A 115,343-nucleotide genomic window follows, 5' to 3' on the forward strand; every position below is an offset into this window, starting at 1 on the left:
CTACCTATTTGAAACATAAAAAAACCACTGCAGAAAAACAGACCTTAATCCTAGGAAGGGGAAACCCATAATAAAAATTACACCTACTTAAATATTATAAAAAGAAATTCCAAACAACACCAAAACGTACTGTGAAATCTCGATATGGATTGTGTGGTGCCGAATAGTAGTTATAGCCTGTAAATGATGAATTGAAATGTTCTGCTTTTAAATAGATACGTGTTTGGCGGATTTTTGCATTTATAAAGAAATCTAAACGCGGGAAGTCTCCAAATTCCCTATCATTTTGCACATAGAATTCTGCCAATAATGGATTATAAGCATTCATATAATACTTAGTAAAGTAATTAAAGGTTATTCCTGTTTGGAGATATAATGCTTTTTTGAATATATGATTGGAATAATACAAGGTGTTTCTGGTTGTAAACTCGGGAACATTTAATGTGTTATTTTCATCATCTACTGTTTGATAGAGCACGGTATTATTGAGTGCTAAATTCCCAAACTTGATTTCGTTTTCTAATTTAAACCTTAAATAGTTAATTGTTTTATTATTTTGGAAAGGCTGAACTTGCAGTGTAGTTTCATGTCTTTTAAAATACACATAGTCATTTATAGTATTAAAGTCTGCCGTTAACTTGACGTACTCTTTATATTGCACCTTAAGTGCGAGTTGCTGGGTTTCGATATTATTAAAATTATTCTGCCAATTATAATTCAAATAATTATTTTGATACAATAGGGTATTGTAATTTGGCACTTTAGAGCTATGATTGATGGATACTGTTGCCCCAATTTCATCATTCAATTTAAATATGACATGTGCTTTAAGGAAATTACCATCAAATTCGCCCGATATATTGACTCCTAATTCACCTTGCAAGTCAAAGCCTTTATAGCGTTTATGATATTTACCTCCTGCCGCAAAGATATTACCTTTTAACCTATTCGTTATAGTGTTTCCGTTTAGAATCACCAACTTATCATATCCATAATTATAATTGTTGTTACTGATGTTAAACTGAAAATTACCTAATACATTATTAAAGTAATCGACCTGTACTTGATTATAAAAATTCTCTAATGTGGCTCTATCTTGCAAACCAGAGTTTCTAAAAGCTTCTCCAAAAAAATTGGTGCTTGCTGATGTTTGATCATACTGGAAATACTTATCTTCAAATGACATAATATGCCTTACAGCCAACCTACTTTTTGAGGTTGAGTCATTTAATGTTTGTGGAAGATATTTCTCAACAACTTTATTAAACACCTTATAGTTATGATCTAAATGAAAACGTTTCCCTTTTAATATACTTTCTGCGTTTTCAAAATTTACCTCTAAAATAGAACGATCTAAAAATTCTTCTTCTCCAGATTCGAAAAGTTCAACTTGATCATCTTGAAGCCCACCATTTTCTTGATTTAATAGATCTTGCATGACAATATGCCCTCTAACATTATAACGATCATTTTTGGTTCTATAATTTGATGTTACTCTAAAGTTACCAGTACTTGTTAATATGTGTTGGTATTTTCCTAAAGAACGTAAGCCTTTATAGGCTACTGAAAAATTAAACCGAGGTGATGTATTTACGGTAAAAAACGAGTCAGCCAGCTGTCCTTGCTCAAAGGCTGTTTTAAAAAAAAGTTCGGTTAATGGTGTTGGTACGCGATAATAATTTATATCTTCAATTTCCATATAATTGAAATGTCTGGCTTGTGCAGCAAAACCAGGCATTAGGCTTGTACTTTCAAAACTATAGGTTAAACTATTATAGGTTTGCCCCAGGTTTGAAAATGGTATTAAACCAAAATCATCTTTTCGCAAATAATTGAATTTATAATCTTTTTGTATGGTTAATGTGGTGTCTACATAAGTCGTATCGTTTTTATGTGATATGATTAGATAGTCTTCTATTTTGGCTTTAGGGTTTTTTAAGTTTTTAATACTCGTACTAATTTTTGAACTTGTACTTAAACTATCTTGTGTTACTGAAGATCTATTTGTAATAGGCGAAGGTCTATCGGGGTTTATTTGTGCAACAATACTATTTGTTAAAAAAAGAAACAGGCATGTTAATAGTATTTTATTCATCTGTTTATTTCTGTTTCCTTTTTTAGGTTTTGATGCTTTTCTCATATTAAGCTTATAACAAATAACAAATTTTAGTTTATGGTATTTGGCAACTCTTTTTTTACGAAGCAAAAGTAATTATTTGAACGTAAAGTGCGAGTAAATATTTTAAATAAAGAAAGCCAGCTAATATTGCTGGCTTTCTTTTAAATATTAATCATCTTGTTTAAATGATGAATTGAGAATATTTATTTTGAGTTAGTCAGTTACAAACATCTATATATTATATTTAAAAAACAAAGAATTGCAAGAAAAAAAATTAAGACTAGATAAATTCTAGTTTTTTAAGATTATTAAATCAATAAAATATACGCTATTTAATATATTATTTTTTAAAGCGTTTACTCAAAACAGGTTTTTAGTTCGGGTTATTATAAAAAACAGAGTAAACATATTATATAGGTATCGCAATTCTATTGCTATAATTCTAGATTTATCGATATTTTTGCTTTATGTTATTATTAAATCATTCAAGTTCTATATTGGAATGTGGCACAGATGAAGCTGGACGTGGCTGCATTGCAGGGCCTGTAACAGCTGCTGCTGTTATTCTTCCAAAAAAATTCAAAAATTTAATTTTAAATGATTCGAAGCAACTCAGTGAAAAAAAACGTGATATTTTAAAGCCTATTATTGAATACCAAGCTTTGTGTTTTGGGGTTGCTCATGTATTTCAAGAAGACATTGATAAAATCAATATTTTAAATGCTTCTATTTTAGCCATGCACCTTTCTATTGACAAATTAAAACCCATACCTAAATTTATAATTGTTGATGGTAATAAATTTAAACCCTATAAAGATATTCCTTTTGAAACCATTATTAAAGGGGACTCTAAATATTTAAGTATTGCTGCAGCTTCCGTTTTGGCAAAAACGCACCGCGACCTATATATGCATAGCATTCACAAAGAATTCCCTATGTATAACTGGAAACAAAACAAAGGTTATCCTACTAAAGAGCATCGGGCTGCTATAAAAAAATATGGTATAACTAAATACCACAGAAAATCGTTTAGATTATTACCTAAACAATTAAAGTTAAACCTATAATACCATTTCAACTTAAAAACAACCCTAAAAATTGTTCTTTTCTGTTTATACTTCAAAATAAAAATTACTGCTTTTTATTTGAGAGCTTTTTAAGTTGAAATGGTATAAGTTTTTATATTTACAGAAATTTATTAAATCCATGAGGTTCTTTTGCTTTTCCCTTCTACTTATTTCCTTTTTTAGTTGTTCTAATACGAAATCTAGCCGAACCACACTTATTGATTTTGTTCCAGAAAATGCATCAATAATCATAAAAACATCTAATCTTGAGAGTTTAAAAAGCAGTATAAATAATAGTGATTTTCTACAAAGACTTTCCAAAAACAATACATATAAAAATTTAGAAAACAAGCTAAAACCCTTATCTTATATAAATCCTTTAGGTGAAATTTTAATTTGCTTTTCTGAAGATTTAAATGACAGCGTTCAGTATTCCATAATTACAAAATATAATGAAGGCCTTCTTACAACGGATTCTTTACCAAATTTCATAAAAGAAACACTTAACTATAAAAACAAAACGATTACAAAATCTACAATCAACAAGCATATATTCTATAGTACATTAATTGACAGCACCTTTTTTGCTTCGTCTTCAAAGACTATTATCAACAATCTGTTTGATAATTCAAATAAACACCAAAAATTAAATAAGATATACAATACCACTAGTCATGACAAAACATTTTCCGTTGTTTTAAAACCTAATAACACTTTTGTAAAATCTTTTTTTATTGAAGATTCGCTTTCGCTAAAAATGTTTACAAATTACATAGCTGCTGATGTTGAAATAAACCAAAATGAGTTTTACTTTAATGGTATTACAAAAGCTACAGATTCTACAAAAAGCTTAATTAATATTTTTAAAAATACCATACCACAGGATACTCAAATTCAAAATATAACACCATCTAATAGTGATGGCTTTATGAGTTTTACTTTTGACAACTTTAAAACTATTGAAACAAATTTAATGACGTTCAACAAAAAAGATTCTATAACTAATACCACCACGGTTTTTGATGATATTATTGAAATTGGTGTTATCTATGAAGGTAATGACCGCGCTATCGTTTTAAACTCAACTGATGTTATTGCCACCAAAGACGCCCTTTTAAATGAACAAAACGTTATTAAAACATATCGTGAAACTGATATTTTTAGCTTTAACCAACCAGTAGTATTTGCAAAAACGTTTAACCCTTTAATAACATATAATAGCGCAAACATGTATTGTGTTTTAGACAATTTTTTTGTGTTTTCTGATCATTTAGAAATGCTTCAAAATATTATTGTTAACTATCAAAACAAAACCACTATTTCTGATAAAAGTTACTTTAAAGACATAAAAGAAAAACTAAGTAACGCTGCTTCGCTTACGCAAGTTGTTAGTCCTTCAACTTTAAAATCTATATTAAATAAAAACCTTAAAGAAAAGCAAATTTACAAACTAACAAATTACAATGCCTCTGCTATTCAATTTGTTTACGATAATAATTTTGCCCACATAAATGGTATTATAAAAAAGAGTAAAACCAGAGCATCTACAAATTCTGTTTCAGAAGAATTGAATATAAAACTAGATAAAGCACTTTTAAATGACCCCCAATTTGTAAAAAACCATATTACTAAACAGAAAGAAATCGTGGTTCAAGACATAAACAATAATCTATACTTAATTTCCAATAAAGGAAAAATTCTATGGAAAAAACAATTGCAAGGCTCCGTTTTAGGACGTATTAAACAAATTGACATCTATAAAAACGGTAGGCTTCAACTTGCTTTTGCAACCCCGAGTAGAGTTTATGTGATTGATAGAAACGGAAAGAATGTAGGACCTTTTCCAGCAAAATTCAATGACGAAATTACAGAACCATTAGCGGTTTTTGATTATGATAAGCGAAAAAACTATAGATTATTAGTTACTCAAGGTAAAAACCTTTTAATGTATAATGTAAAAGCTAAAATTGTGAAAGGTTTTTTATTTAAATCTGCTAACAGCCGTATTGTTTGCCAGCCAAAGCATTTTAGAATGGGAAGCAAAGACTATATTGCTTTTAAAACCCAAAACAAGTTTTACATTCTGGATAGAACTGGTAAAACCAGAGTGACGCCAAAAACATCAAACAACTACTCCAACCAACCTGTTTTCCTTTATAAAAATACTTTTACAACAACAACCTTAACTGGTAATTTAGTATCTATTGATACTAGAGGAAACGTCACAACAAAAAACTTAAATCTTTCTGAGAAACACAATATTGAAACGACAAGCAAAACCCTTGTTACCCAAAGCGAAAACCGCCTTACCATAAAAAACAAAACGACTGAGCTAGATTTTGGTGATTACTCAAACCCCAAACTCTTTTATATTCAAGATAAAATTTATGTTTCAACCACAGATTTACAATCACATAAAATTTATCTCTACGATAGCCAGTCAAAATTACTTTCCAACTTTCCTGTATATGGAAGCTCTTCTATAACACTTGACAATATTGATAAAGACCGAAATTTAGAATTTATTACTAAAGGTGAAGATAACTCCATAATACTTTATCAAATTAATTAGGTGTTAATTTTTATTTCCAGACTTTTAACGCATTTAAAAAAAATAATTTTTATATTTATACCAGCTATTAATCAATTCTTTACACATGAAATTTTCAAAAAATGCATTAGGCATCCTAACTTTTTGGATGGTTGCATTATTGATAATACCACCTATTAAAGCACAAACAAAATCCTTAAAACAACCGAAAAATAACGTTGAGATTTTTAACGTTAATAATATTCTTATAACAAAAATCATAAACCATGAGATATCCTAAACTTACAGGTTTTAATAGATAACGGTTTTTAACCATCAAAAATAAGTCCTCGAATCTAGAGTGCCAAAGTGTGATGCTTTGGCGCTCTTTTTTTGATGTAATTTCAAGTTAATTTAATAGTATTGCATATTAATTAACGCTGTGTCCGCTCGAGCGCAATCGAGAGGTTCTTAAATAACAACAAATCAAAATAGGTGTCGACTGCGCTCGACCTAATATCTAGATAGAACAAACATGATTTCAAGAAAAAACGCCTCTATTTCTCAATTCATTATTCATAAGGTTGGTAATAAATTCAACGATACTAAAAATGCTTTTTCAAATAAGACCGTCGATTTTGATGAAGCTAGCTACGATTTAATGTTACCGTTCCTATTAAGACCTTTTGGTAGTGTGGTACAGAGTTATCGTTTTAATCATCATGCCAACATATCTCTTAACGAAATTAACAGTTACAGTGCGCAAATGTTTAATGATGAAACGGGTTTTGTTGAAATTTCAAAACATATAGTCACACATTTATATGAGCAATCCAGTTCTGCACAAATAAAAACAGGCGATGTCTTAATTGTTATGTTTGAAGGTATTGAGTTTAAAGATATAACAACCAATGCTATTGGTATTTTTAAAATTGAAAGTAAAGTTAATTTTTTCCAAACCTATTTAGAAAATAACAGTTATGATGTTTTAGTGCAAAAAGGTATTAGCTCTAAAAAAGTAGACAAAGGTTGCTTAATTTTAAATCAATCGGATAGCGAAGGCCATATTGTTTTAAGTGTTGATAATAATAGTTATGATGCGCAATATTGGATTAACCATTTTTTAAATATTAAATATGCCGATGATGCCAATAACCACACACAACAGTATATAGAGCTTTGTAAAGACTTTTCTACTGAAGTCTTAAAAACCAATTATGGTCCACAAGAACAAAACACATTTTTGGCAAAGACCATTGATTTTTTTAAAGAAAATGAAGTGATAAACATAGAACGTTTTAAAGATGAATTGTTTGAAGACGATAAACACAAAAGGGAGTTCGACAACTATAAAAAAGAATTTGAAGACGAACAAAGCCTAATCATTAGAAACCAATTTGACTTAGCAGAAGCTGTTGTAACTAAAGAAAAAAGAAAAATTAAAACGGATATTAAACTTGATACCAACATACAAATAAAACTGGACATTGATGCGCCAGATGCTTCTGCCGAATATTTAGAACGTGGTTATGATGATGAAAAGAAAATGCACTATTACAAGGTGTTTTTCAATGCTGAAGATTAATAAAATTATATATCCTTTAAAAAAAATAGAATATACTTTTTTTTTAAAACCTTATTCAAATTAACTGTAAAAGCTTCGTAACTTAAAAGAAATAAACTTACATTTGAATAAGAAATAACATCAACCAAAACATGAAAATTAATAACGCTCTATTTACAATAGCTATCTTACTTAGCATCAATACATTCTCTCAAGTATCTTTTGAAAAAGGTTATTACATCAACAACGCTGGTAAAAAAGTAAACTGTTTAATTAAAAATTTAGATTGGAAAAACAACCCAACAGATTTTGAATATAAACTCACAGAAAATTCAGAGCCTGTAACCACTACTATTACTAACATTAAAGAGTTTAGCATTCTAGGTAAATCTAAATATATCCGACATCATGTTAAAATTGATAAGTCACGTGAAAGTATTAATTATTTATCAATAGAAAAAGGACCTATTTTTGTTGAAGAAACTCTTTTTTTAGCAGTTTTGATAGAAGGGAAGGCTAGTTTGTTTTATTATGAAAAATCGAATTTAAAAAGATATTTTTATGAATCTGATAATCATAAACTTGAGCAATTAGTCTTTAAAAGTTATTTAACATATCCAAACTACGAAAAATACGACAAGAGTGAAGTCGCTGAGAATAACCAATACAAACAGCAGCTTTGGAGTAATTTAAAATGTAAAGCTATTTCTTTAAGCCAAATAGAAAGGCTGAAGTACAAAAAAAGAGATTTAGTTAATTTCTTTACTAAGTATAATAATTGCGATAAATCAAACTTTACAAACTTTGAGAAATCTAAAAAATTAAATAGAAAAAAACTTTTAAGTATATCCGTAAGACCTGGCTTAAACAATTTATCTTGTGAGTTAGATAATAACGTTACTAGTCTTTTTGATTTAGACACTGAATTTGATAACCAATCGAATTTTAGATTAGGAATTGAAGCTGAGATTATTATGCCTTTCAATAAAAACAAATGGGCCATAATTATTGAACCCACTTATCAATATTTCAAAACAGATCAAGAAATAACGTATTTAATATCACCAATAGAAAATAAAAAGTCTACAGTAAACATAGATTATTCATCAATAGAAATACCAATTGGTGTTAGGCATTACATGTTTTTAAATAAAAGCTCAAAATTATTTGTTAATGCTGCATTAGTTTTTGATGCTCCAATATCAACAAAAATATCTGCAAAAAGAGAGGAAGGTGGTGAATTAATTAATTTAGACATCGTATCCAATATGAATTTAGCATTTGGTATTGGTTATAAATTCATGAACAAATTTAGTTTAGAGTTAAGATTAGGAAATAGTAGAGAGTTACTGAATGATGATCCTTCTTGGCATTCCGATTACAAAAGCACATCCTTTATTTTTGGCTATACACTCTTTTAGTAATGGCTTATAACTGTTCAAAAAAATAGACTTTATTTTCTATTGATAGAAATTGGTATTATTGAGCTGATGTTAAAAAAGTGACTAAAAACACTAAAACCTATAAAAACTCTGCCTCAAAAAGCTTACTAAAATGCTTAAGCAGTTTATCTTTAACCTCAGCTTCATCAACTACTTTTTTGCCTAACTCAATATTTAAAGACGTTACCGCTTTACCACGAATACCACAAGGAATCATTAAATCAAAATACCCCAAATTGGCATTGATGTTGAGTGCAAAACCATGCATCGTGACCCAACGACTGGCACGAACGCCCATAGCACAAATTTTACGAGCAAATGGCGTTCCAACATCTAACCAAACACCAGTTTCACCAAGACTACGTTCTGCCTTTAAACCATATTCGGCAAGCGTTAGAATAATCATTTCTTCTAAAAAACGCAAGTATTTATGAATATCGGTAAAAAAGTTATCCAAATCCAAAATAGGATAACCTACAATTTGACCAGGGCCATGATAAGTAATATCCCCTCCACGATTCACTTTATGAAAAGTTGCGTTTTTAGCTTTTAGTTGAGCTTCATCAACCAACAAATTAGACATATCACCACTTTTACCTAAAGTATACACATGCGGATGCTCAACAAACAAGAAATAATTATTGGTTACTAAACCAGCATCCTCTCGCCTATTTTTAATTTTAGTATCTACAATACCTTTAAACAATTGCTCTTGGTAATCCCAAGTTTGCTTATAGTCCTTAAGCCCTAAATCCTGAAGCTCTATTTTTTTATTCATAGGCTGCAAAATTACGATATTTTTATGTTTTAATTTTTAGGGTTATTAAGTATAACCAGTGCGGCAATGACTCCAGGCACCCAGCCACAAAGCCATAATAAGAAGACAATAATAATAGAACCGCAACCTTTATCAATAACAGCTAAAGGTGGACAAATAATAGACAGTAAAACTCTCCAGAAACTCATTTTTGATTGATTTTAATTGATGATTTACCTATTTGACGTAAAAGTATGTTGTTTGTTACATTTTAGCGCTAGGAATTTAGTCCCAAAAGCTATCAGGAGCAATAACCTACTAGAAGGCAAGTTCCAAAAAAAAATCGTAAATCAATAATCGTAAATCGTTAATCAAATGTTTATCTTTGTGCCTTTAAAATTCACAGCTAGAGCATAGATTATGTCGCAATTATCAGAGCAAGAACTTGTACGAAGAGAAAAGTTAGTAAAATTACGCGAATTAGGTATTAATCCGTACCCAGCAGATTTATACCCCCTAAATTACACCTCTAAACAGGTAAAAGACCAATTTGAGGAAGGTAAACAGGTTACTATTGCTGGTCGTTTAATGATGATAAAAGTGCAAGGGAAAGCAAGTTTTGCACAATTACAAGATGCCGAAGGTAAAATACAGGTGTATTTTAACAGAGATGAAATTTGCCTTGGCGAAGACAAAACCAAATACAATGATGTTTTTAAAAAGCTATTGGATTTTGGAGATTTTGTTGGAATTGAAGGCGAATTATTCACTACTAAAGTAGGAGAAAAAACGGTAAAAGTTAAAGACTTCACACTGTTAAGCAAATCTTTAAAACCATTGCCACTACCTAAAGAAAAAGATGGTGTGATATATGATGCTTTTACTGACCCAGAGCAACGTTACAGACAGCGTTATGCTGATTTGGTGGTGAATCCACATGTAAAAAATGTATTTGTAAAACGCACCAAATTATTTAATGCCATGCGTTCATTTTTTAATGATGCTGGATATTTCGAGGTTGAAACCCCTGTTTTACAACCCATTCCTGGAGGTGCTGCAGCACGCCCGTTTATTACACACCATAATGCTTTAGATATTCCGTTGTACATGCGAATTGCTAATGAGCTATATCTTAAACGATTAATTGTAGGTGGTTTTGATGGCGTTTATGAGTTTTCCAAAAACTTTAGAAACGAGGGTATGGACAGAACTCACAACCCAGAATTCACGGCTATGGAAATTTATGTAGCCTATAAAGACTACAACTGGATGATGGACTTCTGTGAACGTTTACTTGAGCATTGTGCTATTGCTGTTAACGGAACTACCAAAGCAACGTTTGGCGAGCATGAAATAGATTTTAAGGCGCCATATGCCAGAGTAACTATGGCAGATTCCATAAAGCATTTTACCGGTTTTGATATTACTGGTAAAACTGAAGATGATATACGACAAGCGGCCAAAGATTTAGGGATTGAAGTAAATAACACCATGGGAAAAGGCAAGCTTATTGATGAAATATTTGGTGAAAAATGTGAGGGTAATTATATACAACCAACTTACATTACAGACTACCCTAAAGAAATGAGTCCCCTATGTAAAGAGCACCGCGATAACCCTGAATTAACAGAGCGTTTTGAATTGATGGTTTGTGGTAAAGAAATAGCTAATGCATATTCTGAGCTTAACGACCCAATTGACCAACGCGAACGGTTTGAACACCAATTAAAACTGGCTGCAAAAGGTGATGATGAGGCCACTGAATTTATAGATCACGATTTTTTACGCGCTTTAGAATATGGCATGCCACCAACATCAGGAATGGGCATTGGTATGGATAGATTGATTATGTTTTTAACCAACAACCAATCGATACAAGAGGTATTGTTCTTTCCGCAAATGCGACCTGAAAAAAAAGCATTAGCTATTAGCGATGATGCCAAAGCTGTTTTTGAAGTTTTAAAGAAAGCTGAAAAATTAATGCTAGTTGATTTAAAAACACAATCTAATTTATCAAATAAAAAATGGGATAAAACCATAAAGGAATTAACCAAAAATAGTCTTGCAAAAGTTGAAAAAACGGATGATGGGTTATTTGTTAGCATCTTATAAGTATTACTCAACAATGAAAAATTAAAAAGCCAGTAATTTTAAAATTACTGGCTTTTTTTAACTAACCAACTAACTAAACTTATTAACTAAACTCTGTGCAAATAGACTCAATTATTTTCTTCTAAAGAAGCCTTTTAGAAATGTTTAACAGAGATCTACAGTTTTTTATAGTTTCTTTTAGAGAATAGCTAAGTTTTGTTAATTTTTTAAGAAAATTTAGATATTATTAAAGTTAATTTTACTTAAAGCACACGTGTTTAAATAAGGGTTAAAATTTGTTGGCAGATAATCTTTGGAATCAAAACCTAACACAACTTCTTCTTCTATTTCAAATAACTCAATTTTACTCCAGTCTAAGTCATGCAAACCCTTTAATGGGTTAAATCCTTGTGGCAAATAGGCTTTGGTATCAAAACCTAAAACAACTTCTTCTTCTATTTCAAATAACTCAATTTTACTCCAGTCTAAGTCATGCAAACCCTTTAATGGGTTAAATCCTTGTGGCAAATAGGCTTTGGTATCAAAATCTAAAACAACTTCTTCCTCTAATTCAAGTAATTCAATTTTATTCCAGTCCAAATCATGCAAACCCTTTAATGGGTTAAATCCTTGTGGCAAATAGGCTTTGGTATCAAAACCTAACACGACCTCTTCCTCTATTTCAAACAATTCAATCTTATCCCAGTCAATATCTGTAGGTTCTTTATCATAGTTAAAAATAAATAGTGGTGCTTCTAATTTGTTTTCTTCTAAAATTGAAGATTCACACTCAGTAATAGGGTATTCTAAGTTTTCGTTCGTAATTGTTGTTGAGCTTACCGCAAACAACGCGCTAAAAATAAATGCTAATTTGATCATAATTGTTATAGTTTTTGATTTGATTATATATAGCAATTGACGTACCCAAAACCAAATTGTTACATCTATTTATGAATGTTTAACACTATTAGTCAATGTTTTATGCTTTGTTTAAGATAAAAAAAGAGATATGTTAATTTTTTAAGACACTTATGGAAGTATAACTTTTATTGTAGAATGATATAAATCAAAGTTTATTAAATCACCATGGTTTCCATTTTCAATAGAAATAAAGGTTGTTTGTTCCTTTATAGAAACATCATATAATTTTTCAGCTGAAGCAAATGGCACCACTGCATCCTCTGTTCCATGAAATATCAAAATAGGACAATTAACTTGTTTAAGATATTGATAACTTGGTAGCTTATATTTTAAAAGTCGATTTACCGGAAACATAGGAAATCTTGATTGCGCCACATCTAAAACACTATGATAAGGTGTTTCCAAAATAAGTTGTTTCGGTTTGTTTTTTGAGGATACATAACAGGCAATTCCTGTTCCTAAAGAACGACCATAAATTGTAATATCACTTTCAACATAACCATCCTTTAAATAATCATAACAATATTGGGCGTCATTATAAAGCGCTTGTTCACTTAACTTTCCAATGCTTTTTCCATAGGTTCTATAGTCCATAACCAACACGTCATATTGTTTTTCAACAAAATATTCGGCAATAATCCCCCAACGTGACAAATCACCTGCATTTCCATGAAAATAAAGTATCACCCCTTTAGGCTTTTCTACTTTAAAATGAATAGCATTTATAACAGTATCATCTTCAGTATTAAAAAATAATTCTTCAAATGGATATGAAAATTGAAACTTATAATCTTGTGCTAATACAGTTGGTAAAAACATCAATTTCTCTTGAAAAAAACATAATAAAGTTCCAACCATAAGATAAAGGCTAATTAAAACAATAACTATTTTTTTAAGCTTTTGTTTTATTTGGTTTCGAGGTGTGTTTAACATGAATACTAGTCGTTGATAAATCGATATCTTGAGATTTGCTATTTAATATATCTTGAATCATGTTATGATACGATTCAAAGTTATTTAAATTTTTGTGACCACCTCCAATCACAGTATGTAACTTGGTGAGCTTAGGCTTTACTTTGGATAATTTTACACTGGTTTTATAAGGGATTAAATTATCATTAGTTCCATGAATAATATGAATAGGACACTGTACATATTTCAACCATTTATAAGTAGGTAACGGATATTTTATAAGCAAAGATAACGGCATAAAAGGCGCATAGCGAGCAGTAACTTTAGTTAAACTATAATACGGTGCATCTAAAACCAACATTTTAGGATGATTCATAGACGCCAACTTTGCCGCAAATCCTGAGCCTAATGAACGTCCGTATAAAATAATTCTATCCTCAGTGGTACGTTCTTTTATCTTATTATATACTTCTTGTAAATCTCTTTTAATGGCTTTTTGAGAACGCCTACCTGTACTTTTCCCAAAACCACGATAATCAACCATCAAAACGTTATAACCATGTCTGGTAAAATCGACAGCAAACTTCCCCCAGCCTTTTATGCTTTTAGAATTTCCTTTAAGATACAGCACAATACCCTTAGATTCGCTTTTAGGTTTAAAAAGAATCCCATTTATTACTGCCCCATCTCTAGTTTCAAGATTATGCTCTTCTATATTTTGGTTTTCGTAATAAAACTTAAAATCCTTAGGAAGCTTTTCTGGCTTAAACAACATGTAATCTTGTAAGTAATACAAAGCAATACTAATAACTATATAAACTATTAGAATACTGATAACAATGTTTAACCAATATGGCATCTTGTAAATTTGTTAGAATACTAATATACAATAAATGGGTTTAACACTTTAAGGTTAGTAATAATCTACAAAAACAATGTTAATGTAGCTATTATTATATGTTTAAGACATACTAGCATAGCAAGAATTAACAACTAGATAATTATTTATATTTCAACTTTACTTATTTTTGCGCGATGCTAAAAAAAATACTTTTTATTGTAATCTGTATTCACAGTTCATTTATAATAGCGCAAGAAAAAGATAGCTTATCGATTAAAAATGGGATAGAAAACCCTAACCTTTTATCGACCCATCATTTTGGTATTTTTAGTTCTAGAATAAGTACCAATTTTAAACTTATACCTTTAAAAAAGACAAGCTTAACTTTTAACTCAACTAGCGGAAATAATTTCCACCCTTTTGTTGAAGCATATTTTCCTAAGGATCCTCAAGTAAGAGAACAACTAAGTCAAGTTATTTGGCACGATAGGCGTTTTAACTTTGTTGACCAGGAAACTACTCCTGCTGATTATATGAACATTGTTATTGATGCCGTAATTAAAGAGTTTAGAGTCGGTATTAATATACCATTAGCAAAACAACACGAATTGGGCATTACCTTACGTTCTTATTTAATTACTAAAGGAAAATACCCGTTTTCATTTTTTACTGGTGATGAAAGTATTGAATGGTTTCACAGCAATATAGCTGGTGGTGAAGACCCTTACGGTAGACGCTATTATGGATTGAATCAAGTTAATTTTAAATATATTGACAGAAACGGCAGAACACTTGAACTTAACAATAATGATTTTTTTATTGGAGGTTTAGAGTTTAACTATTATTACTACCCCACACTTTCAATAAATAAAACTAGAAATATATTCATCAATTTTGGAAGTCATTTTGGGCTTAACACCTCTAAATTTAATTCATCGGTAGACTTTGGACTTTCGGCAAACGCTATAAAAAAAATACACCTAAAAAATAATTATGAACTTAATATCGCTTTAGGAACAAACCTGTTACGTAAAAACTTAATTAATTTTAAAGAGGTTATAGATTTAGGGAATAATCCATACTTAGGCACTTTAGAAGCCAATATTGAAATAACAAAATATACCAAAAAAGGAAATTATAATGCCTTTGGGGTTAACTACCAGGCCCAATCACGTTATAACAAAAAAAAAGAAGCTGATTATTACAAATTACTTGGCAAATGGCGCGAAATAAACGGGGGTTGGTATAATGGCGTAGGCACATTATACAATGCCCAATCTACATGGAATTTCGTATATACTTATGGTCGACCAAGATTAAAATTATCAATATATATTAAAGAAGATTTTTTGGTAAACAATGCTCCCGATTTTCAAACAGGTATAAGTCTTACCTTTCCAATTTCAAAATAGCAAAACATCTGTTCTTTCATTCAAATCTATAAGATTTGTTAATGTGTCGTTAAAATCCAGATCGTTTTTAAACCATTATAAAGTTTCTATGTCATACTAGTAATTAATTTAAATTTTTATTAAAAATGAAAAAGCTAATACTAATTGCCATAGCCTTTATAGGGATACAAGCAATTGCTCAAGAACAAAACAATGAAAGACCAAGTAAGCAAGAAAGACATCAAAAAATGATGAATCTTTCTGCGGAAGATATGGCAACCCTTAAAACGAAAAAAATGACTTTGTTTTTAGATTTAAATGAGTCTCAGCAAGCTGAAATTAAAAAAATAAATCTAGAAAATGCCACAAAAAGAAAAGCAATGATGGCAACACGTAAAGCAAAAAAAGAAAGTGATGAAGCTCAAAAACCATCGCAAGAAGAAAGGTTTAAAATGGTTAATGCTAAATTAGACCATCAAATTGCCATGAAAGCTAAAATGAGAAACATTTTAAATGAAGCGCAATATACTAAATGGGAGAAAGCTTATATGCAAAAGGCTATGAAAGAAAAACACAAAAAGCAGGGCAAGAAACAAAAATAAATTAGTTAGTTTTAGTTTATTGATTAGAGTTTATTGATGAAAAACGCATCTCAAAATATCGGGATGCGTTTTGGGTTTTATATCTGTAATTAAAAGTTTTTAATTATTGCTATCATTGTAAATAACTTCATTAGAGAAATCTGTTCCATCAAGAGACTGTTGAATCGTTATCGTATTGGTTTGTATGTTAGTTAATTTATACCAAATAGAAGATAACACTTGTCCACTCCCTCCAAAATTATCTATCTTCATTATTCCTGAATTTTCATCTTCCCAAGTCCAAGCACCAGTTCCTTTAATTTCATTTCCTTGGAATGCTGTTCTTTGCTCATAATCACCATCAGAATGAAAATAAATATCCGCAGTAAGATCATTGGAATCATACCACCATTTGTCAAAAAAGAAAACATTTACAAAATTAGTATCCGTATTACTGTCATCGTCACTACTACAACTTGTCATAATAATCAATCCAATTATAAAAATCCCGAGTAGTTTTAAAAGGTTATTGCTTTTCATAGTTACTTTTTTAATGTTTACTTTTTTGTTAATGATTTTATATGTGAAAAGTAGCGTTTTTTTATGGTATTATCTAAACGTCTTTTAATCTTGTGTAAAATCTTGAAGAATTAGATGCATGAATAAGTAATTAATTTCTTAGTAAACAACTAAAAGAAACGCTTAACATTCAAACTACTATTTATAGCGTTTTGGCAACCTTATTTATAGTAGCTATGGTAAAATCTAAATCCTCATAAGTCAATGCGTCTGTTATAAACCAAGTCTCAAAAGCACTTGGCGCTATATAAACACCCTCATTAAGCATACCATGAAAGAATTTTTTAAAAGTTTCATTATTGCCTTTGGCAGCAGTATCAAAATCTACAACATCACCTTCATCAAAATGAACTGAAATCATAGAACCTGTCCTATTAATGGTATGCGTAATATTATTCTCAATTAAAACTTTAGAAATACCTTGGTGCAGATATTCGGTTTTTTTGGCTAATCGGTTAAATATCTCGTTATCATTATTCAATACCGTAAGCATGGCTAACCCAGCTGCCATAGCTAAAGGGTTTCCACTTAATGTCCCAGCTTGATACACGGGTCCTAATGGTGCTAAATGATTCATAATCTCATTTCTAGCAGCAAAAGCACCAACAGGTAAACCTCCTCCAATAACTTTACCAAAGCAAACAATATCAGCATTTATACTGAATAATTCTTGTGCGCCGCCTTTAGCTAAACGAAAACCAGTCATGACCTCATCAAAGACCAATAATATACCATTTGCATCACATAAACCCCTTAACCCCTTCAAAAAACCCGCTTTAGGAGGAATACAACCCATATTACCTGCAACTGGTTCAATAATAATACAGGCTATTTCGTTTTTATTTGCTTCAATTAAAGCCTTCACATGTTCTATATCATTGTAACATGCCAACAAGGTGTCTTTTGCCGTTCCTTTGGTAACACCTGGACTATTTGGTGTTCCAAACGTACTGGCACCGCTTCCTGCTTGAATTAAAAATGAATCTGAATGCCCGTGATAACAGCCTGCAAATTTTATAATTCTATCTTTTCCTGTAAATCCACGTGCTAAACGAATGGCACTCATACAAGCTTCGGTTCCAGAGTTTACAAAACGTATTTTATCAACATTAGGCACCATAGAAACAGTCAATTCCGCTATTTGAGTTTCAATTTCTGTTGGCATTCCAAAGGATGTTCCTTTTTTAGCCTTTTCAATGACTGCATTCACAACAGGCTCATAAGCATGCCCTAAAATCATCGGACCCCAAGAATTTATATAATCAATTAAACGGTTCCCGTCTTCATCATATAAATATGCACCTTTTGCTTCTTTAACAAAAATAGGTGTTCCGCCTACTCCTTTAAACGCTCTTACCGGTGAGTTTACACCTCCAGGTATTACTTTTTCTGCTTTGGCAAATAACGCACTGCTTCTTTTATAAATCATTAATTAGTTTTTTGATGTTGGCTTTACGACCAATACTTGACCAATATCAAGTGCTGTATCATTTAAGCCATTTATGTTTTGAAGTTCTTTTACTGTAATATTATATCTTTTTGAAATGGAATATAAAGTATCTCCTTTAGCAACTGTGTAAGTAATTCGCTGTTTTATTGGGTTTTTAAATTCCTCATAATTATTACCCAAAACGGCTTTATCATACTTGAACAACTTGTACCGTTCAATCAAGCTAATAAGTTTTTGCGGATATTTTTTATCTGTTGCATAACCTGCAGCTTTCAATCCCCTAGCCCAACCTTTGTAATCTTCTTTTTTTAATTTGAAAAGTTTTGAATAGCGCTTTCGTTCACTAAGAAACAACGAATGATCTCTAAATGAATATTTGGCATCTTTATATTTTCTGAAACATTCTTGTTTTTTATCATCATCATGATAAATCTTTTTACCGGTCCAACCATGGCATTTAATCCCAAAATGGTTGTTTGCTTGAACTGACAACCTTCCTTTTCCTGACCCAGACTCAAGAATACCTTGAGCTAAAGTTATACTTGCAGGAATGCCATATAGACGCATTTCCTGCTGTGCTGTGTTTTTATGTGTATCGATATAACGTTCGGTATTATTAGCATAAACTTTATGTACTTCTTTGTTAACCGTTTTCGGTGCTTGTTTTGAGGTACCACTAGGCCTTTTAGTTACAATGCTTTTTTTAGACTTACAACTAAAAACAAAACACACAAGACATAATAATAAAAGTATTCTATTCATGTAATTACTCAATTATTGGTAAATTTTTCTTTTTTAAAACCACATTCATTCCTTCTATTCCTTGTAAACCACCCGTATGAATGGCTAAAATTTTAGAGTCTTTCGGAAAATATGCCTTTTCAATCAAATCGAAAATACCAAACATCATTTTTCCTGTATAAACAGGATCTAATTGTATTTGATAATCCGCTTTAAACTGATTGATAAAACTGATTAATTCGGTATTTATTTTAGCATAGCCTCCAAAATGATAATCGGTTATTAGCTTCCAATTGCTTTGCGTTACAAATTTACTAATATCTTGTTGTAAAAAATTGCCTTTTAAAGCAGGAAAACCTAAAACTTGTTGACTAGGTTTTGAACAATTTACTAGACCAGAAATTGTTCCACCTGTTCCAACTGCACAACAGACAAAATCAAAATCATCATCTTGATCTGTCAAAATTTCTTTGCAACCTGTTATGGCCAAAGAATTTGTACCACCCTCTGGTATAAGATAAAAATCGTTAAACTCTTCTTTTAAATGGTTTAAAAAAGCTTCGGAAGTTTTATTTCTGTATACGTCTCGAGATACAAACTTAAATTGCATGCCATTTTCCTTTGCAAAACTTAAAGTTGGGTTATCAAAAATTTTATCTTTCAACTCCTCGCCTCTTATAACGCCTATGGTTTTAAAACCTAAAATACTTCCAGCGGAAGCTACCGCCGCAATATGGTTTGAAAACGCGCCTCCAAATGTTAATACCGTTTTAAAACCTGCTTTTTCAGCATGTAAAAGATTGTATTTAAGCTTTCTGTATTTATTACCAGACACAAAGGCATGCAACTGGTCTTCACGTTTTACAAATAGCTCTACACCCTTTTCTTTAGGGAGATCTACCTGCTCATTAACTGTTTTTTCAAACTCAAATATCATTAGGCGCGAAGGTACTTCAAAAAAGTCCATAATGGGCGATTATTGATATATTCTAAATGATGTTCATTAAAGTAAGCTTCTCTTTCAAATGAAATATTTCTATAAGCTTTGTGCCAATTTTTATATTGAAACCATCGAATTATAAATTCAATCATATAAAACAAATAAAAAGGAATCACCAATAGTTCTATTTGTTGTTTCAAATGAATTTTCTCATGGTTTATTAGAACACGATTATCTTTTAAATGTTTCGCTTTCAAAAAAACAAAAGGAAATATGGTCATTCCCGTATACCCTTTAGGCACTAAATATTTTGAAATAAAAATCATAACTATAACACTTCAAAAATCAATCCAAGAAAACTTTTTTAAAACTTTCCTTTAGATTTCCGTCCTGATAACCATCGGGAGCTACCAGCATCTTGGAAGTAACAATTTATGGAATTTTGATATAAAACATCAAGAAATAATATCTTCAATTTACACTATCTTTGTTATATATGAAGAAAATTGTCCCCATTGAAGAAGGTGATTACTATCTAACACCCGAAGGTTACCGCTGTTTTACAAAGCAATACCATTTAAAACGTGGGTATTGCTGCGAAAGCGGATGCAGACATTGCCCTTATGGGTACAACAAAGCAACCAATTCCATTACTAAAAAATAGGTTTGGACATACGTTTAATGACATATAGAATTAAAGTTGCGAATACCTACCACCGTGTAGATATTCGTTACCCATAGTTGATGCCGATTTACAAGATAAATTCGTATTAATTAACATATTCATAAAATGACATTTAAAAATCAAATACTTGAGGGCATCCCTTCCACATTACCACCAGCCAAGCCTTTTGAAGCTGACATTAATCATGCACCTAAAAGAAAAGATAGTCTTTCAGCAGAAGAAAAAAAGCTAGCGCTGCGCAACGCTCTAAGGTATTTTAACAAAAAACTTCATCCCGAATTAATAACAGAATTTAAAAGTGAGCTAGATACTTACGGACGCATTTATATGTATCGATTTCGTCCAGATTATAAGATGTATGCACGCCCTATAAATGAATATCCAGCAAAATCAGAGCAAGCTGCTGCCATTATGCTTATGATTCAGAATAATTTGGATTATAAAGTGGCACAGCATCCGCATGAGTTAATTACGTATGGAGGTAATGGTGCTGTATTTCAAAATTGGGCGCAATATAGATTGACCATGAAATATTTGGCTGAAATGAATAACGAGCAAACCCTTGTTATGTATTCCGGACATCCTATGGGGTTATTCCCTAGTCATGCTGAAGCGCCAAGAGTTGTTGTAACCAATGGTATGATGATTCCTAACTACTCCAAACCGAATGATTGGGAAAAATTTAATGCTTTGGGTGTTACCCAATATGGGCAAATGACAGCTGGTAGCTATATGTACATTGGTCCGCAAGGCATTGTTCATGGAACAACAATTACGGTTTTAAACGGTTTTAGAAAGATAAACAAATCGCCTAAAGGCCATTTATTTCTAACCTCTGGATTAGGTGGTATGAGTGGTGCCCAACCCAAAGCTGGAAATATTGCGGGCTGTATTACGGTCTGTGCAGAAGTAAATCCTAAAATCACACAAGTTCGATTAGACCAAGGTTGGGTTGACGAAAAAATTACGGATTTAGACGAATTAGTCACTCGAGTTCGTAAAGCTAAAGCTGAAAAAGAAACGGTTTCCATTGCTTATTTAGGGAATATTGTAAATGTTTGGGAAAAATTTTATGATGCTCATATTTATATTGATTTAGGAAGCGATCAAACCTCGCTACACAACCCTTGGGCTGGAGGCTACTATCCTGTTGGGCTTTCTTATGAAGCATCTAATGATTTAATGGCTGATAATCCCGAATTGTTTAAAGAGAAAGTTCAAGAAACCCTTTGTCGTCATGCCGATGCCATTAATAAGCATACTGAAAAAGGCACCTATTTTTTCGATTATGGAAATGCGTTCCTTTTGGAAGCCTCTCGGGCTGGTGCAGATGTTATGTCCAAAACTCCAAGCTTAGGAAGGGAATTTAAATACCCCTCTTATGTACAAGACATTATGGGACCTATGTGCTTTGATTATGGCTTTGGCCCATTTCGTTGGGTTTGTGCTTCAGGAAAACCAGAAGATTTAGAAAAAACAGATACCATAGCTTGCTCCATTTTAGAGGACATAAAGAAACATGCTCCTGAAGACATCCAACAACAAATGGCTGATAATATTCAATGGATAAAAGGTGCTCAAGAGAACAAATTGGTCGTTGGTTCGCAAGCCAGAATACTTTATGCTGATGCTGAAGGTCGCATGAAAATTGCCCAAGCTTTTAACAATGCTATTGCAAAAGGCGATATTGGTTATGTTATTTTGGGTCGAGATCATCATGATGTTTCAGGAACCGATTCGCCTTACAGAGAAACATCTAATATTTATGATGGGTCACGTTTCACAACAGATATGGCTATTCATAATGTTATTGGCGATAGTTTTAGAGGTGCTACATGGGTAAGCATACATAATGGTGGTGGCGTTGGATGGGGCGAAGTAATTAACGGAGGATTTGGTATGGTTCTTGATGGTACTAAAGAAGCTGAAAAACGCTTAAAGTCTATGCTATTCTGGGATGTAAATAACGGTATATCCAGACGAAGTTGGGCAAGAAATGATGGTGCTATTTTCGCAATAAAACGTGCTATGGAAACGGAGCCAAATTTGAAAGTAACATTGCCAAATACTGTTGATGATAGTTTATTGGATTTACTATAACCATTAAAAAATTGTACTATGAAAAAACTTTTAAAAACCCTGCCAATCTTAGCATTACTAATAGTGGCTTCCTCTTGTAGTTCTGTTAGAGTTGCAACTGATTATGATAAAAACGCTAAATTTAGCGAATACAAAACCTTTGCCTTCTTTAAGACTGGTATTGACAAAGCAGAAATTAACGATTTAGACAAACGTCGAATTCTCCGAGCGATTGAGGCAGAACTTTTAGCCAAAGGCTTTACAAAATCTGAAAACCCGGATATATTGGTTAGTCTATTTACAAAATCACAACAACGTGTTGACGTTTACAACAACTCTTGGGGCATGGGCGGCTGGGGCTGGGGTGGCTTTGGCCCAGGTTGGGGTGGTTTTGGTCCAGGCTGGGGTTGGGGTTGGAACCAACCGACTGTGTCTACAAGTACACAAGGCACCTTGTATTTAGATTTGATTGATGCCGATAAAAAAGAGTTAGTATGGCAAGGTATGGGTACAGGCTATTTAAGCAGAAATATGGAGAAAAAAGAAGAACGTATCAAAGAGTTTGTTTCTAAAATTATGGAGAAATATCCTCCTGGAGCTACAAAATAATTTAGCAACATATCATAAACTAAAAGCGATTCAAATTTGAATCGCTTTTTTATTACATAACAATATCATTCTTCCATTCATAAGGTTCTGGAATATCTGTGTCATCTATAAGTTGTCGAATATCTATTTCTATTCCTCTACTCATATCTGTAATAGGCACATCGTTTGGGCCTCCTTCAAAAGGGTTTTCTGTATTTTCACCTATAGCTTCCATAGTATGGAATACCCAAGCTATTAATGCACTAAATGGCACAGAAAACCAAACAAAATGTTTTGCAATAAACTCTTGTATTTTATGTGTTAAGGAACTATGGGATTCATGGGTCATTAAATCTTCCAATATATGATCGCCAATAACTTCAAAACCTTCCATAATACCAAACGGCAATAAAATGATAAATATCCAAACAAACATATAGTTCAGTGTTGCAAACTGTCTTGGGTATGGAAAGTTTTTAATGCGTTCGCTTTTACCTTGAAGGGCATAAAACTCAACTAATAAATTAGCCATTTCCATGTGCCTAAAATCTTCAATCAATCCATCATTCATCAATTCTTTTAATCGTCGTGATTGAATTCCCAAAATCTGAGAGGCTTGATTTCCTTTTGAAAAAATGGTTTTAAATTCATCATCTGAGAGGTATTCTTGTATAGCATCTTCAACTGTAATTTCATCCTCACAAACCCTAAAATGGTTACTTCTAAATTCTTCATTCGACTTTCCTTTTTTCAAATGCATTTCCCAAGGTTTGTCTTGTCTTAATTGATACCGGAGCGCTGTTAACCAAGCTACATGTCTATGTACCAATTCGCGTTTTACAGATTGCAACTCATCCTCAGTTCTTATTTTTTTAGCGTGGTCATTGGTTATAAAATCTTTTACCATAATCGTCCAAGACCGCGATGCATTAACAATACCTCCCCAAATTTTTCGGGCTTCCCAAAGCCGATCATAGGACGCATTATTTTTAAAACTCACAATAAACGCTACGGCTGTACCCAACACGCCTAATGGCAACCACGGCACATGTAACCACTTTAAACCGACAACATCAAATAACACAACAGGAATAAGTGCTATTAATAGAAATAAAAAAATGTGTCTGCGTGTCCATTTTAAAACGCCTCTTACAGGAAATATCCGTCTTGTATACATGTTTTTGAATTGAAAAGTTTAGTGTTCTAAATATATGTAAATCTTTAATAATTATTTAACAGCATTCAAGAATAGAATTATTGAAAGAAACATTAAATTATTCGTATTTTGATGAATTATTCGTATTTTTATACAGGTTTACCATATAAAAATTAACAATGTCGAATTTATTTGAATCTAACGAAATACTACAAAAGCTACCTAAACACTTAAAGCAGTTTATAAAGCCTCAAAATTATGAGGACTATTCAGCTATTGACCAAGCGGTATGGCGCTATGTTATGCGAAAAAATGTAGACTTTTTAAGTACTGTAGCACACAACTCCTATTTAGAAGGTTTAAAACAAACTGGTATTTCTATTGATAGTATTCCTAATATGTACGGCATGAATCGTATTTTAAAAGATATTGGTTGGGCCGCAGTTGCTGTTGATGGCTTTATCCCGCCTAATGCCTTTATGGAATTTCAAGCTTACAATGTATTAGTCATTGCTAGCGATATTAGACAATTGGAACATATTGAATATACGCCCGCCCCAGATATTATACATGAAGGCGCAGGCCATGCGCCAATTATTGCCAATCCAGAGTATGCTGAATATTTAAGACGCTTTGGAGAAATTGGCTGTAAAGCTATTTCATCGGCTAAAGATTACGAATTGTATGAAGCCGTAAGACATTTATCGATTATAAAAGAAGCTCCTAATTCTTCTGAAAAAGAGATTGCTTGCGCAGAAAAAAAAGTAAAAGATTTGCAACAAAATATGGGTAAACCCAGTGAAATGGCACTTATTAGAAACTTACATTGGTGGACGGTTGAATATGGTTTGATTGGCACTGTTGAAAACCCAAAAATATATGGCGCAGGCTTATTATCATCTATAGGCGAAAGTGCTTGGTGCATGACTAATGATGTTAAAAAACTACCATACAATATACAAGCTACATACAAAGATTTTGATATTACCAAACCGCAACCTCAACTATTTGTAACACCTAATTTTGCGCATTTAAGCTTAATTTTAGAAGAGTTTGCCAATACCATGGCTTTACGCAAAGGTGGGCTTTCTGGAGTACGCAAGTTAATACAATCCAAAGCCTTAGGAACGATTGAATTGAGTACTGGACTTCAAGTTTCTGGCGTGTTTAGCAATGTTATTGATTCTGACGGAAAAGCTATTTACATTCAAACTCAAGGCAAAACGGCTTTATCATATAGAGAAAAAGAATTAGTCGGCCATGGTATAGCATATCATGCTAAAGGATTTGGATCTCCTGTCGGAAAATTAAAAGGTATTAACCTTGCTATTGAAGATATGAGTCCACGTGACTTAACGGCTTATAATATTTATGAAGAAAAAACAGTGACCTTGGAATTTGAAGGTGGTATTATTGTTTCTGGTGAAATTATTACCGGCAAGCGTAATCTTCAAGGAAAAATAATATTGATTAGTTTTAAAAATTGTACCGTTATTTACAACGAAACCGTATTATTTAAACCTGAATGGGGCATTTATGATATGGCGGTTGGCAAAAGTATTGTTTCGGCATTTTCTGGTCCTGCCGATTTAAACAGTTTTGATTTAATAACACATGTCCCTTCCTCACAAACCATTCATGTACAAAAATCCCATGAACGCTTACAGCTTGAAGCATTATATCAACAAGTTAGGGATTATAGAGACAACAAAAATAGAACCATATCTAGAACTAAAGTTTTAGAACAGCTTATAGAAAGACATCCTAATGATTGGTTATTACCTGTTGAGCTTTATGAGTTGGCTCATTTAGGAAATGAAAGTGTATTGTGTAAAAAAATATGGAATCATTTAGAAACCATTAAACAAAATAAACCTGAATTAGGTCAGTTAATTGATGATGGGTTAAGAATTATAACTAATTCTAAGATTAGTATTTAAACTCCTTTATCGCCTAAATTTGTCTTAGAAGTTAATTATTTAAATAGATGAAATTCTGGAATGCCAAAACCTTGAGATAGCATGAATTATAGATTACTTGAAACGTTTCAAAGTGTTTTTAGTAAATGTACTCAAAACAAGTTTGCCACTTTTTTCTGCACGTTCCGCTAACAAACTATCCCAATGCTCAGTGTTTTTCCAAAACACGGTTTTCATTTCTTTTAAAGCTTCGGGGTTATAACTTGCTAATTTTTCTGCTAGAACTTGAACAGCTTCGTCTAGTTCTTCAACAGTTTCAAACACATCAGAATACAGGCCTTTAGTTTTCGCAAATTCAGCTGAAAAAAAGGTTTCGGCATCAATAGTCATTTGGGACATCGCTGTTGTTCCTATTTTACGCGAAACTGCTGGTTCTATAACAAACGGCCCAATTCCTATACTTAATTCACTTAACTTAATGGAAGCATATTGTGTTGCTAAACAATAATCTGTAGCTGAGGCTAAGCCTACACCTCCTCCAACTGCTTTCCCTTGTACTCGACCTATAATTATTTTTGGACACTTACGCATGGCATGTATGACATTAGCAAATCCTAAGAAAAACTGTTTACCTACAACCGCATTTTCAATAGCAATTAACTCATTAAAACTAGCACCAGCACAAAAGGTTCTATTGCCACCACTTTTTAGAACAATAATTTTAATGGCATCATTTTTTCCAGCATCAATTATAATTTGCTCTAATTTCGATAAAACCTCACTGGGCATAGCGTTTCTATTAGGGTGAAAGAACTCGACATATCCAACTTTGTTTTCAACATTAAGAGTAACGTAGGGGTGTTCCATGGGTTATAATTAAATAGTAATACTTGAAAGGTTGAAGATACAAATTTACTTTTTTAAATCTATTTCAGTAATTTTAAAAAATGAATAGTACAGTATTATAAAATTACAACTATGGGATTTTTAGAATTTATTTTTGGAGCAAAAAAGCGTCAGGTTGAAAACTATTTAAAAAAAGGCGCATTAATTTTAGATGTTAGAACACAAAAAGAATGGGATAACGGCCATATAGAACATGCCATTCATATCCCTTTAAACGAACTTAATAATAGAGTGGATGAAGTAAAAAAACTCAACAAACCTTTTATTGTTTGTTGCGAAAGCGGTGTGCGTTCTGCTAAAGCTGCTAAGTTTTTAAACTTAAATAACATAGATGCCACTAATGGTGGTGGTTGGGTAAGTCTAAATAATAAGCTATAGCTTTATTTGATATAACGCTTCATTTTTAATTATGGGGGAGTTATTATATTGCAAGGTCCATCCCAATGAATTGGTCAGTATATAAAATTTGGAAAGTTCACTAATCAATCTGTTTTTTGCATTTGTTTTAATATCCGAAGCTTCTATTTTTTTATTCAAGGATTGTTTCACGATATGTTTAATGGCGTTATAATCTTTGGCTTCAAAAGGGTTTAAAAAATCGGCTTGAATATCATAGTACTCAAAATCTGGACTGATTTTTATATCTTCTTTGGGAATATTTAATATGTTAAGGGTTTTAGTTTCTTCATTGACTTCAAATTCAATTTGACTTAAATCATAAGCAATCGTAACGTCTGCATTAACCACAACAAGAGCTTTTTTTTCAGAAGTAAAATAATCCCCAAAAATATCTTTTGAGTTTTTATAATTGAAAACCTCACTAAAATGGCCTTCGGTAACTATTAACTTTCCAACATTTTTAATTTGTTCTTGAATGAGTGTCGAATTTTCTTGAAGTACCAGTTTGTTTTCTTGTTTATCGCCACAATATTTGAACGTAAACAAAACGATTAAAGTGATAATAACACCAAATAGAATTTTTCGCATATGCTAAGTAAAGAAATATTTTAGAATCTACAATTTCTTTATTAATGAGGGAGATTAAAAATAATTAAGTCAAAACATAAGGTTTTTTTCAAAAGTTACATTAATTTAAGTTTAAAGGAACATTATATCAACTTATTCTTTTTTGCTTTTTGTACAGCTTCTAACTTATTATGTACTTGCAATTTTTTATAGATATTTTCAATATGTTTTCTAACAGTGCCTACTGATAAAATAAGGTTATCAGCTATTGAGTTATAACTAAGTCCTTTGCTAAGTTGTTCAAGTACATCAACTTCTCTAGCGGTGAGTTTAATGTCTTCTTTTTCTTGAGCATTATCAATTTCCAAAGGATTTCTTAGTAATTTCAACGTTTTTAAGGCTATTGAAGGATTCATGGCGGCACCTCCACTTAAGGTTTCTAATATCCCGTTGTTTAAATCTTTAGCATTAACTTCTTTTAGCAAATATCCATCGGCCCCAGCTTTTATGGCGTTAAAAATATTCTCATCATTATCAAAAACAGTCAACATTATAATTTTAATATGCGGATATTTTTGCTTAACAATTTCAGTGGTTTCTATACCATTTAAAATAGGCATTTCTATATCCATTAAAATAACATCTATATTATGGTTTTTTCCTAGTTTATCTAATAACTCAGAACCATTCATAGCTGAATATTTCACATTTAAATCTTCGAAAAACGACAATTTCTCCTCAACTGTTCTTATCAAAAAAGTATTATCGTCTACTATTGCTATTTTAATATTCATTTACTTTGGTTTACGAATGTAAAAGTTAGCATTTTATTCATATTACACCATACGTAATTTATCGTATATTTTATACGATTAGGGAAATTACTGTACCCTTGCCTAAATGGCTTTCAATACTGATGTTTGTCTGTAACTCTTGAGCCCGTTTTTTCATATTGTTTAGTCCATTTCCAAAACTGGAATTTTCAGGCTTAAACCCTTTTCCATTATCCTTTATTTCAATTTTAACCCCTTGATTAACTTTAGAAATATTAACCGATACTGATTTTGCTTCGGAATACTTAATTGCATTGTTTATGGCCTCTTGAACTATTCTATAAATATTCATACCTTTTACTGATGTAAAAATGAGTGCTTTTGAAACAGATTTATCGACATTAAAACTGAAAGCCATATTATTAGAATATGTATCGGCTTTATCAATAAAATTTGAAATTCTTGCTTGCAAATCCTCAAGTGTGATTTCATTTTTATTCATGGCCCAAATGGTATCGCGCAGTTCATAAATAGTCTCTTTTGTAAATGCGCTTATACTTTGCAATTTATTAGTAAGTTTTTTATTGGTGATTTTAAATCCGTATTGTAAATTCTCAATGGATGAAATGATAAAGGTCAGCTGTGCTCCTATATTATCATGTAAATCTCTGGATATACTTAAACGCTGTTCTTGAAGTCTATTTTGGGTTTCTATTTTAATTAAAGCATCTTTAAGCTCTCCTTCTCTTTGAAGTTGACGGTTTTTAAGTTTCTGTTGATTAAAAAGCAAATAGCCCAAAAGTGAAATAAATACAGCCAAAATACCTAAGCCTATTAGTTGGGTATTTTTCTTATTTAATTTAAGTTCTTTCTCCGCTAAATTGGCACGTTGTACTTGGATTTCTTTTTCACGTTCTGCGGCATTATATTTTTCTTGGACTTCGGTTACTTGTTTCGTTATTCTATTATTAAATATGGAATCTTGAATTAGATTGTAACGCTTCTGATAATAAATTATACTGTCTCTATCTGTATTTTTTTTTAAGGCTTGATATAATAAAAGTGCTTCATAAGCCTTCATCTCTAATTCCTTGGCTGCCGTTTTTTTAGAAATATTAAGGCCTAAGTTCAATTTATCCTTTGCTTTCGAAGTTTCACCAGTAGAAAGGTATAAAACACCAAGGTTTATAGCTGCACTCGATATGCCATAGTTGTCTTTAAGTTTAGATCGTAATACAAAAGCTTTATTAAAAGCAATAATGGCTTGTTCAAATTTTTCTTGGTTTTTAAATAAAGATCCTAGGTTGTTATATATAGTGGCCAACTCTCTTTGATACCCATTCTCTTGAGCTATTTCAATGCCTTTCTGATAAAATTTAAAACTATTTAATGTGTCTTTTAAAAACAGATAGGAGTTCCCTATGTTGGTATAAGAACGTGTTAGCCCTACATAATCATTAATTTTTTTGCATGTTTCGGCTATTTCAAGATGCGAGCTAAGTGCTTTTTTGTATTGCTTTAAATCTTGATGAATATTTGCAATATTGTTCTTTATAACAGTTGCATATTTTATATGGTTTTTTGCTTCATATATTTTTAGTGCTTCTGTTGCATAAATTATTGATGAATCTAACTTAAAAGTTCGTTGGTAAGAAATGCCCAGTTTATTATAAGCACTAGCCATCCCCATAGAATCTAGCATTTGTTCTCGAATATTTAATGTCTTTTTATAATATCTAATGGATTTATTAAAATCTGCTAATCCGTAATGTATTATACCAATATCATTATATGCTTGGGCTTCTCCAAGCTTATTTTGGGTGCTTTTTGAAAGCTTTAATGCTAAATTCCCATAAGCAAAAGCAGAATCAGTAGATATATTTCTATAATACCAACATAAGTCGCTATAGGCTTTAATTTTTATGGAGTCTTGAGGTTTTGAAGCAATCACAAGCTTTAAACTATCGATAAGTTTTAATGGGTTTTGAGAGAAACCATAAAGACTAAAGAATACAAATATGATGGATAGAAACTTATGCTTCATAACAATTAAGATTACTTATCAAATATAAGTTTTTGTAACAAAAGAATGTCTTTGGTTATTTTGAAAAGTCTTTTAAAAACAGACTTCTGTAAATTGTCCGATAAATAGAGTTTTTCTATATTCATCTTAGATTTATTGTTTTCTAATACCAACTGTTCTTCCAATAACAAGTGATTTCTAAATGCATTTTCTTTTATTGCTTGTGTATCCCAATAAGCTTTAACTATAAAAGCAAGTAATACAGCTAACAGCAAATAAATTAATATGCTAAAAAAATCAAAATTCATTATTATAGACGTTTTCAATACTCTTTAAAATCAAAAATAGATGCAAAAAAAAACACCAATTGCCAATCATTTTATAGATTGGTCATTGATGTTTTTTGATATGAACTGATTAATAGCAGATTCAATTTATAAATATTTGTAATATGATGAGCAATTTATCGACCAAGTGCTGTTAAAAAAAGATTAAGCGCAATAATCTGATTATCACGCCTAATCAAACAAATCTCAACAACAAGATTTATTTTTTAAGATCATAAGCGTATACACTATTGTTGTTTGCCAGGTAGTACAAATATCCTCCAAAATCATCAACTTCATAGATAGGCTTCTTGTCTTTTAATATAATCTCTTTTTCTACAATGCCGTTATCTTTATTAACTTTTACCAAGCCTACACCATCGTCTAATTTTGTTAAGATAAATTGCGCATTTTCAGTTGCTGCTGTTGCTCTAAAACGCTTAGCCATTTCATTAAATGATGCTGTTGCTATAGCTGCATAAGCATCAGCCTCTCTCTTTTTTTGAGCGCCGTATTGATTGTATTGCCCTAAATGATTTCTATTAGCGCCTGCTTGAAAGCTTGACTCCGCCATAGCTGCGGTAGATGCCAAAGCTACTGCACTTAAAGCTACAATAGCAAAAGCACTTTTTCCAGGAGATCTGTAATACTCATGAAATTTTGTTGAACCATCAAAATCTAGCATCATTAGGTTTTGATCTGACGCTAATAGCAATCCGCCATCTCTTACATCAAGACTTGTTGGGTTTTCCTTTTCATCAAATTTATAGGTGGCAAATGTGTTAATATTACCAGAATTTTCATCTATAGCAATCATTTCATCACCTGTGCTAATTAAAAAGCGACTATGGGCTTCATCATAAGTACTCGTAACTGCTTTTGCCTTTTTGTATTTAATGGGTTTGCTCCAAATAGACTCACCTGTATCCAGATTAATAATATCTGCATCACTATCGGTTATATAAATCATACCCTGCTTGGTTAATGCCATAGTATGAATGTTTTCGCCTGTTTTTAACGGCTTTTTGAACAAGGGTTTTCCTTCATAAGAAATTTTATTTATACCGCCTTCTCCTACGCCAAACAAAATACCATCATCCATAATATAAAAATGTTGTACATATCCTTTTGTTTTTGGTGCCTTTTCCCATAAGTCTGCGCCAGTACTTGAGGACAAAAAAGAAATATTACTTTGTGCTTTGGCAGATGCCAATTTACCTAAGCCTTTTTTACCTGAATCTGCCACATCACTGACTATAGCTAAACCTTTAGGGGTTACTTCAAAATTTGACACAACACCTTTAAGTTTATTACCTTCCCCCCACATCTGAGCTCCTGAAGGGCTTATTTTATGAATCATATGATTCTTTCCTTTACCTTGGACGGCATACATAGCTTTTCCATCTTCAGCAGGAATAACATACGCTACATTTTTTAGGTCTACAACCCAATTTTCTGCTCCTGTGTTCATATCTATTCTATAAATACCTTTAAACGTAGGTAGTATAACACCTCCATCAATTATACTTGGCCTTCCTGTAAGTGTATTAGCGCCTTTTAATTTAAAAAGTTTAACTTCATTACCAGTGGCCATATCATAAATACCAACGGCTTGCGTATATTTTTCTTTAGCTGTACGCTGTCCAGAAACAATTAATTTATTTTCTGGCATTATTAAAGTTGGTCTTCCTGCAGCTTTCCAGCCATTTGCTTTAGTATCGAATAAACGTTTACCGGAAACAACATCAATAACACTTTGTTTTGCAGCAATACCACCAAAGCCTGCTTGACCTACCATAACGTATGGCGTATTTGGTACTATAAATATTTCTTCTTGTTTTACTTTTCCGTAATCATCAAAGTTAAATACTAAGCCTTTCTGTCCAGGTTTTATACCTGCTAAACCTTTGCCATGGGTTATTAACATGACTCCAGAAGTTGTCAAAGTCATTTGATCTATTTTCCCTCCTAAGTTATATGTAAAATCAGGAGTTTCTGCTTTTTGTGCTTGTCCAACGCTTACCATTAGCATACATACTAATAGCAAACTAAATTGCTTTATATGTCTCATTGTTGACTTGTTTTTTGTTAATAATAACAATAGAGTTATGCAATATTTACACAACTCTATTTATAAAATTTATATGCTTTGTTTTGACAGATCGAAAGAACCTTCTATAACATCTTTTATAGAACCATCGCCATTTACATTCTTGCACTTAAAACTAAATGTGCCTTTTACATTTGAATCTGTTTCTTCAGAAACTGAGATTGAACCAACCTTGGTGTCATCATAGGGTGCTTGCCATATTTCTGTTGTAGAAGCTTGCGGATTACTTAAGTTAACATCGGTTTCAGTATAAGAAGCCGTTACGCCTTCTAGGCTAGCGCCTGAAATATCGTAAGTTCCTTCGCCTGTATAACCAAAAATGGTAATGGCAAAAGCGTTTCCATCGCTGTTTGAAGCAATAATGACTAAATTAGTAATGCCTCCAGCATTGGCTAGTGTTGCAGATGATGAAATTTCCATGGACTGAAAAGATGCACCTCCAACGTTTGCAACTAGAGTTCCTGAAGCAGCACTTCCTCCACCTCCTCCATCATCACTTTTTGAACATGATGTAATGGTTAGTAATGACCCCACCATTACGAATAGCATAATTTGTTTTAAATGTCTCATTGTTGAATTATTTATTGATTAATAGTTAAACAAAACTGCAACAATAGGAAGGACTAATCAATACGATGAATTACGTATATTTTTATTTACGATTGTGGAATTACGGTTTACTAAAAGTAAATTCGTTTAAAATTTAATATGTGGAAATTGATTTTGAAGCTTATTTATTTTGACTTTTAACTTTTGAACGAAGTTTTGATGTGCTTTAGATTCAGCATTAAATGCTTTGTGCTGAAGTCCTTTTTGAATGGTTTCAACGTTGTCCATAATCTTGAATGATTCATCAGAAATCCAAACACTTTTAAAGGTATCCCATATATAATTTATGGCGGTTTGGTTTGGGTGAATCATATCGTCATTATAAAAACGATAGTCTCGAAGTTCGTCCATCATGATTTCATAAGATGGAAAATAATAAGACTGACAATTACTAGACGGTTTTTGATTTAAAAACTGATGAATAGCCGAAATTAAATGCGCTTTGCTTTGCGTATTTTCAACAAAACCATCTTTTAAGTGACGAACTGGCGACACCGTAAAAATTATAGATGCTTCTAGATTTATCGATTGAATTAAGTCTGAAATATTCGTTAATGTGTTTAACATCTCTTCAGCAGACAATAGTTCTTTTTTAAATTGCTTTTGAGGGACTTTATGGCAATTGGCAACAATATTATTTGTTTCAATAAAACGGTACACCCATGATGTTCCTAAAGTAATAATGATATGTGTTGATTCTTGAATTTGTTTAGTTGTTAATCTGATTTGATTGTTCAACTCATTTAATAAATCTTTTTTTGATGTATTGCTTAATTTTGAATGTGCATCAAAACAATGCCACTGCTCATTATGAAAAAAAACATCCTTTTCTAAGTATTCTTTTTTATTTATAGCATTAGTAATTAAAGTTTCTATAGCCTTTGGATGGAATAAAATCCCAAAAGGATTTTGAAGATTTTGAAACTTAAAATAGTCTAACTTTTTACCTATGTTTTCTGAAAAACAGGAGCCTAATAATAGCGCATTTGAGTTGTAGTCTATTACGTTTTTAGACTGCTTATCTAATGGCATTTTGGTTTGTAGTTTCATCTCATGATTATTTTTTCACGCAAAGGCGCTAAGACGCAAAGATTATGGAAAACCTATAATCCGTTTACTATTCTTGTTATTCCTGTTTTTATTAGTGGACTATTGAAATTGACTAATAATCCTAATTTTAGCCCTGATAACTTTAAGTAAGTTATTAATTGTTTTGGGTGAACTGGATGAATCTCTAAAACTGATTTTATTTCTATAATAACTTTATTTTCAACTATTAAATCCGTTCTAAATCCTAAATCTAATTTCTTATTCTTTCAAATAACAGGCAATCGTTTTTGTCGGTCTACTTTTAGTCCTCTTTCAACCAATTCCGTAAATAAAACCTCTTCGTAAACAGACTCCAATAATCCTGGTCCTAAACCAACATGAATCTGGTAACAGCAATCAACAATTATCGAAGCCAAATAATTTTCAAAAGATTCATCTTTTTTATTCATACAGCTTTGCGTCTTAGCGCCTTTGCGTGATTATTTCAAATATTCATGTACCTTCTTAAGAGCCTCATCAATCCCATTAGGATTCTTCCCTCCTGCAGTCGCAAAAAATGGCTGTCCGCCACCACCGCCTTGAATGTATTTGCCAAGTTCTCGAACTACTAGACCAGCATTTAAACCTTTGCTAGCTACCAATTCTTTTGAAATATAGCACGACAATATTGCTTTTCCTTTTTGTTCTGCACCAAACAATAAGAATAAATTATCAAACTGACTACCCAACTCAAAAGCAACATCTTTTATTCCCCCAGCATCCAAATCTAATTTTTTAGCTAAAAACTGAATATCATTAATAGTTTGTAATTCACTTTTAAGTTCTCCTTTTATATTTTTAGCTTTATCTTTTAATAAGCCTTCTATTTGCTTTTTAAGATTGGTGTTTTCTTCTTGTAAATTCTGAAGTGCTTTTACAGGCTCTTTAGCATTATTAAGCAAATCTTTCATTTCAAAAAAGGCACGATTATTTTCAAAATAGAAATCTTTAACAGCATCATTAGTAATCGCTTCAATACGTCTAATTCCTGCTGCTACTGCACCTTCAGATACAATTTTAAAATGCCAAATATCAGCAGTGTTTTTTACATGGGTACCTCCACATAATTCAATAGATTGCCCAAAACGGATGGAACGTACTGTATCGCCATACTTTTCGCCAAACAAGCTCATAGCACCATCTGCAATTGCTTCTTCTTTAGGTGTATTTCGTTTTTCTACCAAGGGCAATTTCCCTTCAATTCTTCGATTTACAAAGTTTTCTACTTCGCGTAACTCATCTACGGTTAGTTTTGAAAAATGCGAAAAATCAAAACGCAAATTTTTTGAATGTACAGCAGACCCTTTTTGTTCTACATGTGTTCCTAAAACTTCTCTTAATGCCTGATGTAATAAATGTGTTGCAGTATGATTACACTCCGTTCTATGACGCTGTTTTTCATCGACAACGGCCTTAAACGTTTCATTTATATGCTCTGGTAAATTTTTTGTAAAATGAATAATAATGTTATTTTCCTTTTTAGTATTAAGAATATATACCACATCACCATGCGAGTCTTCTAAATATCCCTTATCACCAACTTGCCCACCGCCTTCTGGATAAAACGGTGTTAAATTGAATACTAATTGATACATATCGCCATCCTTTTTAGAAGTGACTTTTCTATAACGGGTTAATTTTACTTGGGCTTCTAAAGCATCATAGCCTACAAATTCTTCTTTAGTATCGTCAATCAGAATCGTCCAATCATCAGTAGAAATTTCGCTAGCGACACGCGAACGATTTTTTTGTTTTTGTAATTCTTGGTTAAAACCTTCTTCATCTAACTTTAATCCTTTTTCAGAAAGAATCAATGCGGTTAAATCTATAGGAAATCCATAAGTATCATATAATTCAAAAGCTTTTTCGCCTGATATAGTATCGGCTTTAGTTTCTTCAACAATTTTGTTTAATAAAACCAAGCCTTGATCTAGGGTTCTTAAAAACGACTGTTCTTCTTCCTTTATAACATTTTCAATCAGTTGCTTTTGAGCTTTTAATTCTGGGAAAGCAGCTCCCATTTTTTTACTCAATACATCTACTAACCTATAAATAAAAGGTTCTTTTTTATCTAAAAACGTAAAACCGTAACGAACTGCACGTCGCAAAATTCTTCTAATCACATAACCAGCACCAGTATTACTTGGTAATTGCCCATCGGCTATAGAAAATGCTACTGCACGAACATGATCAGAAATTACACGAATAGCAACATCTACTTTTTCAGTTTTACCATAATCTTTATTAGTTATGGTTTCAATTTCTCTAATTAATGGAGCAAACACATCAGTGTCATAATTTGATTGCACACCTTGCAATACCATACATAGGCGCTCAAAGCCCATACCAGTATCAATATGCTTATTTGGTAAATTTTCCAGCTCACCATTTGCTTTTCGGTTATACTGCATGAAAACTAAATTCCAAATTTCCACAACTTGTGGATGATCCATATTAACCAAATCTTTTCCAGAAATTTTAGATTTTTCTTCTACTGAACGAATATCAACATGTATTTCGCTACATGGGCCACAAGGGCCTTGCTCGCCCATTTCCCAGAAATTATCTTTTTTATCACCTTTTAGAATTCGATCCTCTGAAATAAATTGTTTCCAAAAATCATAAGCCTCTGTATCCATTTCAAGGTTATCGGCATCATCACTACCTTCAAAAACGGTAACATATAAAATATCCTTATCAATACCGTAAACTTCGGTTAGCAACTCCCACGCCCAAGCAATGGCTTCTTTTTTAAAGTAGTTACCAAAACTCCAGTTACCCAACATTTCAAATAAGGTATGGTGGTAGGTATCATAACCTACTTCCTCTAAATCATTATGCTTACCAGAAACACGCAAACATTTTTGGGAATCGGCTATTCTATTGTTTTTTGGTTTTGCATTGCCTAAAAAATACTCTTTAAAAGGCACCATCCCTGCATTTACAAACATTAAGGTCGGGTCATCTTTTAAAACCATAGGAGCAGATGACACTATACTATGCTTTTTTTCTTCAAAAAAACTTAAAAACTTAGACCGAATATCTTGAGACTTCATATATTAATTACGCTCTTTTCTGTTATATTACATTAATTACAAAACAATTTTTATCTTTACTCACCAAAATTTTTTTCGAATTTTGTAAAAATAAACCAATACCTTAAATATCATAACTAGTTTTGTTTATAATATATCTTTGGTTTTAGTCGTTTAATCACAAAATCCATAAACTTTTAATTAAAGTTTATAAAGCGCAAAAATAGCATAATTTAAGAAATGAGTAAGGTAAAATATTATTACGATTCTGATTCGCTCTCATATAAAAAAATAGAGCGCAAAAAACGAACAACTTTTAAGTATGCTTCTATATTTATTTTAGCGTCTGTATTTTTTGCCTTTATATTCGTTTTTATTGCTAGTCAATATGTTGAATCGCCTAAAGAGCGTGCTTTAAAACGTGAATTGCATAATATGCAATTACAGTTTGAATTAATCAATAAAAAAATGGCGCATGCTGAAGCCGTTTTAGGAAATGTTGCCGATAGGGATAATAATATTTACCGTGTTTATTTTGAAGCCAACCCTATTCCTGATGAACAGCGTAAAGCTGGATTTGGTGGTGTTAATAGATATAAAAGTTTAGAAGGTTTTGATAATTCTAAACTAATTATTGAAAGTAACAAACGTTTAGATATTTTACAAAAACAAATTGTGGTACAGTCTAAATCTCTTGATGAAATTGCTAATCTTGCTGAAGAAAAAGAAAAGCTTTTAGCAGCTATACCTGCTATTCAACCTGTTAGTAATGAGGATTTAACGCGTATGGCATCAGGTTACGGATTTCGTTCTGACCCTTTTACTAAGGTTAGAAAAATGCATTGGGGCATGGATTTTACCGCTCCAAGAGGAACACCTGTTTATGCTAGTGGTGATGGTCTTGTTGTTCGTGCAGATTCTGGTTCTAGTGGTTACGGCAAGCATATAAGAATCGATCATGGTTATGGTTATACTAGTTTATATGCACACTTATACAAATACAATGTTAGAAAAAACCAAAAAGTAAAACGGGGTGATTTAATTGGTTTTGTGGGAAGCACAGGGCGTTCTGAAGCACCACACCTACATTACGAAATATTTAAAGACGGAGACCGCATTAACCCCATAAACTTTTATTATGGTAGTTTAACTGCGGAAGAGTTTAATAAACTGTTAGAGCATGCTTCATTAGAAAATCAATCCTTAGATTAATGTATATAGATTTACCTGAAAAACGATATTATGGTATTGGCGAAGTTGCCAAAGCGTTTAATGTAAACACTTCATTGATTCGCTTTTGGGAAAAGGAATTTGATGTTCTTAAACCTAAAAAAAACGCTAAGGGTAACCGTAAATTTACGCCTGAGGATATAAAAAATCTTAAATTCATCTATCATCTTGTAAAAGAACGTGGCTTTACGCTTGAGGGTGCTAAAACACATTTAAAAGAAGAAAAGAAACAGGCACTTAATAATTTTGAAATTATTAATAAGCTTGAAGATGTAAAAAATCAGCTTATTAAAATAAAACAGCATCTTTAAAGATTCTTAATAAGATATTGAGGACATTTTATTGAAAATTAAGTAACTTTTTTTTCAATTCTGTGTCTAACAAATAACACTAACATTTATTAAATTTATTATCATGAAAAAATGGATTATACCAGTTGTAATTATCTTAGCTCTTGCTTTATTTGGAATTAAAAGCTATAATTCTATGGTTGGATTAGATGAAAACGTCAATGAAGCTTGGGGAAAGGTAGAAAGCTCATATCAGAGACGTGCAGATTTAATCGATAACCTTGTAAAAACAGTACAAGGAGCAGCAGACTTTGAACGAGGCACTTTAAAAGATGTCATTGAAGCCAGAGCTAAAGCCACATCCATGAATATAGACGCGTCTAATTTAACCCAAGAACAAATTTCCAAATTCAGTGAAGTTCAAAGCGGCTTAACTGGAGCTTTAAAAAGTCTTTTAGTTACCGTTGAAAGATATCCTGATTTAAAAGCTAATAAAAACTTTCTAGAATTACAGTCTCAACTGGAAGGTACTGAAAATAGAATTAACGTCACTAGAGATCGATTTAATGAAGCTGTAAAACCATACAACGAAGTAATAAGATCGTTCCCAAATTTTTTGTTTGCTGGAGTTATGGGGTTTGATAAAAAAGCTTATTTCGAATCAGAAGCTGGTGCTGAAAAAGCTCCAGAGGTCAATTTCGATTTTAAATAATTTAACTCGAAAAGAACACGTTATAAATGTCAAATAAAATTGAAGATTTTCTTTCTGCTAAAGAAGAACAGGATATTGTTGAAGCTATTAGATTAGCGGAATTAAATACTTCTGGCGAAATACGTGTTCATATAGAAAAAACATCTAAAGGCGATGCTACTAATCGTGCATTAGAACTTTTTCACACTTTAAAAATGGACAATACTAAACTTCAAAATGCTGTATTGATTTATGTGGCTGTCGAAGATAAATCTTTTGTTATTTATGGCGATGAAGGTATTAACAACGTGGTGGCCAATGATTTTTGGGATAGCACTAAAGATCTTATACAATCCCATTTTAAGCAAGGGCATTTTAAACAAGGTCTTGTTGATGGTATTTTAAAATCTGGTGAGCAACTTAAACACTATTTTCCTTATACAGATTTAGACACGAATGAGCTTTCTAACGAAATTTCTAAAGAATAGGTTTTTAGTATGCGGTATTCAGTAATCACTTTTCAGTCTCAGTCTCACTTACAGTATCATTTAAAAAAGAATATTATACTTACGCTACTGCTTGCTATTTTATCTTTAAGTTTTTCCTATGCTCAATTTGACATTCCTGAAAAACCAAAGTTTCAAACTAGTGTTTACGATTATATTAATCTACTTTCCGATACTCAGAAATCCAATTTAGAACGGAAACTGATTAAATATTCGGATACTACTTCCACTCAAATTGTTGTAGCTATTATTAATTCTACTGAAGGCGAAAATATTAATTTCTTGGGCGCTAAATGGGGCCAAGAATGGGGCATTGGCCAAGAAAAAGAAGATAATGGTATTTTAATCTTACTTGCGAAGGGCGACAGAAGAATTGCCATTAACACAGGCTATGGTATCGAGTATTTATTAACTGACGCCTTATCCAAGCGTATTATAGAACGTGATATTATTCCCTACTTTAAACAGAACGATTACCATGGCGGATTAAACAGAGGTGCTGATGCTATTTTTGAAGTGCTAAATGGTGAATATAAAGGCTCACGTAAATCAACAAATGATGAGTTTCCAATCGGATTTATATTTATACTCATTTTTATATTTATTGTTATTCTAATTTCTATTTCTAAAAACAGACGTGGTGGCGGCAGAAATGGTGGCCATAGATCTAACGGAGGTAGCCTTTTAGAAGCTATCATCCTAAGCAATATGGGTCGTGGTAGTTACAGACGTGGTTCTTCTGGTTGGGGCGGTAGTTCTAGTGGTGGTGGATTCTCTGGCGGCGGTGGCTTTGGTGGTGGCTTTGGCGGTGGTGGTTTTGGTGGCGGTGGCGCTTCTGGAGGTTGGTGATTCAGTCACAGTTTACAGTAAACAGCATCTCTCAAACTCGCAAAGCAACCATTTCGTTATTGCAAAGTATTCGACTTAATAACTAACAACTCTATTTTTTTCGCATATAAATGCTAATAGGAACACCCTTGAAATCAAAATGCTCGCGTAGTTTATTCTCTAAAAAACGTTTGTAAGGGTCTTTTACGTACTGCGGTAGATTACAGAAAAATGCAAATTGCGGTTGTGGTGTTGGCAATTGCATAACGTATTTAATTTTAACATACTTAGCCTTATAAGCTGGTGGCCCAAAATTTTCTATTATTGGCAGCATCACCTCATTAAGTTTGCTTGTTTTAATTTTCTTGGCTCGGTTTTGATATACTTCGACAGCTGTTTCTATGGCTTTAAAAATACGTTGTTTTGTTAATGCTGAAATAAATATAACGGGCACATCTGTAAACGGCTCCATTTGCTTTTTTATAGCTTTTTCATATTCTTTCATTGACTTATGGTCTTTTTCTACTAAATCCCATTTATTTACCAAAACCACAATACCTTTTCTGTTGCGTTCGGCCAACCAAAAAATATTTTGCACCTGACCATCAAAACCTCTTGTGGCATCTAAAACAATAAGACATACGTCGCTATGTTCAATAGCACGGACACTTCGCATAACCGAATAAAACTCTAAATCTTCTTTTACTTTAGATTTTCTTCGTATTCCTGCGGTATCTACTAAATTAAACTCAAATCCAAAACGATTGTATTTGGTATCGATGGAATCACGTGTTGTTCCTGCAATATCTGTAACAATGTACCTATCTTCTCCAATTAAAGCATTAATAAACGATGATTTTCCTGCATTAGGACGACCAACTACCGCAAAACGTGGTAACGATTCAACTTCTTCTTCGTCTTCTTTTTCTGGTAAAGCTTCAATAAGTGCATCTAATAATTCACCAGTTCCGCTACCATTTATACTGGCAATGGTATAATAATCGCCTAACCCTAATGAATAAAACTCTACAGCATCTTCCGCACGTTTTCCATTGTCCACTTTATTAACAACTAAAAAGACTGGTTTGCTAACTTTACGCAACAGTTCAGCAACATCTTCATCCATTCCGGTTACGCCATCTTCAACATCAACCATAAAAATAATAGCATCTGCTTCATCAATTGCTAATTCTACTTGCTTATCGATTTCGGCTTCAAAAACATCATCACTTCCTAAAACATAGCCTCCTGTGTCAATTAATGAAAATTCTTTTCCATTCCAGTCACTCTTTCCGTAATGACGGTCTCTAGTAACTCCACTTACAGCATCAACAATAGCTTCTCTTCGTTGAATTAATCGATTAAAGAATGTTGATTTTCCAACATTTGGTCTTCCTACTATTGCTACTATATTACTCATAATCTTTATATTGTATGTTACACCTTATCTGATGCCTTTATTATTTCTATCCGAAATATTTTGCAAAAATAGGAAATATAGACGACGCAAAGTTCTTTTTTAGTAAAGATTAAACGGGTTCAGTATTTTAAGTTTAAAGAAAAAATAGTAATTTACTGTGCTCAAACCAATATTTGATGCCACTACCTAACGACATTGTTTTACGACCTCGTTTTAAAATAGAAATCCCACGGTATAATCAAGCTATTTTAAGCGATTTTAGGAATGCTAAAACCACACAATCCGATTTTATTGTCACACGAGTTGATGACCATGTTTTTATAAGGTTTCCTAAGGAGAAACAAAGTTTTTGGTCACCACAATTGCACCTAGAAATTAATGAGGTTGATAAAAACAACAGTATCATTCATGGTTTATTTGGACCAAATCCAACGGTTTGGACCCTTTTTATGTTTCTTCATTTTATGGTTGCCGGTGTTTTTATTGCCTTTGGTATTTGGACGTATACCAACTGGTCTTTAGGCCAACCTTTTGCAGTACAGATAAGCATAACCATTCTGATGGTACTCATTTGGGTGACTTTGTACTTTGCTGGTAGTATTGGAAAAGCATCAAGCACGAATGATATGCGACTGCTCAATAATTTTATGTATAGCGTTCTAGATATAGCACAAGAAAAAGCGCCTTAATAATTCAATTAAAGCGCTTCACAATTAACTCAAAATTCAATACTAAACAAACAAAACTAACTATTGAATATTTTCATAGAAACTAACGGTACCACTGTCTTCGTTAGAAACTACTAATAAGTCTTTTCCATTAGGGCTATCTTCCGCATTTATGACCAGTAAGCCTTCTGGGGCTTCATCTCCACTATGTGATAATATAGTCATAAAACTAGGCGACATTGGGTTTGTAATATCGTATACTAAAACTTGATCGTTTCTTTCTAAACCAACAAATAAGATATAGCGTTCATTACCAATATTTAAAATTTCTACAGCTTCTGGTTCAGCACCTTTATCATCACTTCGTTTATCTTCATCGTTAAAACGAGTAGGAGTTGCTACTAATGTTTCCGAGGCTATACTGTTACCACTATCATAAAGTAAACTTCCACTACTTGACCAAATGCTAAATGAACGCGCACCGTAACTATATATTTGATCGACATCATTATCATTATCCGTATCACCTATAGTTGTTGTTGTTTTTAATCTTCCTAAGTTGACTTCATTTTGAAAATCATTAGCAACTGGATATACTGTTTCATCAAGTGTTAAATCATCAACACGGACTTCTTCACTAAAGCTATCATAATCCCTAGCATCGCCTTCATTTGCAGAGAAAATATATTCTGTTCCACCAATATTGGCTGAAGTAATGGCATCTGGTTGATACATTCCTAAAACCGACCAGCTTTTAAGTACTGTTACACCATCTTTATCACTAGCATCTATTTCGTTACCCGCTAAACTATAATCTTTAAATCCTAAAGGATAAATAGCTTCGATAGTTTTTGACACTAAATTCACTTTTGCTATACCGTTATTTTCTTGTAAGGACACCCACGCGGTATTGGAATCTTCTGAAACCGTAATATATTCTGGTTCTACATCTTGTGCTAATGTTGCTCCTGGCCCAAAAACTCTAAACCCTTGAGCTTCTAACGAAGCTTCTTGACCATTAAATGCTGTAAAATCTAAAGTCGTCACACTATCATCCGATAAATCGATGATACTAATTGTACCTTCTGGGTCGACGGTATAATCATCATTTGGTTCTCCTTCATTAGCAGAAATAATTAATTTCCCATCTTTAGAAAACGTGACCATATCAGGTAAAGCACCAACTGTATACTGGTTTAACAATGCATTATCCGCAGTATTATATACTAAAATTTTACCTGGATTTTGTTTTGGGTCTGCTTCAACTGCAACCGCTAATTTGCCATTGTAAATAGCAACACTATTTGGTGCACCAAAAGATGATAAATCTATTGGGTTTTCCATTACTGGTGCATCTAAATCTGTAATATTATTTACAGAAATTTGATTTGATTCCACATTTACCGTAAATAGTTTTTTTGAAATCGGATCATAGGCAGAAATTTCCGAAGCTCCTTCGCCACCAATATTAATTGTGGTTTTGTATTGAAAGTTTACTTCTGTATTTACAACAGGTCCTGTAATTGTGTTATCGTCGTCATTTTGACATCCAAAAATAGCGGTAATACAAACCGCAGAAATAAGTAGTTTATTAAATTTCATAATTTGATTAATTAATTTTTACAAATATGAAATCCAAACTTTATGTAAACGTTACCTAATTAAAAAGCAATTATTAGCATTTGCTAGCTATTGTAACCAAAACGTTTCAGCTGGTTTTGATTGCTACGCCAATTTTTATTCACTTTTACATATAATTCGATATGAATTTGTTTTCCGAAGAATTTTTCTAAATCTTTTCTAGCTTCTACGCCTACCCGCTTTAAGGCGCTTCCTTTATGGCCAATAATAATCCCTTTTTGTGTTTCGCGCTCGACCATAATTACGGAACGAATTCTGATAATATTTTCTTCTTCAAAAAACTCTTCGGTATCAACCTCAACGGCATAAGGAATTTCTTTTTTATAATGTATCAGAATCTTTTCACGGATGGTTTCATTTATAAAAAAACGTTCTGGCTTATCTGTTAATTGGTCTTTTGGATAAAATGGTGGTGATTCAGGAAGTAACTCAATAATTCTACTAAATACTTCTTTTACTTGAAACCCTTCTAAAGCTGAAATAGGAATAATTTCGGCGTTGGGGACTTTTTTTGCCCAAAGCTGTACTTGAGTTTCCAACTGACCTTGATCGGATTTATCAATCTTATTCAATAATAATAGAACTGGGATTTTTGAATGGGTTATTTTATTGAAAAAAGCTTCATCTTTTAATGCTTGTTCTCCAATTTCAACCATATAAATTAATACATCGGCATCTTCAAAGGCAGATTTAACAAAGCCCATCATTGATTCTTGAAGTTCGTAAGCGGGCTTGATAATGCCTGGTGTATCGCTAAAAACAACTTGAAAATCATCACCATTTACAATGCCTAAAATCCGATGTCTTGTTGTCTGCGCTTTTGAAGTGATAATTGACAACTTTTCCCCAACAAAGGCATTCATTAAGGTTGATTTACCCACATTTGGGTTGCCTATAATATTTACAAAACCTGCTTTATGACTCATCAATCTTTATTTTATAATTAAATTGGTAGTGCAAAGTTACAATTTGATTGTTTATTCTAACTGAAAATAGAAGAAACAAAAAAGCAGGAAGTTGTCTTCCTGCTTAATGTATTTTAAATATTGTAATAATGTTACTTAACCTCTAACAACTCTACATCAAAAATTAATGTTGAGTTAGGTTTAATCTTTCCCCCTGGTCTAGGGTTAGCCCCGTATGCTAAATCACTAGGAATAAAAAATTTGTATTTAGAACCTGGAGTCATTAATTGTAAACCTTCTGTCCATCCTTTGATAACTTGAGTTACACCAAACTCAGTAGGTTCTCCTCTATCCACAGAACTATCAAAAACAGTTCCATCAATTAAAGTTCCATGGTAATGTACTTTTACTTTAGATGCTGTTGTTGGTTTTTCACCTTCGCCTTCTTTTAAAACGATATATTGCAAGCCACTTTCTGTTGTTTGTACGCCTTCTTTAGATTTATTTTCTGCTAAAAACTTAATACCATCTGCTTTTGCTTTTTCTCCTTCTTCTTTAACTTTAGCAGCTTTTTCTTTTTGCATTTTCTGGAAATAAGCTCTAACAAGGGCTTGTGCCTTTGCTTCTTCTAATATAATATCTGTAGAATCTGAAACATTAATAAATCCTTGAATGAATAAATCATTATCAAATTCATCAAAACTAGCTTTAACATTTCTAGCTACATCCATTCCAATAGCGTAACTTACAGAATCTAATTCTGTATTTAACGATTTTTGTGTTACAGCTCCATTCTTATTACAAGACACCACTAGTAAAACCATTGTTACTAGACTTAAAAATTTCATTATTTTCATTTTAGTTTATTTTTTTTATTCTGACGCCAAATGTAACAAATTTATAGTGAGTAAAAAAAAGAAAACTCCCTGATTCCATGGAAGGTTCTTTTATCTTTTCAACTTGTTTCAATTTAACACCCTAATAGGTTTTACAATACTTAATACACGTTTTGCATCCTGTTCCAACTTTACATAACCTTAATAGTAATCTAGGTTGATTTATTTAAAATTTTGTCTAAAACCCAAGTGGTATGCATTGCGGTTTTTCCTGTTGAAGGGTGCTCCACATTTTCCAATAAGTGGTTTTTCATATTTTGAACATGAAATAATTGAATGTTTTCAGGATGCTTTATAATCATACTTTCGTTATGAAATTCTTGTTCTAATACTATTGGGACTTCACCAAAAACTGAAAAACTTATTTTTCCTTTATCTCCATAAATTTGAACATCATCTTCCCTTTTTTTAGTTCCAAAATTCCAGCTACCAGAACCTGTAACACCAGATTTATGAACCCAACTTCCGGTAATGGCATCCATAGCCGTATAGAGTCCTTGCTGATTAACTGCTAGTCCTTGAGCTTCTTTTATATCTCCTAATAGATGTGTAAATAAATCGATTCCATGAGACGCTAAATCATCAAAATATCCGCCTTGAGCAATTTTAACATCGGTACGCCAGTTGTATACCTTGGATAAATCGATATCATTTGCCGACTTACTTAAATGCCAACTTACATGCCTTATGGTACCTATTTCATGATTATCTATCCATGTTTTAATTTGTTTAAATCTAGGAAGCGATCGTCTGTAATATGCAACAAACAATGGAATTTTATTTTCTTCAAATGTTTTAGTTATCAATACACACTCTTTATAACTAGGTGCCATTGGTTTTTCTATACAACATATTTTTCCTGCTGCGGCTACTTTCAAAGCATAATAACCATGAGAATCTGGTGGGGTAGCAATATACACGGCATCTATTTCTGGATCGTTAATCAAATCGTCTGCATTACCATAAAATTTGGGTACCGCATGTCTTAAAGCATAATCTTTAGCTTTTTCAGTATTGCGACGCATAACAGCATGCAACTCAAAACCAGTTACTTTTTGGTAGGCTGGTCCGCTTTTTAGTTCTGTAACATTTCCGCATCCAATAATGCCCCATTTATATATTTTACTCATTTTATCAATAAACTATGGTTTTCAACATCCTTTAAAATTGTTACCTGATTGTAATACATGATAAAACTAAAATAATTGCTCTTATTATATTTGAAACCATCCCTTTGTAATTTCTTTTTCAACATCAGGATTATTTTTATGTACAAACTCGTTTTTTGTAGCATTATAGGTATAATCTTTAGACCAAGCTTTAAAATTTTCAGACACGTCTTTAATGGCATCACAAATGAAGTCAATTTCAGTGTTGGTCATTGTTGGGTGTATGGACATTCTAATCCATCCTGGGCGCTCTATTAAGCATCCTTCTAATATTTTTTCTTCAATAGATTTTGAAGTCAGTTCATCTACATTCAACAAATAATGCCCATAAGTCCCTGCGCATGAGCAACCTCCACGGGTTTGTATTCCAAATCGATCATTTAAAAGTTTTACGATTAAATTATAATGCACATCTTCTATATAAAAAGAAAACACACCTAGTCTATCTTTATGTTTTGGGGCTAAAATGTATAGGTTATCAATTTTAGAAAGCTTTTTAAAAACAATACTATTTAACTCATGTTCTCTATCTAAAATATTTTTAACGCCCATTTTTTCTTTTAACTCAATGGACAAAGCGATTCGAATGGCTTGTAAAAACCCTGGTGTACCACCATCTTCTCTAGTTTCAATATCATCTATATAATCGTGATTACCCCAAGGATTAGTATAGCTAACGGTGCCTCCACCGGGATTGTCAGGTACTAAATTTTTGTATAGTTTTTTATTAAAAATCAATACCCCTGATGCCCCTGGACCTCCTAAAAATTTATGAGGCGAAAATGTAATGGCATCCAGATATTCATCCTCATGTTCTGGGTGCATGTTTATGTTTACATAGGGTGCAGAGCAAGCAAAATCCACAAAACAAAGGCCGTTGTTTTGATGCATGATTTTTGCTATATCATGGTAATTTGTTCTAATACCAGTAACGTTAGAGCAGCCTGTAATTCCCGCTATTTTTATAGGGCAGCTTTTATGTTTTTCAATAAGTTCTGCTAGTTTGATTGTACAAGGCAAACCTTGTTTATTTGAAGGAATGACTTCTACCCTTGCTATAGTTTCTAACCAAGAAGTTTGATTTGAATGATGCTCCATGTGAGAGACAAAAATAACAGGTTTTTTTTCCTCAGGAATAACCGTGCTATCTTTTAAATTTTCAGTTACCTTAAGTCCTAAAATACGTTGAAACTTATTTATAGCACCTGTCATTCCTGTACCAACGGTAATTAGCACATCATCTTTTGAAGCATTTACATGCTTTTTAATAATGTTTCTGGCATCATGATATGCCATGGTCATAGCTGAACCTGTAATTGATGTTTCAGTATGTGTATTTGCTACAAACGGCCCTATTTCATTTAGGAATTTTTCTTCTATTGGTCTGTAAAGTCTACCGCTAGCCGTCCAATCTGCATAGATGATTTTTTTTCTACCGTAAGGCGACTCAAAGTATTGATCTACACCTACAATATGTTGTCTAAATGGCTTAAAATACTCTTCTAAACTATCATATTTAATATTAGCTTTCAACATATTTTTACAGTTTTAATCTTCAATCTTAAGTACTAAACCATTAATAACATAGACCATATTAATCTTATTAAAAATATATTTAAGTAACTTTTGTTACTAAAACTACACAATCAATTATTTTGAAGTCCGTTAAAAACTTCTAATCCACATTCTAAAAACTGTGCATAGTCATCTTTATCTGGTGTATAACCAACAGGGGTACTCAAAATCTGTGTGCCGTCAGAACTTAATAGCACATAGTAAGGTTGTGCATTTGTTTGAAAGAATTGTGTTTGAAAATTAGCCCACTTATGACCATAGGTTTTAAGTTTTCTTGTTCCTCCGTTTATACGGTTAACTAAAACTTGTTCTCCTTCTGGCAATTCTTTTTTATCATCAACATATAGTGAAATTAACACATAATCATTTCGTAAGTAATCATCAATCTTTTGAATCGGCCAAACATGTTCTTCCATCTTTCTACAGTTTACACATGCATATCCCGTAAAATCAAGCATGATAGGCTTATTTATTTTTTTGGCATATGCTATTCCTGTTTTTAAATCTTTAAAACATTCTAGATTATTTGGGCAGTCATTTGGATAGATAAAACTATATCCAACCGGTGGTGCTAAACCACTTAAAAGGGTGAGTGGTGTAAATGTTTGCGTTTCTTTATTTATTTTAAACCCAGAAATTAAATATATAGTAAATACCGCAACCAAAATACCTCCAGCTATTCTTGAAAAAGATAATTTCTTGATTGGTGAATCATGCGGAAATTTTATTTTCCCAAAAAGATACAGAGCTAAGCCAGTAAAAACAATAATCCATATTATTAAAAACGGTTCAATTTTTAAAATATTCCAATGTGCTACTAAATCGGCATTTGATAAAAATTTGAATGCTAAAGCTAATTCTAAAAAGCCTAATATAACTTTGGTTGTATTAAGCCAACCTCCGGACTTGGGCAATGCATTCATCATATTTGGAAACATAGCAAATAGAGCAAAGGGCAGTCCTAAAGACACCCCAAATCCTGCCATACCAGCTGTAAGTTGCCATGCGCCACCATCGGCTGTAAGGGATCCGGCCAAAAGCGACCCTAAAATGGGCCCTGTACATGAAAATGAAACAATAGCCAAAGTTAAGGCCATAAAGAAAACACCTAGTAACCCTCCTGCATTTTCGCCTTGCGTTGTTTTGGTTGTCCAACTTGATGGTAAGGTTAGCTCATAATATCCAAAAAATGAAAACGCAAAAAACAAGAATATGGCAAAGAATATAACATTGAGCCATATGTTCGTTGATATTTCATTTAAAATATCCGGATTTACTGAATCCAGTAAGTGAAAAGGTATGCTTAAAATAATATAAACTGCAAATATGAAAAACCCGTAAAACAATGCTTTTGATACTCCCGAACCTCTATTATGCCCACTCTTTTTTGTAAAGAAGCTCACTGTAAGAGGGATCATAGGGAATACACAAGGGGTTAATAATGCTAACAATCCACCTAGAAAACCTAAACCAAAAATACGCCATAATGATTTCCCTCCACTTTGTACTTCTGAGGCATTGCTTGTTATTTCATTTTTACATGTTATGTCTGATTTTTTTAAATCTCTGGTACTCGTACCATATAGCATATTATTTACAGCGGTATTATCCACTATAGTATTTTTATTATCCTTAGATGTTCCAGTATTATCTACTTCTGAGGGGTTTATATTAAATACCAAATCGACTTCTGTAGGCGGCAAACACCTCTTATCATCGCACACCATAAATTCTACAGCAGCAAGCACTTTATTTATGCTTTTAGTAAGGTTTATTTTTTGTTTAAAAGTGCCCTGATTTTCAAAATAGGTAATCTCCATTTCAAAAACAGGGTCCTGAACGGTATAGCCTTTACCTTCTGTAGTGCGGCCCAAAATTTCAATAGCGCCATCTGCTGTATCAAAAGTAAATGTTGTTGGTATGGGCCCATCCTGTGGTACATTTTGAGAATACAAATGCCATCCAGCTTCAATTGTTGCTTTTGTAATTAAATTATATTCGGAAGCGGAAATTTTCTCAACTGATGTTTCCCATGTTACGGGTTCAAATATTTGAGAAAAAGCACTAAGGCCCATACATAAGGCTAAGACTACTATTACGTTTTTCATTTTCTTTTTTTATGGTACAGTTTGCTAAACTTCCTGAATGCTTATATTAGACTTACTCTATGGAACAAACTTACATCTCAAAAATGAAAGATAAATATTTATTTTAAAGGTTTAACAATAATTTATAAGAATTAATATGCTTTAACCTATTTAGCATGAGGTTATCTATAAAAAAGGCTTTCAGTTTTCTGAAAGCCTTTTTGTTTTCTAGCAGTAGGAACTGGACTCGAACCAGTGACCTTCGAGTTATGAACCATTTCATATATTAAATAATACTAAATTCTAAATAATGCTTTGATCTAAGTTTTGATTCTATCATCACTTTTGGGATGATTGATTTATATATTTTCCAACCACTATAGCAGTAATAACCACTAGATACATTTGCCCCACTAAACCAATTAAAATAGCTGCCTTTTGAGCTGGAGCTGTAACAGGAAGTATATCCCCATAACCGATTGTTAACAGTGTGATATAAGCATAATACATCAAACCCTCTGTAAGTGAAGTTCCATCAATAATACCTTGAAACGAATTTGGAAATACCATTTCGATACTTAAGCAAACAAAAAAACCTAGCAACCCCAAAGAAACATAACCGCTAACTAAACCAAAAATGACATTTTTATTAACAATTTTTGCTAACCAAACTTGTTTTATGATTTCTAAAGAGACAATACTATAGAACAAAAAATAAGATATCATTCTTATAGCATTAAAAAGCTTATCATTTTTGTTTTCAAAAAGGCTAGTACCAAAAACCAATATGGAGATTATCATTAAAACTAATAAAGTCCACATAAGCTTTTTCTTCTCAGAGACTAACACAATACCTGTTAATAAGTTGATAAAAAATAATATTGGTGACAGCATATTTTCAAATAATGCAGACGGAATGATTAAAGAACCAAATAAAATAGCTATCTGACTAAAAAGAAAAACCTCAAATCGATATGGATATAATTTCTTTAGCACAACGCTTAATCTAAAAGTTCATTATTAAACTCATAGCCTTTATAGCTGACTTTATACATCACGCTATAAAAAGCAGGTATAAATAATAAAGTTATTACAGTTCCAAATAATAAACCAACCATAATAGTTACTGCCATAGGCTCCCACATTTCGCCGCCACCTAAATAAAGAGGTACTAAACCTAAAACGGTTGTAAAGGTAGCTAATAAAATTGGTCTAAAACGTTGTAAACAAGCTGCTACAATGGCATCCTGTGGTTTACGTTTTAATTCGTTTTCCTCAATTTCAATTCTGTCTACAAGCACTATAGCATTATTGATGACGATACCTGCTAATGAAATAACGCCTAAAAATGCCATAAACCCGAAGGGTACACCAAATAACAAAAGCCCTAAAACCATCCCAATAACTCCCAACGGAATGGTACAAACAATCATAACCATTTTTCTAAAAGAGTTAAATTGAATGATTAATAGCATTACAATAATAAAAGCTGAAAGTGGTAAATAGCTAGCGACTGCTCCCATATTTTCGGCAGAACTTTTAGCATCTCCTCCTAATTCATAAGCATAGTCTTTACCCCAAACTTCTTTTTGTTCATCAAGCCAAGGTGTTATTGCTTGTGTGACTTCTGAGGCATTGCCTGTAGTTGTTAATTCACTCGATATTTTAATTGTTCTTGTTAAATCAACACGTTTTATTTTTGAATATTGCCATTGAGGAATTATAGATGCTACTTGCAGTAAAGGCACACTTTTTCCTGAATTTTGCGAATATATATTTAAGCTTTCTAACGAGGATAAGGATTGTTGCTTACTTTGGTTACTCTTCATTACAATTGGGATAGATTTATCGCCTTCTCGATATTCCCCTGCTTGAAAACCATCTAAAACAGTTTGTAAAGAGGTTGCTATATCTTGATTAGTAACCCCTGCTGTTTGCGCTTTATTAGGGTCTATATTAATAACAAACTTTTTTCCTTTTGGCCCCCAATCATCTTTAATATTTTTTGTTCCAGAAATGGTGAATAACTTTGTCTTAATGGTTTCTGCAATGCTTGCTAATTTATCTGGGTCATCTCCAGATACTTCAATTTCTATGGGTGTTCCACCTCCGCCAGAAGCTAACAATCCAACTTTAATATCGGCATTAGGAAAATTATCAAAACTGAAAGCATCCAATTTTTCAACCATATCATTATTTACTAAAAACGATGATGTATTAATTAATATATGTGCGTAGTTTGAATTTGCTTCATCTGCATTATACCCTAAATCATAAGCTGAAGGACCTTCACCTATGTAGGCTGACCAATCTACAATACCATCTGGTTTATCTTCGCTTATTTTAAGCTCTTTTTTTATAAAATCTTCAAGTGCTAAAACAACTGATGTTGTATTCTCAATTTTAGTGTTCTCTGGTAAATTAATATCAACTGTTATCATATTACGGTCGCTATCTGGAAAGAACACAAAGCCTAAAAACCCAAATCCAAAAATGGATAAAAAGAACATAAAAACAATCAGCACTAAAACTGACCTTTTCCAACTTAAAGCCAACAATATTAAATCTTTATATTTTCGTTTTAAGCCATTAATGAGTCTATCTAAGAAGCTTTCTTTACCTACTTCTTTTGGTTTTACTTTTAAGAAGAATACACAAAATAGTGTAATGATACTTAAAGCAATAAGCCATGACGATAAAAGCGCAATGGTAATTACCACAAAAATAGGCCCCATAATATCACCCATAACAGATTCTGCCATAAAGAATGCTAAAAAGGCAGCAGATGTTGTTAATGTTGAAATTAATAATGGCGTAAATAATTCAGAACATGAATCAATTGCCGCTTTCTTAACAGAAATACCTGCTTCCATTTTTACCATAACTGATTCTGCAACAACTATGGCATTATCTACCATCATTCCCAAAGCCATAATTAAAGCGGCTAACGAAATTTGATTCAGCCCCACATCGATTAATCCCATAACCATTAACGTTGTTATGGTAACTATTGGAATTAAACTTGCAATAACCAATCCTGTTCTTAGTCCTAAAAAGAAAAGCATAACTGCTAATACGATAGCAATAGCCTGTAATAAGTTGCCAATAAAAGCACTAATCTTTAAATCAATATATTTATCAATTGATGCTAAACGTGATACTTCTAAACCAACTGGCAATTTATCTTGCCACTCTCTAAGTAACAAATCAATTTCTTCTCCTAATTTAATGATATTGGCACCTTCTTTTAAAGACACGTGTAATGAAATAGCATCTAAACCATTGATTCTTACTTTCTGTTTTGGTGGATTGATATACCCTTTTTTCACTGTAGTAATGTCTTCAAGAGCTATAACTTGTCCATTTTCTCCAACGGGGACTAACATTTCCTTTATAGACTCTAAATCATTGAAATTACCTGTGGGCTCCAAAATAATACGTTCTGCTTCAACATTAATTGTACCTCCAGAGCTAAGTATATTAGTGCTACCTATAATGTTTTTTAATTTGCTTGATGTTAATCCATAGGTTTTTAATTTGGTGTTTTCAAACTCAACAAAAACACGTTCTTCCTGCGCACCATTCAATTCAACCTTAGCAGCATCTTCAAGTTTTATTAAATCATCTCTCAAGTCATCTGCATAATCTTTCATTTCTGCATAATCATAACCATCAGAAATTAAACCAACAGCAATACCAAATACTTCGCCAATGCCATCATCCCGCAATTGAGGACTCACATTACTTGGTAATCCCTGAATGACGCTTAACTTTCTGCGAAGTCTATCCCAAACAGGCTGTAGTTCTTCTGGGTTTACTTCCATTTTAAGTTCTACTTGAACGACTGAAAGTCCTGTACGAGATGTACTTTTTACCACTTTTAATTCAGGTAATTCCTGTGCTACTTTTTCAATTTTATCACTAACTAATTCTTCAACACGTTCTGGGCTTGCTCCAGGAAAAGATGATACAATTGATGCTACTCGTATGGTATAAGGTGGCATACTATCTCTTGATAATGAGGCATAAAATAACATACCCATGACCATAACTACAGCCAAAATACTTAATACAACACGATTACGGTTTATTGAAAATTCAGTAAGATTCATAAGGTTAGTTTTTTTAGTTATTATAATCTTACTTTTTGACCGTCTAATAAAGTTTGTAAGCCTGCAGTAGCTATTTTATCTCCATAATTTAAACCTTTTTTTACTTCAAATCCAGATGGTGTTAATTCACCAATTTCAATTTGTTGTTTTTTTACAGTTCCAATTATCCCATCGCTTGACTCTACTATAAACACAAAATTACCGTTACCATCTTCTCCTACAGACTTAACAGGTACAACTAATGTGTCATTTGTACTTGTTTCATCTTTTGCAAAATCAAAAACAACATTTGTTGCCATACCTGATTTAATATCTGGAATAGGATTAATTATTGCAACTGCCGTAATATATGTAGACGAATTGGGATCTATACTTGGTGATACTTCAAAAACTCTACCTTCAAAAACTTTGTCCTCAATAGCCGAGAACTTAATCTTGGTAGGCATATCTACTTTCACTTTATTAATGACTGCTTCTGGCAAACCAACCTCAACCTTCATAGCTTTACCTGCATTTAATTCTGCAAATTGATGACCTGCTGAAACTTGCTCATTAACTGCGCCATCTGTCCAAACGATTACACCATCTTTTGGAGCTTTGATAATACCATAACTTAATTGGGTAGCTTGTATACTTTTATTTCGTTTTGCAGATTCAAATTGGTCTAAAGCAGATTGATAGGAATTTTTTGCTTGTTCATAGTCACTCAATGAATTACTTCCTTTTTCATATAGTGATTTAATCCTATCTAAACTCGACTTAGCAGTATTCATAGCAGACTTAGCAGCATTTAAGGCCGAAACAGATTGCTCATAAGCTAAGTTTGCCTCAACATTATCCAACCTTGCAATAATATCTCCTTTTTTAACCTGTGCACCTTTCCAATGGTTTACTTTGGTAATAATTCCGCCACTTCTAAAACTTAACCCAATGGCATCACTTGCTTTTGCTGTTCCACTATATGTTCTTGCACCTTGAACATTTGGAGTCCCAACAACTTCGTACTTAACAGGTCTCAATACTTCTTCTTTAACCTCTACTTTATCCTTACAAGAAGAAAGGTTTATAACTAGAGCTAAAATTGACAATTTGTATATATATAATTTCATAATGGGTTAGTTTTTATTTAAAATATATTGGTTGGCGCTTTGAATAAATGCTTGATTATTATCTTCAGAATGGGTTAAAAAGAAGTACCCTATAGCGCGTTCTAATTGCATAGATGTGATTAAATAGTTATAGTTAGCAGTAGAACTTGCTAACTGCGCTTGTAAATAATTGGTTTGGGCATCGATTAACTGTATAATAGGCACTGCACCTTGTTGATATGCATTTTGTGTGAGGTCTAAACTTTCTTTTGCTGTTTCTTCTGATACTTTAGAAATTTCGATGTTTGCTATTTGATTAATCAAATCCAGGACCACATCATTAACATTTTTCTCAATGTTTAATTCTATATTTTGTCTTTCATACCCCAATTGTTCCTCTTGAATTAAAGCTGATTGTCTATTAATATTTCTCTGGTTCTGGTTGAATATCGGTAACGAAATATTTAAACCAACATTATAAGTGCCGTCTGGTGCTGTTGGAATTCCAGAGGGTATGGTAGAACCTTTTCCAGACTGGGAAATTGCCAGATTGTATTGCCCTTGTAAAGCAACTGTTGGTATAAAACGACCATAATCGTTTAAGTCATAGGTTCGTTTTGTAACATTTAAATTATAATCTATATTCTTTAACTCAGGAGCGTTCTTTTTTGCTTCTTGTACCAGAAATTCAATTAAGGTAGGTTGTAATTTTGGGTCGTCTAGAATCTTGTAAAAGTCATCATATTTATAATTCTTAAAAACACCTTCGGAAAGTTCAGCATCCAGAATGTCAATATCTTTATTAATTGATACATTCATTAATTGATTAATAGTAAAAAACGCTTGTTGCAATTGATTTCTAGCTTCTATAAGGCTTTGCATATTTTGAGCTAATTGACTTCTGAAACGTAACACATCTGATTTCCCAGATTCACCTGCTTCAAAGTTTTGTTCTGCTATTTCTAAATTACGTTTAGTAACTTGTAAGTTTTGATTCTGAATACTTGTATTAGTCTTTAAAATCAAGGCATTAAAATAAGCTACGGTAGCATTCAATAAAGCGTCGAGTTCGTTTGTATCATAAATAGCTTGTTCTGCTTTTTGTAATTCTTTTCTAATATCGATATTGGCAGAAGCACTTTCAGAATAGATTAATTGTTCTAAAACAACATTCCCAGATGTTGAGAACTCCGGATTTGCGCCATTTGAAATTTCAGCAACTCTAGGGTCTAGATAAACCCCACTTACACCAGCAGATACATTTGGTAAATAACCGCTTTTAGCTGTTTTAACATCCTGACCACTTAATTCGACACTCTTTTCACTAGACGATAAACTTAAATTCTTATCAAGGACACCATTCATAACATCCAATATAGACATCATGTTTTCCGAATTAGGTTCTGATTTACCACCTATAAAATCGGCAGTCCCTAACATAGCATAACGCAATGGAAAATCAATTTGTTTAGCTGTATTGTAATTGATAGTTAGCTTGTTTTTATACTCTAAAAACAATGGTAGTTCTGATGCATTGGTACCATTAGCAATTGCTTCAACATTTAAAGCAATTCGCCTAAAAAACTGATTTAAATTTGTTTGGGGCTGATTAGTAGCCAATATACCGCGCTCAACATCCTTAACTCTGTTTGCTGAAAATGATGGTAATTTTTTAGAATTAATAACTGAAGTCAATTTATCAAATTGAGTGTCAGTAAATTCAAAACCACCTGCTAAGTAAACTGCATCAAGACCTTCCAAATCAGATGTACTAATACCATTTTCAGATAAAGGTATTAAACGGTAATTCTTTTCTTCCTTCTGGAAATAGGGGTCAAATATCGTTTCTAGAGGAAGTGCATCAATAATGTGCTGCTCTATTAAAACCCCAACATTTTTATAATCGTAAATTGTTTTAAAAGCATTCAAGTCCTTTTTGTAAGACAAAGGTGCTATGATATATGTGATGTTATTTATTTTTGATGTTTTGCGTTCTGGTGGTAGATTTATAAAATCTGAATTAATCGAACCAAAAACAATAACTGGTTTAGTATAATTTTCTTGTTGGCTTAAAACAATATTATCCATGACCCCAAAAGCCAAAATAATATCTGCATCTCCATCAATCAAAGACTGATAGTTTTCTTTAGCTTTCTCTAAACTAAAATTATTTGATAGCACCTTTTGAAAGCTAACAGTTTTATCTTGTGCTAAAACGGCTCTGATTTCAGTTTTTAATTGCTCTAACAAGGGTTGTACTTCTGGTGTATCTTTATCAGTTAAAAGACCAATATTTACATTTTGAGAATAACTTAATTGCAAAAACAGTGCAACGAAAAGTATGAGGTATTTCTTCATTTTGGCGAGTTAGTTTTCGTTAAAAATAAGGATTTCATATTGAATCTTCAAAGATAATACGGTTTTAATAAGTTGAGTTTAGCTCGTTAATTTAATTCAACGCTCTAATTTTCAATATAAAAAAACGTAATTGAAAACCAAGTCTTATACATCCAATATAATTTTGTAAAATGCTAAGTAGGAGATCGCAAATAGAATTAAAAAAGGCTTTCAGTTTTCTGAAAGCCTTTTTCTTTTCTAGTAGCGGGAACTGGACTCGAACCAGTGACCTTCGGGTTATGAGCCCGACGAGCTACCTACTGCTCTATCCCGCGATATAATCAAAAATAATTTACTTAGCTACTAACTTTCGGTTCATAATGCCGACCAAATTATTTCGGACTGCAAATATACAATCCTTTTTGACTTTCCACAAGCATAAAAGGATAAAAAATTATTGCTCTATGTTATTTGCCTGAAACCCTACCAATTCTAAATTTTTAAATTCTAAAGAAATCTGAATAGGGTTACAACAAACCTCACAATCTTCAATATAGTTTTGTTTTGTTGTTGAATGGTCTATTAGCATAGATATGTTTTTCCAACAATATGGACACGTAAAGTGATGTTCTAACATAACTTGATAAAACTAAAAAAGTAATACGGTTAAGTATTACTTTTTTTATTAATTAATTACTGCTTCTTTATTTGCACTAAGTTTCCAAGGTTTAATCTTTATATTAAACACTTTAGGTTTTTTAATTAAAAATCTAATATAATGGTATACAATAAATGCCGCAACTGTTGTGTAACCGATTGATTCCATCAATAATTCTATAAATGTTTTCATAACTATTCTTTTTTGATGAAATATATCATCATTATAAAACTTTGATTTTTCTAAGCATATAGCATATACATTACATAAGCTATGAAGAAAAAATCCTATTCAATTCAAATTTAAATATGAAAATTACTCTTTTTCAATGTCCATAACTGCTGCAGAATTTTGTAATTCTAAGCGCATTATAGTAGGTGGGTTTTTACCAGAAACACTTATGTATTCTTGGTTTAAATTATTATCACTTACCATCATGGTATTTAGTTTTGTTAAATTCATAAACTCCATAGGTAAATCTCCAGTAAACTGATTTGTAGACAACAACAACTCTTCTAAATCTTTTAATTGGGCAATTTCTGAAGGAATTTCTCCATCCATTTTATTATCCATAAGACTTAACTTTTGCAATTTTGATAATGCATAAATTTCGTTTGGAATATGACCTGTTAAAAAGTTACTTCCTAATAACAACTCTTTCAAATTAGTTAAACCCATTATTGAGCTAGGAATTTCTCCAGTTAACTGATTGCTATATAACTTTAAAGACTCTAATTTTTTTAACTCTCCTAATTCTGAAGGAATATTTCCTTCAAATTTATTCATAAACAATTCAAGAGCTGTAAGCTCTTTAAGGTTCTTTAATGCATTAGGTAGTGTGCCTGCTAACTTATTAAAACCTAAATTGATTTTTCTTAAATTTACTAGGTTACCAATTTCTTGCGGCAAATATCCTTGAAGATTATTAAATTGAAGATTAATTTCAACTATTTTATCATTTTCTAATTTAATACCATACCAAGTGTCTACGGAAGTATTTAAATCCCAAGAGGAATTCCATTCCGTACCATTTGTAGCGTTATATAGAGCAATTAAGGCTTCTTTTTCTGTAGGTGCTATATTAGCAAATGAATAAGCTGTTGTTAATAAACAAAATACTAAAAGTTTAATAGTTTTCATGTTTTTTGGTCGATTTTGGGATTAATTCTCGTACGAATATAAGCCCATAATAGATTAAAAACTATTTTTATCGACGAAATACATGAAATTTTAACATTTTTTAATCGACGAACTGCTCAATTTCAAGCTGAATGGTTTCCCATTTATCCATAAAACCTTGCAAGTCTGTTTTCATTTTTTGATAATTATCAAAGAAGTTTGGTTTGGAAGACGCTTCTTCATAATTAATTTCCAATTCTAAATCTATCTTTTTAATATTACGTTCAAGCTGATTAATTTTAGACTCTACATTACTAAGCTTATTGTTTAAGGACTTTATTTTTTTTTGAGCCTCATAGGAGCGTTGCTTATTTACCTTTGGAGTTTCTTTAACGACAGTTCGTTTTTCAACTTCTCGAAGATTCTCTACATTTCGTTGATCCAAGTAATAATCAATATCTCCTAAATATTCTTTTAGTTTATGATCTTTAAATTCATAAACGATATTGGTTAAACCTTGTAAAAAATCACGATCGTGCGAAACCAAAATCAACGTCCCTTCAAAACGTTTTAACGCTTCTTTTAATACATTTTTAGATTTAATATCCAAGTGGTTGGTAGGCTCATCCATAATAAGCACATTAAAAGGTTGTAGCATTAGTTTAGCCAATGCCAAACGATTACGCTCTCCACCAGAAAGCACTCGTACATATTTATCTACTTCCTCACCTCTAAATAAAAATGACCCAAGAATGTCTCGCACTTTACTTCTATTGGTTTCGTTGGCAGCATCAATCATAATATCTAAAACGGTCTTACTACCATCTAAATATTCGGCTTGATTTTGAGCAAAATAACCGATTTGTACATTGTGTCCCAGCTTTAAATGGCCATCATGATTTATATCTCCAACAATAATTTTTGCTAAAGTAGATTTTCCTTGCCCATTTTGTCCAACAAAAGCCGTTTTACTATCCCGTTCTATAAGTAAATCTATATGTTTTAAAACTTGATTGTTACCATAGTTTTTAGATATTTTTTCTGTTTCAACAACAACTTTACCCGGTGTTATTGATACTGGAAAATTAAGTGTCATTACACTATTATCATCTTCATCTACCTCAATCCTATCGATTTTATCCAGCTTTTTAATTAATGATTGTGCCATAGTAGCCTTAGAGGCTTTGGCTCGAAATTTTTCAATCAACTTTTCGGTTTGTTCTATTTGTTTTTGCTGATTTTTTTGAGAGGCTAATTGTTGAGTTCTTAATTCTTCTCTTAAAATTAAATATTTAGTATATGGTTTTGGGTAATCATAAATACGTCCTAAAGAAATTTCAATAGTTCTGTTGGTTACATTATCCAGAAACATTTTATCATGCGATACTATGACCACTGCTCCTGGGTAATTCTTTAAAAAGCTTTCTAGCCAAATAATAGACTCAATATCTAAATGGTTGGTAGGTTCATCTAAAAGTAAGATATCGTTATTTTGAAGTAGTAATTTTGCCAACTCTATTCGCATACGCCAACCTCCTGAAAATGTATCGGTTAGTTTGTTAAAATCTTGACGCTTAAAACCTAAACCTTGAAGTATTTTCTCAGTATCACCTTGATAATTATAACCTCCTAATATTTCATATTGCTCTTGGAGTTCATTAATATCGACCATAAGTTGATGATACCCTTCACTTTCATAATCTGTACGTTCTGCCATTTGGGTATTAACCCTTTCCATTTTAGCTTCCAACACCTTAATTTCAGTAAAAGCTTCGTAAGCTTCTTCAAGTACTGTTCTTCCAAAAACAAAATCAATATCTTGTTTTAAAAACCCAATTTTAAGATCTTTATCTGCAGCAATTTGCCCTGTATCAGGTTCCATTTCCTTAGATAAAATTTTGAGCATCGTAGATTTACCTGCTCCATTTTTACCAATAAGACCTATCCTATCGCCATGCCCTAGTTTGAATGTCAGGTCTTCAAACAAGTATTCGCCTTGAAATGAAATCGATAAATTATGAATATTCATCATAGAAATGTAACTTTTATTACTGAGCTTTTTTTTGAACTCATTTAAACTTTTTTAATTTGCTAAAAAGTTGCTTTTTTTAGCCCTCCTATTTCCTTTTCTCCTTCCTTAGCCCTGCTATGCTACTCAAAAAAGCCTTTAACAGAACTAAAAACCTTTAATTTTCGCTTAAATCCAAAAAGTTTAAACGAGTTCATTGTTAAAACAGTACTTTTGTACTTGTTTCCCACTCTAATGGGTATGACAATTTCAAAAGAAATCTTGACTACAAGCCCAAAAGTGGTTGTTTAATGCGCTTGCAAAAATACATTAAATTATATGTTTAAAAAAGGAACAAAATTATATAGTATATTAACCAGTTCTTGTCCAAAATGCCATGAGGAATCTATGTTTAAAAATAAAAATCCTTATATCCTTTCTGAAGCATTAAGCATGAACGAAAATTGTAGTAACTGCAAAACTAAATATAAAATTGAGCCTTCTTTTTTCTATGGGTCTATGTATGTAAGTTACCCTGTTGGTATTGCTTTTGCTACTGCGGCTTTTGTTATTTCCTATTTTTTATTTGAAGCTAGTTTACATGTAGTTTTCATATCCATAGTCGCCACACTAATTGTCTGTATGCCGATTATTTTAAGACTTTCTCGAAATATTTGGATTAACTTTTTTATGAGTTACGATAAATCACTTTCAAAAAAATAATGGTTTTTTTGAAATTATCGCAACCTTTGGTTTTGCTAGTGGATTAGCATTTTATAATTCAAAGCGTTTAATATCTATTTCTTTTTCTAAAGGCATATCCTTTTCAATAAAATTAAAAAGCTGCTTAGCGACATAAGGTCCAATCATAACACCTCGTGTGCCTAAACCATTGAGAACAAATAGATGTTTATGGATTTTATGTTGTCCCACCAAAGGTCTTCTATCTTTTACTGTAGGTCTTATCCCTGCTACTTGGTTTACGACTTCAAACGGACATGTAATCAATTTTTTTAACTTATTTAAAAGTTCGTTTTTTGCACCCTTGGTAACTTTATGAGTCAAATCTTTCCATTCGTAAGTCGCACCAACAATATACAAATCATCTTCTAAAGGAATTAAAAAAACACCTGCTTTTAAAACATAATCAATATTTAAATCTGGTACGTTGATGATTATCAATTCCCCTTTTGCTGGTACTAAAGGTAAACCCTTGAAATACGGGTTTTGCTTAATACCAAAACCTTCGGCAAATACAATATTTGTTGCGGTTATATTGTTGTAACGAATGGTTTTACTTTCTATTTGCAGTGCTTGATAATTAAAAGCTTCTTCAAACAATAAATTCTGCTTTAACAAATGTTTTTTATAGGCTTCAATCATGGTTTTCATATCTATCCGTCCTGTTTCTAAAACTTTTCCAAATCCAAACGGCGCCTTTACAGCACTATTTTCATTTTTAATGATTTCTGTTGAAAGATACTTTGAAAGTAATCGTTTATCTGAAGCTGCAAACCAATCGTTTTGTTCTTCTAATGATGCAAACTTTCTATATACAGGGATTTTATAATCTAACTTAACATTTAACGCTTTTTCTATATTGGCATAGAGTGGCAAAGCTATGTCTAGCTGTTCTTTACTTTTCCAAACCGACGTAAAGCGTTTTAATACTACTGGATTATAAAGCCCTCCAGCAACTGTTGATGATTGCTGAGAAGTATCGTCAAACACCACAAAGGTTTTATTATTTGCTTTTAATTGCTCGCAAAAGCTAATACCCGCTATCCCTATTCCTATTACTATATAATCTACTTGCATAATATTTGCTGCTAAGATAAATAGATTATAGATTTCTGCTTGATTAGGAAGCACAAAAAAACGCCCACTTTAAAAAGTGAGCGTTTTACTATTTTATTAATTCTAAAGCTTAATAAGTCCACATATCAAGTTCAAAATCTCTAATCTTATCTTTAATTCTTTCTGACTCTAAAAGTTGCATCAATGCATTTTGCGAGACATACTCATTAATTTTTCTATCGCCTTGAACATTTTCTTCTTTATAAATATATCCATGAAAACGTCTAGCATTTAGTACATGATCGAAAGAATAAGGAATAGAACTATTTTCATTATTAAATGATTTAGCTTCGTGCAGCACCTCTCTAGCATCTGGGAAAAACACCCAAAACAAAGGCACTAAGTCTGGCTCATCGTCATCAATAAAATTAACATCTGGAGCAACTGGAGCAATACCTAATAACCTATATTTCATTTCAGCTTGACGCTTATCAAAATACCAAAGTCCTTTTATGTGGTATTCCTTAATATCTGCAGCAGTAATATCTCTTCTGTTTATATACTCTGCAGACAATTCTTCACCAGCATTTAATTGCTCAATACCAAACTCGGTAGTATCAATTTTAACCAAAGCTGCTTCAATATCTTTTAAAGTTCGTTTTGTTGTAAAATAAGAATCATCGTAAATATTTTTTATATCTCCATTTTTAATGCTTTTCATAAGCACATCGTACAACGACCGTCTATCTTTACCAATATTATTGGTATCTATTGGGTAGTATAGTGGGAAATTTGAGCGTTCATCAAGAACAATTTTTTCCCATACCATTTTAGAAAATAAGATATCTCTATCGTCAACATAGCCATATTCTAATGGTTTATCATTGTCAACGGCCTTTTGAGCTTCTGTTCTTACTCCAATTTCCTCTGGACTTTTAGCATTTAATATGTTGGCTTGTGCAAACATACTTGATGCTGTAAAAACAGTAACAACGGTTAATAAAAAACACTTTAAATTCATTTTAATTTTATTTTTATTAATTCAATAGCAACAACATAACGTTAATACTACTAATTTTAGTTTGTTAACTCAACAAAAACTGGAGATACTTTTTTAAGTATTACACTAACGCCAGTAGCTTTAGCTTCAATATCAAATATTTGAACTCCAGATCCACGTTTTGCTTTACGCAATGCACCTTTTGCTCTAGTATCTAACTTATTTCCGTTTACATTTATTGTTGGTTGTCCAGGAACTTTAAATTTAAATCCTGTAACACGCAATGGTAATTCAAAATCAAAATCATCAAATTTAGCTCCAATAGTAGAAATTGCAAGACTGTTACGTTGCATTTTTAATGCGCCATCTTCACCTCTTAAAGTTCCTGTTGGTTTTGGTAAATCCTTAATTCTAAATTTAGCATTATCGCTAACTTTACCACCATCTGGTAATGTACCAGTAACATTAATAGTTATTTCTCTACCTTTAATTCTTGTAGCATCCATAACATAGCTACTACCAGAACCTCTAGATAAACCTTGAGCACTTGCAGTTACTTTGTTGTCTGGTATACCTGCAAATGAAATAGTCATTGGGTTTTTAACACCTCTGTATACTACATTCATTTTATCTGCTGAAATTGTTGCTGAATTTGGTTTTGCTACTGTAGCAAATGATGATTTTACTGGTACTTCAATTTCTTCTCCATCTTGAGCAAATATCAATTTACCTTCAATTTTGTGTTCTCCAACACCACCTGTTCCAATTTTCAACTTTACTTTACCATCCTCGATAGAATATTGGTTTTCTGATAGTTTTCTACCGTCTAAAGTCAATTCAACACGACTTGGTTTTGTAGAAGCATCTTTACGACCTAATACAATTTGACCATCAAACTGCTCACCATTAAAGTAAGCTGATTTAGACGTTTCCATTAAGGTTGTATAGTTTGTCATAGACACTTCACTAGAAAGTGTTCCTTGTAACATGTTTGATAATACTTCAGATTCCGTGGTTTTAATATCGGCTTGAAGTTGTGTCATTTTAGTTAAAGACGCTACTAAAGGAAATCCTTTGTAATGGTAATCTAACCAGTCTACTTTAATACCGTCTCTATTAACTTCCTGATCGGTACTAAATTTATCTTTAACTTCTTTTATGATGCCTTCCATACCTTTTTTGTCAGATAAGATTTTAACAACACCATCTCTAAATCCGTTGATTTGAGCTAAAAACTCTTGACCATCTTCTTTTAGCTTGTCGCCTTTAAAAAAGTTTTCATCTAAGTAATCGCCTTTATCCATAATTTCATAATCCGTAGGATCATCAAGTTTTGCGGTCATTTTACCTTTTAAATCTTCTAAATAGGCATCAAAATTGTGTGCTAATTTATCAATTTGGTCTGCTTTAGCTTGTAAAGGCTTATATTTTTCAGGTTGATCTGCTGCTTTTTGTTCTAAACTTGCCACAAAACTTTGATTTCTAGTTTCTGTAGCTTGATTAGACTCCGTAAGTTTTTCGTTCATTAATCCGAAGGCTGATAGCACTTCTTTCGACATATTTAAAGCTAGCATGGCTATAAATATTAAATACATCAGATTAATCATTTTCTGTCGTGGTGATAAATTTCCTCCTGCCATTTATAATTAGGTTTTTGGTTAATATTAATTTGGGATTAACCCCTAATTATTTATTCATTGCAGACAACATACCTCCATATACGCCATTTAAAGACGATAAGTTTGATGCTAAAGATTGCATTTGTTCTTTTAATTTCCCAGCATTTTCAATAGACTCTTCATTGATAGTTGCTTGTTTATTAATGCTTTCTAACTGTACTTTGTATAGGCTGTTTAATGATTCCATTTGAGCTGCTGCTAATGATAATTCTTCACCATATTTTTTACTAGCTTCGATAGAATCTACAGTTGATGACATGTTTTTAGCAGCACCTTCAAAGTTTTTAATGCTATCGCCTAAACTAGAAATTAATTCTCCATCAATTTTAGCTTCTTTTAATAAGTTATCTAATTTTTTAGATAATATACCTTGTGCATCTTCTTTTCCATCTTTGCTCATTGATTGTCCTCCTGCTAATTCTGGATATACTAAAGACCAATCTAAATCATCATCAACAGGTTCGAATGCTGATAATGCAAATATAATTGCTTCGGTTACTAAACCAATAGTTAACATAACGTTACCTGTTAGTGGTCCAATTTCGAAGTGAATAATCTTGAATAGTGCTCCAACAATTACAATTGCTGCTCCTAATCCATAAGCCATGTTCATGAACTTCTTGTTTGCTTTTGACTTTGCCATAATTTTTTGGTTTTTAATTTTAAGTAGGTTTTACTTAAGTAGGTTAATAGTTTTTATTATTATTGATTTGATTCTAAAATTATTAATTCTTTCCTGTTCCATTTTTTGTTACTACTGTCCCCATGTAATCTTGAACGGTTCTGAAACCTATATAACTTCTTGCTGAATCTGCATATTCGTAATCTCTAGAGCTTACTTGTAAAAAGTACGCGACATCTTTCCATGAACCACCTCTTACAATTTTACGTTGATTGTTATTATCATTAACACTAGGATTTATTGTTGATGTGTATTCATAAGATGAAGGATCGTACGATGCATTCACCCATTCTGCTACATTACCTGCCATGTTATATAAATTATAATCATTAGGCTCATAAGATTTAGCTTCAACGGTATATAACGCCTGATCTGCTGCATAATCACCCCTTACTGGTTTAAAGTTTGCCATAAAACAACCTCTATCACTTTTAGTATATGGACCTCCCCATGGGTAAGTTGCGGCTTGTAAACCACCTCTTGCGGCATACTCCCACTCTGCTTCAGATGGTAATCTAAACGTGTTTACCATAGCAGATCCTTTTTTAGATTTTTGATAAGAATTTTTGTTAATTGTACGCCATTCACAAAATGCTTTTGCTTGTTTCCATGTCACGCCAACTACTGGATAATCACTATAGGCATCATGCCAAAAATAATCATTATGCATTGGCTCATTGTATGAATATGCAAAATCTCTAATCCAAACTGTTGTATCTGGATAGACTTCGATTTCTTCTTTAACGATAACATCTTTACGCTTAACACCTCTGTTTCTTGCAGCTTCTTGGATATCCATATAACTGTATTGGAACTTAAACTTTGTTACATCCCAAGTACGTTGCCCATTATAAGCTTCTTCCATAGGCAGATACATTGTATCCATAACCTCGGTATAATATTCATCTGGGTATTCTGAGGTATCGTATATTAAATCGACATCCTTATTGATTTTTCTACCTTCATAGCCTGTTGGCCCTAAACCTGTATAGTTATCAAACATGTATTGTTCGTAAACACTCATATTTGCAGTATCTGCATCTTTAAAGGCATACTCACCTATACCTCCTTCGTCTGGAGTCATTCCAACCTCATCAGCTAATACGGCAAGTTTCATTCGCACTATCGAATCTCTAACCCAATTAACAAACTGACGGTACTCGCTATTTGTTATTTCTGTTGCATCCATATAAATGGCTCTAACAGTAACTGTCTTTGCAGGAGCATCGTTTACACCAGCTAAATCATCATCAGCTTTCCCCATAATAAACGCACCACCAGGAATAAGTTCCATACCATAAGGCTTTTCCGGATGCCATTTTTTCCCTTGCACACCTACCAGTTCGCCCCTATCTTTAGAGCCGCAACTAGTTAGTACTGCTAATACTGCGGTTAATAATAAAAACTTCTTCATATCCATAGTAAAACTCGAGGTTAATTATTTAAGCTTCAATTTCGAGAGCGTAAACATATTTATATATTTTCTAAAAAACAACTTTTTATCTAAAAAAATAACATTTCATCGTAAAAAAATAACGTTTCAACGATGAAAATGGTATTTTGACCATACTTTGTCTATTATACACTATTCTTTTGCAATGCCTTATACCAACGGTCTGGCACTTTATTATCGCAAGCATCCAAATAATCTTGATGCATGCATGGTAATAACGTATGTCTTTTCAATTTATTATTGACCTCTGATAAAAAAGGAATTTCAATCCACCATCTCCCTGTTTTATTGCTCTTATAAAACACCAATTCTTGAGATTCTACCAAGGTTATAAACTTTTGATAATTTTTATCGTCTGAAAAATCATCATCCTTAACTCTAAAATTTACACCTTCAATAAAATACCATAGCATCTGAGATATTAGCATTGATGTCATGTCATCATCCTTTGAAGGTTTGTATTCATAAATTCCAAAAGAGGTTACTTTATTACTGATACCGGCGTAACGGGCTATGGCACAAATTTCTTTACCATCCAATCCGTTAGGCGAATATTTTTGATTTAAACTTAGTGCAGCACTTTTTACCGATGTTAAATCTACACTAACGATATTAGCATCTCTTAAAACAGGCTCTACAATGGTAATGTCTTTTGAAACTCCCCCCAATCTATAAGATTCAAAATATAGGCTTTCCATTAAATCTATTTCTTCTTGCGAATTAAAATAGGTTTGGTAACCAATGGTTGAATAATTAAAAAGATTATAGGGCTGATCTAAAATAATTTTACCTACAAAACTGTTATTTTTTATCGGTTTTGTGGAATCGCCTAAATTGAATTTAGCATCAATATTCACAATATTGACCATGGGTATCAATTCATCATAAGCTCTGTAGTTGGCATAGGTAAGATCTTGTGAACCACCTAATATAACTGGGATAACATTTTTTTTAATCAGAATGCTAATCACCTCTCTTAAAGCAAAATAAGTATCATCAACACTTTCTCCTTTTTCAATATCTCCTAAATCTGCAACTGTAGTATTCCAACTTCCTGGAAAAAGCCCGTAGAACGATTTACGAATTTCATCTAAACGAAACGCTTCTCCTATATAATTAACATCGTTTCTATTTTCTAAAACGCCAATTATAGCAATACTAACACTTTCTAAATCTGGGATACCATATTGCTCGGAATGAATCTTGATTTTTCTTCCTAATGCTTGTGGCGAAAGCAACTCATTATGAGCTAATACTAAATCTGAAACAGGCGAAAGGAAATTAAAATTCATTAAGACTTTATTATATCTTTTTCTTTTTTGTAACTATTATTTATAATAAAAACTTTGCAACAACAAAGCTAAAAAATAATACGGTTAAATAAATACCAAATAATGGGTATTTTAAGCAAAAAAACTACTTCTTTTTTGCAGGGGCTTTTCTTTTAACGGTCTTTTTCTTGGTCGCTCTTTTCTTTGGCGCATTGGCTTCTATGATGGCTTGGGCTTCTTCTAGGGTCATTTCAGTTACATCTACCGTTTTAGCCAATTCTACTTTTATTTTTCCTTTTAGCACATTGTGTCTACCCCAACGGGCCTTTTCAACGCGGATACCTTCTTCTTCCCAATTATGGATAACCTTATCTATTTCTTTTTGAATTTTCACTTCTATCAATTCAACAATATCAGCATCTGATAGATTATCCCAATCGTATTTTTTGTTTACGTTAATAAACATATTGTTCCATTTTATAAATGGACCAAAACGCCCTTTACCTTTTTGAACAGGCAAATCTTTATATATATATATAGGAGCATCTGCTTTTTGCTTTTCTTTTATTAGAACAATAGCATCTTCAAGCTCAACACTTAAAGGGTCTACGCCTTTTGGAAGCGATACAAAGGCGCTACCAAATTTAACATAAGGCCCAAAACGTCCATTGTTTACCAATACTTCTTCGCCTTCATAATCACCTAGGGTTTTTGGCAATTGAAACAAATCCATAGCTTCTTCATAGGTTATTGTGTTTAATTGCTGATCTGGGCTTAAACTTGCAAATTGTGGTTTTTCTTCATCATCAACGGTTCCAATCTGAACCATAGGTCCAAACTTTCCTAAACGCACACTTACTTGTTTTCCTGATTTAGGGTCTTTTCCTAAAATACGTTCTCCTGATTCTCTTTCTGCATTTTCCTTAACATCTTCAACTACGGGATGAAAATTTTTGTAAAACGATTTCATCATTTTAGTCCAATCTTCATTTCCTTCTGCTATTTCATCAAAATCGGCTTCGACCTTTGCTGTGAAATTATAATCAAGAATAGCTTCAAAATGATTTACCAAAAAGTCGGTCACAATCATCCCTATATCGGTAGGTACTAACTTACCTTTATCTGAACCCACCTTTTCAGTTAGCGCTTTATCATTTATAAGGTTATATTGTAAAGTCAGCTGCGAATATGTTCTTTCTTCACCTTCAACGGACCCCTTTTCAACATAATTTCTATTTTGTATGGTTGAAATAGTTGGTGCGTAAGTTGACGGTCGTCCAATACCCAACTCCTCTAATTTTTTAACAAGCGAAGCTTCTGTAAATCTTGCTGGCGGACGCGTATAACGCTCTGTTGCTGTAATATAATTATTAAGTAAGACTTCATTAGTTTTCATTGCTGGCAACATACCTTCTTGCTCAACATCTTCATCATCCGTGCCTTCTAAATACACTTTTAAAAACCCATCAAAAGTTATAACTTCACCATTGGCGCTAAATGTTTCATTATGTGTTGAGGCGCTTATTTTTACATTAGTACGCTCTAATTCGGCTTCGCTCATTTGCGATGCTATAGAACGTTTCCAGATTAAATCGTATAATCGGGCTTGATCTCTATCAATATCTACGGAATGGGTTGCAAAATTGGTAGGACGAATGGCCTCGTGAGCTTCTTGTGCGCCTTTTGCTTTTCCTTTATAATTTCTCGGTTTGCTATATTTTGAACCATACGCCTCTTTTATTTCTGCTTCTGCTCCTTTTCTTGCTTCATCAGATAAATTAACACTATCTGTTCTCATATAAGTAATTAAACCTGCTTCATAAAGGCGTTGTGCCATAGTCATGGTTTTACTTACTGAAAAATAAAGCTTACGCGATGCTTCTTGTTGTAATGTTGATGTTGTAAATGGTGCTGCTGGCGATTTTTTAGCTGGCTTTTTCTGTAAATCTGCAACTTTAAAATCTGCTTTGATATTCTGTTCTAAGAATTTTTGGGCTTCTGCTTTGGTTGAAAAGTTTTTTGGCAACTTGGCTTTGAAGGTTTGCCCATTTTCATTAGAAAACTCAGCGTCAATTCTATAGGATGCTAAAGGTATAAACCCTTGAATTTCTCTTTCTTTTTCAACAATTAAACGAACAGAAACCGACTGTACACGCCCTGCTGAAAGTCCTCCTTTTACTTTTCTCCAAAGTACCGGCGACAATTCATAACCCACAATTCTGTCCAATACACGACGTGCTTGTTGTGCATCTACTAAATCATAATCTATACCTCTTGGGTTCTCTATAGCTTTTTTTATGGCTGTTTTAGTAATTTCATGAAAAACAATACGCTTAGTTTTGTTTTTATCTAATTTTAAAGTTTCTGCTAAATGCCAGGCAATGGCTTCTCCCTCACGATCCTCATCACTAGCCAACCAAACCATTTCTGCTTTTTTAGCTAAATCTTTCAGTTTTTTTACAACTGCTTTTTTATCTTTAGAAACTTCATATTTTGGTTTAAAATCCCCATCAACATCAACACCTAACTCCTTGGAAGGCAAATCGGCAATATGTCCGAAACTAGATTCTACTTTAAAATCTTTTCCTAGAAATTTCTCAATGGTTTTTGCCTTAGCTGGTGACTCTACTATTACTAAATTCTTAGCCATACTTCATTTTTTGAAGCTACAAATGTATATGAAAAAAAGTTTATCTCCCTAATTTGATTGTGTTTTAGCTGATATTTATAATTATTTTCCGAATAAAATTTCACTTATTTCAAAAAAGAAAACCAAAAGTGAACGCTCCATAAACATGAGAACTAGAGCTTATGGTTTCTTTTGTATTGTAATAATAGCCTATTTTAAACACATTCTTTTTTGTTCTCAAAACTGCTCCTGCACTGAATTTTAAAATATGATTTGCTGCAATTAATGTAAATGGGGCTTCATCATTAAAAACATGACCTTGTATTAATGCATTTAAAGCCACATATTTATAACCTGCTGAAATAAAACCGAAAAACTCTTTTGTTTGATTGACATCTACTAAGTTTAATCGAGATGTGTTTTGAAAATCACTGAAATTCCCAAAGAAATAATAGACATCATTTCCTATATAAGTGTCTTTAGTTCCTATGCTTGCGCTAATATGGTTTTGAATGCTGTTGTTTTTATTAATCTGAATATCATTTATATATACTGTCTTAAAATTAAACAGCCAATTATAGCTTATCTCATCTACCCAAGTTGGGCGGCTATTGATATCTAAAAATTCATGTAAAGCAATTTGCAGTTTCCCTGCTAAAGATTCTTCTCCTGTAACACCGGACTCTAGAGCTAAAAACAAAGCTGATTTTTGCTTTATTTGTCCGAGTTCTATTTTCCCAAAAAGCCAACCGGCATATGGACGGTCAAAATTCTGATTATTAAATGAGGTAAGATTTTTTGGTGTGTAGGTTTCATTTCCAACCATAACGTTTACTTGCAATTTATTATCTTCTTTTTTAAAAAATAACAAATCGCTATTTAAGCCTTTTCTGTAGGTTAAGTGGAGCCCGCTGGTATAATAACGGTCTGTAAAAACAAACTTATCGTTACTTACTGTTAATTCTAATTGCTGATTCTGGGATATTAAAAAATTAGAAAACAGTATAACAAAACCCAGCATTTTTTTTCTAAATACAAACAAGTATAATTTATAGAATAGGCACTGCTTCATTATTAAACCCGCATATATTTTTAAAAACCGGAATAGTTTAGTCGTATTCATTTTTAACAACTATCTGTTCTATTTTTAAAATTGATGTATTTTATTTTAGTCCAAAAAAAAGCTACACTTAATATGTAGCTTTCTTTTATTACGTTTAAAATTTTATTCTGTTGGAGTTCCTGTTTCGTTAATTGCATGTTCTTCTTCAAACCCAACTGACTCCTTATATATTTGATAAAAAGGCAAGTTAATAAATTGCTGTGTGACATATATTCCTATCAAACACATTAAAAAACCAACAACTGTGGATAAAATCCATGCGACTATAATTAGTAAGAAGGTAAACAACCATTTTCTATTTCCCAACTTAAACCCTACTTTAACAATCTCGGAAACCTCTAAGTCAGGGTTTATTGCATAAACAACAACCATATAAGACAATGGTATAAAAACATAAAAGAGTGGGATTATTAACATTAAAAATGCCACTATAGATATCCCAATCATCATTAAACCTAAAACAATTGTTTTCTTCAAATACCTCTTTTTCAAAAAGAAAAAATAATCATCTGATTCACTTAGTTTAAAATCCTTACTTTTTACAATTCTAAAATATGCTGCCTTTAAACCTAAGCCTAAAGTTACAGAAGCTACTAAAACAATGACAACCAATACAATTGACAATATCAACATAAAAGCACTTAGACTATTTAATTCGGAAAATGAAACACCTTCTTCAGCAAAAGATTCTGGGCTTAATAAGCCTAAGGCAATCATTGGTAAATAACAAATGAATACCAAAGGAAACATTAGTACTGCATTTAAAATTAAAACTATCAACCCTTGTAACCATACTTTTTTAAAGAGATCAACACAATCACTCAAAACATTACCAAAATCTAGCTTTTTTGCGTTTTTAATTCTCCCTAATAAAACATTCAATGTATTCATTATAAAAATGTATTATATATTAATAATCTGAATCGTCATTAACTCCTATTTGTTCTATTTGACTAGAATCTTCAAAACCTACAGCCTCTTTGTAAATAAAAAACACAGGTAAATAGACTATAGACATGGTAAACAAAACACCAATGCCGCAACCTAAAAGTCCCAGCATACCTAAAAGCCCTGCTACAAACATGGTTCCAAAAGTAATAAGCCACTTTTTGTTTCCTAGTTTAAAACTTGCCTTAACAATTTCTACTTCACTTAAATCTGGGTTATTCGCAAAAACAACAGTAAAGTAAGCCAATGGCACAAACGCATAGATATAAGGTATTAAAAACATGAATTGTGCTGTTACTGTAATAGCTGTATGGATAATACCCAACATTAATAATTTAGAAAAGTATGCTTTTTTTAAAAAATAAAAATAATCGTCTACAACTTCTTCTCCCAAAACATATTGCTTGCAAATTCTGTAAAATGCAGCTATTAAAGCCATAGTTATGGTACTCATTAAAATGGTTTGTGGAATGCTATAAATTACAGTTTCTGAATAAAAGCTAAAAAACGATTCCATATCAAAACCACCATAAGGAAGATTGTTTTTAGGAGCTAGACCTATTAAAGAAAACAAAACATTTATTACAATGGCAAATCCGACCATAAGTAAAACGACTAAAAAGCCTTTAAGCCATAACTTTTTAAACAATTCTATAACGCTATCAATCAAATTGCTAAAGTCCAAATCTTTAGCATGTTCTATTTTTTCCAGCAAACTATTATATGAATTCATTTTGATAAGATTAGTTTCTAAGCATAAAAGTAAGCGTTTTTTTAAAACTGTTGCCATTCATAGCAAACAAAAAATCCCGCAGAAATGCAGGATTCTTATTTTATAGAATTTAGAATATTTATTTTAATGAGAAGGCACTTATAAGCTCTACACCATCCTCTAAATAGTTGTATTGATATAAAGTATCTCCACCAATCATTAACAAAACATTTTCCAAAGGAATGACATCTTTGGATTGAATATCTTCAAATACTTTAGTCATACTAAGATTTAACGGATCTGCTTTATTGTATAATTTCAAACCAGAAGTTCCATCGCAAATAAACAGCGTATTATCTTTAACACCTAATCCGTAAGGGTTATCAAGTTCGTATCGTTTTGCTAATGTTGGGGTGCTTTTATCGGTAATATCGATAACCTCAAGTACACTTTCCAATTGACCACAAACATTACCGCCACGTATTGTTACATAAGCATAATTTCCATCTACAACTACAGGGTCACAACCTTCCCAATGTATAAATTCAGATACATACTCCGGCAAAGCAGGGTTAACCAAATTAAAGATATACATACCGTTGGTACTTCCTAAATATAAATAACCTTCAGCTTGAAACATAGTTTCTATATTCCAGCCTGCATATTGTGTATTTTCAAGTATAGGTTCTGCTAAATTTTGAATATTAAAAATCCCCATTTCATAGTTTCCTACGGTATATAAATAATTATCTACTATTTGAAAGCGTGCTAAAGAGCCTCCTGTTCCTGTAGCAGATTCAGCAGTTGTATTTGCACCATCATTAATTGCTATATCAATGAATCGCTCATCTGATTTTTTACGTCTTTCCGTCGTTAAGGTCCAACCTAAAACAATGTCGGTTTCATAATCGATCTTAGCATAGTCCACCACATCGGCTTCAATAGGAATATTATGATTATAGACATTAAATACATCTTCTAAACGTTCTACTAAGGCCACTGAATTAATATCCGAAATATCAAAAACCACTAAGTCTGTTGCACTATCGGCATATAAAAAGTCATTTTTAACCGAAATATCTTCATTCCCGGGAATATTAATGTACTTTATGGCTTTAGGTGATTCTGGATTAGTATTATTAATAATATGTACGCCTTTATTAACATCACTCACAAAAATGTAGTTTTTATAGGCATATATTTTACCTGCTTTTTCAATAGTTTGCGGCATTGTTATCTCAACCGAACTTCTAAAAGCCGTTTTACTCATTAGTTGTGGGCTTGCTACTTGTACAAATTCATAATCGGCATCATCATTTTTATCACAGGACAAAGCCATTATAAAAACTAGGGTCAAAAAAAGGTATTTCAATTTCATAATATTTGGTTGTTTTTAATTTTAGTATTTATAATATAATAACGTCTCTAAGTCTTCAATATGTAATATGATTTCCCGACTTCCATTAACCTGCAGAGGAATTAAATTAAACGACATTGTTCTTTCAAAATAAGCCAAACAATCCTCTTCATTTATTAATTGAAATTTTAGATAACGCTGTTCTGGAGAAGACTCAGCAACAGCTCCCGAATCCACTAAGTTAAACCCCCAAGTATTACCATCACAACCAGAAGCACCAATCTCGATAGTTAAACAATCATCAATAATTTTAGCATTAATAAAAGTGAAATCTGATGCCGTTAAACTATCATACAAGTCTTGATCAACAAGTATTGTTTCATCGCAAATTTGATTGGGACTATCAATATTAATATCATCTTCACATTGCATATTAGTAAAACACAAAGCAAAAGGTATGATAAGAAAAATGGTTTTAATAGACTTCATTTATAGAAAATTCATTTTTACTATAGATACACAAAATCCGTTTTGGTTGCGTTATTTACAAAATAAATCAACTGCCACTTTGTCATAAAACCCAAATAAATTGTATCTTTGCATGTTTATTGAAAGACAGGAGTTTCTAACAAACCATGAAAAAGACAATAGACGAAAATATACAGGGAGAATCGTTAGTTTTAGAGCAAAAAGAAACTAACAAGCGTAAACTTTTCATTGAAAGTTATGGCTGTGCTATGAACTTTAGTGATAGCGAAATTGTGGCTTCCATAATGGCTAACCAAGGTTTTAATACCACACAACATTTAGAAGAAGCAGATCTGGTTTTAGTTAACACCTGCTCTATTCGCGATAAAGCAGAACAAACCGTACGGAAACGTCTAGAAAAATATAATGCTGTAAAACGCGACCATAACCCTAAAATGAAAGTAGGTGTTCTAGGTTGTATGGCCGAACGCCTCAAAACAAAATTTCTTGAAGAAGAAAAAATTGTCGACTTAGTAGTTGGACCAGACGCATATAAAGATTTACCAAACCTTTTAGCCGAAGTTGATGAAGGTAGAGACGCTATAAATGTTATTCTTTCAAAAGAAGAAACTTATGGCGATATTTCTCCTGTACGTTTAAACACAAATGGTGTTACTGCTTTTGTATCCATAACTCGTGGTTGTGATAACATGTGCACATTTTGTGTTGTACCATTTACCCGAGGAAGGGAACGAAGCAGAGACCCACAAAGCATTATTGAAGAAGTAAATGACTTATGGAACAGAGGCTACAAAGACATCACGTTACTTGGGCAAAATGTGGATAGTTATCTGTGGTATGGTGGTGGTCTTAAAAAAGATTTTGAAAAAGCCACCGACATGCAAAAAGCAACATCAATTAACTTTTCTAAATTGTTGGAGTTATGCGCCAAAGCGCAGCCTAAAATGCGAATTCGCTTTTCAACATCAAACCCACAAGATTTAACTTTAGATGTAGTTGAAACCATGTCTAAATATCAAAATATTTGTAATCATATCCATTTACCTGTGCAAAGCGGAAGCAATCGTATTCTTAAAGCCATGAATCGTTTACACACCCGTGAGGAATATTTTGAATTAATAGATAATATTCGCCGTATCATACCTAACTGTGCTATTAGTCAAGATATGATTGTTGGTTTTCCAACAGAAACCGAAGACGATTTTCAAGACACTATATCCTTAATGGAATATGTAAAATATAACTTTGGATATATGTTTACGTATTCAGAACGACCAGGTACTATGGCAGGCAGAAATATGGATGATGATGTTCCGGAAGAAACAAAAAAACGGAGGCTACAAGACATTGTAGATTTACAAAGGGCGCATAGCGAAATTAAAACCAAAGAATGGTTAAATACAACTGTAGAAGTATTGATTGAAAAAGAATCAAAAAAATCGGATTTGCAATGGTCTGGACGTACACCTCAAAACATTGTTTGTGTGTTTCCGAAAGCGCAATACAAAATAGGTGATTTTGTGAATGTAAAGGTTACAGATTGTACTAGTGCAACTCTTATTGGAAAAGCTGTTGCGTATTCAGAGAATAATTAAATATGATGTCAGAATTCAACTTTAATAATAAAACATTTTCACTTATCGAGAATACCGAAAATGGAAAGGTAAATTCTGAAACGGTATTTAAATACAAACAAAAAGGTAATATAGTAACAGCTGACTATTTTGGAGGAACTATTAAATACGGAAAAATAATTGCGCATTTAAAAAATGACAAACTTAATATGTTATACCAATGTATAACAACAGAAAATGAACTAAAAGCAGGAAAAGCAATTGCTACTGTAAGTTTAACAGATAACAGTAAAATGAAACTTAAACTTAATTGGGAATGGTTAGAGAAGGACAATGGAAGTGGTATTTCTGAATATATTGAGAATTAAAAAGTTAAAAGATTCCCATCCAGATAACTATCTGGATTATGGGAATAAAAAAGAATATATTATACATGGAATCAGTACAAGCTATTAAACAACGTTTTGGCATTATTGGTAATACACCAGCACTAAACCGTGCTATAGAAAAAGCCATTCAGGTAGCACCTACCGATATTTCGGTTTTGGTTACTGGCGAAAGTGGTGTAGGAAAAGAAAGTATCCCCAAAATAATACACCAATTATCCCATAGAAAACACAATAAATATATTGCTGTAAACTGTGGCGCCATACCCGAAGGCACCATAGACAGTGAGTTATTTGGACATGAAAAAGGAGCCTTTACAGGAGCCACCCAAACCCGCCAAGGGTATTTTGAAGTCGCAGATGGCGGTACTATTTTTTTAGATGAAGTTGGCGAATTGCCACTTACAACCCAAGTGCGTTTATTACGTGTTCTCGAAAATGGCGAGTTTTTAAAAGTCGGGTCAAGTAAAGTTCAAAAAACCAATGTTCGTATTGTAGCGGCCACAAACATTAATATGTTTGAAGCTATCGAAAAAGAAAAGTTTCGTGAAGACTTATATTATAGATTAAGCACCGTAGATATTAATTTGCCACCACTTCGCGAACGACGTGAGGACATCCATTTACTGTTTAGAAAATTTGCAAGCGATTTTGCCTTGAAATACAAAATGCCTACGGTAAAACTGACCGATAACGCTATTCAAGTTCTTATAAAACACAGATGGGGTGGTAATGTTCGTCAATTACGAAATATAGCGGAACAGATTTCCGTTTTGGAACAAAATCGCGTTATTAGCGCTTCAACACTACAAAGCTACCTCCCGGCCTATGCCTCAAGTAATTTACCTGCAGTTATCAACACATCAAAAGCTGAAAGTGACTTTAGTAGCGAACGTGAAATTCTTTACAAAGTGCTCTTTGATATGAAAGCGGATTTAAATGATTTAAAGAAACTGACTATGGAATTGATGAAACATGGCAACACAAAAGATGTTGAAAAGGATAACGAAAGTCTCATTCAAAAAATTTATGGCAATGATGATGAAGATGCTGCGGACTTTAAAAATTCAATAGACAATCCTGAAGTGATTTCAATTCCAGAACACACATCAAATACTGATGAAATTATTACTATTCAAGATAAATACCATTTCGCTGAAGAGATTGAAGAAGAAGAAACCTTGTCGTTACACGATAAAGAATTAGAATTAATTAAAAAATCGCTTGAACGTCACAGCGGAAAACGTAAATTAGCAGCTGCAGAATTAGGAATCAGCGAACGCACACTTTACAGAAAGATAAAACAATACAATTTATAGTTTATCGTTTACTTAAAAACAGTTTTCATTTTGAAACCAGGACTTTTTAAAATATGAAAAAACATCTAATTCACTTTTCAATCTTAGCTTTTAGCTTAATCCTTTTGGGCTGTGGTGCCTACTCATTTACAGGTGCATCTATACCGGCAGGAACGGAAACCTATCAAGTCAATCGTTTTGAAAATACCGCATTATTAATTGAACCAGGATTAGAACGTGATTTCAAATTAGCTTTAGAAGATTTAATACAAAATCAAACCAACTTAAACCTAGTCCCTTCGAATGCCGATTTAGTTTATGAAGGTGAAATAACAACCTATAGAATTTCACCAACCACCGCAACATCGGAAAACACAGCAGCACAAAATAGATTAACCATTGGTATTAAATTACGTTTTTTTAATAATAAGAATGAAGAAGATGATCTAGAACAATCATTTACGTTTTTTTATGATTACCCCGCAAGTTCACAACTAATAGGTGCAATAAAAACCACTGCTCACGAAGAAATTTTTGAACGCCTTACACAAGATATATTTAATGCTACGCTTGCTAAATGGTAGTTTTTAGCCGCAGTCTCAGTTAAAAGATTATAACATCTAAATTCACAGAGTTAGCACAGATACATACTGAGAAATTCAGAATACCTATTATTTCTTTGTGAATCTTGGTGTACCCCCGTATAACTATATATAACATCTTAACCCGTTCAATATCTGTTGCAGTTTTTAGTCACAATTACCAGTCAGTTTTGCAGAATCGTCAATCAAAAATCGTCAATCGATGATCAAGTATTCAGTTGCTGTTATTTTGACTCAAATGTTTTTTACCTTTGCAGACTAGTCACTTTGCACAAAAAATAATTACATTTGGTTAAGTTAATAATGGATCAAACAGATTTTACATACGTACTCCAACATCCACAAGAAATTACGCTTCAGCAAACCGAAGCTGTAAAATCTATTATTAATGAATTTCCTTATTTTCAATCTGCCCGTGCTATTTACCTTAAAGGTCTAAAAGACCAAAGTAGCCTTGAGTACAATCAAGAACTTAAAATAACAGCAGCCCATACTACAGACCGAAGCATTCTATTCGATTTTATAACTTCGGAAGCCTTTGTTCAAAATGAAATCTCTCAATTCATAAAGCAGAATACAGCACATTTGAAAGATTTTAATGTGACTATTGAAGATCTTTCCGTTGAAAAAAGTGTGACTATTGATTATGCTTTAAAACAACAGATTAAAGATACCGATGGCGTTTTAGACCCTGCTCTATTCCAACCCAAGGAGGCACGACCAAAAAAAGTATCAACTTTTGTTTTAGATGAATCTGAAAGCATTGAAGACCTAAAAACAAAACCCCAAGATGCCTCAGCAGATGATATTTTAAACTTAGGACAACCGCTTCAGTTTGATAAAAGAGAATCCCATTCTTTTGGAGAATGGTTGAAGCTAACACGCTATAAACCCATAAAAAGAATACAAGAAAAGGAAAACAAGCCCATTGAAATTAAAACTTCAGAAACCTTAGAAAAAGAAAAAAAGTTCGAACTAATTGATAAATTCATTTCCGAAAACCCAAAAATAAGTCCAGCCAAACCCCTAAACAAAAAAGGGAATTTAGCAAAAGCCCAAATGATACAACCTGAGGCTCTAATGACAGAGACTTTAGCACGTATTTATGTAGAACAAAAAAACTACAAAAAGGCCATTCAATCTTATAAGATTTTAAGTTTGAAATATCCAGAAAAAAGTGGTTTCTTTGCAAACCAAATTAAAGCAGTAGAACAATTACAAGAACAAAATAATAAAGAGTAATGAGTACGTTTTCAATATTTTTAGCCTTAATCGTTGTCGTAGCATTTTTACTAGTTGTAGTCATTATGGTTCAAAACCCTAAAGGTGGCGGATTATCATCATCTTTTGGTGGTGGTGGCACACAACAATTAGGTGGTGTAAAAAAGACAACCGATTTTTTAGATAAAAGCACATGGACTTTAGCAACCTTACTGTTAGTATTAATTTTACTTTCAAACGTAGCAATTAATAGAGGTGGTGATAATTTAGATTCAAAAGCATTAGATGCTGATGCCACAACAACAGCTCCGATTGCTTTACCAGATGTTCCAGCACAAACAACAAATGATGCTGAACCAGCAAACAATACACCAGAGTAATTTGGTGTTACAATAAAACAAAAAATGCCAACTTTTCAAGTTGGCATTTTTTGTTTCTGCCTGTTTGGTAGGCAAATCTGAAAGTTTGTCAGTTAGTAAGTATTGGCACATTTTTAGCACATCGCTAAAGCGACACTATTAATTTTTAAATCAAAAACATATAACAAATGAGCTTAAACATTAAACCATTAGCAGACCGTGTTCTTATAGAACCTGCTGCTGCTGAAACCAAAACAGCTTCAGGAATTATTATTCCAGATAACGCTAAAGAAAAACCACAAAAAGGAACTGTAGTTGCAGCCGGAAAAGGTACCAAAGATGAACCTATTACTGTACAAGTTGGCGACACTGTTTTATATGGTAAATATGCAGGCACAGAACTTAAACTTGAAGGCACCGATTATTTAATCATGCGAGAGAGCGATATTCTTGCAATCATTTAATTGCAAATTCCAAAAACTAAAAGAAATAAATTCCAAAAACTTTCTTCATGATTTAACAGTTCCAAAATTGGAACTTGATATTTGAATATTGAAAGTTTAAAATTTTAAATAAAATTTTTCATTATGGCAAAAGATATAAAATTTGATATTGAAGCACGTGACGGATTAAAACGTGGTGTGGATGCATTAGCAAATGCAGTAAAAGTAACTTTAGGACCTAAAGGGCGTAACGTCATTATTAGCAAAAGTTTTGGAGCCCCTCAAGTCACTAAAGATGGGGTTTCTGTTGCTAAAGAAATTGAATTAGACAACGCTCACGAAAATATGGGTGCTCAAATGGTAAAAGAAGTCGCTTCTAAAACGAATGACTTGGCAGGTGATGGTACAACCACCGCTACCGTATTAGCACAAGCTATTGTAAAAGAAGGTTTGAAAAATGTAGCGTCTGGTGCCAATCCTATGGATTTAAAACGCGGTATTGATAAAGCTGTTGAGGCCATTACATCAGACCTTGAAAAACAAGCTAAAAAAGTTGGCAACTCTTCTGAAAAAATAAAGCAGGTTGCAGCCATTTCTGCAAATAACGATGATACTATTGGCGAGCTAATTGCTCAAGCTTTTGGTAAAGTTGGTAAAGAAGGTGTGATTACTGTTGAAGAAGCCAAAGGAATGGAAACCTATGTAGACGTAGTTGAAGGGATGCAATTCGACAGAGGTTATTTATCGCCTTACTTTGTTACCGATGCTGATAAAATGATTGCCGATTTAGAAAATCCATACATTTTATTATTCGACAAGAAGATTTCTAACTTACAGGAAATCCTTCCTATATTAGAACCCGTAGCACAATCAGGTCGTCCGTTATTAATTATTGCAGAAGATGTCGATGGTCAAGCCTTAGCTACTTTAGTAGTTAACAAATTACGTGGCGGACTTAAAATTGCTGCCGTTAAAGCACCAGGATTTGGCGACAGACGTAAAGCCATGCTTGAAGATATTGCTATCTTAACAGGTGGAACTGTTATTTCTGAAGAAAGAGGCTTTACTCTAGAAAATGCAGATTTAAGCATGTTAGGTTCTGCTGAAACCGTAACCGTAGATAAAGACAACACAACCATTGTAAACGGTTCTGGTGATGCTAAAGCAATTAAAGCACGTGTTAACCAAATTAAAGCACAAATTGAAACGACCACTTCAGATTACGATAAAGAAAAACTACAAGAGCGCTTAGCTAAATTAGCAGGTGGTGTTGCTGTATTATACGTAGGTGCTGCAAGTGAAGTGGAAATGAAAGAAAAGAAAGACCGTGTTGATGATGCCTTACATGCTACAAGAGCCGCTGTAGAAGAAGGTATTGTTGCTGGTGGCGGTGTGGCTTTAGTTAGAGCCAAAGCTATTTTAGAAAAAATTACAACGGACAACCTGGACGAAACAACAGGAGTTCAAATTGTAAATAAAGCTATAGAAGCGCCATTAAGAACGATTGTTGAAAATGCAGGTGGCGAAGGTTCTGTGGTTATCAATAAAGTATTAGAAGGCAAAAAAGATTTTGGTTACGATGCTAAATCCGAAGCCTATGTCGATATGCTTAAAGCTGGTATTATAGACCCTAAAAAAGTAACACGTATTGCTTTAGAAAACGCAGCGTCTGTATCAGGTATGATCCTTACCACAGAATGCGCATTAATCGATATTAAAGAAGATGCTCCAGCTGCTATGCCTCCAATGGGAGGTGGTATGCCAGGGATGATGTAAGTCGAGAACACTTCGATATTCTATTATTAAAAAAACGCTTCCTCCTTATAGCTATCAGGATTAGAAGCGTTTTTTTTAATTTAAGAACTTTTATTTCTATTTAATTAAACCAAACGGCATAACCTTGTCTTCGTAATTCTAAAGCTAAAATCGCTTCCATTTTAAGAGCGTCTTGCCTTGAAGTTAAGGGGTCGATATGATTATACAAACTGGGTCTTAAATAAGTCCCATATTTCTCAACAATATTAGAAGATAGCTTATGACCTTTTTTATTTCTATAACCTGTTTTATGTTGAAGGAACTGTTCTTTTGGTGTTTTACTAGTCATACCAACATAGACACACTCTAACACACCATTAAACTGAGGGTTAGCAGCACGAAACCTAGAATTTTCAGTAAATATACGTTTCGATAATTCTATAACATAAATTCTATATTGTATTTTAGGCATAAATAAAAAACGAAATCGTGTTTAAGTTTTTGGTTTAGTCATTATGTTCATCTACAATACCATCATCGCGATATTTACAACAGGGGTGAACTGTTGCGTAAGCTTCATCGGTAGCTTTTACATCTTCCACATCATGCCCTACTGCTAAAATTTGTTGTTTAATAGTCTTAACACTAGTTTTACGAGCATCATAAATTAATTTCAACTCGTGTGTATCGACATCCCAAACAGCGTGCTTTACGCCTTTAGTATTTAAGCAAGCTTTTTCTATACGGGCTTTGCACATACCACAAATACCATCTACTTCCATAGTGGCTTTGGCATTTTTGTTTTGGGCAAAAGTTGTAGTTCCTATTAGCATTAATAGTAGTATTACAATGTTTTTCATATTTCTTTGTTTTATTTTATTCTATAACGCAATCCCGCATAATACATACTCCCAAAAATGGGACCATATACAAAAGTGGAATCAAAATTCGCGCCAAACGGATCATTGGCTCCCAAAATAGGATTCGGTTGTCTGACATTGGTTACATTTTCACCACCTAAATATACTTCAAATTTAGGAGAAAACACTTTGGTGATTTGCGCGTTTAAGGTGGTCACAGTTGGTGTTCGTTCTTGTAATTGGTATGGTATTGGATTACTTGTTGTAGACGCATAACGCTGATCGCTTAACCAATTAAATGTAACATCAATCTTCCATCGCCCTAATTGTCCTTCTTCTTGATTCGTTTTATAACCTATATTAGCAAACAAACGATGTTTTGGTGTTAACGGTCGCTCCAATCGCCCTGAATTATAATCGGTTTTTACGTCGTAAAACTTATATGCGGTTCTTACGTCAACGCCTTTAAAAGGGCTATAATTTAATTCCAATTGAAAACTATTGGCAAAACTCTTTCCGCTAAGGTTATAAAAATTAATTTCTTGCGGGTTTTCCCAATCGACCACTACTTGGTTTTTAAAATCGGTTTTATAGTAATCTAACGTGATGTCTGCTTGTCGTCCAAAAAGGCGGAATCCTTGTAAATAGGAAAACCCATAGTTCCAAGCAATTTCTGGATCTAAACCATAAATTTTACCTCCTGAATTTAAAATATTAATTTGCCTAGATGTTGAAAACAGTTGTTGGTTTTCGGTAAAGATATTTGCACTGCGCTTCCCTCTTCCAAAGGATGCTCTAAATGCCGACTTGCCCCAAGGCGAGTAACGCACATGCAACCTAGGTGTTACAAATGTTCCTAATAGGTTATGATGGTCTATACGAATCCCTGCAGTAAGATTCAACAATTCTAAATTATCATAGCTATACTCAAAAAAGGCACCTACTGCGTTTTCGGTTCTTTCATAATCTATGGTGTTTACAAATTCATCATAATGATCATAGGTATAACTAATACCTGTTTTTATTTTATGTCGAGAATCGCTAATAATAGAATTATAAATGGCATTGGTATATAAACTATTATGCTTGATATCATAAATGTTCAATCCAAAATAAGACGCTTGTTTATGACTGCTGAATGCCGTTTGTACACCAAGGCTTTGCCAAGGGATTTCTGGGTTTACATAGCCAAATTTCGTAGAAATCTCATAACGTTTGGTATCAATTTCACTTCCCCAAAAACGCTTAGTTAGTCTATCGGTATCCGGATAAAAATCGAGTTCTCCAGTTTGCTTTTCATCATTTAAAAACTTCAAATTAATAAAACTGACAAAGCCTTTTTGAGTATCGGTATATTGCCAACGGTTCATCAAATTAATTTGATTGAATAAAGGCATGTCCAAAAACCCATCATCATTAACATCGTGTTTTTTATTATGTGTATTACCATGTATATAAACCCCGGTATGCCATTTATCATTTACTTTTGTATTGATGTGGGTATTCAACTCCAAACGTTCACTACTTGCTCCATACAGATTAACAAACAATTTGTCATCAGTTGATGGTTTGACCAACTCAGCATTAATTTGCCCAGCTATACTTTCGTAACCATTAATAGCACTACCCGTACCTTTGGTTATTTGAATACTTTCTATCCAAGTACCAGGAATAAAACTCAATCCGTAAGACTGTGATGCCCCTCGAATAGAAGGTATATTTTCAGTGGCTATTAAAATATATGGACTTGTTAAGCCCAGCATTTTTATTTGGCGTGTTCCTGAAATGGCATCGGCAAAATTAACATCGATAGATGGGTTGGTTTCAAAACTCTCCGACAAATTACAACAGGCTGCTTTTAACAATTCCTCACTGCTCACATTAATGACATTAGTTGCTTTTAAATAGGATTTAGCCGTGGCTTGTTTTCTAGAGGTTACTGTAATTTCATCTAAATCGCTTGTTGGTTGCAACCAGTGATGCACCATTTTTTTAGGATCTAAAATGTTTAATGTATCGGTTTTAAAACCAACATAGCTAATCACCAATTTTTTATATTCCGGCATATAGCTAAGTAAAAAATTGCCATCAATACCTGTAACCGTTCCTACTTCTGTATTTAGCCAGTACACGTTAGCACCAGCTAAACCTATATGTTCGTTTTTATCGTTTGCTTCCATAATCATCCCACTAATGCTGCTTTGGGACAACATTAATAGTGGAAGCATTAATATTACATATAAAATATATTTCATTTAATTGTAGGTTATAATGAGCATGATAATGGCCATAATCATCATGATGCTGTTTTCAATAAACGTTGCTTTGGTCATAGGAAGTTTTAAGGCTGTTCCTAAACACGCACACTGAATTGTTTTTTTATTCAGTAATGTTTTGGTCACACCTATAGTCGTAATTCCTAAAATACCCAAAGTAATTATTAGAGCTATGGTAATTTCAAAACGCATTAAAAACATCAGGCCAAGGACAACCTCTATAAAAGGATAAACCCATCCATAAACAGGAACCACTTTGGCTACGGGATCATACATTCTGAATGATTTTGGAAAACCTTTTAAGTCCAATAGCTTAAAAAAGCTAAAAACAATGTAAAAAAGCCCCATAAAATCGAGCATGAATCCATTAATATCCCAAGGGGTTCTATTAAGTAAAACCGAAGATATGGTTATGTATCCAAATATTAAAAACAGCGGAAAGAGTTGTTTTAGCTCTGATTTTTCTGCTTCTATAATTACTAATGACGGTTCGAAAATGTTTCGTTCGTTCTTTATTGAAATTGAATATTTATCAGAAAGTGCACTTTGTAATGTTTCAATTGAAATGTGCTTGGTCATTTCTACGGCGACCTCAGAAGCTTCTAAATTAATCGAAGCCTTTATAACCTCTGGAAGCATGTTTAATTGGTCTTCCACAGACGTTTTGCAACCATTACAGGTCATACCTGTAACTGTATAGGTGTGTATCATTTTAAGAAATAATTTTGAGTTATTTAAAAATTAAGGGAATCCGTGTTCACGGAAATAAAAAAAATCTTTAAACAATCAAATGATAAAAACCTGGTCTAAAACCTGGATATCGGTGACCAAATTGGGAGGGGAATAATCTTTATGGGGTATGGTTTGTTTTGGTAAACCTTCAAAACCATTAAGGTATGCATACGTGTATGCAATGATAAAGTGTTGTTTCTTAAAATCTAAATCTTCAAAGGAAACGACTTTTAACTCGTCTTGACCTTCAATAATTTCTATTTCATCTTTACAACAAGTTTTCTTTTGTAAAATCTCCAAAGCTTCCATTTCACATTTTTCAGCTTCAGCAAACACAGAAACATCGACTAAAACATCACCACAAAAATGCTTTTCAACAGTAAAGGACACTGTTGAAAACAAAACAAGCAACGCCATAACCGACGAAAAACCTTTATGTAATAATTGTTTTACCATCCTGATAGGTATTAGAACAAAAATACTAAAAAATGAAATCTCTTCTGGTATTTTATCAAATGATTAACACTTAATTTTTAATTTTATGATAATAAAATGCGGGAAGTAAAAGGATTAAAATTATAGGCTGAATTAAAAAACGACGCACATTAAAAAACAAATAATAGTCCTCTTGTCTTGGGTTAACAACAAAATACAAATATAGCACCATTAACACAACAAAGGCTATACCGTAAATGGCTCCTGAAAACTTAACAATGCTTTTATCTTTAAAAACTAGAAACAAAATAGCTAATGAAATCAGCGTATTCAAAATATATCGAAACGCTGTAAAACCAAAAAGTTTTAACACTTCTCGTCTGGGGCTATCTATGTATAAATAATCATTTTGAAAGAAGGTCAAATAAGGGTCATAAAATAAAAAATCTTCAAAAAAGCGAATTAAAATAAGTATGAATACTAAACCAGAAAGCAATATGTATTTAGTTACCTTACTCATCCTTTTGCTTTAATTTAGAAAATCTATTCACCCAAAATATCCATAATAAAAAAACCATCCCATAAATAATAGCTGGAAAAACAACGGTATGCATAACATCTTCGTATTCAGGATAATGATACATCCCTATAATTAGAATAACAATCCGTAATACATTTACGGTATAAATTAAAACGGCACCTGAAAGGATATAAAAAAAAGTCGTTTTTAATGTTCCTGAAAAAGCGACTATAAAGGACATAAATAGAACAATAACACTGATGGCATTACAGCCCTCTATAATCCTTGCTATAAACTTGCCGTTAACAATAACTTTCATAGATGGTTCATCTGGATGTGGTAAAATTTCAGAATTATACCCAAAAGCACGAAGTAGCGTATCTGTTTGTTTTGAGACCAAATGCGTCATATAATCCGGATAGAATCTAGAACCATCAGAATACTGCAAATACAGTTTATAAATTACGGATAAAGCAATATAAACTGCTAGGAAAGTAAGGATGAACTTTATAACCGACTTGTATTTTACAAAAAGTGCTTTCAATTACTCTGTTTCGTTTTCATTTCCGCAAAGGTGGAAATCTATTAATTTTATTAAAACTGGATATCGAAATTACGTCTTTTTAAATACTTTTGCCAAAACTTTTAGCTTTATGATTTTTAAAACACTAAAACCACAAGTAAAAACAATTATTTCTAATACTCAAAAAACCGTTGATCAGCGCCTTTTAAGTATCTGTGAATTACTTGAAACTCATATAGACTATTATAATTGGGTCGGTTTTTATTTTAGAAATGGCAATAAAGAAGAGCTCCTTTTAGGGCCTTATGTTGGTGAACCTACGGACCATACCGTTATTCCTTTTGGAAAAGGTATTTGCGGTCAAGTAGCTATAAGCAATGAAAACTTTGTGGTTCCCGATGTTACTACTCAAGATAATTATATTGCTTGTAGCATAACGGTTAAAGCTGAAATAGTCGTACCTATTTTTGTTAATGGTAAAAATATTGGACAAATTGATATTGACTCCAATATGCCCGACCCATTCACTGAAGCCGACGAACGCTTTTTAGAGTTTGTATGTACTCAAGTTGCTACTCTAGTTTAGTAAATTCCAAATAAAAAGTACCAAATCCCAAAATACACCTACACATAAAAGTTTTGATTTTTGGGTTTTAGGAATTGGAATTTGTTCTAACTGTTAACAACTCCTCCTTTTCGTTAAAAAAACACATCCTTTTTTAATAATTCTAAGCTTATTTTTTTAATGGAAATAAGTATTTTTGCAATTATTTATAAATTTCAGTCTAAAACACTCGAAAAAACAAAAAAGTCATTTCAAAATAACATAACACAACACTAATGAGCAACGAAAAAACCATTAAATCAGCATTAATCTCAGTATTTAGCAAAGACGGTTTAGAACCTATTGTTAAAGAGCTAGACAAACAGGGCGTAACCATTTACTCTACTGGTGGTACTGAAAAATTTATTAATGATTTGGGTGTTAACGTTGTTCCTGTTGAAGATGTAACCTCCTACCCTTCTATTCTTGGTGGGCGTGTTAAAACCTTACACCCAAAGGTGTTTGGTGGTATTTTAAACAGACAAAGTCACGATGGTGATGTTGCTGAATTAGCTGAATATGAAATCCCACAAATAGATGTAGTTATTGTTGATTTATATCCGTTTGAAAAAACGGTAGCCTCCGGTGCAAGCAATCAAGATATTATTGAAAAAATTGATATTGGTGGTATTTCCCTAATTAGAGCTGCTGCAAAAAATTATGCGGATGTTATTTGTGTATCGTCTGTTAATGATTATGCTGAGTTTTTAGAATTGATTTCTGAAAACAATGGTGTTATTTCTGAAGAAAACAGAAGACGTTTTGCAGGAAAGGCATTCAATGTATCATCGCATTACGATACAGCTATTTTTAACTACTTCAACAAGAACCATGATGAAGCTGCATTAAAAATCAGTGAAACTAAAGGTAAGGTTTTGCGTTATGGTGAAAATCCACATCAAAAAGGCTTTTTCTTTGGTAACTTTGATGAGCTATTTACGAAACTTCACGGAAAAGAATTAAGCTACAACAACCTTTTAGATGTTGATGCTGCTGTAAATTTAATGTTGGAATTTAAAAACGATGCTCCAACATTTGCCATATTAAAACACAATAATGCTTGTGGTTTGGCACAACGCAATACTTTACACCAAGCCTATGTTGATGCTTTAGCAGGCGACCCTGTTTCAGCTTTTGGAGGTGTTTTAATAAGCAATAAAGAGATAGACTTAGCCACTGCAGAAGAGGTCCACAAATTATTTTGTGAAGTGGTTATAGCCCCATCTTTTTCAGAAGAAGCCTTAGAGCTTTTAAAAGGCAAAAAGAATCGAATTTTATTAGTCATTCATGATATTGAAATGCCAAAAATGAATGTAAGAAGTTGTTTAAATGGTGTTTTACTTCAAGATAGAAATACCATTACTGATACTGCTGAAGGCTTAAAAAATGTCACTAACACAGCGCCGACAACTGATGAAATAGACGATTTGATTTTTGCCTCAAAAATCTGCAAACACACCAAATCAAATACCATAGTTTTAGCAAAAAACAAACAACTATGTGCTAGCGGAACAGGACAAACCAGTCGTGTTGACGCTTTGCAACAAGCCATACATAAAGCCCAATCCTTTAATTTTGATTTAAATGGAGCAGCAATGGCCAGCGATGCCTTTTTCCCGTTTCCTGATTGTGTGGAAATTGCAAACAACGCTGGAATTAAAGCCGTTATTCAACCAGGCGGTTCAATAAAAGACCAATTAAGTATTGATTATTGCAACGAAAATGGTGTAGCTATGGTCATGACAGGCACACGCCATTTCAAACATTAAATAGGCTCAAAAACTGTGTTTTAACAGTCTAAAAATCGATAAAAAGCGTATAAGAGGTAGGCATGCTTGTTTTATTGAATTTTGAGCTCTAGATCGCTCAAATATTTAGGAACTTTTATTACATTTACGGGATTCGTTTTTAAACCACATAAAAAATATTAATAGCACATGGGATTTTTTGATTTCTTAACCGAAGAAATTGCAATAGATTTAGGGACTGCAAACACACTTATTATTCACAACGACAAAGTTGTTGTAGATGCGCCTTCTATAGTGGCTCGCGACAGGATTTCTGGTAAAATAATTGCCGTTGGTCAAGAAGCGAGTTTAATGCAAGGGAAAACCCATGAAAATATTAAAACCATTCGTCCATTAAAAGACGGTGTTATTGCCGATTTTGATGCTTCTGAGCAAATGATAAGTATGTTCATTAAAAACATACCTGCTCTAAAAAAGAAATTTTTTACACCAGCGCTTCGTATGGTTATTTGTATTCCTTCTGGAATTACCGAAGTAGAGATGCGTGCGGTAAAAGAAAGTGCCGAACGTGTTAATGGTAAAGAAGTCTATTTGATTCACGAACCTATGGCTGCGGCTATTGGTATTGGTGTAGACATTATGCAACCAAAAGGAAACATGGTTGTGGACATAGGTGGTGGTACTACCGAAATTGCTGTAATTGCCTTAGGCGGCATTGTTTGTGATAAATCAGTAAAAATTGCAGGTGATGTGTTTACAAACGATATTGTGTATTACATGCGTACCCAACACAACTTGTATGTAGGTGAACGTACTGCTGAAAAAATAAAAATCCAGATCGGCGCAGCTACTGAAGATTTAGAATTACCTCCTGAGGACATGAGTGTTCAAGGTCGTGATTTATTGACCGGAAAACCCAAGCAAGTGTCTATTTCATACCGTGAAATTGCCAAAGCTTTGGATAAATCTATTTTGCGTATTGAAGATGCGGTTATGGAAACCCTATCGCAAACTCCTCCAGAATTAGCTGCCGATATTTACAATACTGGCATCTATTTAGCGGGTGGTGGTTCTATGTTACGTGGTTTAGACAAACGTTTGTCGCAGAAAACAGACTTACCGGTTTATATTGCAGAAGATCCATTACGCGCCGTAGTAAGAGGCACAGGTATTACGCTTAAAAATTTACCTAAATACAAAAGTGTATTGATAAAATAGGAATAGGTATATAACATGCAACAGATTATTAATTTTATAATTAGAAACAAAAACTTTTTGTTGTTCTTGTTACTATTTTGCATGTCCCTTTTATTTACTATTCAATCCCATTCGTACCATAAAAGTAAATTTATTAATTCGGCTAACTTTTTAACTGGTGGTATCTATAATTCAGTAAACAATATAAGTGGTTATTTCAATTTAAAATCGCAAAACCAATTATTAGCAGAAGAGAATAAAAGATTGCGTGCGCTTATCCTTAATTCCGAAATACAGCCAGATTCAGCATACATTGATAGTTTAACTTTTAACAAAGCATATCGGTTTTATAACGCCAATATTATAAAAAACAGCTATGCATTGACTGATAATATCTTAACTCTTAATAAAGGCACAAACGATAGTATAAAACAAGATTTCGGCGTTATCTCATCTAAAGGCTTAATCGGTATTGTTGATAAAACCAGCAATAATTATGCAACAGTTTTATCTATTTTAAATACAACCAGCAGAATTAGTGCGCAACTAAAAAAAACCAACCATTTTGGGACCTTAACTTGGAATGGAGACACACCTGATCTTACGCAACTTATTGATATTCCAAAAATTGCACCTGTTAAAATTGGAGATACCATAATAACATCTGGACGTTCTTCTATTTTTCCTAAAGGTGTACCTATAGGTCTTATAGAGAGCTTTCAATTAGACATTGCCGAAAATTACTATGAAATTAATGTTCAGCTATTTAACGACATGACCAATATTGAGCATGTTTATATTATAGAAAATAGTAATACAGAAGAAATTAATACTTTATTACATGAATAGTGTTTTTTCTGTACATACCATGCGCTTTTTTGCTTTAGTCTTTACACAAGTTTTAATATTAAACCATATTAATTTTCTAGGGTATATAAACCCCTATATATACATTTTATTTATTGCGCTATACCCCGTTAAAAACAACCGTACACTTTTAATTTTATTAAGTTTTTTATTAGGACTGACCATTGATCTGTTTTTAGACACTGGTGGTGTTCATGCTGGGGCCTCCGTATTTGTAGCCTATGCAAGACCTGTGATTTTAAAATCATCATTCGGAGCCATCTACGAACATCAAAACATAAAATTCAATACTGTTGATTTTGGTTCCAAGCTCACTTATTTTACATTACTAACGGTGTTGCATCATATTGTTTTATTTTCTTTAGAAATATTTAGCATTTCAAAAATAATTTTAGTGCTTCAAAAAACGTTATTCTCTAGTATATTTACTATTTTACTCGGTATAACTATAACCATTATTTTTAGTAGAAAAACCAAATGAGGCAATTTTTACTTTTCATTTCAATTATTCTTGTTGGAGTTTTATTTATTTCTAGACTCTTCTATCTACAAGTCTATAATTCAAATACTCAAACTTTATTTGAAGACAATGCTATTAGAAAGGTTTACGATTACCCAAAACGAGGCTTTGTATATGATAGAAATGGAAAACTCCTGGTAGCCAATCAACCATCTTATGACGTTATGGTTATACCTCAAGAAGTAGAACCTTTAGACACATTGGAGTTTTGCTCTTTATTAAAAATTGATAAAGCAAAATTTATAAAAACATATCAAAAATCAGAACATTACTCACCAAGGTTACCATCGGTATTTGTGTCGCATTTATCCAAAGAAGATTATGCTGTTTTACAGGAAAAAATGCGAAAGTTTCGTGGGTTTTATATTCAAAAACGATCGCTCAGGTATTATGAAACTTCTATTGGTGCTAATGTTCTAGGCGATATTGGAGAAGTTGGAAATAGAGATATAAAAAAGGATCCTTATTATAAAATGGGTGACTTAAAAGGGAAGCAAGGTGTTGAAGCCTCTTATGAAAAAATATTGCGTGGTGTAAAAGGTATAAAATTTATTCAAAAAGATAGATTTAACAGAAATATTGGTCCTTATAAAAATGGAGACTTTGATACCATACCAGAACAAGGGAAAGACATAAAAATTACGATTGATGCCCAATTACAAGCCTATGGCGAATTGCTTATGCAAAACAAACGCGGTGGGGTTATAGCTATTGAACCATCTTCAGGAGAAATATTGGCCATGGTAGCAGCACCTACCTACAACCCCAACATATTGGTTGGTAGAGAGCGCTCTAAAAACTTTACAAAGCTTTATAACGATTCCATAGCAAAGCCGCTTTTTAACAGAAGTTTGCAAGGGGTTTACGAACCCGGATCGCCTTTTAAACTCATGAATGCCTTAATTGGTTTGCAAGAAGGTGTTTTAACCCCAAATGAAACCGTTACTTGCTATGCGGGTTACAAATATGGCAATCGATTTATGAAATGCCATTGCAACAGAGGCACCAGAAACAATATGGTTGGCGGCATTCAACGCTCTTGTAACGCCTATTTTGCCACGGCTTACAGAAAAATTTTAGACAAAGATAATAATGCTTCCAAAGGTATAGACGTTTGGAGCAAGCATGCTAAAAGTTTTGGGTTAGGTGAATTTTTAAACAATGATTTATATGTTGGGCAAAAAGGGCGTATTCCAGACAGAGCCTATTACAAACATATTTATCCAAAAACATTTTACTCGACATATACCATATCCAATGCTATTGGACAAGGTGAAGTCGCCACGACACCAATCCAATTGGCTAACATGGCTGCTGCTATTGCTAACAGAGGTTTTTTTTATACACCTCATATTATAAAAAACATTGAAAACGAAATATTACCTGAACAGTTTACAAAACCAAAACAAACAACTATAGACAAACAACATTTCGAGCCTGTAATTGAAGGGATGTTAGAGGTTTACAAAAAAGGAACCGCAAAATGGTTGCAAGTAAAAGATATTGAAATTTGTGGAAAAACCGGAACTGTAGAAAACTTTGCCATTATAGATAGTTTAAAAACACAGCTTACGGATCACTCTATATTTTTAGCATTTGCACCTAAAGACAATCCGAAAATAGCTATAGCTGTTTTTGTTGAAAACGGATATTGGGGAAGCAGGTTTGCTGGGAAAGTAGCTAGTTTAATGATTGAAAAATTTATTAAAGGCCACATTACTCGAACAGATTTAGAAGAATGGCTTTTAAAGCATAGCTTAGAAGAAGAATATGCTAAACCTTATTCTGGAAAACCCTTTAAAATAAATGGTCAAACAAGTTTACAAATTGTTGAAGAGTCCGAATATTACCGTCTTAAAAACCTCTTAAACACAATTAACAAAACTAATAATTGATGGTTAGGGAAACTAATAGACATTTTAAATTCGATTGGATTACCATTATTCTGTTCTTCCTATTGGTTGGGTTTGGTTGGTTAAATATATTATCCGCTTCGCATACTGGAACTACAGTAAATTATTTTGATTTCTCTCAACCTTTTGGCAAACAATTGATATTCATATTCTTAACCTTTGGTTTAATTGTCATTTTATTAGCTATCGATGCTAAGTTTTACGAACGGTTTTCGAGTATTATTTATATCGTTTCAATGTTATCCTTAGTTGGACTTTTTATATTCGGAAAAAACGTAAACGGCGCCACATCATGGTATGGCATTGGGGGTATGACCATCCAACCCAGTGAATTTGCCAAAATGGCAACAGCTCTGGCTGTGGCCAAATATATTAGCGATTTGAACACCAATATCAATTCGCTTAAAGACCAAATACAGACCTTTATCATTATTACCATACCTGCCCTTTTGGTACTATTACAAAATGATACTGGTAGTACAATTGTTTATGGTGCGTTCTTTTTTGTTTTATACCGGGAAGGTTTACCCAAATACTATTTAATAATTGGTATTTCAGCCATACTACTATCAATCTTATCATTAAAATTTGGTATTATAATAACAACAGTAATAGCATTATTATCTGTTGTAGGTTATCACTTTTTAAGCAAGAAAAAATTACGGATATTTCAATCTGTATTGATTTTAATAGCTGCAATAGGTATTTCATTTGGTGTAAAATTCTTTTATCAAAGTATCTTAAAACCACATCAACAAGACCGGATAAGTCTTTGGTTACGTTTAGAAAAAGACCCTGTTAAACTTGAAAAAATGAAGCAGACCTTTGCTTACAATCTCAACGAATCGGAGAAAGCCATTAGCTCTGGTGGCTTTATTGGAAAAGGCTTTATGGAAGGCACCAGAACAACAGGTAAATTTGTACCAGAACAGCACACCGATTATATTTTTAGTACCGTTGGTGAGGAATGGGGGTTTTTAGGAAGTGCTTTTGTAGTGGTTGTTTTTGTTTTACTTCTATTACGTATTTTACATTTAGCCGAATTACAAAAATCGCAATTTAGTAGAGTGTATGGTTATGGTGTAGCATCCATTATTTTTATACATTTTCTTATTAATATTGGTATGGTTATGGGGTTGATTCCAACCATTGGTATTCCTCTCCCGCTATTTAGTTATGGAGGTTCAGGACTTTGGGCATTTACCATTTTAATATTTATATTTATTAAATTAGATTCCAACCGTATCAACGAATGGTAGGTCGATAATTAGCTTTTATTTATCTTACTAAAATGAAAAATCACTTCTTTTCAATTTTCACATTTCTCTTATTTTTCGGATGTTCTAGCACTAAAAATGCTGTAAAAAAGTCTTTTTCTAAGGAAGAATTCAAATTAATTATGAATGCCGATAGTTTAAAACCTATGCGCGTTTATAAAATTACAGATAAAAAAGATTCTGTATTACTAAGGAATAAAAGCACTTATATTAAACCAAATTCGAAAAACCCTGTTTTACAAAATTTCATAAAACGTCTTTACGCTACAGTGAAAGATAGTATGTCTATGGGTGTCGGTATTGCTGCACCACAGGTTGGTGTTTTAAAAAATATTATTTGGGTGCAACGTTTTGATAAAGTCGATTTTCCATTTGAAGTCTATTTAAACCCAAAGATTATAAACTATTCAGAACAAAAACAAACCATTAAGGAAGGGTGCTTATCTATTCCCGATCGGTCTGATATGTTAAATAGTAGATCTAAAACAATAGCTATTGAATATGACACCATGCAAGGCAAGCATAAAACGGAAACGGTTGAAAGTTTTACAGCCGTTATTTTTCAACATGAAATCGACCATTTGAATGGCATTTTGTATTTAGATCATTTAAGAAAGGAAACACGCAATATAAATCCATAATGGATCAATATAATTCAAATATTCAGAACAAAAGTTAACTCATTAACTATTGAAAGAAAACGAATTGGATTAGATATGTATTAATATATGAAAACGGATTTATTCATATGTATGCCAGTGTTTTATTAACAAATAATTGGTTTAAATATGATTGTTATTTTTTAGAAATACAAGACAAAAAAAGGATAGAAAATTGGTTTTTACGGCTCTTAAAAATAGTTTATTAGTATTTGAATGAATCAAAGAACATGAAGAAGATATTATGAAATTGGCAGATTGGGATAAATAGCCTAACATATACCACCAACTATGCTTTTTAAGAGCATGTCAACTCTTGTCTATTGATATATTTGACAAAAGCAATCCGTCGTATTGCATTAAAAATATTAGAGAAATTGGGTACCCAAAAGCAGATACAACATATAATTTTAAAAATGATTGGGCTAACGAATATAGATACAATTCGGTAAGGCTAGGTATAAAAAGTAAAAATATTATATCGTTATATAAACTTCCTAACTTTACAAGACCTTGGGCCGAAAAAGCACTTCTATCTAAAATACAAAAAGGATCCCCATTATATTTAGCAGGGTTTAGAAATAAAACTAAAAGTTTATTTAAAATATATTTTTACAGCAATCTCACTTTTTCACGAAATATTTTAGCAAAATACTACACCTTTTTAATCTCCAATTTATCAGCAAAATAATCACAAAAATCTTTCATGGTAGCGGTCATTTTTTCATCTTGTGTAGCACGGTTAAACGTATCGCTCATTGCTACTAAAGTTTGGTGGAAAAACACCTTCATTTCATCAACGGGCATATCTTTAGTCCATAGATCTATCCGTAAGGTTTCTTGTGCCTTGGCATCCCAAACAGCAAGCATCATAGCTTTGGCTTCTTCATTGATTATACCACCATCTTGCGCGGTCCAATTTAGCTTTTCAGGCACTCGGTTTTCGTCTAATTCAACATTAAGTTCTATTTTTGAAGTCATTGTATTAGCCATTATTTACGGGGTTTAAACTTTGAATTATTAAAAATATCTTCTGTACTTGTTATCAGCATTTCTTTTAGAGTTAGATCATTTTGTTGCATGTAGGCACGCACGATTTGCCAACCTATATATTGACCTAAACGCCCGGGAGAATCAGCATCAATCTCTTCTAAATAAAACTTTGAAAATGGTGCTGGATTTATAAATCTGCTTGGTAATTTTGAATCGGTACTAAAAAGCAATTCACGTTCTACAAAAAAACGCCAAATATAGCTTTCGTTAACTTTTGCCCAATCTAATTGCGCTGGCGTGTAACCAATACGTTCTGCTTCGGTTTTAAAAGGAATAATTACATCTTTAAAATAAAGCAGTTTTCCAAAATAAATCATTTCATCTAGCAGGGTTTTATTCCGGGTTTGATAGCTGTATTTTTTAGCATAAGCTTCAGCTAAATCAACTACAAGTTGCTCCTTATTTAAAGGCGCTCTTAAATATTTAGGAATACCTCTATAAAACTCATGGTCACTCCCTAAATAGGTATCTAAAGCAATTACCGCTATGGTGTCTGTTACAATAACTTTATTTCTGTAGTCTACATTATTTGTAGTAGTAATAACTCTGGGTTGGTTAAACTCAGGGAAATAGTATTTTAAATGATTGAATAATGATTCTATTTCAAATTCAATACCTTCAAAATCAGTAAATGTTTTATCAACCTCATGAAACAATTGAACTTGTAAGGTATCTTCTTTTTTAGCTAACCAAAAAGAGTCGTCAAGCTTTTCTGAAAACATAAAAGGATATGTCATTTTCAATTCCTGCAAACTATTTGGAGTAACCTTCGCAAATAATTCATCAAAACGCTCCACTTTGATATCTGTGTTTATTTTAGCTATATCAATTTCCAACTGATTTTTCTGTTTACAAGAAATAGTTATGAGTAAAAATAGTAAAAGCAATAATTTTGATTTCATATAAAACTTAAACGGCATAAATTTTTATAAATTGAACGTATGGTTTATTTTTGTTTGCAAAGGTAGTATTCTTAGATTTAAATTCATTTAAAATGCAAACAGAAAACGTAGTAGATTATATTGTAAACTGGTTAAAAGATTACGCAACAAATGCTGGCGTTAATGGTTTTGTTATAGGGATTTCTGGGGGTATTGATTCTGCAGTAACATCAACTTTATGTGCAAAAACGGGACTGAATGTGTTGTGTATAGAAATGCCCATTCATCAAGCCGAAAGTCATGTTACCAGAGCGCAAGAACATATTACTCAGCTTAAAGCGCGTTTTGATAATGTAAGTGATGCACGTACCAATTTAACACCTGTTTTTGAAGAATTTAAAACGGAAGTGTTTTTTGATGGCGATCAAGCGACTATTGACATGGCATTAGCAAATACTAGGGCGCGCTTACGTATGACAACCTTATACTACTATGCAGGACTATACCAATTATTAGTTGCTGGAACTGGAAATAAAGTTGAAGATTTTGGTGTTGGATTTTATACTAAATATGGGGATGGTGGTGTAGATTTAAGTCCCATTGCAGATTTGCTAAAATCGCAGGTATACCAATTAGGTGAGTTTTTGGAAGTTCCAGAGTCTATTATTAAAGCAGCGCCTAGTGATGGTTTATTTGGGGATGCCAGAAGTGATGAAGATCAAATTGGTGCATCATACCCAGAACTTGAGTGGGCTATGGACATGAATGACAAAGGTAAAACAGCTGATAATTTTTCAGGAAGGGAAAAAACTGTATTCGAAATATACAAAGGTTACAACAGCAGAAATAAGCATAAGATGATTCCTATACCAATTTGCGAAATTCCTAAGGATTTAATATAACTTTTGCAGATTATTTAAAAAAGTCTTATTTTTACCTCAAGCTTAATCTCTCAAATTATAGCCTATGACTAACGGGCTATATCTAAAAAAAGCTTTAGAATTATGATAAAATTATTAATAGCAGACAACCACCCGATTACAAGGAAAGGGCTAGAAGTTCTTTTCTCTGCAGCACCCAACATTAAAGTTGTTGGAAGTGTTGATGATGGCGAAGAAATCCTCGAATTTGTTAAAAAAAATCCAGTAGATATTGTTCTAACTGAAGCAGATTTTCCAAAACTTAATGGTTTGACGGTTTTACGTTACTTAAAGAATGACTACCCAGACATTAAAACAATTATCTTGAGTGCACAACCAGAAGAAGTTTACGCCATTAATGCCATTAAGGCAGGAGCAGCTGGTTATTTAAACAAATCCGTTAATGTTATTACCATTAATGAAGCCATCCTAAAAGTACATGATGGTGGTATTCATTTAAGTAATCAATTAACACAGCAATTAGCCTTTGGGACTAGATCTAATAAAGGCGGTGCTTTTTACAAGAAATTATCTACTAGAGAAGCAGAAGTTTTAAAATTATTAACTGTTGGTAAGAAAAACAAAGAAATTTCTAAAGAGTTAGATATCAACGAAAAAACAGTTAGTACTTACAAAGCGCGTTTAATGCGAAAACTAAAAGTTAATAACATAGTAGATTTAATTAATCAAGCGAAGCTTAATCAAGATTTATAAAACTCGATTTAGTTTTCTAGATAACAACATTTTTAGACCCGAATAGTCTTTTACTTCTTCAAGTATATTTCTATTCGTGTCTATTTTGTTTTGTAATGTTTCTTGCTGAAACTCTTTTACCTTTTGGTCTATTAAATAACAACGTAGACTCAAAATGGTCTCGCTAACAAGTTGTGCGACACTGTGGTGTTTTTCCTTTGGAAAAATATTCATACGGTTCCAGTCATTCAATGTGTAACGTTCATCTTCCATTAAGATCGTTGTTATTTCATTAGACATGTCTGTGTCTACAGAATTTATAAACGTTTTTAATTCAAAATCGGTATCTTGATTCAACCGATCTATTATGGTATAGTAAAGGATTTTAAACTGTGCATTGGTAAACTCCATTTCATCATCTTGCAAATCTAAAAACACTTTTTCAAAAACTTTAGCTTGATGAATTACGGGTTCTAAAATCAACTCGCCTTTATCATTTTCTTTTAAAACCAAATCCTCAAAGTCTTCTGTTTTATTTCCATAAAGCAATAACACCTCTATAATTTTTCGTTCTAAAACATATTGAACATCAACTTTTTCAACAGGTTGTTGGTGCTTGATAACCTCAAAAGCTTTTTGCTCTTTCTGGTACTGTTTGTTTTCTTCTTGAAACTCTTTTTTATTAATTTGTGCCAGTGTACTAAACAATACATCTTCACTAATATCCATAATTCTCGCACACTCTTGAATATAGATTTCTTTTTTTATGCGATCTGGAATTTTAGAAATACTATTGACTATATCTCGAACCGTTTCGGCTTTTTTAATAGGATCGTTTTTTGAATCTTCAAATAAAACAGATGCTTTAAATTGAATAAAATCTTTAGCATGGCTTTCTAAATACGCCGTCAACTCTTCTAGTGTATTTTGTTTTGCAAAGCTATCTGGGTCTTCGCCTTCTGGGAAACTACAAACCTTAACGTTCATACCTTGCTCCAATATCAGATCTATACCTCGGAGTGATGCCCGCATACCTGCTGCATCACCATCAAAAAGTACAGTAATATTTTTTGTAAGTCGGTTTATCAACCTAATTTGTTCTGAGGTTAACGCCGTTCCAGAAGAAGATACCACATTTTTTATACCTGTTTGATGAAACTGAATAACATCGGTATACCCTTCAACCAAATAACAATTATCTTCTTTTGCTATGCTTTGTTTTGCATGATAAATTCCATACAGCACTTTACTTTTATGGTAAATATCGCTCTCTGGTGAGTTTACATATTTTGCGGCTTTTTTATCGGCTATCAGAATACGACCGCCAAAACCCAATACGCGACCACTCATACTTTTTATTGGAAACATAACACGCCCCTTAAAACGGTCAAAACGCTTGTTTTCCTTAACTATAGTAAGTCCCGTTTTTGCTAAATAATCGATATTATAGCCTTGTTTTAAGGCTTCATCTGTAAAGGCCTGCCATTCATTTAATGAGTATCCTAAATCGAATTTTTTTATAGTGTCCTCTGTAAAGCTACGTTCTTTAAAATAGCTTAAACCTATGGATTTCCCTTGGTCGGTTTTATGTAGTATTTTTTGGAAATAAGTGTTTGCAAACTCACTGACCAAATACAAACTTTCGCGTTCGTTGGCTTGCTCTTTTTGTTCATTTGATTGCTCTGTTTCTTCTATTTCAATATTATATTTTTTGGCAAGGTATTTAATGGCCTCAGGATATGTAAAATGTTCATGCTCCATTAAAAACGAAACTGCAGTTCCGCCTTTTCCTGTCGAAAAATCTTTCCAAATTTGCTTAACCGGTGATACCATAAAACTTGGTGAACGCTCATCGCTAAACGGACTTAAACCTTTAAAGTTACTACCTGCTTTTTTAAGTTGCACAAAATCACCAATAACCTCCTCTACTCGAGCTGTTTCAAATACTTGATCTATGGATGCTGGTGATATCAAAGGCTTTAAATTTCTATGAAATATTTAGACCGTAAATGTAATACAAAATAATACATTTCTCAATAGTTAGCTATTAATGGCACTTTTAATTAAATTCAAAAGAACTCCCTATGCTGCATTACCCTAAAATCAAAGGTGTTGAATTTAGGATTTTTAGCTTTTAGCTGTTTATAAAGTGGCATTCTGCTTATTGAAATATTTGCAGCTCCAGAACCTGAGGTTAAGGACACGGTTCTTATGCTACGCTTTGCTTTATCTGGAATAATAAATTTATGAATTCTAGGCACTTCATTAGAAACAATTTCTAATTTTAAACCATAGGTTTTTAGGTGTTTCCTAAAAAAATACTCTGGTCCGTTTTTACTGTTTCCTCCTGTAAACAATAGAGTGTCTATATTTGGATATGCTTTTAAATATCCTATAATATCTCGAAGCTTAATGGTTTTCATGCCCAAATCCGAAGCATCAATTTTATCGCGTTCTGCACTTTCAACAATATCGCAAACCCCTATTTTATTTTTAATTAAAAACGCTTTTCGCTCCTCAATAGCTTCGTTTGAATTGTTATAGCGTAAACCTAAATTATGAATCTTATCTATAAACAACCACAATGAATTGTAATAACTTCCATAACAAAAATCGACATCCTTTTCTAATAGCTTACCCGTTGAAAACCTTGGTGGCGGTAATGTACCCACAATAAGTTTTGTGGTCTCCTTTTGGATAAATGGTTTGTACGGGTGCTTATGTACGAACATATTTGAGTTGTTTTTTTACTAAAAATTCTTTATTTTATATACCATAAATGTAACGGTTTTCACTTTCGTGGAAAAAAATAATTAATTATGGGAAAAGGCGATAAAAAAACAAAACGCGGTAAAATAAACCGAGGTACATTCGGTGCTAGAAGGCCTAGAGTAAAAAAAAGACGTTCTATTGAAACTAAAATTGGTATTGGCAATAAGGCCACACCTAAATAGTGTTTAATTCAATTCTTTTAAGAGTTTTTCAACTTCAAGAATAGTTGCTCTGTAAAGACGTTTGTTAGGTTTTGTCATGTGACTAGACTCTGTGTAAATATCATTTAAAATGGCTTTAGCATCTTCATCTTTCTTAATATTTAGTAGAAATTTGGCTAATATGAGTCGTTCGTCATAAAAGGAATACCTTATATCAATCTGTCTTAAGTTTCTTTCTGCGTCTTCAATTTTACCAACGCGTTCAAGAGCTAATCCACATAAAAACTGTGTTCTAGATTTCTTATATTCTGGATGGTTTTTAATGTTTTCAACATATAAGATAACACTATCATTATCTTCAATACTAAAAAAAGCTTCAATTAATTGTTTTGTGGCATAAAAATTATTTTGAGATTGGTCTTCTAAAGCTTCTAAGTAATGCATAATGGCATTAGCATAATCTTTAATTTCTAAATAGGCATCGGCGAGATTAACTCTATTTTGATAGGATTCTGAAAATTCCAATCGCTTTTCTAAATCTCTAACTTTTTTAGTCGGGTTTATAATGTGGGTGATTTCATTGGTGATTTTTTCTGCATCACGTTTATTATAAACTTGGGTGATTAAATAAATAACACAACCAATAACCGGAACAAACAAAATTAAAAACCACCAATAGTATGCATTTCTATGGGTGTATAAATGATATAAGCAATACACCTGAAGTACAATAATTAAATAATAGTGCATAAACTATCTTATAAAAACAAGTTCGGTTTCAGATGACATAGGCTCACTAAAGTTATAACCTTCGTAATTAAACCCTTTTAAATCATCTATGGTTTTGGCGTTTGTATCAATAACATAACGTGCCATCATACCACGAGCGGCTTTAGCGAAAAACGAAATCATTTTATACTCCCCATTTTTAAAATCTTTAAAATTGGCAGTTATTACAGGAACTTTTAAAGCTTTTACATCTAAAGCTTTAAAATACTCGTTACTGGCTAGGTTTAAGAATAATTCATCATCCTCAAGTTCTTCATTTAAGGCTTTTGTGATGTCCTTTTTCCAGAATTCGTAAAGGTTCTTTTTTACTCCAACGGGGAGTTTTGTACCCATTTCCAAGCGGTAAGGTTGAATTAAATCTAAAGGTTTTAATAAACCATATAAGCCTGAAAGAATACGAACCGTATTTTGAGCTTTCTCTATTTTTTCTGCTGGGATAGTATAAGCATCTAAACCTCGGTATACATCACCGCTAAATGCAAAAATAGCTGGTCTTGCATTATCTTTTGTAAATGGTAATTCCCAGGACTGATTGCGTTCATAATTTAACTGCCCCAAAGCATCCGAAATACTCATGAGTTTAGATAAGCTTCTGGCCGATTTCTTTTTAAGCAATTTATTTAAACGTTCTGATTGTTTTAAAAACTGTGCTTCGCTATGTTGCGTTGTTGGCAATACGGTTTCAAAATCTAAAGATTTTGCGGGTGATAATACTAGTTTCATAGACAATTTACTTTTTCAATTCAAATTTACGATTACTAATTTACTTTTAAAGTTTCAGATTAGAATTATTTATGATGTGGTTTTAACACCAGTATTTCCAACTAATGTTTTTATCAAAAAAAGAAAAAAAAAAGAATCAGTTACAAACAAAAAAACCAAGTATTACAACTCTTGGTTCTTGGTATAATTACGCCATTTTTCAATACACTGCTGCATATCGTCTGGGATTTCTGTATTAAACTGCATAAACTTGCCTGTTTTCGGATGTTCAAAACCCAATGTTTTAGCATGTAAAGCTTGCCTAGGCAATACTTTAAAACAGTTGTCTACAAACTGTTTGTATTTAGTAAAGGTTGTTCCTTTTAACACTTTTTCTCCACCATAACGAGCATCATTAAACAGCGTATGCCCAATATGTTTCATATGTACACGTATTTGGTGCGTGCGCCCCGTTTCTAATTTGCAAGACACCAAAGTCACATAGCCTAATCGCTCTAAAACTTTGTAATGGGTAATGGCAGGTTTGCCTTTTTCGGCTTCGTCTTCAAGAAAAACGGTATTTTGTAATCGGTTTTTTGGGTGTCGCCCAATATTACCTTCTACAGTACCTTCATCTTCATCCATATTACCCCAAACAATAGCTACATACTCACGTTCACTGGTTTTATTGGCAAACTGCAAGGATAAATGTGCCATAGCTTGTTCTGTTTTTGCAACCACTAAAAGTCCGCTGGTATCTTTGTCTATGCGGTGAACTAACCCTGGGCGTTCACTGGAATTATTAGGCAAATTATCAAACCTGTAAATTAATGCGTTTATAAGTGTTCCTGAGTAATTACCATGCCCTGGATGCACTACAATACCAGCTTCTTTGTTTACAACTAAAAGATCATCATCTTCATAAACCACATTAATATCGATATCCTCGCCTACCAATAAATTTTCAAAAGGTGGATGCGAAAACAACACTCTAATTTTATCAAAGGGTTTTACTTTGTAATTGGATTTTACAGGAACATTATTTACAAAAATACTTCCGTTTTTTGCTGCAGCTTGAATTTTGTTTCTTGTAGCATTTTCTACAAAATTCATTAAATACTTATCAATCCTGAGTGGTGCTTGCCCTTTATCTACTGTAAAGACGTGATGCTCATAAAGATTGTCTTCGTCTGGTAATTGCGGTGTATAATCATCCATAATTATGGTCTGTTGCCATTTCCTAGCACTAAATCTATTGTAGAGGTTTTAGCCAACTTATCACCTGCTTTAATTGTTTTTCCTTTATGGCTTAGCTTTAAAACCATGTCTTTACCAAGGTTATCAACATAAGTAATTCTACCTATTTTAAAACCTAAAGCTTCAAGTGTTGGTTTTACTTGTCTGAACGTTTTATCTATCAAACCCTCAGGAACATTCATTTTCCTATAACCCGATGGGTTGAGCGTGATGTATATTTTTCTGTTTTCCTTAACTTTTGTACCTGAAAGAGGTTCTTGTTCTATAACGGAAAACTTTGGGTAATCTGGATTGTAGTTTGCAGAATCTTGAATTTTCATAACCAAATTATTATCTTCTAATTCTAGTTGGGCTACGTTTATAGATTTTCCTTTTAGATCTGGAACTGTTTCAAAATCACCGTGATTAGTAGTTATGTTTAACCATTTCAAAATAAAAAAACATAAAACAACCACAGCTACAACAGCCAATAAAATTTGTTTAAAAAAAGTTTTACTGACAAGAAATTTTACAATGCTCATGTATAGAATTTTCGGTTAGGCAAATATATAAAAACAGAACTGTTTTTTCTTTTGCAATATATATGATATTTTAGCCTTTAACTATTAACTAATAATAGATACGATATATTGTTGGTTTTGGACTAATACAAATTATATAGAAGGGACGCGCTTCCTAAAGGGAAAGACAAAAATAGTATCAATGAAAAAAAATATTGCCATTATTATGGGCGGGTATTCTAGCGAATACAAAATCTCGCTAACAAGTGGAAATGTTGTTTTTGAAACCTTAGACACTTCAAAATACAACGCTTATCGCATCCATATCTTTAAGGATAAATGGGTGTATGTTGATACTAACAATATGGAATTCCCTATTGATAAAAATGATTTTTCGGTTAGATTCGCTGATAAAACCATATCGTTCGACTGTGTGTTTAACGCCATACACGGATCTCCTGGCGAGGATGGTTTTATGCAAGGTTATTTTGAACTATTAAACATACCACACACCAGTTGTAACATGTATCAAGCAAGTTTAACATTTAATAAACGGGACTGTTTAAGTGTTTTAAAGCCTTATGGTATAAAGACGGCGGAATCGTTCTACTTAAACCTGGGAGACATTATTAATGAAGACGCCATTATTGAAAAAGTCGGTTTGCCTTGTTTTGTAAAAGCCAACAAAGCTGGAAGTAGTTTTGGCATTTCTAAAGTACATAAAAAAGAGAATTTACAAAAGGCTATTGATGTAGCATTTAAAGAAGATAATGAAATTATTATTGAATCATTTTTAGATGGCACCGAAGTTTCTGTAGGTGTTATTACATTTAAAGGAAAAACTAAAGTGTTACCTATTACCGAAATTGTTTCTGAAAACGACTTTTTTGATTATGAAGCGAAGTATTTAGGGAAATCTCAGGAAATTACACCAGCTAGATTAACCGCAGATCAAGAAGAAAAAGTTACTAGAGAGGCTAAAAAGGTTTACGAAGTTTTAAAAATGAAAGGGTTTAGCAGAAGTGAGTTTATTTTTAAAGATGGTGAGCCTCATTTGCTGGAAATGAATACTATTCCTGGATTGACCAGAGAAAGTATTTTACCGCAACAAGCTGCCGCTGCTAATATTTCTTTAGCTGAACTATTTGATAATGCTATTGAGGAAGCTTTGAAATAATTTATAGTTATATTTGATATCAACTGTAATTAAATTTCCGCCGAAGTTTATCTTAAGTACCTCGACTAGAATCGACATAAACTTAAGACGAAAGCCGGGAATAACAAAAACTGACTAATGAAACGAGCTTTATTTCCAGGGTCTTTTGACCCATTAACATTAGGCCACTACGATATTATAAAACGCGGCATCACCCTTTTTGATGAAATTATAGTTGCTATTGGTGTTAATGCTGATAAAAAATATATGTTCACCCTTAATGAACGTAAAACATTTATTGAAGAGGCTTTCGCCAATGAACCTAAGGTAAAAGTGGTAACGTATAAAGGCTTAACGGTCGATTTTTGTAAAGAGATTGGTGTTGAATTTATTTTACGTGGTCTTAGAAATCCAGCAGATTTTGAATTTGAAAAAGCCATTGCTCATACCAATAGAGACCTCGCTCCTATTGAAACTGTTTTTCTTTTAACCTCTGCAGGCACATCTTATATTGCCTCTTCTATTGTTCGTGATGTTATTAGAAATAATGGGGATTATACCAAACTAGTTCCTGATAATGTTAGAGTTAAATAGTTTAACTTCTAACTCCTAAAATGTAACATTAATTAAATATTTTATACTAATAAGTAAATAATCTATTTAATAATTCATGTACTATCAAATTACATATTTACTTTTTAAACTAAAACTTGTTCAACCTTCTGAAAACATAATTAACTTTTGGATGGAAAACAATCATGTTGAAAAATTAGAGTATGCTTTAGTCCATGGAAATTACAAAACAAGAAAACGAGCTGCTGAAGCTCTAGAACATGTTGGTAAACCATCATCAATTCCTGTACTTATAAAATCTATAGATGATAAGGTGCAAAATGTATCTATTGCGGCTTTAAATGCTTTACAACGTATTGGTACAGATGATGTTCTTGTTAAAACCATAATACAAAAGCGTTTTAATTGGGCAAATAAAACACTTGAAAGCCAGGCTAAACACGAAGCTAACAAAAATAAAAAGTATAAGATTTATCGGTGGGAGCGTGCTAGCAAAAAATCGTTTGACCGGGTTAAAGAACAGCTTAAAAAACCCATGCGCTAACAATTAACAATGTTAAAACTTATATTCTGAAAGCCCTTTGGTAAATGCCTCTGGGTTTTCTGCTAAGTGATAGCGTGGATCGTCTATATCTTCAACAATAACCTCTCTAAATTTAGGGCTTGATTTATATAGTAGTATTTTACAATCTTCGCTTAAATGCTTAAGTTTAATTTGTTTACCTGCTTCTTCGTATTTATTAACTAAGTTAAAAATAGCTTCGATAGCAGAATGATCGCTAATTCTAGATTCAACAAAATCAATCTCTACTGTTTCAGGATCGTTTTTAACATCAAACTTTTCGTTAAAAGCAATAATAGATCCAAAAAACAAAGGCCCCCATATTTCATAAACCTTTGTTCCATCTTCGCGTAAACGCTTACGAGCACGAATACGCTTGGCGTTTTCCCAAGAAAATACAAGCGCGCTAATAATAACTCCTGCAATTACCGCAATGGCTAAATCAAAAATAACCGTTAATGCAGATACTGCAACTAAAACAATAACATCGCTTAATGGAATTTTATTTAAAATCCTGAAACTACTCCATGCAAATGTTCCGATAACGACCATAAACATAACGCCTACTAAAGCTGATATTGGCACTTGTTCAATCAATCCAGATGCAAAAAGGATGAATATTAACAGTAACACTGCGGCTACAATACCTGAAAGTCTTGTTCTACCACCTGATTTTATATTGATTAAAGATTGCCCAATCATAGCACAACCGCCCATACCTCCAAAAAAACCAGTAACGATATTGGCGCCGCCTTGTGCCATACATTCACGGTTGGCATTTCCTCTAGTTTCAGTTAGTTCATCTACTAAATTTAGTGTCATTAACGATTCTATTAAACCAATAGCCGCAAGAATCAAAGCATAAGGAAATATAAATTTAAGTGTTTGAATATTAAAAGGCACTTTACTGAATATATCTGTTTGGAACTGTGGCAACCCCCCTTTCAAACCTTCGCCGCCGCCATCACGAATAAAACTACCAACGGTTGCTACATCTAAGTTTCCGAAAATTGCAATGGCTGACACTACCAGTATAGCAATTAAAGCTTCGGGTAATTTTTTAGTAAGTTTTGGTAAGCCAAACATAATCCCCATCGTTAAACCGACTAAACCAATCATAACCCAAAGGGTATTTCCGGTAAACCAATCGCCATTACCATCTTTAAACATACCTAATTGCGATAAGAATATCACAATAGCTAATCCGTTTACAAACCCCATCATTACAGGGTGTGGAATCAATCTTACAAACTTACCTAATCTAAAAACTCCAGCTAGCATTTGAATTATTCCCATTAAAATTACAGTAGCAAACAAATAGTATAACCCTAATTGCTCACTTGGTTCGCCCATGGCGTTCCCTTCTGCTACCAAGCTTACCATAACTACCGCTAAAGCTCCTGTGGCACCACTAATCATGCCTGGGCGACCTCCAAAAATAGAGGTTATTAAACCAATCATAAATGCAGCATACAAACCAACCAACGGGTCTACACCTGCAACAAAAGCAAATGCTACAGCCTCTGGTACTAAAGCCAGTGCCACAGTAATTCCACTTAAAATATCGTTTTTTGCATTAGCAGCACGCTTTCTAATAAATTCAGTCATGGTTTACTTTTTGAAGGTGCAAATTTACGCTTAATATGTTGGTGTGCAAGTAGAAGTATTATAATTTGGCTTTTACCCAAACTAAAACGTAATAGTGATTTTTTAGGATATTTCTTTTTCTAACCAGACTAAAGCCTCATCTCTTTTTTGAAACAATTCAATATTCCAATTATCATCTTTATTCATATTTATTAAGGTTTCTGTAGACATTAAACCACCATTAGTACCAACTACAACTGCCAGAGCTTTTATTTCTTTTAAATTGCCAATAACCTTTTGCGCTTCAAAAGTATAACTATATGAATGTTTTTTATTTATTAAAAGAAAAAAAGGCGCATCAAGATTAGTCAGTAAAAAATCATGATATTCATCAACATGGACTAAATCCATAACAAGACCATCATTTACAATAACCTCCGCCAAATTATTTTGTAGAATCTTAATAGTTCCAAATGACAGTTTATAACTACCCATTGCATTGTTTTAACGAGAATATTAAATCAACACTTTCAAATTAATCAATCTGGTGTAATAGCACTTACTCAACTAAGTTAGTCATTTTTTTTTTACTTTAACTACTTAAAGTCTTATTTATCATGAAATTATTCATCAAAAATCAAACTAATAATTTAATATTAGCATAAGAGTTTTCAAGGACCTTATTTATTTGAGTATTATTTAGCCATTCTACCTTTGTAATTCCCTCTTCTTGTTGAGCATATAGGTTCCCAGCAAAACTGGTTTTCATCTCAAACCAATGGGTAATTTTTATTTTATAACGCCCATTACGTTTAAAAATATGATAGGTCGTTTCTAAAGGCTTGGTAATTTGTAATCCTGCCACTCCTGTTTCTTCACTAACTTCCCTAAGTGCCGTCTCTTCAATAGTTTCTTTACCCTCTGTTTTTCCTTTTGGCAAATCCCATTTATCATTTCTGTAAATAAATAAAACCTCGCCATTATCATTATAGACTTTTCCACCACCTGCAATGACATTGGGTAGTTTTTTTAAAAACTTTTTTATGAGCTTATCTTCATTTTTGTGAATCAATCGGGCTTCACTTAAAACTGATGTATTGAGTTTTCTTATAACTTTTACAACATTTACCGTATTCAATAAATAATTTTTAAAGTTAGTTTCTTTTTCAACTACAGTGGTTAAAACTATAGGTTTATCGCCAACAAAAACTTTATACATACCCAATAATAATTTTAGATATGGTAAAAATATCATTTTTACTTACAATTCATACATATGTTAAAAAAAATTATTGAACCATATTATCATATAAATTTAAATTTATATGTAATTTTGTCCACATGATTTTTGACAAAGACACCGCTAAAAAAACGGCTGAGGTTTTATTACAGATTAATGCTATAAAACTA

Annotated in this window: 108 protein-coding genes, 1 tRNA gene and 1 pseudogene (1 of these 110 running past the window's edge); 42 read left to right on the forward strand and 68 right to left on the reverse strand. The window is 32.6% G+C overall.

Going from position 1 to position 115,343, the window contains the following annotated elements:
- Positions 1–94: 94 nt before the first annotated feature.
- Positions 95–2,095 carry a putative porin gene (locus ABD941_RS08330; RefSeq protein WP_345273673.1) on the reverse strand — a complete coding sequence of 667 codons (2,001 nt, stop codon included), beginning with the start codon at positions 2,093–2,095 and terminating at the stop codon, positions 95–97.
- A gap of 491 nt (positions 2,096–2,586) precedes the next feature.
- On the opposite strand from ABD941_RS08330, the gene ABD941_RS08335 reads away from it, so the two are divergent.
- From ABD941_RS08335 to ABD941_RS08350, 4 genes are all read left to right on the forward strand, one after another.
- Positions 2,587–3,186, forward strand: a complete 600-nt coding sequence (locus tag ABD941_RS08335; RefSeq protein ID WP_345273674.1) for a ribonuclease HII — start codon at positions 2,587–2,589, stop codon at positions 3,184–3,186.
- A 139-nt stretch (positions 3,187–3,325) separates the two neighbouring features.
- Positions 3,326–5,758, forward strand: a complete 2,433-nt coding sequence (locus tag ABD941_RS08340) for a ribonuclease HII (RefSeq protein WP_345273675.1) — start codon at positions 3,326–3,328, stop codon at positions 5,756–5,758.
- Between the two features lie 493 nt (positions 5,759–6,251).
- Positions 6,252–7,301 carry a nucleoid-associated protein gene (locus ABD941_RS08345; RefSeq protein ID WP_345273676.1) on the forward strand — a complete coding sequence of 350 codons (1,050 nt, stop codon included), beginning with the start codon at positions 6,252–6,254 and terminating at the stop codon, positions 7,299–7,301.
- 131 nt (positions 7,302–7,432) lie between these two features.
- Positions 7,433–8,701, forward strand: coding sequence for a porin family protein (locus ABD941_RS08350; protein ID WP_345273677.1), 1,269 nt, complete (start codon positions 7,433–7,435; stop codon positions 8,699–8,701).
- Positions 8,702–8,801: 100 nt separating this feature from the next.
- Here the strand turns inward: ABD941_RS08350 and lipB are convergent, their stop codons facing one another.
- Both lipB and ABD941_RS08360 read right to left on the reverse strand, forming a co-directional pair.
- The gene (lipB, locus tag ABD941_RS08355; RefSeq protein ID WP_345273678.1) at positions 8,802–9,500 is read right to left on the reverse strand and encodes a lipoyl(octanoyl) transferase LipB; all 699 of its coding nucleotides are present in this window, start codon (positions 9,498–9,500) and stop codon (positions 8,802–8,804) included.
- A 29-nt stretch (positions 9,501–9,529) separates the two neighbouring features.
- The gene (locus ABD941_RS08360; RefSeq protein ID WP_019388284.1) at positions 9,530–9,688 is read right to left on the reverse strand and encodes a YqaE/Pmp3 family membrane protein; all 159 of its coding nucleotides are present in this window, start codon (positions 9,686–9,688) and stop codon (positions 9,530–9,532) included.
- A gap of 211 nt (positions 9,689–9,899) precedes the next feature.
- Here ABD941_RS08360 and lysS point away from each other — a divergent pair, with 211 nt between their 5' ends.
- Positions 9,900–11,591 (forward strand): lysine--tRNA ligase, encoded by a 1,692-nt coding sequence (gene lysS / locus ABD941_RS08365; protein WP_345273679.1) that lies wholly within the window; start codon positions 9,900–9,902, stop codon positions 11,589–11,591.
- Positions 11,592–11,807: 216 nt separating this feature from the next.
- Here lysS and ABD941_RS08370 read toward each other — a convergent pair whose 3' ends face one another.
- The 3 genes from ABD941_RS08370 to ABD941_RS08380 all read right to left on the reverse strand — a co-directional run bounded on the left by ABD941_RS08370 (position 11,808) and on the right by ABD941_RS08380 (position 14,262).
- The gene (locus tag ABD941_RS08370) at positions 11,808–12,449 is read right to left on the reverse strand and encodes a hypothetical protein (protein ID WP_345273680.1); all 642 of its coding nucleotides are present in this window, start codon (positions 12,447–12,449) and stop codon (positions 11,808–11,810) included.
- Between the two features lie 150 nt (positions 12,450–12,599).
- A complete protein-coding gene (locus tag ABD941_RS08375; protein ID WP_345273681.1) occupies positions 12,600–13,349 on the reverse strand; it encodes an alpha/beta hydrolase in 750 nt (249 codons plus the stop codon).
- Positions 13,350–13,383: 34 nt separating this feature from the next.
- Positions 13,384–14,262 carry an alpha/beta hydrolase gene (locus ABD941_RS08380; RefSeq protein ID WP_345273682.1) on the reverse strand — a complete coding sequence of 293 codons (879 nt, stop codon included), beginning with the start codon at positions 14,260–14,262 and terminating at the stop codon, positions 13,384–13,386.
- A gap of 176 nt (positions 14,263–14,438) precedes the next feature.
- Here ABD941_RS08380 and ABD941_RS08385 point away from each other — a divergent pair, with 176 nt between their 5' ends.
- Complete coding sequence (locus ABD941_RS08385) at positions 14,439–15,656, forward strand: hypothetical protein (RefSeq protein WP_345273683.1); 1,218 nt, start codon at positions 14,439–14,441, stop codon at positions 15,654–15,656.
- A 125-nt stretch (positions 15,657–15,781) separates the two neighbouring features.
- Positions 15,782–16,237 carry a hypothetical protein gene (locus ABD941_RS08390; RefSeq protein ID WP_345273684.1) on the forward strand — a complete coding sequence of 152 codons (456 nt, stop codon included), beginning with the start codon at positions 15,782–15,784 and terminating at the stop codon, positions 16,235–16,237.
- A 99-nt stretch (positions 16,238–16,336) separates the two neighbouring features.
- On the opposite strand, the gene ABD941_RS08395 is transcribed toward ABD941_RS08390, so the two are convergent.
- The 5 genes from ABD941_RS08395 to ABD941_RS08415 all read right to left on the reverse strand — a co-directional run bounded on the left by ABD941_RS08395 (position 16,337) and on the right by ABD941_RS08415 (position 20,252).
- Entirely contained in the window at positions 16,337–16,756 is a 420-nt protein-coding gene (locus ABD941_RS08395; RefSeq protein WP_345273685.1) for a hypothetical protein, read from the reverse strand.
- Positions 16,757–16,937: 181 nt separating this feature from the next.
- The gene (gene hemL, locus ABD941_RS08400; RefSeq protein ID WP_345273686.1) at positions 16,938–18,224 is read right to left on the reverse strand and encodes a glutamate-1-semialdehyde 2,1-aminomutase; all 1,287 of its coding nucleotides are present in this window, start codon (positions 18,222–18,224) and stop codon (positions 16,938–16,940) included.
- A 3-nt stretch (positions 18,225–18,227) separates the two neighbouring features.
- Positions 18,228–19,007, reverse strand: coding sequence for a glucosaminidase domain-containing protein (locus ABD941_RS08405; RefSeq protein WP_345273687.1), 780 nt, complete (start codon positions 19,005–19,007; stop codon positions 18,228–18,230).
- Positions 19,008–19,011: 4 nt separating this feature from the next.
- Complete coding sequence (locus ABD941_RS08410; RefSeq protein WP_345273688.1) at positions 19,012–19,923, reverse strand: 1-aminocyclopropane-1-carboxylate deaminase/D-cysteine desulfhydrase; 912 nt, start codon at positions 19,921–19,923, stop codon at positions 19,012–19,014.
- Entirely contained in the window at positions 19,923–20,252 is a 330-nt protein-coding gene (locus ABD941_RS08415; RefSeq protein WP_345273689.1) for a hypothetical protein, read from the reverse strand. The genes ABD941_RS08410 and ABD941_RS08415 overlap by 1 nt, the downstream gene beginning before the upstream one ends.
- Before the next feature lie 170 nt (positions 20,253–20,422).
- On the opposite strand from ABD941_RS08415, the gene ABD941_RS08420 reads away from it, so the two are divergent.
- The 3 genes from ABD941_RS08420 to ABD941_RS08430 all read left to right on the forward strand — a co-directional run bounded on the left by ABD941_RS08420 (position 20,423) and on the right by ABD941_RS08430 (position 23,299).
- Positions 20,423–20,590, forward strand: coding sequence for a C1orf53 family protein (locus ABD941_RS08420; protein WP_345273690.1), 168 nt, complete (start codon positions 20,423–20,425; stop codon positions 20,588–20,590).
- A gap of 126 nt (positions 20,591–20,716) precedes the next feature.
- Positions 20,717–22,711, forward strand: coding sequence for a urocanate hydratase (locus ABD941_RS08425; protein WP_345273691.1), 1,995 nt, complete (start codon positions 20,717–20,719; stop codon positions 22,709–22,711).
- 18 nt (positions 22,712–22,729) lie between these two features.
- Positions 22,730–23,299 carry a DUF4136 domain-containing protein gene (locus ABD941_RS08430; protein ID WP_345273692.1) on the forward strand — a complete coding sequence of 190 codons (570 nt, stop codon included), beginning with the start codon at positions 22,730–22,732 and terminating at the stop codon, positions 23,297–23,299.
- A 52-nt stretch (positions 23,300–23,351) separates the two neighbouring features.
- Here ABD941_RS08430 and ABD941_RS08435 read toward each other — a convergent pair whose 3' ends face one another.
- Positions 23,352–24,455 (reverse strand): bestrophin family protein, encoded by a 1,104-nt coding sequence (locus tag ABD941_RS08435; RefSeq protein ID WP_345273693.1) that lies wholly within the window; start codon positions 24,453–24,455, stop codon positions 23,352–23,354.
- A gap of 158 nt (positions 24,456–24,613) precedes the next feature.
- Between ABD941_RS08435 and ABD941_RS08440 the strand changes: the two genes are divergently transcribed.
- The gene (locus ABD941_RS08440; protein WP_345273694.1) at positions 24,614–26,374 is read left to right on the forward strand and encodes an aromatic amino acid hydroxylase; all 1,761 of its coding nucleotides are present in this window, start codon (positions 24,614–24,616) and stop codon (positions 26,372–26,374) included.
- A gap of 93 nt (positions 26,375–26,467) precedes the next feature.
- Here ABD941_RS08440 and ABD941_RS08445 read toward each other — a convergent pair whose 3' ends face one another.
- Positions 26,468–27,220 carry an enoyl-CoA hydratase/isomerase family protein gene (locus ABD941_RS08445; protein ID WP_345273695.1) on the reverse strand — a complete coding sequence of 251 codons (753 nt, stop codon included), beginning with the start codon at positions 27,218–27,220 and terminating at the stop codon, positions 26,468–26,470.
- 111 nt (positions 27,221–27,331) lie between these two features.
- Between ABD941_RS08445 and ABD941_RS08450 the strand changes: the two genes are divergently transcribed.
- Positions 27,332–27,637 (forward strand): rhodanese-like domain-containing protein, encoded by a 306-nt coding sequence (locus tag ABD941_RS08450; RefSeq protein WP_345273696.1) that lies wholly within the window; start codon positions 27,332–27,334, stop codon positions 27,635–27,637.
- Here the strand turns inward: ABD941_RS08450 and ABD941_RS08455 are convergent.
- From ABD941_RS08455 to alaS, 9 genes and pseudogenes are all read right to left on the reverse strand, one after another.
- The gene (locus tag ABD941_RS08455; RefSeq protein WP_345273697.1) at positions 27,632–28,246 is read right to left on the reverse strand and encodes a DUF4230 domain-containing protein; all 615 of its coding nucleotides are present in this window, start codon (positions 28,244–28,246) and stop codon (positions 27,632–27,634) included. The two genes, ABD941_RS08450 and ABD941_RS08455, sit on opposite strands and share 6 nt — an antisense overlap.
- Before the next feature lie 122 nt (positions 28,247–28,368).
- Positions 28,369–29,019, reverse strand: coding sequence for a response regulator (locus tag ABD941_RS08460; RefSeq protein WP_345273698.1), 651 nt, complete (start codon positions 29,017–29,019; stop codon positions 28,369–28,371).
- Between the two features lie 70 nt (positions 29,020–29,089).
- Positions 29,090–31,042 carry a tetratricopeptide repeat-containing sensor histidine kinase gene (locus tag ABD941_RS08465; RefSeq protein ID WP_345273699.1) on the reverse strand — a complete coding sequence of 651 codons (1,953 nt, stop codon included), beginning with the start codon at positions 31,040–31,042 and terminating at the stop codon, positions 29,090–29,092.
- 11 nt (positions 31,043–31,053) lie between these two features.
- Positions 31,054–31,329: a hypothetical protein gene (locus ABD941_RS08470; protein WP_345273700.1), complete on the reverse strand. Its 276-nt coding sequence runs from the start codon at positions 31,327–31,329 to the stop codon at positions 31,054–31,056.
- 238 nt (positions 31,330–31,567) lie between these two features.
- A complete protein-coding gene (locus ABD941_RS08475; protein WP_345273701.1) occupies positions 31,568–33,418 on the reverse strand; it encodes an outer membrane protein assembly factor BamB family protein in 1,851 nt (616 codons plus the stop codon).
- 69 nt (positions 33,419–33,487) lie between these two features.
- Entirely contained in the window at positions 33,488–34,027 is a 540-nt protein-coding gene (locus tag ABD941_RS08480) for a DUF6252 domain-containing protein (protein ID WP_345273702.1), read from the reverse strand.
- Positions 34,028–34,153: 126 nt separating this feature from the next.
- Entirely contained in the window at positions 34,154–35,116 is a 963-nt protein-coding gene (locus tag ABD941_RS08485; protein ID WP_345273703.1) for a GSCFA domain-containing protein, read from the reverse strand.
- Positions 35,117–35,169: 53 nt separating this feature from the next.
- Positions 35,170–35,565 (reverse strand): annotated as a pseudogene (locus ABD941_RS08490) (GxxExxY protein).
- A gap of 30 nt (positions 35,566–35,595) precedes the next feature.
- A complete protein-coding gene (gene alaS / locus ABD941_RS08495; RefSeq protein WP_345273704.1) occupies positions 35,596–38,211 on the reverse strand; it encodes an alanine--tRNA ligase in 2,616 nt (871 codons plus the stop codon).
- Positions 38,212–38,430: 219 nt separating this feature from the next.
- Between alaS and ABD941_RS08500 the strand changes: the two genes are divergently transcribed.
- The 5 genes from ABD941_RS08500 to ABD941_RS08520 all read left to right on the forward strand — a co-directional run bounded on the left by ABD941_RS08500 (position 38,431) and on the right by ABD941_RS08520 (position 41,756).
- Positions 38,431–39,402: a M23 family metallopeptidase gene (locus ABD941_RS08500; RefSeq protein ID WP_345273705.1), complete on the forward strand. Its 972-nt coding sequence runs from the start codon at positions 38,431–38,433 to the stop codon at positions 39,400–39,402.
- Positions 39,402–39,731, forward strand: coding sequence for a MerR family transcriptional regulator (locus tag ABD941_RS08505; protein WP_345273706.1), 330 nt, complete (start codon positions 39,402–39,404; stop codon positions 39,729–39,731). Before ABD941_RS08500 ends, ABD941_RS08505 begins: the two co-directional genes overlap by 1 nt.
- A gap of 103 nt (positions 39,732–39,834) precedes the next feature.
- Positions 39,835–40,422 carry a LemA family protein gene (locus ABD941_RS08510; RefSeq protein WP_345273707.1) on the forward strand — a complete coding sequence of 196 codons (588 nt, stop codon included), beginning with the start codon at positions 39,835–39,837 and terminating at the stop codon, positions 40,420–40,422.
- Positions 40,423–40,448: 26 nt separating this feature from the next.
- A complete protein-coding gene (locus tag ABD941_RS08515; RefSeq protein WP_345273708.1) occupies positions 40,449–40,889 on the forward strand; it encodes a TPM domain-containing protein in 441 nt (146 codons plus the stop codon).
- A gap of 9 nt (positions 40,890–40,898) precedes the next feature.
- Entirely contained in the window at positions 40,899–41,756 is an 858-nt protein-coding gene (locus ABD941_RS08520) for a TPM domain-containing protein (protein WP_345273709.1), read from the forward strand.
- Between the two features lie 91 nt (positions 41,757–41,847).
- Here ABD941_RS08520 and der read toward each other — a convergent pair whose 3' ends face one another.
- Positions 41,848–43,155 carry a ribosome biogenesis GTPase Der gene (der, locus tag ABD941_RS08525; protein ID WP_345273710.1) on the reverse strand — a complete coding sequence of 436 codons (1,308 nt, stop codon included), beginning with the start codon at positions 43,153–43,155 and terminating at the stop codon, positions 41,848–41,850.
- 176 nt (positions 43,156–43,331) lie between these two features.
- Here der and ABD941_RS08530 point away from each other — a divergent pair, with 176 nt between their 5' ends.
- Complete coding sequence (locus tag ABD941_RS08530; protein WP_345273711.1) at positions 43,332–43,844, forward strand: GTP-binding protein; 513 nt, start codon at positions 43,332–43,334, stop codon at positions 43,842–43,844.
- A 60-nt stretch (positions 43,845–43,904) separates the two neighbouring features.
- On the opposite strand, the gene ABD941_RS08535 is transcribed toward ABD941_RS08530, so the two are convergent.
- The 15 genes from ABD941_RS08535 to ABD941_RS08605 all read right to left on the reverse strand — a co-directional run bounded on the left by ABD941_RS08535 (position 43,905) and on the right by ABD941_RS08605 (position 63,442).
- Positions 43,905–45,425 carry a choice-of-anchor I family protein gene (locus ABD941_RS08535; RefSeq protein WP_345273712.1) on the reverse strand — a complete coding sequence of 507 codons (1,521 nt, stop codon included), beginning with the start codon at positions 45,423–45,425 and terminating at the stop codon, positions 43,905–43,907.
- Between the two features lie 83 nt (positions 45,426–45,508).
- Positions 45,509–46,390: a GTPase Era gene (gene era / locus ABD941_RS08540; RefSeq protein ID WP_345273713.1), complete on the reverse strand. Its 882-nt coding sequence runs from the start codon at positions 46,388–46,390 to the stop codon at positions 45,509–45,511.
- Between the two features lie 131 nt (positions 46,391–46,521).
- Positions 46,522–47,217: a BamJ family beta-barrel-assembly machinery protein gene (gene bamJ, locus ABD941_RS08545; protein WP_345273714.1), complete on the reverse strand. Its 696-nt coding sequence runs from the start codon at positions 47,215–47,217 to the stop codon at positions 46,522–46,524.
- 200 nt (positions 47,218–47,417) lie between these two features.
- Complete coding sequence (locus ABD941_RS08550) at positions 47,418–48,395, reverse strand: Gfo/Idh/MocA family protein (protein WP_345273715.1); 978 nt, start codon at positions 48,393–48,395, stop codon at positions 47,418–47,420.
- Between the two features lie 84 nt (positions 48,396–48,479).
- Complete coding sequence (locus ABD941_RS08555; protein ID WP_345273716.1) at positions 48,480–49,970, reverse strand: aminotransferase class V-fold PLP-dependent enzyme; 1,491 nt, start codon at positions 49,968–49,970, stop codon at positions 48,480–48,482.
- 110 nt (positions 49,971–50,080) lie between these two features.
- A complete protein-coding gene (locus ABD941_RS08560; RefSeq protein WP_345273717.1) occupies positions 50,081–52,117 on the reverse strand; it encodes a protein-disulfide reductase DsbD family protein in 2,037 nt (678 codons plus the stop codon).
- 318 nt (positions 52,118–52,435) lie between these two features.
- Positions 52,436–53,092, reverse strand: a complete 657-nt coding sequence (locus tag ABD941_RS08565) for an ion channel (protein ID WP_345273718.1) — start codon at positions 53,090–53,092, stop codon at positions 52,436–52,438.
- Positions 53,093–53,097: 5 nt separating this feature from the next.
- Positions 53,098–56,208, reverse strand: a complete 3,111-nt coding sequence (locus tag ABD941_RS08570; RefSeq protein ID WP_345273719.1) for an efflux RND transporter permease subunit — start codon at positions 56,206–56,208, stop codon at positions 53,098–53,100.
- Between the two features lie 20 nt (positions 56,209–56,228).
- Complete coding sequence (locus ABD941_RS08575) at positions 56,229–57,317, reverse strand: efflux RND transporter periplasmic adaptor subunit (RefSeq protein ID WP_345273720.1); 1,089 nt, start codon at positions 57,315–57,317, stop codon at positions 56,229–56,231.
- A 6-nt stretch (positions 57,318–57,323) separates the two neighbouring features.
- Entirely contained in the window at positions 57,324–59,654 is a 2,331-nt protein-coding gene (locus ABD941_RS08580) for a TolC family protein (protein ID WP_345273721.1), read from the reverse strand.
- A gap of 241 nt (positions 59,655–59,895) precedes the next feature.
- Positions 59,896–59,968 (reverse strand) — tRNA-Met (locus ABD941_RS08585).
- Positions 59,969–60,087: 119 nt separating this feature from the next.
- Entirely contained in the window at positions 60,088–60,270 is a 183-nt protein-coding gene (locus ABD941_RS08590) for a CPXCG motif-containing cysteine-rich protein (protein ID WP_345273722.1), read from the reverse strand.
- Positions 60,271–60,318: 48 nt separating this feature from the next.
- Positions 60,319–60,483, reverse strand: coding sequence for a hypothetical protein (locus ABD941_RS08595; protein WP_345273723.1), 165 nt, complete (start codon positions 60,481–60,483; stop codon positions 60,319–60,321).
- 123 nt (positions 60,484–60,606) lie between these two features.
- Positions 60,607–61,431 (reverse strand): Two component regulator three Y domain protein, encoded by an 825-nt coding sequence (locus tag ABD941_RS08600; RefSeq protein ID WP_345273724.1) that lies wholly within the window; start codon positions 61,429–61,431, stop codon positions 60,607–60,609.
- Positions 61,432–61,531: 100 nt separating this feature from the next.
- A complete protein-coding gene (locus ABD941_RS08605; protein ID WP_345273725.1) occupies positions 61,532–63,442 on the reverse strand; it encodes an ABC-F family ATP-binding cassette domain-containing protein in 1,911 nt (636 codons plus the stop codon).
- A 315-nt stretch (positions 63,443–63,757) separates the two neighbouring features.
- On the opposite strand from ABD941_RS08605, the gene ABD941_RS08610 reads away from it, so the two are divergent.
- Entirely contained in the window at positions 63,758–64,141 is a 384-nt protein-coding gene (locus tag ABD941_RS08610) for a DUF983 domain-containing protein (RefSeq protein ID WP_345273726.1), read from the forward strand.
- Positions 64,142–64,192: 51 nt separating this feature from the next.
- Here ABD941_RS08610 and ABD941_RS08615 read toward each other — a convergent pair whose 3' ends face one another.
- The 12 genes from ABD941_RS08615 to ABD941_RS08670 form a co-directional block, all read right to left on the reverse strand.
- Positions 64,193–65,236: an NAD(P)/FAD-dependent oxidoreductase gene (locus ABD941_RS08615; RefSeq protein WP_345273727.1), complete on the reverse strand. Its 1,044-nt coding sequence runs from the start codon at positions 65,234–65,236 to the stop codon at positions 64,193–64,195.
- A gap of 109 nt (positions 65,237–65,345) precedes the next feature.
- A complete protein-coding gene (gene porN / locus ABD941_RS08620; RefSeq protein ID WP_345273728.1) occupies positions 65,346–66,236 on the reverse strand; it encodes a type IX secretion system ring subunit PorN/GldN in 891 nt (296 codons plus the stop codon).
- Positions 66,237–66,292: 56 nt separating this feature from the next.
- Positions 66,293–67,855: a type IX secretion system motor protein PorM/GldM gene (gene porM, locus ABD941_RS08625; protein WP_345273729.1), complete on the reverse strand. Its 1,563-nt coding sequence runs from the start codon at positions 67,853–67,855 to the stop codon at positions 66,293–66,295.
- A gap of 46 nt (positions 67,856–67,901) precedes the next feature.
- On the reverse strand, positions 67,902–68,537 hold the full coding sequence (gene porL, locus ABD941_RS08630; protein ID WP_345273730.1) for a type IX secretion system motor protein PorL/GldL: 636 nt from the start codon (positions 68,535–68,537) through the stop codon (positions 67,902–67,904).
- A gap of 82 nt (positions 68,538–68,619) precedes the next feature.
- Positions 68,620–69,990: a T9SS ring complex lipoprotein PorK/GldK gene (gene porK, locus ABD941_RS08635; RefSeq protein ID WP_345273731.1), complete on the reverse strand. Its 1,371-nt coding sequence runs from the start codon at positions 69,988–69,990 to the stop codon at positions 68,620–68,622.
- A 164-nt stretch (positions 69,991–70,154) separates the two neighbouring features.
- Positions 70,155–71,321, reverse strand: a complete 1,167-nt coding sequence (locus ABD941_RS08640; protein ID WP_345273732.1) for a formimidoylglutamase — start codon at positions 71,319–71,321, stop codon at positions 70,155–70,157.
- Between the two features lie 124 nt (positions 71,322–71,445).
- On the reverse strand, positions 71,446–73,950 hold the full coding sequence (gene topA / locus ABD941_RS08645) for a type I DNA topoisomerase (protein WP_345273733.1): 2,505 nt from the start codon (positions 73,948–73,950) through the stop codon (positions 71,446–71,448).
- A gap of 109 nt (positions 73,951–74,059) precedes the next feature.
- On the reverse strand, positions 74,060–74,950 hold the full coding sequence (locus ABD941_RS08650; protein ID WP_345273734.1) for a lipid A-modifier LpxR family protein: 891 nt from the start codon (positions 74,948–74,950) through the stop codon (positions 74,060–74,062).
- A 204-nt stretch (positions 74,951–75,154) separates the two neighbouring features.
- On the reverse strand, positions 75,155–75,943 hold the full coding sequence (locus ABD941_RS08655) for a hypothetical protein (protein WP_345273735.1): 789 nt from the start codon (positions 75,941–75,943) through the stop codon (positions 75,155–75,157).
- 19 nt (positions 75,944–75,962) lie between these two features.
- Positions 75,963–76,733: a hypothetical protein gene (locus ABD941_RS08660; protein WP_345273736.1), complete on the reverse strand. Its 771-nt coding sequence runs from the start codon at positions 76,731–76,733 to the stop codon at positions 75,963–75,965.
- Between the two features lie 118 nt (positions 76,734–76,851).
- The gene (locus ABD941_RS08665; protein WP_345273737.1) at positions 76,852–78,090 is read right to left on the reverse strand and encodes an LVIVD repeat-containing protein; all 1,239 of its coding nucleotides are present in this window, start codon (positions 78,088–78,090) and stop codon (positions 76,852–76,854) included.
- A gap of 21 nt (positions 78,091–78,111) precedes the next feature.
- Positions 78,112–78,558: a hypothetical protein gene (locus tag ABD941_RS08670; RefSeq protein WP_345273738.1), complete on the reverse strand. Its 447-nt coding sequence runs from the start codon at positions 78,556–78,558 to the stop codon at positions 78,112–78,114.
- Positions 78,559–78,704: 146 nt separating this feature from the next.
- Here ABD941_RS08670 and miaB point away from each other — a divergent pair, with 146 nt between their 5' ends.
- From miaB to groL, 8 genes are all read left to right on the forward strand, one after another.
- Positions 78,705–80,153 (forward strand): tRNA (N6-isopentenyl adenosine(37)-C2)-methylthiotransferase MiaB, encoded by a 1,449-nt coding sequence (gene miaB / locus ABD941_RS08675; RefSeq protein WP_345273739.1) that lies wholly within the window; start codon positions 78,705–78,707, stop codon positions 80,151–80,153.
- A gap of 2 nt (positions 80,154–80,155) precedes the next feature.
- Positions 80,156–80,500, forward strand: a complete 345-nt coding sequence (locus tag ABD941_RS08680) for an avidin-fold protein (RefSeq protein WP_345273740.1) — start codon at positions 80,156–80,158, stop codon at positions 80,498–80,500.
- Between the two features lie 65 nt (positions 80,501–80,565).
- Positions 80,566–81,837: a sigma-54 interaction domain-containing protein gene (locus ABD941_RS08685; protein ID WP_345273741.1), complete on the forward strand. Its 1,272-nt coding sequence runs from the start codon at positions 80,566–80,568 to the stop codon at positions 81,835–81,837.
- Between the two features lie 53 nt (positions 81,838–81,890).
- Complete coding sequence (lptE, locus tag ABD941_RS08690) at positions 81,891–82,400, forward strand: LPS assembly lipoprotein LptE (RefSeq protein WP_345273742.1); 510 nt, start codon at positions 81,891–81,893, stop codon at positions 82,398–82,400.
- A 321-nt stretch (positions 82,401–82,721) separates the two neighbouring features.
- Positions 82,722–83,660: a hypothetical protein gene (locus ABD941_RS08695; protein WP_345273743.1), complete on the forward strand. Its 939-nt coding sequence runs from the start codon at positions 82,722–82,724 to the stop codon at positions 83,658–83,660.
- Complete coding sequence (secG, locus tag ABD941_RS08700; RefSeq protein ID WP_345273744.1) at positions 83,660–84,019, forward strand: preprotein translocase subunit SecG; 360 nt, start codon at positions 83,660–83,662, stop codon at positions 84,017–84,019. The genes ABD941_RS08695 and secG overlap by 1 nt, the downstream gene beginning before the upstream one ends.
- A gap of 167 nt (positions 84,020–84,186) precedes the next feature.
- Positions 84,187–84,462, forward strand: coding sequence for a co-chaperone GroES (locus ABD941_RS08705; RefSeq protein ID WP_345273745.1), 276 nt, complete (start codon positions 84,187–84,189; stop codon positions 84,460–84,462).
- 123 nt (positions 84,463–84,585) lie between these two features.
- On the forward strand, positions 84,586–86,217 hold the full coding sequence (groL, locus tag ABD941_RS08710; RefSeq protein ID WP_345273746.1) for a chaperonin GroEL: 1,632 nt from the start codon (positions 84,586–84,588) through the stop codon (positions 86,215–86,217).
- A 100-nt stretch (positions 86,218–86,317) separates the two neighbouring features.
- Here the strand turns inward: groL and ABD941_RS08715 are convergent, their stop codons facing one another.
- From ABD941_RS08715 to xrtF, 7 genes are all read right to left on the reverse strand, one after another.
- On the reverse strand, positions 86,318–86,668 hold the full coding sequence (locus ABD941_RS08715; RefSeq protein WP_345273747.1) for a ribose-5-phosphate isomerase: 351 nt from the start codon (positions 86,666–86,668) through the stop codon (positions 86,318–86,320).
- A 34-nt stretch (positions 86,669–86,702) separates the two neighbouring features.
- A complete protein-coding gene (locus ABD941_RS08720; protein WP_345273748.1) occupies positions 86,703–87,056 on the reverse strand; it encodes a heavy-metal-associated domain-containing protein in 354 nt (117 codons plus the stop codon).
- A gap of 11 nt (positions 87,057–87,067) precedes the next feature.
- Complete coding sequence (locus tag ABD941_RS08725; RefSeq protein WP_345273749.1) at positions 87,068–89,311, reverse strand: TonB-dependent receptor; 2,244 nt, start codon at positions 89,309–89,311, stop codon at positions 87,068–87,070.
- Positions 89,312–90,043, reverse strand: coding sequence for a heavy-metal-associated domain-containing protein (locus tag ABD941_RS08730; protein WP_345273750.1), 732 nt, complete (start codon positions 90,041–90,043; stop codon positions 89,312–89,314).
- Positions 90,044–90,118: 75 nt separating this feature from the next.
- On the reverse strand, positions 90,119–90,520 hold the full coding sequence (locus ABD941_RS08735) for an HYC_CC_PP family protein (protein WP_345273751.1): 402 nt from the start codon (positions 90,518–90,520) through the stop codon (positions 90,119–90,121).
- 70 nt (positions 90,521–90,590) lie between these two features.
- Positions 90,591–91,019: an exosortase F system-associated membrane protein gene (locus ABD941_RS08740; protein ID WP_345273752.1), complete on the reverse strand. Its 429-nt coding sequence runs from the start codon at positions 91,017–91,019 to the stop codon at positions 90,591–90,593.
- Positions 91,012–91,563: an exosortase family protein XrtF gene (gene xrtF / locus ABD941_RS08745; RefSeq protein ID WP_345273753.1), complete on the reverse strand. Its 552-nt coding sequence runs from the start codon at positions 91,561–91,563 to the stop codon at positions 91,012–91,014. The genes ABD941_RS08740 and xrtF overlap by 8 nt, the downstream gene beginning before the upstream one ends.
- Before the next feature lie 109 nt (positions 91,564–91,672).
- Here xrtF and ABD941_RS08750 point away from each other — a divergent pair, with 109 nt between their 5' ends.
- The 8 genes from ABD941_RS08750 to def all read left to right on the forward strand — a co-directional run bounded on the left by ABD941_RS08750 (position 91,673) and on the right by def (position 100,309).
- A complete protein-coding gene (locus ABD941_RS08750; protein ID WP_345273754.1) occupies positions 91,673–92,128 on the forward strand; it encodes a GAF domain-containing protein in 456 nt (151 codons plus the stop codon).
- Positions 92,129–92,382: 254 nt separating this feature from the next.
- The gene (purH, locus tag ABD941_RS08755) at positions 92,383–93,915 is read left to right on the forward strand and encodes a bifunctional phosphoribosylaminoimidazolecarboxamide formyltransferase/IMP cyclohydrolase (protein ID WP_345273755.1); all 1,533 of its coding nucleotides are present in this window, start codon (positions 92,383–92,385) and stop codon (positions 93,913–93,915) included.
- Positions 93,916–94,083: 168 nt separating this feature from the next.
- The gene (locus ABD941_RS08760; RefSeq protein ID WP_019388210.1) at positions 94,084–95,112 is read left to right on the forward strand and encodes a rod shape-determining protein; all 1,029 of its coding nucleotides are present in this window, start codon (positions 94,084–94,086) and stop codon (positions 95,110–95,112) included.
- 15 nt (positions 95,113–95,127) lie between these two features.
- Positions 95,128–95,940, forward strand: a complete 813-nt coding sequence (gene mreC / locus ABD941_RS08765; RefSeq protein ID WP_345273756.1) for a rod shape-determining protein MreC — start codon at positions 95,128–95,130, stop codon at positions 95,938–95,940.
- On the forward strand, positions 95,933–96,439 hold the full coding sequence (locus tag ABD941_RS08770; protein ID WP_345273757.1) for a rod shape-determining protein MreD: 507 nt from the start codon (positions 95,933–95,935) through the stop codon (positions 96,437–96,439). Before mreC ends, ABD941_RS08770 begins: the two co-directional genes overlap by 8 nt.
- Entirely contained in the window at positions 96,436–98,373 is a 1,938-nt protein-coding gene (gene mrdA, locus ABD941_RS08775) for a penicillin-binding protein 2 (RefSeq protein WP_345273758.1), read from the forward strand. The genes ABD941_RS08770 and mrdA overlap by 4 nt, the downstream gene beginning before the upstream one ends.
- Positions 98,373–99,650 carry a rod shape-determining protein RodA gene (rodA, locus tag ABD941_RS08780; RefSeq protein ID WP_345273759.1) on the forward strand — a complete coding sequence of 426 codons (1,278 nt, stop codon included), beginning with the start codon at positions 98,373–98,375 and terminating at the stop codon, positions 99,648–99,650. Before mrdA ends, rodA begins: the two co-directional genes overlap by 1 nt.
- 32 nt (positions 99,651–99,682) lie before the next feature.
- Positions 99,683–100,309 (forward strand): peptide deformylase, encoded by a 627-nt coding sequence (gene def, locus ABD941_RS08785; protein WP_345273760.1) that lies wholly within the window; start codon positions 99,683–99,685, stop codon positions 100,307–100,309.
- A gap of 672 nt (positions 100,310–100,981) precedes the next feature.
- On the opposite strand, the gene gldC is transcribed toward def, so the two are convergent.
- The gene (gene gldC, locus ABD941_RS08790) at positions 100,982–101,320 is read right to left on the reverse strand and encodes a gliding motility protein GldC (protein ID WP_345273761.1); all 339 of its coding nucleotides are present in this window, start codon (positions 101,318–101,320) and stop codon (positions 100,982–100,984) included.
- Positions 101,320–102,282: a gliding motility lipoprotein GldB gene (gene gldB / locus ABD941_RS08795; RefSeq protein ID WP_345273762.1), complete on the reverse strand. Its 963-nt coding sequence runs from the start codon at positions 102,280–102,282 to the stop codon at positions 101,320–101,322. Before gldB ends, gldC begins: the two co-directional genes overlap by 1 nt.
- A 92-nt stretch (positions 102,283–102,374) precedes the next feature.
- Here gldB and nadE point away from each other — a divergent pair, with 92 nt between their 5' ends.
- Both nadE and ABD941_RS08805 read left to right on the forward strand, forming a co-directional pair.
- Complete coding sequence (gene nadE, locus ABD941_RS08800) at positions 102,375–103,163, forward strand: NAD(+) synthase (protein WP_345273763.1); 789 nt, start codon at positions 102,375–102,377, stop codon at positions 103,161–103,163.
- A gap of 102 nt (positions 103,164–103,265) precedes the next feature.
- The gene (locus ABD941_RS08805) at positions 103,266–103,895 is read left to right on the forward strand and encodes a response regulator (RefSeq protein WP_345273764.1); all 630 of its coding nucleotides are present in this window, start codon (positions 103,266–103,268) and stop codon (positions 103,893–103,895) included.
- Here ABD941_RS08805 and dnaG read toward each other — a convergent pair.
- Together dnaG and ABD941_RS08815 are read right to left on the reverse strand one after the other, a co-directional pair.
- Positions 103,890–105,848, reverse strand: coding sequence for a DNA primase (gene dnaG, locus ABD941_RS08810; protein ID WP_345273765.1), 1,959 nt, complete (start codon positions 105,846–105,848; stop codon positions 103,890–103,892). The two genes, ABD941_RS08805 and dnaG, sit on opposite strands and share 6 nt — an antisense overlap.
- A gap of 95 nt (positions 105,849–105,943) precedes the next feature.
- A complete protein-coding gene (locus ABD941_RS08815; protein WP_345273766.1) occupies positions 105,944–106,606 on the reverse strand; it encodes a uracil-DNA glycosylase family protein in 663 nt (220 codons plus the stop codon).
- Between the two features lie 87 nt (positions 106,607–106,693).
- On the opposite strand from ABD941_RS08815, the gene ABD941_RS08820 reads away from it, so the two are divergent.
- Complete coding sequence (locus tag ABD941_RS08820) at positions 106,694–106,828, forward strand: 30S ribosomal protein THX (RefSeq protein WP_345273767.1); 135 nt, start codon at positions 106,694–106,696, stop codon at positions 106,826–106,828.
- Positions 106,829–106,831: 3 nt separating this feature from the next.
- Here the strand turns inward: ABD941_RS08820 and ABD941_RS08825 are convergent, their stop codons facing one another.
- The 4 genes from ABD941_RS08825 to ABD941_RS08840 all read right to left on the reverse strand — a co-directional run bounded on the left by ABD941_RS08825 (position 106,832) and on the right by ABD941_RS08840 (position 110,076).
- A complete protein-coding gene (locus ABD941_RS08825; protein ID WP_345273768.1) occupies positions 106,832–107,557 on the reverse strand; it encodes a hypothetical protein in 726 nt (241 codons plus the stop codon).
- A 3-nt stretch (positions 107,558–107,560) separates the two neighbouring features.
- Positions 107,561–108,319 carry a peroxide stress protein YaaA gene (gene yaaA / locus ABD941_RS08830; RefSeq protein WP_345273769.1) on the reverse strand — a complete coding sequence of 253 codons (759 nt, stop codon included), beginning with the start codon at positions 108,317–108,319 and terminating at the stop codon, positions 107,561–107,563.
- Positions 108,320–108,481: 162 nt separating this feature from the next.
- Complete coding sequence (locus tag ABD941_RS08835) at positions 108,482–109,516, reverse strand: RluA family pseudouridine synthase (RefSeq protein ID WP_345273770.1); 1,035 nt, start codon at positions 109,514–109,516, stop codon at positions 108,482–108,484.
- 2 nt (positions 109,517–109,518) lie between these two features.
- Positions 109,519–110,076: a PASTA domain-containing protein gene (locus ABD941_RS08840; RefSeq protein WP_345273771.1), complete on the reverse strand. Its 558-nt coding sequence runs from the start codon at positions 110,074–110,076 to the stop codon at positions 109,519–109,521.
- A 181-nt stretch (positions 110,077–110,257) separates the two neighbouring features.
- On the opposite strand from ABD941_RS08840, the gene ABD941_RS08845 reads away from it, so the two are divergent.
- From ABD941_RS08845 to ABD941_RS08855, 3 genes are all read left to right on the forward strand, one after another.
- Positions 110,258–111,232: a D-alanine--D-alanine ligase gene (locus ABD941_RS08845; protein ID WP_345273772.1), complete on the forward strand. Its 975-nt coding sequence runs from the start codon at positions 110,258–110,260 to the stop codon at positions 111,230–111,232.
- A gap of 117 nt (positions 111,233–111,349) precedes the next feature.
- Complete coding sequence (gene coaD / locus ABD941_RS08850) at positions 111,350–111,805, forward strand: pantetheine-phosphate adenylyltransferase (protein ID WP_345273773.1); 456 nt, start codon at positions 111,350–111,352, stop codon at positions 111,803–111,805.
- A 76-nt stretch (positions 111,806–111,881) separates the two neighbouring features.
- Positions 111,882–112,328 carry a HEAT repeat domain-containing protein gene (locus ABD941_RS08855; protein WP_345273774.1) on the forward strand — a complete coding sequence of 149 codons (447 nt, stop codon included), beginning with the start codon at positions 111,882–111,884 and terminating at the stop codon, positions 112,326–112,328.
- Between the two features lie 12 nt (positions 112,329–112,340).
- Here ABD941_RS08855 and ABD941_RS08860 read toward each other — a convergent pair whose 3' ends face one another.
- The 3 genes from ABD941_RS08860 to ABD941_RS08870 all read right to left on the reverse strand — a co-directional run bounded on the left by ABD941_RS08860 (position 112,341) and on the right by ABD941_RS08870 (position 115,152).
- The gene (locus tag ABD941_RS08860; RefSeq protein WP_345273775.1) at positions 112,341–113,954 is read right to left on the reverse strand and encodes a SulP family inorganic anion transporter; all 1,614 of its coding nucleotides are present in this window, start codon (positions 113,952–113,954) and stop codon (positions 112,341–112,343) included.
- A 102-nt stretch (positions 113,955–114,056) separates the two neighbouring features.
- Positions 114,057–114,428: a hypothetical protein gene (locus tag ABD941_RS08865; protein ID WP_345273776.1), complete on the reverse strand. Its 372-nt coding sequence runs from the start codon at positions 114,426–114,428 to the stop codon at positions 114,057–114,059.
- A gap of 142 nt (positions 114,429–114,570) precedes the next feature.
- Entirely contained in the window at positions 114,571–115,152 is a 582-nt protein-coding gene (locus tag ABD941_RS08870; protein WP_345273777.1) for an NUDIX hydrolase, read from the reverse strand.
- Between the two features lie 122 nt (positions 115,153–115,274).
- Here ABD941_RS08870 and pyrE point away from each other — a divergent pair, with 122 nt between their 5' ends.
- On the forward strand, positions 115,275–115,343 hold the beginning of the coding sequence (pyrE, locus tag ABD941_RS08875) for an orotate phosphoribosyltransferase (RefSeq protein ID WP_345273778.1). 576 nt of this gene lie beyond the right edge of the window; the window shows 69 of its 645 coding nt (coding positions 1–69); it begins with the start codon at positions 115,275–115,277; the stop codon falls past the right edge of the window.

Source organism: Flaviramulus aquimarinus (genome assembly GCF_039543205.1).
Lineage (GTDB): Bacteria > Bacteroidota > Bacteroidia > Flavobacteriales > Flavobacteriaceae > Flaviramulus_B > Flaviramulus_B aquimarinus.

What these genes read in the sequence shown, in the direction of transcription:
- ABD941_RS08330 (WP_345273673.1), bottom strand. Translation starts at nt 2,095, where the DNA reads ATGAATAAAATACTATTAACATGCCTGTTTCTTTTTTTAACAAATAGT.
- ABD941_RS08335 (WP_345273674.1), top strand. Translation starts at nt 2,587, where the DNA reads ATGTTATTATTAAATCATTCAAGTTCTATATTGGAATGTGGCACAGAT.
- ABD941_RS08340 (WP_345273675.1), top strand. Translation starts at nt 3,326, where the DNA reads ATGAGGTTCTTTTGCTTTTCCCTTCTACTTATTTCCTTTTTTAGTTGT.
- ABD941_RS08345 (WP_345273676.1), top strand. Translation starts at nt 6,252, where the DNA reads ATGATTTCAAGAAAAAACGCCTCTATTTCTCAATTCATTATTCATAAG.
- ABD941_RS08350 (WP_345273677.1), top strand. Translation starts at nt 7,433, where the DNA reads ATGAAAATTAATAACGCTCTATTTACAATAGCTATCTTACTTAGCATC.
- lipB (WP_345273678.1), bottom strand. Translation starts at nt 9,500, where the DNA reads ATGAATAAAAAAATAGAGCTTCAGGATTTAGGGCTTAAGGACTATAAG.
- ABD941_RS08360 (WP_019388284.1), bottom strand. Translation starts at nt 9,688, where the DNA reads ATGAGTTTCTGGAGAGTTTTACTGTCTATTATTTGTCCACCTTTAGCT.
- lysS (WP_345273679.1), top strand. Translation starts at nt 9,900, where the DNA reads ATGTCGCAATTATCAGAGCAAGAACTTGTACGAAGAGAAAAGTTAGTA.
- ABD941_RS08370 (WP_345273680.1), bottom strand. Translation starts at nt 12,449, where the DNA reads ATGATCAAATTAGCATTTATTTTTAGCGCGTTGTTTGCGGTAAGCTCA.
- ABD941_RS08375 (WP_345273681.1), bottom strand. Translation starts at nt 13,349, where the DNA reads ATGGTTGGAACTTTATTATGTTTTTTTCAAGAGAAATTGATGTTTTTA.
- ABD941_RS08380 (WP_345273682.1), bottom strand. Translation starts at nt 14,262, where the DNA reads ATGCCATATTGGTTAAACATTGTTATCAGTATTCTAATAGTTTATATA.
- ABD941_RS08385 (WP_345273683.1), top strand. Translation starts at nt 14,439, where the DNA reads ATGCTAAAAAAAATACTTTTTATTGTAATCTGTATTCACAGTTCATTT.
- ABD941_RS08390 (WP_345273684.1), top strand. Translation starts at nt 15,782, where the DNA reads ATGAAAAAGCTAATACTAATTGCCATAGCCTTTATAGGGATACAAGCA.
- ABD941_RS08395 (WP_345273685.1), bottom strand. Translation starts at nt 16,756, where the DNA reads ATGAAAAGCAATAACCTTTTAAAACTACTCGGGATTTTTATAATTGGA.
- hemL (WP_345273686.1), bottom strand. Translation starts at nt 18,224, where the DNA reads ATGATTTATAAAAGAAGCAGTGCGTTATTTGCCAAAGCAGAAAAAGTA.
- ABD941_RS08405 (WP_345273687.1), bottom strand. Translation starts at nt 19,007, where the DNA reads ATGAATAGAATACTTTTATTATTATGTCTTGTGTGTTTTGTTTTTAGT.
- ABD941_RS08410 (WP_345273688.1), bottom strand. Translation starts at nt 19,923, where the DNA reads ATGATATTTGAGTTTGAAAAAACAGTTAATGAGCAGGTAGATCTCCCT.
- ABD941_RS08415 (WP_345273689.1), bottom strand. Translation starts at nt 20,252, where the DNA reads ATGATTTTTATTTCAAAATATTTAGTGCCTAAAGGGTATACGGGAATG.
- ABD941_RS08420 (WP_345273690.1), top strand. Translation starts at nt 20,423, where the DNA reads ATGAAGAAAATTGTCCCCATTGAAGAAGGTGATTACTATCTAACACCC.
- ABD941_RS08425 (WP_345273691.1), top strand. Translation starts at nt 20,717, where the DNA reads ATGACATTTAAAAATCAAATACTTGAGGGCATCCCTTCCACATTACCA.
- ABD941_RS08430 (WP_345273692.1), top strand. Translation starts at nt 22,730, where the DNA reads ATGAAAAAACTTTTAAAAACCCTGCCAATCTTAGCATTACTAATAGTG.
- ABD941_RS08435 (WP_345273693.1), bottom strand. Translation starts at nt 24,455, where the DNA reads ATGTATACAAGACGGATATTTCCTGTAAGAGGCGTTTTAAAATGGACA.
- ABD941_RS08440 (WP_345273694.1), top strand. Translation starts at nt 24,614, where the DNA reads ATGTCGAATTTATTTGAATCTAACGAAATACTACAAAAGCTACCTAAA.
- ABD941_RS08445 (WP_345273695.1), bottom strand. Translation starts at nt 27,220, where the DNA reads ATGGAACACCCCTACGTTACTCTTAATGTTGAAAACAAAGTTGGATAT.
- ABD941_RS08450 (WP_345273696.1), top strand. Translation starts at nt 27,332, where the DNA reads ATGGGATTTTTAGAATTTATTTTTGGAGCAAAAAAGCGTCAGGTTGAA.
- ABD941_RS08455 (WP_345273697.1), bottom strand. Translation starts at nt 28,246, where the DNA reads ATGCGAAAAATTCTATTTGGTGTTATTATCACTTTAATCGTTTTGTTT.
- ABD941_RS08460 (WP_345273698.1), bottom strand. Translation starts at nt 29,019, where the DNA reads ATGAATATTAAAATAGCAATAGTAGACGATAATACTTTTTTGATAAGA.
- ABD941_RS08465 (WP_345273699.1), bottom strand. Translation starts at nt 31,042, where the DNA reads ATGAAGCATAAGTTTCTATCCATCATATTTGTATTCTTTAGTCTTTAT.
- ABD941_RS08470 (WP_345273700.1), bottom strand. Translation starts at nt 31,329, where the DNA reads ATGAATTTTGATTTTTTTAGCATATTAATTTATTTGCTGTTAGCTGTA.
- ABD941_RS08475 (WP_345273701.1), bottom strand. Translation starts at nt 33,418, where the DNA reads ATGAGACATATAAAGCAATTTAGTTTGCTATTAGTATGTATGCTAATG.
- ABD941_RS08480 (WP_345273702.1), bottom strand. Translation starts at nt 34,027, where the DNA reads ATGAGACATTTAAAACAAATTATGCTATTCGTAATGGTGGGGTCATTA.
- ABD941_RS08485 (WP_345273703.1), bottom strand. Translation starts at nt 35,116, where the DNA reads ATGAAACTACAAACCAAAATGCCATTAGATAAGCAGTCTAAAAACGTA.
- alaS (WP_345273704.1), bottom strand. Translation starts at nt 38,211, where the DNA reads ATGAAGTCTCAAGATATTCGGTCTAAGTTTTTAAGTTTTTTTGAAGAA.
- ABD941_RS08500 (WP_345273705.1), top strand. Translation starts at nt 38,431, where the DNA reads ATGAGTAAGGTAAAATATTATTACGATTCTGATTCGCTCTCATATAAA.
- ABD941_RS08505 (WP_345273706.1), top strand. Translation starts at nt 39,402, where the DNA reads ATGTATATAGATTTACCTGAAAAACGATATTATGGTATTGGCGAAGTT.
- ABD941_RS08510 (WP_345273707.1), top strand. Translation starts at nt 39,835, where the DNA reads ATGAAAAAATGGATTATACCAGTTGTAATTATCTTAGCTCTTGCTTTA.
- ABD941_RS08515 (WP_345273708.1), top strand. Translation starts at nt 40,449, where the DNA reads ATGTCAAATAAAATTGAAGATTTTCTTTCTGCTAAAGAAGAACAGGAT.
- ABD941_RS08520 (WP_345273709.1), top strand. Translation starts at nt 40,899, where the DNA reads ATGCGGTATTCAGTAATCACTTTTCAGTCTCAGTCTCACTTACAGTAT.
- der (WP_345273710.1), bottom strand. Translation starts at nt 43,155, where the DNA reads ATGAGTAATATAGTAGCAATAGTAGGAAGACCAAATGTTGGAAAATCA.
- ABD941_RS08530 (WP_345273711.1), top strand. Translation starts at nt 43,332, where the DNA reads ATGCCACTACCTAACGACATTGTTTTACGACCTCGTTTTAAAATAGAA.
- ABD941_RS08535 (WP_345273712.1), bottom strand. Translation starts at nt 45,425, where the DNA reads ATGAAATTTAATAAACTACTTATTTCTGCGGTTTGTATTACCGCTATT.
- era (WP_345273713.1), bottom strand. Translation starts at nt 46,390, where the DNA reads ATGAGTCATAAAGCAGGTTTTGTAAATATTATAGGCAACCCAAATGTG.
- bamJ (WP_345273714.1), bottom strand. Translation starts at nt 47,217, where the DNA reads ATGAAATTTTTAAGTCTAGTAACAATGGTTTTACTAGTGGTGTCTTGT.
- ABD941_RS08550 (WP_345273715.1), bottom strand. Translation starts at nt 48,395, where the DNA reads ATGAGTAAAATATATAAATGGGGCATTATTGGATGCGGAAATGTTACA.
- ABD941_RS08555 (WP_345273716.1), bottom strand. Translation starts at nt 49,970, where the DNA reads ATGTTGAAAGCTAATATTAAATATGATAGTTTAGAAGAGTATTTTAAG.
- ABD941_RS08560 (WP_345273717.1), bottom strand. Translation starts at nt 52,117, where the DNA reads ATGAAAAACGTAATAGTAGTCTTAGCCTTATGTATGGGCCTTAGTGCT.
- ABD941_RS08570 (WP_345273719.1), bottom strand. Translation starts at nt 56,208, where the DNA reads ATGAATCTTACTGAATTTTCAATAAACCGTAATCGTGTTGTATTAAGT.
- ABD941_RS08575 (WP_345273720.1), bottom strand. Translation starts at nt 57,317, where the DNA reads ATGAAATTATATATATACAAATTGTCAATTTTAGCTCTAGTTATAAAC.
- ABD941_RS08580 (WP_345273721.1), bottom strand. Translation starts at nt 59,654, where the DNA reads ATGAAGAAATACCTCATACTTTTCGTTGCACTGTTTTTGCAATTAAGT.
- ABD941_RS08590 (WP_345273722.1), bottom strand. Translation starts at nt 60,270, where the DNA reads ATGTTAGAACATCACTTTACGTGTCCATATTGTTGGAAAAACATATCT.
- ABD941_RS08595 (WP_345273723.1), bottom strand. Translation starts at nt 60,483, where the DNA reads ATGAAAACATTTATAGAATTATTGATGGAATCAATCGGTTACACAACA.
- ABD941_RS08600 (WP_345273724.1), bottom strand. Translation starts at nt 61,431, where the DNA reads ATGAAAACTATTAAACTTTTAGTATTTTGTTTATTAACAACAGCTTAT.
- ABD941_RS08605 (WP_345273725.1), bottom strand. Translation starts at nt 63,442, where the DNA reads ATGATGAATATTCATAATTTATCGATTTCATTTCAAGGCGAATACTTG.
- ABD941_RS08610 (WP_345273726.1), top strand. Translation starts at nt 63,758, where the DNA reads ATGTTTAAAAAAGGAACAAAATTATATAGTATATTAACCAGTTCTTGT.
- ABD941_RS08615 (WP_345273727.1), bottom strand. Translation starts at nt 65,236, where the DNA reads ATGCAAGTAGATTATATAGTAATAGGAATAGGGATAGCGGGTATTAGC.
- porN (WP_345273728.1), bottom strand. Translation starts at nt 66,236, where the DNA reads ATGAATTTAAAGTGTTTTTTATTAACCGTTGTTACTGTTTTTACAGCA.
- porM (WP_345273729.1), bottom strand. Translation starts at nt 67,855, where the DNA reads ATGGCAGGAGGAAATTTATCACCACGACAGAAAATGATTAATCTGATG.
- porL (WP_345273730.1), bottom strand. Translation starts at nt 68,537, where the DNA reads ATGGCAAAGTCAAAAGCAAACAAGAAGTTCATGAACATGGCTTATGGA.
- porK (WP_345273731.1), bottom strand. Translation starts at nt 69,990, where the DNA reads ATGAAGAAGTTTTTATTATTAACCGCAGTATTAGCAGTACTAACTAGT.
- ABD941_RS08640 (WP_345273732.1), bottom strand. Translation starts at nt 71,321, where the DNA reads ATGAATTTTAATTTCCTTTCGCCTGTTTCAGATTTAGTATTAGCTCAT.
- topA (WP_345273733.1), bottom strand. Translation starts at nt 73,950, where the DNA reads ATGGCTAAGAATTTAGTAATAGTAGAGTCACCAGCTAAGGCAAAAACC.
- ABD941_RS08650 (WP_345273734.1), bottom strand. Translation starts at nt 74,950, where the DNA reads ATGCTGGGTTTTGTTATACTGTTTTCTAATTTTTTAATATCCCAGAAT.
- ABD941_RS08655 (WP_345273735.1), bottom strand. Translation starts at nt 75,943, where the DNA reads ATGAATACATTGAATGTTTTATTAGGGAGAATTAAAAACGCAAAAAAG.
- ABD941_RS08660 (WP_345273736.1), bottom strand. Translation starts at nt 76,733, where the DNA reads ATGAATTCATATAATAGTTTGCTGGAAAAAATAGAACATGCTAAAGAT.
- ABD941_RS08665 (WP_345273737.1), bottom strand. Translation starts at nt 78,090, where the DNA reads ATGAAATTGAAATACCTTTTTTTGACCCTAGTTTTTATAATGGCTTTG.
- ABD941_RS08670 (WP_345273738.1), bottom strand. Translation starts at nt 78,558, where the DNA reads ATGAAGTCTATTAAAACCATTTTTCTTATCATACCTTTTGCTTTGTGT.
- miaB (WP_345273739.1), top strand. Translation starts at nt 78,705, where the DNA reads ATGAAAAAGACAATAGACGAAAATATACAGGGAGAATCGTTAGTTTTA.
- ABD941_RS08680 (WP_345273740.1), top strand. Translation starts at nt 80,156, where the DNA reads ATGATGTCAGAATTCAACTTTAATAATAAAACATTTTCACTTATCGAG.
- ABD941_RS08685 (WP_345273741.1), top strand. Translation starts at nt 80,566, where the DNA reads ATGGAATCAGTACAAGCTATTAAACAACGTTTTGGCATTATTGGTAAT.
- lptE (WP_345273742.1), top strand. Translation starts at nt 81,891, where the DNA reads ATGAAAAAACATCTAATTCACTTTTCAATCTTAGCTTTTAGCTTAATC.
- ABD941_RS08695 (WP_345273743.1), top strand. Translation starts at nt 82,722, where the DNA reads ATGGATCAAACAGATTTTACATACGTACTCCAACATCCACAAGAAATT.
- secG (WP_345273744.1), top strand. Translation starts at nt 83,660, where the DNA reads ATGAGTACGTTTTCAATATTTTTAGCCTTAATCGTTGTCGTAGCATTT.
- ABD941_RS08705 (WP_345273745.1), top strand. Translation starts at nt 84,187, where the DNA reads ATGAGCTTAAACATTAAACCATTAGCAGACCGTGTTCTTATAGAACCT.
- groL (WP_345273746.1), top strand. Translation starts at nt 84,586, where the DNA reads ATGGCAAAAGATATAAAATTTGATATTGAAGCACGTGACGGATTAAAA.
- ABD941_RS08715 (WP_345273747.1), bottom strand. Translation starts at nt 86,668, where the DNA reads ATGCCTAAAATACAATATAGAATTTATGTTATAGAATTATCGAAACGT.
- ABD941_RS08720 (WP_345273748.1), bottom strand. Translation starts at nt 87,056, where the DNA reads ATGAAAAACATTGTAATACTACTATTAATGCTAATAGGAACTACAACT.
- ABD941_RS08725 (WP_345273749.1), bottom strand. Translation starts at nt 89,311, where the DNA reads ATGAAATATATTTTATATGTAATATTAATGCTTCCACTATTAATGTTG.
- ABD941_RS08730 (WP_345273750.1), bottom strand. Translation starts at nt 90,043, where the DNA reads ATGATACACACCTATACAGTTACAGGTATGACCTGTAATGGTTGCAAA.
- ABD941_RS08735 (WP_345273751.1), bottom strand. Translation starts at nt 90,520, where the DNA reads ATGGTAAAACAATTATTACATAAAGGTTTTTCGTCGGTTATGGCGTTG.
- ABD941_RS08740 (WP_345273752.1), bottom strand. Translation starts at nt 91,019, where the DNA reads ATGAGTAAGGTAACTAAATACATATTGCTTTCTGGTTTAGTATTCATA.
- ABD941_RS08750 (WP_345273754.1), top strand. Translation starts at nt 91,673, where the DNA reads ATGATTTTTAAAACACTAAAACCACAAGTAAAAACAATTATTTCTAAT.
- purH (WP_345273755.1), top strand. Translation starts at nt 92,383, where the DNA reads ATGAGCAACGAAAAAACCATTAAATCAGCATTAATCTCAGTATTTAGC.
- ABD941_RS08760 (WP_019388210.1), top strand. Translation starts at nt 94,084, where the DNA reads ATGGGATTTTTTGATTTCTTAACCGAAGAAATTGCAATAGATTTAGGG.
- mreC (WP_345273756.1), top strand. Translation starts at nt 95,128, where the DNA reads ATGCAACAGATTATTAATTTTATAATTAGAAACAAAAACTTTTTGTTG.
- ABD941_RS08770 (WP_345273757.1), top strand. Translation starts at nt 95,933, where the DNA reads ATGAATAGTGTTTTTTCTGTACATACCATGCGCTTTTTTGCTTTAGTC.
- mrdA (WP_345273758.1), top strand. Translation starts at nt 96,436, where the DNA reads ATGAGGCAATTTTTACTTTTCATTTCAATTATTCTTGTTGGAGTTTTA.
- rodA (WP_345273759.1), top strand. Translation starts at nt 98,373, where the DNA reads ATGGTTAGGGAAACTAATAGACATTTTAAATTCGATTGGATTACCATT.
- def (WP_345273760.1), top strand. Translation starts at nt 99,683, where the DNA reads ATGAAAAATCACTTCTTTTCAATTTTCACATTTCTCTTATTTTTCGGA.
- gldC (WP_345273761.1), bottom strand. Translation starts at nt 101,320, where the DNA reads ATGGCTAATACAATGACTTCAAAAATAGAACTTAATGTTGAATTAGAC.
- gldB (WP_345273762.1), bottom strand. Translation starts at nt 102,282, where the DNA reads ATGAAATCAAAATTATTGCTTTTACTATTTTTACTCATAACTATTTCT.
- nadE (WP_345273763.1), top strand. Translation starts at nt 102,375, where the DNA reads ATGCAAACAGAAAACGTAGTAGATTATATTGTAAACTGGTTAAAAGAT.
- ABD941_RS08805 (WP_345273764.1), top strand. Translation starts at nt 103,266, where the DNA reads ATGATAAAATTATTAATAGCAGACAACCACCCGATTACAAGGAAAGGG.
- ABD941_RS08815 (WP_345273766.1), bottom strand. Translation starts at nt 106,606, where the DNA reads ATGTTCGTACATAAGCACCCGTACAAACCATTTATCCAAAAGGAGACC.
- ABD941_RS08820 (WP_345273767.1), top strand. Translation starts at nt 106,694, where the DNA reads ATGGGAAAAGGCGATAAAAAAACAAAACGCGGTAAAATAAACCGAGGT.
- ABD941_RS08825 (WP_345273768.1), bottom strand. Translation starts at nt 107,557, where the DNA reads ATGCACTATTATTTAATTATTGTACTTCAGGTGTATTGCTTATATCAT.
- yaaA (WP_345273769.1), bottom strand. Translation starts at nt 108,319, where the DNA reads ATGAAACTAGTATTATCACCCGCAAAATCTTTAGATTTTGAAACCGTA.
- ABD941_RS08835 (WP_345273770.1), bottom strand. Translation starts at nt 109,516, where the DNA reads ATGGATGATTATACACCGCAATTACCAGACGAAGACAATCTTTATGAG.
- ABD941_RS08840 (WP_345273771.1), bottom strand. Translation starts at nt 110,076, where the DNA reads ATGAGCATTGTAAAATTTCTTGTCAGTAAAACTTTTTTTAAACAAATT.
- ABD941_RS08845 (WP_345273772.1), top strand. Translation starts at nt 110,258, where the DNA reads ATGAAAAAAAATATTGCCATTATTATGGGCGGGTATTCTAGCGAATAC.
- coaD (WP_345273773.1), top strand. Translation starts at nt 111,350, where the DNA reads ATGAAACGAGCTTTATTTCCAGGGTCTTTTGACCCATTAACATTAGGC.
- ABD941_RS08855 (WP_345273774.1), top strand. Translation starts at nt 111,882, where the DNA reads ATGTACTATCAAATTACATATTTACTTTTTAAACTAAAACTTGTTCAA.
- ABD941_RS08860 (WP_345273775.1), bottom strand. Translation starts at nt 113,954, where the DNA reads ATGACTGAATTTATTAGAAAGCGTGCTGCTAATGCAAAAAACGATATT.
- ABD941_RS08865 (WP_345273776.1), bottom strand. Translation starts at nt 114,428, where the DNA reads ATGGGTAGTTATAAACTGTCATTTGGAACTATTAAGATTCTACAAAAT.
- ABD941_RS08870 (WP_345273777.1), bottom strand. Translation starts at nt 115,152, where the DNA reads ATGTATAAAGTTTTTGTTGGCGATAAACCTATAGTTTTAACCACTGTA.